At 60.6% G+C, this 114,872-nt stretch carries 94 protein-coding genes (2 of these 94 running past the window's edge); 48 read left to right on the forward strand and 46 right to left on the reverse strand.

Features of this window, described 5'->3' with window-relative positions:
• The 10 genes from ACYVGC_RS15560 to ACYVGC_RS15605 all read right to left on the reverse strand — a co-directional run.
• Nucleotides 1-1,573: the 5' end (the start) of a hypothetical protein gene (locus ACYVGC_RS15560; RefSeq protein WP_460584760.1), read on the reverse strand. The gene continues 1,988 nt to the left of window position 1, outside the view; the window shows 1,573 of its 3,561 coding nt (coding positions 1-1,573); it begins with the start codon at nucleotides 1,571-1,573; its stop codon lies off the left edge, out of view.
• A gap of 207 nt (nucleotides 1,574-1,780) precedes the next feature.
• A complete protein-coding gene (locus tag ACYVGC_RS15565; protein WP_460584761.1) occupies nucleotides 1,781-3,331 on the reverse strand; it encodes a hypothetical protein in 1,551 nt (516 codons plus the stop codon).
• 178 nt (nucleotides 3,332-3,509) lie between these two features.
• Entirely contained in the window at nucleotides 3,510-3,962 is a 453-nt protein-coding gene (locus ACYVGC_RS15570; protein WP_460584762.1) for a hypothetical protein, read from the reverse strand.
• 65 nt (nucleotides 3,963-4,027) lie between these two features.
• Entirely contained in the window at nucleotides 4,028-5,368 is a 1,341-nt protein-coding gene (locus ACYVGC_RS15575) for a hypothetical protein (protein ID WP_460584763.1), read from the reverse strand.
• 75 nt (nucleotides 5,369-5,443) lie between these two features.
• Nucleotides 5,444-6,067 (reverse strand): hypothetical protein, encoded by a 624-nt coding sequence (locus ACYVGC_RS15580; RefSeq protein WP_460584764.1) that lies wholly within the window; start codon nucleotides 6,065-6,067, stop codon nucleotides 5,444-5,446.
• Entirely contained in the window at nucleotides 6,064-7,206 is a 1,143-nt protein-coding gene (locus tag ACYVGC_RS15585) for an AAA family ATPase (protein WP_460584765.1), read from the reverse strand. The genes ACYVGC_RS15580 and ACYVGC_RS15585 overlap by 4 nt, the downstream gene beginning before the upstream one ends.
• Before the next feature lie 42 nt (nucleotides 7,207-7,248).
• Nucleotides 7,249-10,248: a DEAD/DEAH box helicase gene (locus ACYVGC_RS15590; protein WP_460584766.1), complete on the reverse strand. Its 3,000-nt coding sequence runs from the start codon at nucleotides 10,246-10,248 to the stop codon at nucleotides 7,249-7,251.
• Nucleotides 10,249-10,369: 121 nt separating this feature from the next.
• A complete protein-coding gene (locus ACYVGC_RS15595) occupies nucleotides 10,370-11,602 on the reverse strand; it encodes an ABC transporter permease (RefSeq protein ID WP_460584767.1) in 1,233 nt (410 codons plus the stop codon).
• A gap of 146 nt (nucleotides 11,603-11,748) precedes the next feature.
• Nucleotides 11,749-12,558 (reverse strand): class I SAM-dependent methyltransferase, encoded by an 810-nt coding sequence (locus tag ACYVGC_RS15600; RefSeq protein WP_460584768.1) that lies wholly within the window; start codon nucleotides 12,556-12,558, stop codon nucleotides 11,749-11,751.
• Nucleotides 12,559-12,659: 101 nt separating this feature from the next.
• Nucleotides 12,660-13,082, reverse strand: coding sequence for a ribosome-binding factor A (locus tag ACYVGC_RS15605; protein ID WP_460584769.1), 423 nt, complete (start codon nucleotides 13,080-13,082; stop codon nucleotides 12,660-12,662).
• Nucleotides 13,083-13,186: 104 nt separating this feature from the next.
• Here ACYVGC_RS15605 and ACYVGC_RS15610 point away from each other — a divergent pair, with 104 nt between their 5' ends.
• A complete protein-coding gene (locus ACYVGC_RS15610; RefSeq protein ID WP_460584770.1) occupies nucleotides 13,187-14,614 on the forward strand; it encodes a hypothetical protein in 1,428 nt (475 codons plus the stop codon).
• A 69-nt stretch (nucleotides 14,615-14,683) separates the two neighbouring features.
• Here ACYVGC_RS15610 and tatC read toward each other — a convergent pair whose 3' ends face one another.
• The 3 genes from tatC to ACYVGC_RS15625 all read right to left on the reverse strand — a co-directional run bounded on the left by tatC (nucleotide 14,684) and on the right by ACYVGC_RS15625 (nucleotide 17,780).
• Nucleotides 14,684-15,559, reverse strand: coding sequence for a twin-arginine translocase subunit TatC (tatC, locus tag ACYVGC_RS15615; RefSeq protein ID WP_460584771.1), 876 nt, complete (start codon nucleotides 15,557-15,559; stop codon nucleotides 14,684-14,686).
• 180 nt (nucleotides 15,560-15,739) lie between these two features.
• Nucleotides 15,740-17,047 carry a serine hydroxymethyltransferase gene (locus ACYVGC_RS15620; RefSeq protein ID WP_460584772.1) on the reverse strand — a complete coding sequence of 436 codons (1,308 nt, stop codon included), beginning with the start codon at nucleotides 17,045-17,047 and terminating at the stop codon, nucleotides 15,740-15,742.
• 25 nt (nucleotides 17,048-17,072) lie between these two features.
• On the reverse strand, nucleotides 17,073-17,780 hold the full coding sequence (locus tag ACYVGC_RS15625; protein WP_460584773.1) for a metallophosphoesterase family protein: 708 nt from the start codon (nucleotides 17,778-17,780) through the stop codon (nucleotides 17,073-17,075).
• A gap of 82 nt (nucleotides 17,781-17,862) precedes the next feature.
• Here ACYVGC_RS15625 and ACYVGC_RS15630 point away from each other — a divergent pair, with 82 nt between their 5' ends.
• Complete coding sequence (locus tag ACYVGC_RS15630) at nucleotides 17,863-19,653, forward strand: T9SS type A sorting domain-containing protein (protein WP_460584774.1); 1,791 nt, start codon at nucleotides 17,863-17,865, stop codon at nucleotides 19,651-19,653.
• Nucleotides 19,654-19,710: 57 nt separating this feature from the next.
• Here ACYVGC_RS15630 and ACYVGC_RS15635 read toward each other — a convergent pair whose 3' ends face one another.
• The 3 genes from ACYVGC_RS15635 to ACYVGC_RS15645 are packed head-to-tail and all read right to left on the reverse strand — an operon-like array spanning nucleotide 19,711 to nucleotide 20,729.
• Nucleotides 19,711-19,923: a hypothetical protein gene (locus tag ACYVGC_RS15635; RefSeq protein WP_460584775.1), complete on the reverse strand. Its 213-nt coding sequence runs from the start codon at nucleotides 19,921-19,923 to the stop codon at nucleotides 19,711-19,713.
• A 59-nt stretch (nucleotides 19,924-19,982) separates the two neighbouring features.
• The gene (locus ACYVGC_RS15640) at nucleotides 19,983-20,153 is read right to left on the reverse strand and encodes a hypothetical protein (protein WP_460584776.1); all 171 of its coding nucleotides are present in this window, start codon (nucleotides 20,151-20,153) and stop codon (nucleotides 19,983-19,985) included.
• 60 nt (nucleotides 20,154-20,213) lie between these two features.
• Entirely contained in the window at nucleotides 20,214-20,729 is a 516-nt protein-coding gene (locus ACYVGC_RS15645) for a hypothetical protein (protein WP_460584777.1), read from the reverse strand.
• Between the two features lie 179 nt (nucleotides 20,730-20,908).
• Between ACYVGC_RS15645 and rsmI the strand changes: the two genes are divergently transcribed.
• From rsmI to ACYVGC_RS15670, 5 genes are all read left to right on the forward strand, one after another.
• Nucleotides 20,909-21,694 (forward strand): 16S rRNA (cytidine(1402)-2'-O)-methyltransferase, encoded by a 786-nt coding sequence (rsmI, locus tag ACYVGC_RS15650; protein WP_460584778.1) that lies wholly within the window; start codon nucleotides 20,909-20,911, stop codon nucleotides 21,692-21,694.
• Nucleotides 21,642-23,372, forward strand: a complete 1,731-nt coding sequence (gene lnt, locus ACYVGC_RS15655; RefSeq protein ID WP_460584779.1) for an apolipoprotein N-acyltransferase — start codon at nucleotides 21,642-21,644, stop codon at nucleotides 23,370-23,372. The genes rsmI and lnt overlap by 53 nt, the downstream gene beginning before the upstream one ends.
• 121 nt (nucleotides 23,373-23,493) lie before the next feature.
• Nucleotides 23,494-24,315: an inositol monophosphatase family protein gene (locus ACYVGC_RS15660; protein ID WP_460584780.1), complete on the forward strand. Its 822-nt coding sequence runs from the start codon at nucleotides 23,494-23,496 to the stop codon at nucleotides 24,313-24,315.
• A gap of 62 nt (nucleotides 24,316-24,377) precedes the next feature.
• Nucleotides 24,378-24,569, forward strand: a complete 192-nt coding sequence (locus ACYVGC_RS15665) for a FeoB-associated Cys-rich membrane protein (protein WP_460584781.1) — start codon at nucleotides 24,378-24,380, stop codon at nucleotides 24,567-24,569.
• A gap of 115 nt (nucleotides 24,570-24,684) precedes the next feature.
• Entirely contained in the window at nucleotides 24,685-25,026 is a 342-nt protein-coding gene (locus tag ACYVGC_RS15670; RefSeq protein WP_460584782.1) for a hypothetical protein, read from the forward strand.
• 166 nt (nucleotides 25,027-25,192) lie between these two features.
• Here ACYVGC_RS15670 and ACYVGC_RS15675 read toward each other — a convergent pair whose 3' ends face one another.
• From ACYVGC_RS15675 to aceB, 6 genes are all read right to left on the reverse strand, one after another.
• A complete protein-coding gene (locus ACYVGC_RS15675; protein ID WP_460584783.1) occupies nucleotides 25,193-26,215 on the reverse strand; it encodes an SPASM domain-containing protein in 1,023 nt (340 codons plus the stop codon).
• 133 nt (nucleotides 26,216-26,348) lie between these two features.
• Nucleotides 26,349-27,878 (reverse strand): TlpA family protein disulfide reductase, encoded by a 1,530-nt coding sequence (locus ACYVGC_RS15680; RefSeq protein WP_460584784.1) that lies wholly within the window; start codon nucleotides 27,876-27,878, stop codon nucleotides 26,349-26,351.
• 292 nt (nucleotides 27,879-28,170) lie between these two features.
• On the reverse strand, nucleotides 28,171-29,571 hold the full coding sequence (gene radA / locus ACYVGC_RS15685; protein WP_460584785.1) for a DNA repair protein RadA: 1,401 nt from the start codon (nucleotides 29,569-29,571) through the stop codon (nucleotides 28,171-28,173).
• Nucleotides 29,572-29,796: 225 nt separating this feature from the next.
• Nucleotides 29,797-30,999, reverse strand: a complete 1,203-nt coding sequence (locus ACYVGC_RS15690; protein ID WP_460584786.1) for a PQQ-dependent sugar dehydrogenase — start codon at nucleotides 30,997-30,999, stop codon at nucleotides 29,797-29,799.
• A gap of 178 nt (nucleotides 31,000-31,177) precedes the next feature.
• Nucleotides 31,178-32,461: an isocitrate lyase family protein gene (gene aceA, locus ACYVGC_RS15695; RefSeq protein ID WP_460584787.1), complete on the reverse strand. Its 1,284-nt coding sequence runs from the start codon at nucleotides 32,459-32,461 to the stop codon at nucleotides 31,178-31,180.
• Between the two features lie 285 nt (nucleotides 32,462-32,746).
• A complete protein-coding gene (gene aceB / locus ACYVGC_RS15700) occupies nucleotides 32,747-34,369 on the reverse strand; it encodes a malate synthase A (RefSeq protein WP_460584788.1) in 1,623 nt (540 codons plus the stop codon).
• Nucleotides 34,370-34,739: 370 nt separating this feature from the next.
• On the opposite strand from aceB, the gene ACYVGC_RS15705 reads away from it, so the two are divergent.
• Entirely contained in the window at nucleotides 34,740-36,248 is a 1,509-nt protein-coding gene (locus ACYVGC_RS15705; RefSeq protein ID WP_460584789.1) for a helix-turn-helix domain-containing protein, read from the forward strand.
• A gap of 207 nt (nucleotides 36,249-36,455) precedes the next feature.
• On the opposite strand, the gene ACYVGC_RS15710 is transcribed toward ACYVGC_RS15705, so the two are convergent.
• A complete protein-coding gene (locus ACYVGC_RS15710) occupies nucleotides 36,456-38,627 on the reverse strand; it encodes a sigma-54-dependent Fis family transcriptional regulator (protein WP_460584791.1) in 2,172 nt (723 codons plus the stop codon).
• A gap of 214 nt (nucleotides 38,628-38,841) precedes the next feature.
• Between ACYVGC_RS15710 and ACYVGC_RS15715 the strand changes: the two genes are divergently transcribed.
• The 4 genes from ACYVGC_RS15715 (at nucleotide 38,842) to ACYVGC_RS15730 (ending at nucleotide 43,562) form a co-directional block, all read left to right on the forward strand.
• Nucleotides 38,842-40,203, forward strand: coding sequence for a TolC family protein (locus ACYVGC_RS15715; protein ID WP_460584792.1), 1,362 nt, complete (start codon nucleotides 38,842-38,844; stop codon nucleotides 40,201-40,203).
• An 89-nt stretch (nucleotides 40,204-40,292) separates the two neighbouring features.
• Nucleotides 40,293-40,682, forward strand: coding sequence for a universal stress protein (locus ACYVGC_RS15720; RefSeq protein ID WP_460584793.1), 390 nt, complete (start codon nucleotides 40,293-40,295; stop codon nucleotides 40,680-40,682).
• Nucleotides 40,683-40,793: 111 nt separating this feature from the next.
• A complete protein-coding gene (locus tag ACYVGC_RS15725) occupies nucleotides 40,794-41,879 on the forward strand; it encodes an HlyD family secretion protein (protein ID WP_460584794.1) in 1,086 nt (361 codons plus the stop codon).
• 111 nt (nucleotides 41,880-41,990) lie between these two features.
• Nucleotides 41,991-43,562 (forward strand): efflux MFS transporter permease, encoded by a 1,572-nt coding sequence (locus tag ACYVGC_RS15730; protein ID WP_460584795.1) that lies wholly within the window; start codon nucleotides 41,991-41,993, stop codon nucleotides 43,560-43,562.
• Between the two features lie 136 nt (nucleotides 43,563-43,698).
• Here ACYVGC_RS15730 and ACYVGC_RS15735 read toward each other — a convergent pair whose 3' ends face one another.
• Entirely contained in the window at nucleotides 43,699-44,715 is a 1,017-nt protein-coding gene (locus ACYVGC_RS15735; RefSeq protein WP_460584796.1) for a hypothetical protein, read from the reverse strand.
• 145 nt (nucleotides 44,716-44,860) lie between these two features.
• Between ACYVGC_RS15735 and ACYVGC_RS15740 the strand changes: the two genes are divergently transcribed.
• A complete protein-coding gene (locus ACYVGC_RS15740; protein WP_460584797.1) occupies nucleotides 44,861-45,697 on the forward strand; it encodes a class I SAM-dependent methyltransferase in 837 nt (278 codons plus the stop codon).
• On the opposite strand, the gene ACYVGC_RS15745 is transcribed toward ACYVGC_RS15740, so the two are convergent.
• A complete protein-coding gene (locus ACYVGC_RS15745; RefSeq protein WP_460584798.1) occupies nucleotides 45,691-46,416 on the reverse strand; it encodes a pyridoxine 5'-phosphate synthase in 726 nt (241 codons plus the stop codon). The two genes, ACYVGC_RS15740 and ACYVGC_RS15745, sit on opposite strands and share 7 nt — an antisense overlap.
• 137 nt (nucleotides 46,417-46,553) lie before the next feature.
• Here ACYVGC_RS15745 and ACYVGC_RS15750 point away from each other — a divergent pair, with 137 nt between their 5' ends.
• The 15 genes from ACYVGC_RS15750 to ACYVGC_RS15820 all read left to right on the forward strand — a co-directional run bounded on the left by ACYVGC_RS15750 (nucleotide 46,554) and on the right by ACYVGC_RS15820 (nucleotide 61,772).
• A complete protein-coding gene (locus ACYVGC_RS15750; protein WP_460584799.1) occupies nucleotides 46,554-47,585 on the forward strand; it encodes a hypothetical protein in 1,032 nt (343 codons plus the stop codon).
• 68 nt (nucleotides 47,586-47,653) lie between these two features.
• A complete protein-coding gene (locus ACYVGC_RS15755; RefSeq protein ID WP_460584800.1) occupies nucleotides 47,654-48,118 on the forward strand; it encodes a GatB/YqeY domain-containing protein in 465 nt (154 codons plus the stop codon).
• Nucleotides 48,119-48,239: 121 nt separating this feature from the next.
• On the forward strand, nucleotides 48,240-48,761 hold the full coding sequence (locus tag ACYVGC_RS15760; RefSeq protein ID WP_460584801.1) for a CvpA family protein: 522 nt from the start codon (nucleotides 48,240-48,242) through the stop codon (nucleotides 48,759-48,761).
• Nucleotides 48,762-48,824: 63 nt separating this feature from the next.
• Nucleotides 48,825-49,409: an anthranilate synthase component II gene (locus ACYVGC_RS15765; protein WP_460584802.1), complete on the forward strand. Its 585-nt coding sequence runs from the start codon at nucleotides 48,825-48,827 to the stop codon at nucleotides 49,407-49,409.
• A 109-nt stretch (nucleotides 49,410-49,518) separates the two neighbouring features.
• Nucleotides 49,519-50,322 (forward strand): alpha/beta fold hydrolase, encoded by an 804-nt coding sequence (locus ACYVGC_RS15770; protein ID WP_460584803.1) that lies wholly within the window; start codon nucleotides 49,519-49,521, stop codon nucleotides 50,320-50,322.
• 226 nt (nucleotides 50,323-50,548) lie between these two features.
• Entirely contained in the window at nucleotides 50,549-51,226 is a 678-nt protein-coding gene (locus ACYVGC_RS15775) for a CBS domain-containing protein (protein ID WP_460584804.1), read from the forward strand.
• 78 nt (nucleotides 51,227-51,304) lie between these two features.
• Nucleotides 51,305-52,801 carry a BamA/TamA family outer membrane protein gene (locus ACYVGC_RS15780; RefSeq protein WP_460584805.1) on the forward strand — a complete coding sequence of 499 codons (1,497 nt, stop codon included), beginning with the start codon at nucleotides 51,305-51,307 and terminating at the stop codon, nucleotides 52,799-52,801.
• A gap of 25 nt (nucleotides 52,802-52,826) precedes the next feature.
• Nucleotides 52,827-53,726: a diacylglycerol kinase catalytic domain-containing protein gene (locus tag ACYVGC_RS15785; protein ID WP_460584806.1), complete on the forward strand. Its 900-nt coding sequence runs from the start codon at nucleotides 52,827-52,829 to the stop codon at nucleotides 53,724-53,726.
• A gap of 134 nt (nucleotides 53,727-53,860) precedes the next feature.
• Nucleotides 53,861-54,772 carry a DUF6089 family protein gene (locus ACYVGC_RS15790; protein WP_460584808.1) on the forward strand — a complete coding sequence of 304 codons (912 nt, stop codon included), beginning with the start codon at nucleotides 53,861-53,863 and terminating at the stop codon, nucleotides 54,770-54,772.
• 41 nt (nucleotides 54,773-54,813) lie between these two features.
• Complete coding sequence (gene porG / locus ACYVGC_RS15795) at nucleotides 54,814-55,578, forward strand: type IX secretion system protein PorG (RefSeq protein WP_460584809.1); 765 nt, start codon at nucleotides 54,814-54,816, stop codon at nucleotides 55,576-55,578.
• Between the two features lie 154 nt (nucleotides 55,579-55,732).
• The gene (locus tag ACYVGC_RS15800; protein WP_460584810.1) at nucleotides 55,733-56,479 is read left to right on the forward strand and encodes an undecaprenyl diphosphate synthase family protein; all 747 of its coding nucleotides are present in this window, start codon (nucleotides 55,733-55,735) and stop codon (nucleotides 56,477-56,479) included.
• Nucleotides 56,480-56,494: 15 nt separating this feature from the next.
• Nucleotides 56,495-59,008, forward strand: a complete 2,514-nt coding sequence (gene bamA / locus ACYVGC_RS15805) for an outer membrane protein assembly factor BamA (RefSeq protein WP_460584811.1) — start codon at nucleotides 56,495-56,497, stop codon at nucleotides 59,006-59,008.
• A 167-nt stretch (nucleotides 59,009-59,175) separates the two neighbouring features.
• Nucleotides 59,176-59,898 carry an OmpH/Skp family outer membrane protein gene (locus tag ACYVGC_RS15810; RefSeq protein WP_460584812.1) on the forward strand — a complete coding sequence of 241 codons (723 nt, stop codon included), beginning with the start codon at nucleotides 59,176-59,178 and terminating at the stop codon, nucleotides 59,896-59,898.
• Between the two features lie 58 nt (nucleotides 59,899-59,956).
• Nucleotides 59,957-60,589: an OmpH/Skp family outer membrane protein gene (locus tag ACYVGC_RS15815; RefSeq protein ID WP_460584813.1), complete on the forward strand. Its 633-nt coding sequence runs from the start codon at nucleotides 59,957-59,959 to the stop codon at nucleotides 60,587-60,589.
• An 82-nt stretch (nucleotides 60,590-60,671) separates the two neighbouring features.
• A complete protein-coding gene (locus ACYVGC_RS15820; RefSeq protein WP_460584814.1) occupies nucleotides 60,672-61,772 on the forward strand; it encodes an RluA family pseudouridine synthase in 1,101 nt (366 codons plus the stop codon).
• 107 nt (nucleotides 61,773-61,879) lie between these two features.
• Here the strand turns inward: ACYVGC_RS15820 and ACYVGC_RS15825 are convergent, their stop codons facing one another.
• The 9 genes from ACYVGC_RS15825 to mazG all read right to left on the reverse strand — a co-directional run bounded on the left by ACYVGC_RS15825 (nucleotide 61,880) and on the right by mazG (nucleotide 70,303).
• The gene (locus tag ACYVGC_RS15825) at nucleotides 61,880-63,514 is read right to left on the reverse strand and encodes a tetratricopeptide repeat protein (RefSeq protein ID WP_460584815.1); all 1,635 of its coding nucleotides are present in this window, start codon (nucleotides 63,512-63,514) and stop codon (nucleotides 61,880-61,882) included.
• 76 nt (nucleotides 63,515-63,590) lie between these two features.
• Nucleotides 63,591-64,610, reverse strand: a complete 1,020-nt coding sequence (locus ACYVGC_RS15830; protein ID WP_460584816.1) for a PstS family phosphate ABC transporter substrate-binding protein — start codon at nucleotides 64,608-64,610, stop codon at nucleotides 63,591-63,593.
• Nucleotides 64,594-64,854, reverse strand: a complete 261-nt coding sequence (locus tag ACYVGC_RS15835; RefSeq protein WP_460584817.1) for a hypothetical protein — start codon at nucleotides 64,852-64,854, stop codon at nucleotides 64,594-64,596. The genes ACYVGC_RS15830 and ACYVGC_RS15835 overlap by 17 nt, the downstream gene beginning before the upstream one ends.
• A gap of 128 nt (nucleotides 64,855-64,982) precedes the next feature.
• Entirely contained in the window at nucleotides 64,983-65,813 is an 831-nt protein-coding gene (locus ACYVGC_RS15840; RefSeq protein ID WP_460584818.1) for an energy transducer TonB, read from the reverse strand.
• 179 nt (nucleotides 65,814-65,992) lie between these two features.
• Nucleotides 65,993-66,784 (reverse strand): energy transducer TonB, encoded by a 792-nt coding sequence (locus tag ACYVGC_RS15845; protein ID WP_460584819.1) that lies wholly within the window; start codon nucleotides 66,782-66,784, stop codon nucleotides 65,993-65,995.
• Nucleotides 66,785-66,813: 29 nt separating this feature from the next.
• Nucleotides 66,814-67,368, reverse strand: a complete 555-nt coding sequence (locus ACYVGC_RS15850) for an ExbD/TolR family protein (protein ID WP_460584820.1) — start codon at nucleotides 67,366-67,368, stop codon at nucleotides 66,814-66,816.
• Nucleotides 67,369-67,380: 12 nt separating this feature from the next.
• On the reverse strand, nucleotides 67,381-68,010 hold the full coding sequence (locus ACYVGC_RS15855) for an ExbD/TolR family protein (RefSeq protein WP_460584821.1): 630 nt from the start codon (nucleotides 68,008-68,010) through the stop codon (nucleotides 67,381-67,383).
• Between the two features lie 207 nt (nucleotides 68,011-68,217).
• Nucleotides 68,218-69,099: a MotA/TolQ/ExbB proton channel family protein gene (locus tag ACYVGC_RS15860; RefSeq protein ID WP_460584822.1), complete on the reverse strand. Its 882-nt coding sequence runs from the start codon at nucleotides 69,097-69,099 to the stop codon at nucleotides 68,218-68,220.
• Nucleotides 69,100-69,475: 376 nt separating this feature from the next.
• Nucleotides 69,476-70,303 (reverse strand): nucleoside triphosphate pyrophosphohydrolase, encoded by an 828-nt coding sequence (gene mazG, locus ACYVGC_RS15865; RefSeq protein WP_460584823.1) that lies wholly within the window; start codon nucleotides 70,301-70,303, stop codon nucleotides 69,476-69,478.
• 180 nt (nucleotides 70,304-70,483) lie between these two features.
• On the opposite strand from mazG, the gene glmM reads away from it, so the two are divergent.
• The 4 genes from glmM to ACYVGC_RS15885 all read left to right on the forward strand — a co-directional run bounded on the left by glmM (nucleotide 70,484) and on the right by ACYVGC_RS15885 (nucleotide 75,672).
• Entirely contained in the window at nucleotides 70,484-71,878 is a 1,395-nt protein-coding gene (gene glmM / locus ACYVGC_RS15870) for a phosphohexomutase domain-containing protein (RefSeq protein WP_460584824.1), read from the forward strand.
• 93 nt (nucleotides 71,879-71,971) lie between these two features.
• Entirely contained in the window at nucleotides 71,972-73,105 is a 1,134-nt protein-coding gene (locus ACYVGC_RS15875) for a cysteine desulfurase family protein (protein ID WP_460584825.1), read from the forward strand.
• Between the two features lie 85 nt (nucleotides 73,106-73,190).
• Nucleotides 73,191-74,228 (forward strand): ComEA family DNA-binding protein, encoded by a 1,038-nt coding sequence (locus ACYVGC_RS15880; RefSeq protein ID WP_460584826.1) that lies wholly within the window; start codon nucleotides 73,191-73,193, stop codon nucleotides 74,226-74,228.
• A gap of 76 nt (nucleotides 74,229-74,304) precedes the next feature.
• A complete protein-coding gene (locus ACYVGC_RS15885) occupies nucleotides 74,305-75,672 on the forward strand; it encodes a PepSY-associated TM helix domain-containing protein (protein WP_460584827.1) in 1,368 nt (455 codons plus the stop codon).
• Between the two features lie 83 nt (nucleotides 75,673-75,755).
• Here ACYVGC_RS15885 and ACYVGC_RS15890 read toward each other — a convergent pair whose 3' ends face one another.
• Entirely contained in the window at nucleotides 75,756-77,045 is a 1,290-nt protein-coding gene (locus tag ACYVGC_RS15890) for an MFS transporter (RefSeq protein WP_460584828.1), read from the reverse strand.
• A gap of 123 nt (nucleotides 77,046-77,168) precedes the next feature.
• On the opposite strand from ACYVGC_RS15890, the gene ACYVGC_RS15895 reads away from it, so the two are divergent.
• The gene (locus tag ACYVGC_RS15895; protein WP_460584829.1) at nucleotides 77,169-77,555 is read left to right on the forward strand and encodes a hypothetical protein; all 387 of its coding nucleotides are present in this window, start codon (nucleotides 77,169-77,171) and stop codon (nucleotides 77,553-77,555) included.
• Between the two features lie 23 nt (nucleotides 77,556-77,578).
• Here ACYVGC_RS15895 and ACYVGC_RS15900 read toward each other — a convergent pair whose 3' ends face one another.
• Entirely contained in the window at nucleotides 77,579-78,493 is a 915-nt protein-coding gene (locus ACYVGC_RS15900) for an NAD(P)/FAD-dependent oxidoreductase (protein ID WP_460584830.1), read from the reverse strand.
• A gap of 166 nt (nucleotides 78,494-78,659) precedes the next feature.
• Between ACYVGC_RS15900 and ACYVGC_RS15905 the strand changes: the two genes are divergently transcribed.
• The 7 genes from ACYVGC_RS15905 to ACYVGC_RS15935 all read left to right on the forward strand — a co-directional run bounded on the left by ACYVGC_RS15905 (nucleotide 78,660) and on the right by ACYVGC_RS15935 (nucleotide 85,622).
• Nucleotides 78,660-79,019 carry a winged helix-turn-helix domain-containing protein gene (locus ACYVGC_RS15905; RefSeq protein ID WP_460584831.1) on the forward strand — a complete coding sequence of 120 codons (360 nt, stop codon included), beginning with the start codon at nucleotides 78,660-78,662 and terminating at the stop codon, nucleotides 79,017-79,019.
• Between the two features lie 149 nt (nucleotides 79,020-79,168).
• Nucleotides 79,169-79,663: a molybdopterin-dependent oxidoreductase gene (locus ACYVGC_RS15910; RefSeq protein ID WP_460584832.1), complete on the forward strand. Its 495-nt coding sequence runs from the start codon at nucleotides 79,169-79,171 to the stop codon at nucleotides 79,661-79,663.
• A gap of 24 nt (nucleotides 79,664-79,687) precedes the next feature.
• Nucleotides 79,688-82,396 carry a TonB-dependent receptor gene (locus tag ACYVGC_RS15915; RefSeq protein WP_460584833.1) on the forward strand — a complete coding sequence of 903 codons (2,709 nt, stop codon included), beginning with the start codon at nucleotides 79,688-79,690 and terminating at the stop codon, nucleotides 82,394-82,396.
• Nucleotides 82,397-82,545: 149 nt separating this feature from the next.
• The gene (gene moeB / locus ACYVGC_RS15920) at nucleotides 82,546-83,634 is read left to right on the forward strand and encodes a molybdopterin-synthase adenylyltransferase MoeB (protein WP_460584834.1); all 1,089 of its coding nucleotides are present in this window, start codon (nucleotides 82,546-82,548) and stop codon (nucleotides 83,632-83,634) included.
• Between the two features lie 190 nt (nucleotides 83,635-83,824).
• Nucleotides 83,825-84,844: a GTP 3',8-cyclase MoaA gene (gene moaA / locus ACYVGC_RS15925; RefSeq protein WP_460584835.1), complete on the forward strand. Its 1,020-nt coding sequence runs from the start codon at nucleotides 83,825-83,827 to the stop codon at nucleotides 84,842-84,844.
• Between the two features lie 90 nt (nucleotides 84,845-84,934).
• On the forward strand, nucleotides 84,935-85,177 hold the full coding sequence (locus tag ACYVGC_RS15930) for a MoaD/ThiS family protein (RefSeq protein WP_460584836.1): 243 nt from the start codon (nucleotides 84,935-84,937) through the stop codon (nucleotides 85,175-85,177).
• Between the two features lie 28 nt (nucleotides 85,178-85,205).
• Nucleotides 85,206-85,622, forward strand: a complete 417-nt coding sequence (locus ACYVGC_RS15935; protein ID WP_460584902.1) for a molybdenum cofactor biosynthesis protein MoaE — start codon at nucleotides 85,206-85,208, stop codon at nucleotides 85,620-85,622.
• A gap of 115 nt (nucleotides 85,623-85,737) precedes the next feature.
• On the opposite strand, the gene moaC is transcribed toward ACYVGC_RS15935, so the two are convergent.
• On the reverse strand, nucleotides 85,738-86,235 hold the full coding sequence (gene moaC, locus ACYVGC_RS15940; protein WP_460584837.1) for a cyclic pyranopterin monophosphate synthase: 498 nt from the start codon (nucleotides 86,233-86,235) through the stop codon (nucleotides 85,738-85,740).
• 123 nt (nucleotides 86,236-86,358) lie between these two features.
• Nucleotides 86,359-94,593: a T9SS type A sorting domain-containing protein gene (locus ACYVGC_RS15945; RefSeq protein WP_460584838.1), complete on the reverse strand. Its 8,235-nt coding sequence runs from the start codon at nucleotides 94,591-94,593 to the stop codon at nucleotides 86,359-86,361.
• A gap of 799 nt (nucleotides 94,594-95,392) precedes the next feature.
• On the opposite strand from ACYVGC_RS15945, the gene ACYVGC_RS15950 reads away from it, so the two are divergent.
• A complete protein-coding gene (locus tag ACYVGC_RS15950; RefSeq protein WP_460584839.1) occupies nucleotides 95,393-95,788 on the forward strand; it encodes a hypothetical protein in 396 nt (131 codons plus the stop codon).
• A gap of 101 nt (nucleotides 95,789-95,889) precedes the next feature.
• Here ACYVGC_RS15950 and ACYVGC_RS15955 read toward each other — a convergent pair whose 3' ends face one another.
• Nucleotides 95,890-98,652, reverse strand: a complete 2,763-nt coding sequence (locus tag ACYVGC_RS15955; protein WP_460584840.1) for a 4-alpha-glucanotransferase — start codon at nucleotides 98,650-98,652, stop codon at nucleotides 95,890-95,892.
• A 154-nt stretch (nucleotides 98,653-98,806) separates the two neighbouring features.
• Here ACYVGC_RS15955 and ACYVGC_RS15960 point away from each other — a divergent pair, with 154 nt between their 5' ends.
• Nucleotides 98,807-99,544 carry a hypothetical protein gene (locus ACYVGC_RS15960; protein WP_460584841.1) on the forward strand — a complete coding sequence of 246 codons (738 nt, stop codon included), beginning with the start codon at nucleotides 98,807-98,809 and terminating at the stop codon, nucleotides 99,542-99,544.
• A gap of 83 nt (nucleotides 99,545-99,627) precedes the next feature.
• Here ACYVGC_RS15960 and ACYVGC_RS15965 read toward each other — a convergent pair whose 3' ends face one another.
• A complete protein-coding gene (locus ACYVGC_RS15965) occupies nucleotides 99,628-100,938 on the reverse strand; it encodes an amidohydrolase (protein WP_460584842.1) in 1,311 nt (436 codons plus the stop codon).
• A 150-nt stretch (nucleotides 100,939-101,088) separates the two neighbouring features.
• Here ACYVGC_RS15965 and ACYVGC_RS15970 point away from each other — a divergent pair, with 150 nt between their 5' ends.
• A complete protein-coding gene (locus ACYVGC_RS15970) occupies nucleotides 101,089-101,805 on the forward strand; it encodes a phosphatase PAP2-related protein (protein ID WP_460584843.1) in 717 nt (238 codons plus the stop codon).
• 98 nt (nucleotides 101,806-101,903) lie between these two features.
• On the opposite strand, the gene ACYVGC_RS15975 is transcribed toward ACYVGC_RS15970, so the two are convergent.
• Nucleotides 101,904-103,328 carry an MATE family efflux transporter gene (locus ACYVGC_RS15975; protein ID WP_460584844.1) on the reverse strand — a complete coding sequence of 475 codons (1,425 nt, stop codon included), beginning with the start codon at nucleotides 103,326-103,328 and terminating at the stop codon, nucleotides 101,904-101,906.
• A gap of 238 nt (nucleotides 103,329-103,566) precedes the next feature.
• Here ACYVGC_RS15975 and ACYVGC_RS15980 point away from each other — a divergent pair, with 238 nt between their 5' ends.
• The 3 genes from ACYVGC_RS15980 (at nucleotide 103,567) to ACYVGC_RS15990 (ending at nucleotide 106,599) form a co-directional block, all read left to right on the forward strand.
• Nucleotides 103,567-104,073: a pyridoxamine 5'-phosphate oxidase family protein gene (locus ACYVGC_RS15980; RefSeq protein ID WP_460584845.1), complete on the forward strand. Its 507-nt coding sequence runs from the start codon at nucleotides 103,567-103,569 to the stop codon at nucleotides 104,071-104,073.
• Between the two features lie 213 nt (nucleotides 104,074-104,286).
• Entirely contained in the window at nucleotides 104,287-105,819 is a 1,533-nt protein-coding gene (locus tag ACYVGC_RS15985) for a GNAT family N-acetyltransferase (RefSeq protein ID WP_460584846.1), read from the forward strand.
• Nucleotides 105,820-105,864: 45 nt separating this feature from the next.
• Nucleotides 105,865-106,599: an SDR family oxidoreductase gene (locus ACYVGC_RS15990; RefSeq protein WP_460584847.1), complete on the forward strand. Its 735-nt coding sequence runs from the start codon at nucleotides 105,865-105,867 to the stop codon at nucleotides 106,597-106,599.
• A 93-nt stretch (nucleotides 106,600-106,692) separates the two neighbouring features.
• Here ACYVGC_RS15990 and ACYVGC_RS15995 read toward each other — a convergent pair whose 3' ends face one another.
• Nucleotides 106,693-107,451 carry an SDR family oxidoreductase gene (locus tag ACYVGC_RS15995; protein ID WP_460584848.1) on the reverse strand — a complete coding sequence of 253 codons (759 nt, stop codon included), beginning with the start codon at nucleotides 107,449-107,451 and terminating at the stop codon, nucleotides 106,693-106,695.
• A gap of 136 nt (nucleotides 107,452-107,587) precedes the next feature.
• On the opposite strand from ACYVGC_RS15995, the gene ACYVGC_RS16000 reads away from it, so the two are divergent.
• Both ACYVGC_RS16000 and ACYVGC_RS16005 read left to right on the forward strand, forming a co-directional pair.
• On the forward strand, nucleotides 107,588-107,935 hold the full coding sequence (locus tag ACYVGC_RS16000; protein ID WP_460584849.1) for a winged helix-turn-helix transcriptional regulator: 348 nt from the start codon (nucleotides 107,588-107,590) through the stop codon (nucleotides 107,933-107,935).
• Between the two features lie 64 nt (nucleotides 107,936-107,999).
• Nucleotides 108,000-109,784, forward strand: a complete 1,785-nt coding sequence (locus ACYVGC_RS16005; RefSeq protein ID WP_460584850.1) for a glycoside hydrolase family 15 protein — start codon at nucleotides 108,000-108,002, stop codon at nucleotides 109,782-109,784.
• A 107-nt stretch (nucleotides 109,785-109,891) separates the two neighbouring features.
• Here the strand turns inward: ACYVGC_RS16005 and ACYVGC_RS16010 are convergent, their stop codons facing one another.
• The 4 genes from ACYVGC_RS16010 to ACYVGC_RS16025 form a co-directional block, all read right to left on the reverse strand.
• Nucleotides 109,892-111,289 carry a chloride channel protein gene (locus tag ACYVGC_RS16010; protein ID WP_460584851.1) on the reverse strand — a complete coding sequence of 466 codons (1,398 nt, stop codon included), beginning with the start codon at nucleotides 111,287-111,289 and terminating at the stop codon, nucleotides 109,892-109,894.
• A gap of 65 nt (nucleotides 111,290-111,354) precedes the next feature.
• Nucleotides 111,355-113,532: a bifunctional alpha,alpha-trehalose-phosphate synthase (UDP-forming)/trehalose-phosphatase gene (locus ACYVGC_RS16015; protein WP_460584852.1), complete on the reverse strand. Its 2,178-nt coding sequence runs from the start codon at nucleotides 113,530-113,532 to the stop codon at nucleotides 111,355-111,357.
• A gap of 92 nt (nucleotides 113,533-113,624) precedes the next feature.
• On the reverse strand, nucleotides 113,625-114,464 hold the full coding sequence (purU, locus tag ACYVGC_RS16020) for a formyltetrahydrofolate deformylase (protein ID WP_460584853.1): 840 nt from the start codon (nucleotides 114,462-114,464) through the stop codon (nucleotides 113,625-113,627).
• A 72-nt stretch (nucleotides 114,465-114,536) separates the two neighbouring features.
• A protein-coding gene (locus ACYVGC_RS16025) for a TetR/AcrR family transcriptional regulator (RefSeq protein ID WP_460584854.1) crosses the window boundary here: on the reverse strand, nucleotides 114,537-114,872 show its 3' portion. The gene runs 270 nt beyond the window's last position; the window shows 336 of its 606 coding nt (coding positions 271-606); its start codon lies off the right edge, out of view; it ends in the stop codon at nucleotides 114,537-114,539.

Here is a 114,872-nt window from a genome sequence, read left to right on the forward strand (position 1 = left end):
CCTGGTAAAAGTTGAGCTTAGCCAGGTCGGCACCCTCGTTCTGGTCGGCTAGCTGCACGTAGTACGGGCCGTTGTCGCGGGCATTCTGGCCCTCAAACTTGTAGAACGGGAACACGCCCACGTCGAGGCGGGCACTCACGCGGCCGCCGCGGTAGGGCGTTTTGGGCGAGTCGCTGCGCACGGCCTCCACCGGCGCTTCAGCGCTCTGGCTGGGGCCGGGGCGGAAGTAATAGCTGCGCTCGTACACCACCTCGCGCCCGCTGGTAACTGGCACGGCCAGTCGCAGCTGCACGTGGTTGTCGAACAGCGTGAGGCGCAGCTGTTTATCAAGGTCAACGGCTTCGAAATAATCGAACCACGCCCGCTTGAGCGGTAGTAAAAAGCGCAGCGGCCGGTCCTCGGGCCGCGCGCCGGGCTCGGGCTGCACCTGGCCAAAGTAGAAGCGTTCAGTGTTCACCGCAAAGGGTACTTCGAGCAGCCGGTCTTCCAGGAAGTCGTTGACGGTGAGGAAGGGATACTGTACGCCCAGCGTTTCGAGGCGGCGCTCTTCGAGGCGCTGGTTTTCGTAGCCGTACTGGATAACCGTCTGGTCGGTGCCAGCGGTGCCGCCGAAGTAGTCGCTGCGGCGCAGGTCGAGGCCAGGCATGAGCACCAGCGGAATCTTGCCCGTTTGCGCCACCCGCTCATTAAAGCGGATAAACCAATCGGAAGTTGTTTTCTGCTGGGCCTCAGCTTGCTTGGAAAGCGTGATGCCGCGCACCTGCACGGTGTTGCCCAAGGCGTCGCGCAGCGGCTCATAGTGCTGCTCAAACGTGGCTACGTTCGGTTTTTCCTCGGCCAGCGCCTGCACGCGGCCCTTGTCGGTGGCGGCCAGAAACTGCGCGATGCACTGCGCAAAGTTCTCCTGCCGCAACGTGGGGTGCACCTCAAACAGCCCAAAAATGTACTGCTGAAACTCGTTGCTGCGCTGGTGCAGCGGCACTACCTGCTGGTCGAAATAGAAGCCGTTGCCGTCGCCCTTGCGCTGTATGTTGAGGCGCGGCACGGCCGGGTGCGCAAATACCAGCGTGAAGGGCGAGGTGCCGCCCAGCAGCTGCCGGGTTTCGCGCCCGCTGGCATCGCGGCTATCGGCAAAAATCAGGTATAGCGTGTCCAGCTCGCGGAAGTGCGCGTCGGCCAGGTACAGGCGCAACGTGTTGCCTAGCAGCCGGATGCGCGGGTCGGGGCTCTGCACCAGCAGGTCTACCTGCTCCTTCTTGGCCCAGGGCACGAAGCGCAGCTTATAGGCATCAGTAGCCTTGTTGTAGAAAAGCAGCTCCAGCATATCCCAGCACTGCGCTACTAGCCTATGGTACAGCGAGTTGCCTTGCGGCTGCTGGCGCACAAACTTAAAGGCCGTTTCGAGCAGATGCATCCGCCCGAAGGGCGTGGGAATGGCCGTGGCCGTGCGGCGCGGGTTATCGCCGGCGGGGTCCTGCATTTTTTCGGCTTCGCCGGCCGTGATGCGGTCCGACTCCTGCCAACCGCGTAGCGTGGGCTTGCCGCGGTCAAGGAGCTGAAGGATGTTACTCATGGAGAAGGAGTTCGTTCTGGCGGAGCGCCTCACCCCCGGCCCCCTCTCCGAAAAGGAGAGGGGAGCCATGGTAGCGCGGTAGCTTGCAGAAAATAGGAGTTAATATTTTGTTAAATACAGGCGTCAGGCTCCCCCTCTCCTTTTCGGAGAGGGGGCCGGCCCCATAGGGGTTTCGTGAGACGCCCCGCTAGGGTGGCAGCTCCCGCTTTACGGCAGCTGCTGCCCGCTCACCACCTCGTCCATCACCTCCGTGAAGGTGCGCAGCATAGCCGTGGCTGGCGAACTAGCCGTGTCGTTGGCCACGGCTTGGCTGAGACGCTTATCCAGCATCACCCGGATTTGCTTGGGGTCGATAACGTCGGACTTGCCGAACAAGCCTTTCTTTTTCAGCTCTTTACCCGCCACTGCTTTGTCAAAGTCGGGCTCCAGCAAGTCGGCCATGTCGGCCCAGTGGTTTTGCGGGTCGTAGCCGTCGCGCAGGTTGAAGGGCCGGAAGCGCCGCGAGTTGTCGCGCAGCTCACGCAGCCAGGCGGTGTAGGAGATAAACTGCCGGTCGGGCGAGTTGTAATCGAACAGAAACCGGCGCAAATCCTGGTAGAAAGGCTCGCGGTCCCAGGCGTTTTTCAGGCCCAGGTTGGTGGCGTAGGTCGCCGACATCGTCTCGCCCAGGTGGTGTTGCAGCCACGTGGCGAAGAAGTGGAAGCGCGTGAGCGCCTCGCCCACCAGCGGCAGTGTCTGGCGGCGGTCAAACGACTCGAAGCGCAGTTCGCTATCGTCGCGCTCCAACCCAAATTCGTAGAAATGCTCCTCGCGGGCAATGCTGTCCGGCTTCTCCAAGAAGTCGAGCACGGCCAGCGCGCCCACCACTTCAATGAAGTGCGCGTTGTTTTGCTGGCTGATGCCGCCCTCGTGGTTGTCGTTCTGCTTTTGGGCCTGGTCGCCCAAGTAGTACATGGCATTCAGGCCGGTTAGGTTGTGCTGGTAGTAAGCCAGCGCCGCCTTCGTCTTGGTAATGAACGTGTTGGAGTCGATGGCGCTGCTGTCCTCACTTTTCAGGCTGAAGTAGGGCAGCAGGCTGAGCGCGCCGATGGGAGCGGTGTTCAGCAGCTCAATATGGGGCAGCTTGGCGTCGCGGTCGCGCAGGTTTTTGAGCAGCAGCGGGAAGCCCGCCGCGCCCGTGCCCCCAAAGATGGAACTGATGAAAAACACGCGGTCGCCGGCCCGAAACTCGTTGCCAAAGAACTGAAATTCGGGCGAATCCACGAGCTGGTTTAGCACCACACTGCCCACGTTGGGGCTGCCCTTGAAACCCACTTTCAGGTTCTCATCAAGGCTTTTGGGGTCAAAAAGTAAATCGACCAGATACTGGCTTTCCACCGGCAAGTTGGTGTAGCGCAGGTAATCGCGTAGCGGCTCTTCCATGCCGCTAAAGCTGTACTCGAAGGTGTCTTTCACCCGCGCATCGCGCTGCTCACCGGGACGGGCCAGCGAGGCGAGTGTCTGAATATCAGCTCCGAAGAACTGGCCAGCGGTGCTGTCACCCGAGGCGGGCGGCTTTACCTGCGAGCGCAGGCGCTGGTAAGTTTTGAGCAGCTCGATGGTGCGCTGCTTGTCGCCGTTGGTCGCGTCGGGGTCGATGATGATGGGCACCACCCGGTCGCAATTCTTGAGTTCGACCCCAGCCGCCAGCAGCATCACGAGTGAGCGGATAACCCGCGACCCCGTGCCCCCAATGCCGAAGAGATATAGCGTGGACATAGTTGATTATTAGATGTTTATGCTCAATTGTTAGAATCTGTCTTCCTCCGTCTGTCATTGCGAGCCTGCGCAGCAATCGCATCAGCACGATACCCAAACGATGCCTTCTGGTGCGATTGCTTCGCTGTGCTCGCAATAACAGACGGGAAATGATGAGTTAATGACGGGAGCCGCTAGCCTAGTTGGGCCAGCGCACTGGCGTGGTGCGGGCGCTCACCGACAGTGGCTTCACCACGAACGACCACAGCACGAAAAACAAGGCCCCGTACAGGGCATTTACCACCAAAAAGCCCAGTACGTAGCGGTCATAGGCCGACTTTTCGATGGTGCCAAGCGTCTCGCCATCTAGGTTGGCATACACCACCGAGCGGGCCTGCGAATAAGCCAGAATGGCCGAGCTAATGGCCGTGAGCAGCAGCATGATAAGCCAGTGCGAGGTCTTGTAGAAAGATGTAGTCAGCACCCGGTTGAAAATCACGTAGAACAGCAAAGCCGCCCCCAGCGCTACGCCAAACAGCGTGCTCAGGCCCACGCCCGGAAAAATGCTTTTTTGGTAAACCGGAATCAGTGACGACGGCTCGGCAGTGCCCAGCAGCGCCTGATAGAGGGTGGTGAACAGCTTTTGAAACATGAAAGGTTGGGTTTCGGGGGAAAAGAAGAGTAGAAAGTAAGGTTTAGCGGCAAGAAGCGGGCCGCTTAGTCGGCTGCCTGCACCCGCACGGGCAAGGACCACACCTCGTGGCTGGCTGGCTGCTGGTCGTAGTAGTCCTGCACGCCTTGCAATACCTCACTGAGCAAGAAGGTCTTAGGTCCCTGCGCGGCAATGTTGCTGTCGTTGAGCGTCGTGTACTTGGCTACCCAGGCGGGCTGGATGCGGGGTAGCACCAAGCGCAGGGTGGCAGCCTTTTGGCCGGGCAGCCGCTCTAGGTGCACCTTAGCTAGGTGCGTGTAAGTAGGCAGCGCGGGGCTGCGGGGCGACTTCAGCTCGTCGCGGGCGGCCCACACTTTGGGTAGGGTCGCGCCGGTGCCTACTTCATCGAGCTGCAGCTGCTTGGGCAGGCTGGCAGCTTCGGCGGCCGGCGCGTTGCTGAGGTCGAGGGCCAGCACAAACTCGGCGGGCTCCTGGCGCGACAGGCTTTTAGTGACGTGCAGCGTCAGGGGCTGGGTTTGGCGGCTGCCGGTTTTGTCCACATACCACTCACCCACGTTGCCGAAGTGCTCGAACACTGCCGCCGGTGGCGCGGGCAGGTTGTAGCTCACGCGCTCAAAACCCGCGCCCATCAGCGGCTTGAGCAGCGGCGTGATAGAGGCTACGGCGGCGGGCTCACCCAGCACCCACACGTAGTAGGGCAGGCGGCTGCCCTTCAGCACCTGAAAGCGCGTGCGGTTGCCCGGAAAAAACTTGTCCCGAAATTCCGACGTGCCGGCAAAGACACTGATGGCTAAGTTGGCCGCTGAGGCTTCGCTCAGCGCGTCCTTCACATCGGTTTTCACCTTCCAGGTTTGCTTGGGGTCGGGCGGCGCGTAGATGAAGTCAGAAATAACGATGCTCACCGCGCCGGGCTTGCCTTTTTGCAGCTTCAACACTTCGCGCAGCATGGTGGGCATTTCGGTGCCTAGGGCCGGCTTCTCAATGCCTGTGCTCACCGTGTTGCTCAGCTCGGCGTAGGTGGTGGGCCGCAATGCGCGCGGGTTGCTGGGCGTGCTTTCCTGCACGAAGTAGTAGGCCGGGGCTTGGGCGGCGCGCTGGCCGTTGATGTTGCTAAGCAGCTCCGTGATGGTGCGCTGAAACTGACTGCCCGTTTCACCCGGCGTGTTGGGGTGCATGAAGCCGCGCATTCCAGTGGAGGCATCCACAAACACGCTTACCTGGCTGCTGGCCGCGGCTGGCGTTTTGGCTGCCTTGCCAGCGGTGGCTTTTTCGGTGGTTTTATCAGACTCGCCGCAGCCGCTGATGGTGGCTCCGCTCAGTAGCAGCGCGGCTAGGGGTAAGAAGGCGGAAGAAGAAAAACGGACTGCCAGTAGTCGGTTGTACATAAGCAAGGAGCAGCGGACACCTACGCGGTGCTCATCTGCCCTGCAAGTAACGACAATTGGCGGGTTGCGGATATACTACTCGGCTGGCAAGGATGTCAGATAAGCTTCCACATCGTGGTGAAACAGCCGAAAGCTAACCGATACCTCGGCCAGCCAGGTAATATCTAGCCCAGCAGATAAGGCGGTTACCAAGTCGTCTTTCGTCTGCTCTGATGGTAGGCGCGGGTGCTCGTCGTATAATTCCCGCTTCACCGCATCGTTCACAATTGCTTCTAAGTCCCGGCAAGCATTAGATGGCCGGCCATCGGCGTGTCGCTGTAGGGCTAGCAACCAGTGTTCTATGCACTGCATAGGCAGAATAAAGATGGTGCGAGCTTTCCAGTCTTCACGCGAAATATCTGCAATCTCGCCAGTGAAGTGAGCCAAACGCTCGGCGCGGATAGTCGGAGTATCCGCGTCCAAATCACGCCCGACAAACAGACAATCCAAACGGTATTCAGCCTGCGCAAAGCCGGCCAGCCACGCCGCGCGAAAGCCCCGGTCAACCCCCCTGTTATTGACCCCTTTGAATCTCTTGCTGTACCACGAATGCGCCTCGCACAGAACTGAATGCGTTTGCTCCAGCTTGCCCAGGTATTGCTCCAAAAATCGTCCTTGTCCTTCATCCTCCCCAAAAAAGCCGTAGGTCACGACGTTCATAATGGCACGCCCCCCAGAAAGCCCGAAACCCAGTATTCGCCCAAAGAGTCCGTGTACTTAGTAGGCGGTAATCCCTGCGCAGCGTACTCTTCGTTGGTTTTCTGAATGATATCCGCCGCGTTATGAATCACCGTCTCGCCATCCACGCGGTCAAATACCGAAATACACTCTGGTATATCGGCAAAATGGTCCACTACATACGGGCTATGCGATGTGATGATAATTTGAATGTCGCGTAGCCGCGCTAATTCAAAGATGAAATCCATTATCTCCTTAATGCGGCGCGGGTGAATGCCTTTCTCTGGTTCCTCTAGCAGCAGCAGTTTCGGCGGGTCAGGCTGGTGGACGATGCAGAGTAGCGCTAGGAAGTAGAGAACGCCTTCGGAGACTTCTTCAGCCCAGTATGAATCGCCGCTTGCATCAAAAAATTTGAGGCGTAGATTACCCTTTTTGTTGGGGTCTGGTGGAGCGGATACGGAAGTGAGCGAGCCAACACAGCTAGCAAGTTCATGCTTCAGCTTCAAAAACTGAGCCTCATGGTTCTGACTCAATGTGTATAGAAAAGAGCCTATGTTCTGGCCACTTGCTTCTAAATGAGGTTGGTCTGACAATTCGGTACTCAATTCAAAAGCATTTGGGTTGAGCTTATATAACTGTAAGCCTGATAATCTGCTTCTGACGTCGAGTTCTACTTCGGATAATTTAGGAAAATCAAAAGAATCTTCCTCGAAGTATTGACTGACAAATTTAGGGAAATTATGTGTTGGTTCCTTAGTAGTTAAAACTACGGAATCTACATGAAATTCATTAATATATTCGTCCGCTTCTCTAATATACTCACCTTTTCTATAGCCCATAATTAAGCTGAAAAGTTGTTCAGGTTTATTCGTGATTTGGGCTTGAAAACGTATAGTTTCCTCCGAAGATTTTTTTAGTTTGCTACGCGGAATTAGTGCGCTAAAATGCTTTTGAATTAGCTCGCGCTGTTGATATACTAAACTGTGAGAAAGTAGCTCTATTCCCTTCAAAAAATTTGACTTGCCCGAATTATTCGGCCCGATAAACAGATTCACCTGCCCCAGCTTCACCGACGCGTCGCGGATGCTGCGGAAATTCTGGATGCGAAGGGACGTAAGCATAGCAAAAGGGGGAATAGTGTAGCTACGAAGGTAAGCCCGGCGCTATCCCAGCAGTTCCTCAATATCGGCCCGCGTCAGCGACTTTATTACGGCCTCGTCGGTTGTTATCAAGTCGCTCACCAGCTGGAGCTTGCGGCGCTGCAAAGCCAGGATTTTCTCCTCTACCGTGCCCTGGCTAATGAACTTGTACACGAACACCGGCCGCTGCTGGCCGATGCGGTGGGCGCGGTCGATGGCCTGGGCCTCCACTGCCGGGTTCCACCAGGGGTCGAGGATAAAGACGTAGTCGGCGGCGGTGAGGTTGAGGCCCACGCCGCCCGCTTTGAGGCTGATGAGGAAAATTTGCAGGTCGGGGTCGCTCTGGAAGCGCTCGACCTCGCCCTGGCGGTCGCGGGTGTGGCCGTCGAGGTAGGCGTAGGTGAGTTGGCGCTCGTCGAGGCCGGTGCGCACCAGCGCCAGGTGCTGCACGAATTGGCTGAATACCAACACCTTGTGCCCTTCAGAAACCACGCTCCTAATCATGCGCAGAATCTCCCGCATCTTGCCCGACTCGCCTTCGTAGCTCTGGTCGGCTAGGTGGGGGTGGTTGGCAATCTGGCGCAGGCGGGTGAGGCCTTGCAGCAGCAGCAGCTGGGTGCCGCCGGCCGGGGTGGGCGCGTGGCCCTCCAGCGTTTCGAGGATTTTGTTGCGGTAAAAGCTCTTGGTTTCTTCGTAAAACTGCTGCTGCTCCTCGGTGAGGGGGCAGTAGCTGAGGTGCTCGGTCTTGGCTGGTAGCTCGCTGGCTACCTGTGCTTTGTGGCGCCGCAGCACGAAGGGTTTGATGAGCGCGTGCAGCTTCTTGGTGCGGCTTTCATCCTGGTGCTTCTCGATGGGCTTCACGAATTCCTTGCGGAAAAATGCCTGCGTGCCCAGCAAGCCGGGGTTGATAAACGTCATCTGCGACCACAAATCCATGGTGCTGTTCTCGACCGGCGTGCCGGTGAGAATAAGCCGGTGCCGGGCGCGCAGCTTGCGCACGGCCTGCGCCGTGGTCGAGCTAGGGTTTTTAATAGCCTGCGACTCATCAAGTATCACGTAGTCAAACTGATAGCTGGCCAGCAAGTCGGTGTCGAGGCGCACGATGCCGTAGCTGGTAAGCACGATGTCATAGTCGGCAAACTGGGCCACGTTTTTGTCGCGGTAGGTGCCGGTGTAGGCCAGCAGGCGCAGGCTGGGGGTAAACTTGCGCGCCTCGTTCATCCAGTTGTAAACCAGCGAGGTAGGCAGCACCAGCAGCGTGGCCGCGCCCTTGCTGGCTTGGCTCTCCTGGCGCTCCAGCAGCATCACCAGCGTTTGCACCGATTTGCCCAGGCCCATGTCGTCGGCCAGGCAGCCGCCGAGGTGGTAGTCCTGCACAAAGCGCAGCCAGTTGTAGCCCGCTTGCTGGTAGGGCCGCAGCGTGCCCCGGAAGCCTACCGGCAGTGGCCGGTCCTCCACAGCCGCAAAATCGCGCAGCTTTTCGAGGCGGCGCGTGAGGGTGACGGTAGCTAAGTTATCTTGCTCTAAATCAGTAACTAGCGATAGGTGGTGGCGGCGCAAGGATAGCGGCTGGTCCTCGGTTTCTTCGGCGAAAGCGAACAGCTCCAGATAGTCGGTAAACCACTCGTCGGGAATGAAGGCGACCTGGCCGTTGGGCAGGCGGTACTCGCGGCGGCGCTGCAAAATGTAGGGCCGCAGCCGGATAAACGGCACCGCGTACTCGCCAAACCACACCGTGCCGCGCACGTCGAACCAGTCGCCGCGCTCCTCAATGCCCACCTCCACCCGCACCGGGCCGATGAAGTAGTCCTGGCTGGCCGTGGAGCCGCCCTGCACCTGGAAGCCCAGTTCTCCCAGCGCCGGCGCGTGCTCGTGCAGCCAGCGAAAGGCCTCGGCCTTGGGCAGCGAGGTGTGGCCGTCGGCGTCGAGGGGCAGGCCGCGCTGGCGCAGCTCGTCGGCGCGGTCGTTTTCTTCCTTGGCCGAGCGCAGCAGGCGGCGAAAGATGTAAGAGTCAGCATCTTCCTCTAGCTGCACGCTCATGGGGCGCGGCGGCGTGATAGGCAGGTCGTAGGCTCCGTAGCGGAAGGTGAGGTTGAAAAACAGCGGGGCCTCGTCGGTGCCCGCGCCGGGTATCAGCACGGGCTTGGGCAGCGGCACGCGGCCGCGCCGGGGCGGGCCGGGCGGGCGCACGGGCACCACCGGCCCGCCAGCGAGGGGTCCGGGTGGCACGTCCGAAAACGTGAGGTGGGGCCGGGCCAGGTAGCGCTCGGTGCGGATGTCGAAGCCGCGCGCGTGCACGTCAAACGACTCCATGAGCGGGGCCACGAACTTCTGGAAATAGCTTTTTTCCACCGCGCGCGGCACCACGATGAATTTCTTGTTTAGAAACGGCAGCAGCTTGCGGCCGTCCACGTCGTGGCGAAAGTGGTAGAGCACGTCGTCGAGCAGCAGCCAGGCGGGCTGCTGGCACACGAGAACGGCATTTTTGAACTGAAAGTCAAGCCGTTGATTCTGAAACTGAATCGTGGGGAAGTAGTGCGTGCCTTCGTCGTTGCGCCGAAAGTGAAACAGTACCGAGGCCGGCACCGGGGCCAGCTTGAGCTCGCGCCAGGTGGGCTCGCCATCGCGGCCCATAATGAAGACGTGCTTGCCTTGCAGGCCCGCCAGCAGCCGGCCCAGGCGCGACTGCACGTAGCGGGCCACGGCCTCCTGCATGGGCTTGTCGCCCTTCTCCGGATTGTATATTTTCAGGAAAAAGTCGGCCGCCGTAATCTTGCGGGGCCAAAATTCCTTGATGACGGCATCCTGCTGCAACTGGTCGCAGAGGGCAATCAGTTCGTAGTCATCTTTCTCCAAATTGGCCGCAAATTCGGGCGCGTTTTTGGCCGAAATCGTCTGATGCTGAAGCGTTAACTGGCCCCTGGGACCGAGCTGCACCACGTGCGCTGTAAACAAATGCCCCAGGTACTCGTGGGCAAACAGCGAGTAGACCAGTTGGAAAGGTAGTGCAGTAGAAACATTCATAGCTGAGCACGAGAACGCGCAAGTTAGCCACGACTGCCGGTATTCCGGATATGATTAATATCACTTCGTAGGTGAGTGGGCGCAGGCGCAGGCTAATGCTCCAGCTTACTACGAAAGGCAGCTAGAGGTTCTCGCGAATCTGCATGCGGCCGGCGTTCAGGGCCGGGCGAATGGACACGGCCAAGGTTATCGAAATGATAGCCAGCGAGATGAAAAAGATGTCCGAGGCCTGCATTTTTACCGGGTACGAGTCCACGATGCTGGTGGCCATGCCCATACTCACCACGTGGAAAGTTTCCTGCACCCAGCAAATGCCCACGCCCAGCACCAGCCCCACCACGGCCCCCACCAGCGCCACAATGGCCCCCACCAGCAAAAAGGCCTGCCGTATCGTTTGCTCGGTGGCCCCGATGGCTTGCAGCACGGCAATGTCCTTGCGCTTGTCGATAACCAGCATCGAGAGCGAGAAAAAGATGTTGAGCGAGGCGATGAGCAGGATAAAGGCAAACGTGATAAACACGAACAGCTTCTCAATCTTGATGGCCTTGAGCAGGCTCACGTGCTGCTCGTCGGAGTCGAGCACGGTGAAGCTGTCGCCGAGGCGCTCGCGCAGCTCGTCTTTCACCTTATCGGCCTTAAAGCTAGCCCCCACCTTTACGTAGAAGGCCGTGCGCCGGTCGCCGTAGTTGAGCAGCCGCTGCGCAAAGCTCAGGGGCACAAACAGGTAGCTGTCGTCGAGCTTCTGCTCTATCTGGAAGATGCCGCCTGCCAGGATAGGCTCCTCGTTAAAAGCCTTGTCGGGGTTGATGTTGAGCGTTTTGCGGCCGGGCTCCTGGCGTGGGTAGAGCAGGCGCAGGGGAGATAGGCGATTGTCGAGGGTAACGCTGAGCTCGTGCTGCACACCCTCGCCCACAATGGCGTATTCGAGGTCGCCGCGGCGCAGGCGGTGGTCGCCGGCCCGCAGGTTGGAGTCGATGGGAATCTGGCCGAAGTAATTTTCGGATAAGCCCCTCATTTTCACCACCATCTGGCGGTCGTGGTATTGCAGCAGGGCGTTGTCTTCGATAACCTCGGTGAGCAGGGCCACGCCGGGTGTTTTTTGTATCTTCTCGATTAACAAGGTGTTAACCGGGAAAGACTTGCCCTGGCGGGCCGCTATTACCAGGCTAGGGTCCGACTTGCCGTAGAGCGAGCGCACCAGGTCTTCGAGGCCGTTGAAGACCGAGAGCACGATGATGAGCGCCGCGGTGCCCACCGCCACGCCCACCATCGAAATGTTGGAGATGATGGTGATGATGTTACGCTTTTTCTTGGACAAGAAATAGCGCCGGGCAATGAGGAGCGGGACGTTCACCGAGGAACTGATTAGGGCAGACTTAAGAGACTTCGGAAGCTTAGCGAGCATGGGCGCAGCGGCAACATGTGTTCAAAATCAGCACAATAGCAGCACTACAACGGCTACTAGCTAAAATTGTCCACAAAATGGGCTGGCAGCCGCTGTTATTTCCAGGCTTTTACGATGAGGCCCGTGCCTGAGTCGTGGGTGTTGCGGGCATCGAACCAGTTGAGCAGCAGGCAGAACGGGAAAACGATGGCGTAATAAAACGGCAGCAGCGCAAAAAACCAGCGCGACTTGCCCAGCATCAAAATCGGGTACTTCATGCTGAGCCGCCACGACACTTGGCCGGGCTCGCCGTAGCTATACCGCGCCTCAATGCGCTCGAAGCCCGCAGTACGAAGCTTCTGCTGAATCTCGTGGATGTTGTAGCCGTCGCGCACGTGCTCTTCAATGAAGCTCGTTTCGGAGTCGGCGTGCACGTCGGAGCCGCCCTGGTCACTGGGCGTAGAAATGAGCAGCATGCCGCCATCCTTGAGTGAGGCGTGGATGTTGCGAAACACCTCCACGTCTTCCAGAATGTGCTCCATCACGTCCACGGCTAGGGCCAGGTCGAAGGCATTGGGCTGCTGGTAGAGCACGAGGTCCTGCACTTCAAATTGCACCTGTGGCCGGCCAATGGCCTGAAAAAACCGGTTGGAGTCGGCCACCTGCTCTTCTTTTACATCCACGGCTAAGATGCGCCAGGCGCGGCTCAGGCCGCTGAGCCAGTAGCTGTACTGGCCGTAGCCGGCCCCGGCATCGAGGATGGCGAGGGGCTCACGGGTGCGGCCCCGAGCCCACTGGCGCAGCTCGCGGTGCACGTGCCAGGTGCGCAACAGCAAGAGGTCAAGCAGGTTATAAAACAAGCGCCGCAGCCACGGCGAGCGGTTGAACACATTGCCCAGGCTGCGCTTAATCGGGTCGTAATACAAAGCGGTGAAGGAGTGGTGTAGTAAAGGTGTGAATGGCGGGCGTGAGCAGATGAGCTACTAAACCGGCTGGTTGTTCACTCAATCACTCCTTCACGCCTTCACTAATTGAACAGGCGCGGGCGCGGCGTTTCGGTCGCATCGTCGTCGTCCTCGTCGGTTTCAGGCTGGGCGGCCGGAATGTCGAGCTTGCTGAGCACCTGCTCCATGTGGGCGGCGTAGGCGGCGCTGTCGTCGTGGAAGAACGTGAGCTCGGGTACCACCCGCACCTGGGCGCGAATGCGCTTGCCCAGCGCAAAGCGAATTTCCTTGGTGTGCTCCTTGATGGCGGCCAGGCGCTCGGGGGCATCGCCGCCGATGAGCAGGCTGAGGTGAATGCGGGCTACGGCCAGGTCGGGCGTCACTTTCACACTGCTGATGCTGGGCACCAGCCCGCCGCCAAACAGGTGAGGCAGGTCGCGCTGCATCACCTGGGCCAGCTCTTGCTGAAGCAGGCTGGCCATTTTTTGCTGTCGTTTGCTTTCCATAACTTCTTGGTAAACCACAAAGGTACGCCGCCCGGCAACGCGCCCGGCGCGCGGGCCAGTCGGCTTTCGCCCGCACCTTTGCGGGGCAAACTCACTTTTTTACTGTGCTTCGCTTTTTCAAAAGCTCCCTGCCGGCGCAATTGCTGGTGCTGCTGGCCTTGGTGCTGGCCCTGCGGCTGCCGCTGCTATGGCTGGGCCTGCCCCTCACGGCGGCCGAACTGCGCCTGCTGCTGCTAGGCGAGGGCGTGGCCGCCGGGGCCTGGCCCTACCGTGACCTGTACGATGGCACCGCGCCGCTGGCCGCCGCCGCGGCCGGCGTGCTGGAGCTGGCTTGGAACCGGCCGGTGCTTCTGTACCGCACCGCCGCATTGGGGCTGCTGCTAGTGCAGGCCCTGCGCTTCAACGCCGTGCTCAACCGGGCCGATGTGCACCCCGAGCGCGGCTACCTGGCGGCGCTCACTTACTTGGTGGTGGGCAGCCTCAGCACCGACCTCGATGCGCTGTCGCCGCTGCTGCTGGGGCACACGTTTATCATCTTCGCCCTCAGTGCGTTGCTGCCCACCTCACGCGAGGGGTACGACAACCGGCGGCTGTTTCGGGCGGGCTTTTTAATTGGCTTGGCGGGGTTATGCTACCTGCCGCTGGCCTTTTTTGTGGGGTTGGGCTTTTTCGCGGTACTCATTTTTGCGGCCAGCTCGTTTCGGAGCGCGTTGCTGCTGGTGTGCGGGTTTTTGTCGCCCTACGCGGTAGTCGCCACGGTGTTTCTCTACGTGGGGGCGCTGCCCAATTTTCAGGATATGCACCTGGCGCGCGGCCTGCGCTTCACCGTGGCCGCCACCGATGGCCTGCCGCCCGCCGTGGCCTGGCCGCTGCTGGCGGGCGTAGCGGTGCTGCTGGCTTTGGCGCTGCTACGCACAGCCGGCACCGCGCTGGGCCTGGTATTCCAGGCTAAGTTTCGGCAACTGATGCTGGTATGGCTGGTGGTGGCCGTGGCGGTGCTAGCGGTGGGGCGCGGGCTGGCGCCGGGCTCGCTGCTGCTGCTGCTGCCGCCGCTCACGTACTTCAGCTTGTTTTTGTGGCAGCGGCTGCCGGGCCGCGAGTGGGTGCCCGAGCTGCTGTTTGTGGTGGTGCTGGGCCTAGTGGTGGTGGTGCGCTACCGCGACTTGGTGCCGGGCCTGCCCACGCTGCTGCACCTGCCGGCCGAAAGCACGCTGGCCCCGCAGCCCAACCCGGCCTACCGCCGCCTGGCGGCCGGCCGGCCGGTGCTGGTGCTGGGTCCCGACCGCCGGGCCTACCTCACGCACCCCGCCGCCCGCCCCTACCTCGACTGGCCCCTGGCGGCCGCCGACTTTGGCCACCTCACCGAGTACGCGGCCGTGGTGCGCGTGGGCCGCAGCTTAGCCCCTAATCCACCCACTTACATCATCGACCAAAACCGCCTGCTGCCCCGCCTGCGCTACCTGCTGCCCGCGGTGTTTGGCGGCTATGAGCCGGTGCCGGGCGTGCCGGGGGCTTATCAGCTGAAAAAATAATGTGACTTGCAAACGAGAACGCCCCGTTGAGCCAGGCTCAGCGGGGCGTTCTCGTTGAATGACAAATACTTATTCGCCTTCGCCCACCAGCAGGCCGGCGTTGAGCTTGGCAGCGCTGTTGCGGCGCACCACGCGGGCAATGTGAATGCTTACCTCGTAGAGCAGCAAAATGGGAATGGTGACGATAATCTGGGCCGAGATATCGGGCGGGGTGATAACGGCCGCGATGATGAGGATGACCACAATGGCGTGCTTGCGGTAGAGCGTCATCAACTCGGGCGTGACGAGGCCGGCTTTAGCCAGGAAAAACACTATCATGGGCAGCTCAAACACGAAGGCGCAGGAGAGCGTCATGGTGGTGAGCGTGCTCAGGTAGCTCTGCAAGTCAATCTGGTTTTGGATGGTGGCGTCTACCGTGTACGAAGCCAGGAAGTTGATACTCAGCGGCGCGGCGATATAGTAGCCAAACAGTAAACCCAGGACGAACAGGATGGACACGAAGAGCACCGCGCCCTGCGAGTTGGCCCGCTCGTGCGGATACAGACCGGGCTTGATAAAGCGCCACAATTCCCAGAACAAGTAGGGGAACGACAGGCAGATACCCACAATAAAGGAGGTGCTGATGTGCATGGTCAGCTGCCCGCTCATCTCCCGGTTCTGGATAATGAAGTTGACCTGGTTTTCGCACGAGTCGGTAGACCCGAACCATTGGCCGATTTTGCAGAACGTCTGATAAGTCCAGAATTCGGAGCGCGACGGGCCCAAAATCAGGTCGTGAAACAGGAACGTCTTGTTGAAAAACGCGACGAGCGAGAAAACCACCACCGCGATGGCCGCCCGGATGATGTGCCAGCGCAACGCCTCCAGGTGGTCGATAAAAGACATCTCCGCTTCGCCTTCGGCGGCGGCGCGGTTCTGCTGAAATTTTTGAGTGGGGGAAGCCAACGGGTTGCTAGTTTGATTTTATACTAAATGTAGTATCCTTGCGAGCGCAACGAAGTGGAGCGCGGTAACCGCACCAGAACGATGCCGGAACGAGCCGGTCGGGTGTCGTTTCGGTGCGATTGCCGCGCTCCACTTCGTTGCGCTCGCAATGACAAGAGCCTTTTACGCAGCCAGCAAGCTTTACGCCTGAAACAACGGGTAGCCTTGCAGCCACTCGTTTACTTGGTGGCGCACGCCGGTGAGGCGGCTGGTGTCGGCGTGGTGGGTGAGGGCCTCGTCGATGAGCTCCACAATGCGCACCATGTCGGTTTCGACCAGACCGCGGGTAGTTACGGCGGCCGAGCCAATCCGGATGCCACTGGTTACGAACGGCGACTTATCGTCGAAGGGCACCATGTTTTTGTTGATGGTGATGTCGGCTTGTACCAGGGTGTTCTCGGCGAGCTTGCCGGTGAGACCCTTCGAGCGCAAGTCAATCAGCATCAAGTGGTTGTCGGTGCCGCCCGAGATAATATTGTAGCCACGGTTCAGGAATTCCTTGGCCAGCGCCTGGGCATTTTTCTGCACCTGGTGCACGTAGTGGGTGTAGCCTTCGCCCAGCGCCTCGCCAAAGGCGATGGCCTTGGCGGCAATCACGTGCTCGAGCGGCCCGCCCTGCGTGCCGGGAAACACGCCCGAGTCGAGCAGTGCCGACATGGGCCGGATGTCGCCTTTGGGCGTTTTCAGGCCGAATGGATTGTCAAAGTCCTGGCCCAGCATGATTAGGCCGCCGCGGGGGCCGCGCAGGGTTTTGTGCGTGGTGGTGGTCACGATGTGGCAGTGCTCAAACGGGTTGTTGAGCAAGCCCTTGGCAATGAGGCCACTGGGGTGCGAAATGTCGGCCAGCAGCAGCGCGCCCACCTCGTCGGCGGCGCGGCGCAGGGCGGCGTAGTTCCAGTCGCGCGAGTAGGCCGAGGCCCCGCAGATAATCATTTTGGGGCGCTCGCGGCGGGCGGTTTCGATAACCTTGTCCCAGTCAATGAGGCCAGTTTCCTTCTCCACCCCGTAGAAGCTGGGCTGGTAAAGCTTACCCGAAAAGTTGACCGGCGAGCCGTGCGTGAGGTGGCCGCCGTGGCTGAGGTCGAAGCCCAGGATTTTGTCGCCGGGGTTGAGGCAGGCCAGCATCACGGCCGCGTTGGCCTGCGCGCCCGAGTGGGGCTGTACGTTGGCCCAGGCCACGCCGAATAGCTCCTTCACGCGGTCGATGGCCAGCTGCTCTACTTGGTCAACTATCTCACAGCCACCGTAGTAGCGCTTGCCGGGCAGGCCCTCGGCGTACTTGTTGGTGAGCACCGAGCCTTGCGCCGCCATCACTTGGTCGGAGACGTAATTTTCGGAGGCAATCAGCTCCAGGCCGTGGGTTTGGCGCTGGCGCTCCTGCGCAATGAGGTCGAAAACGGCGGTGTCGAGCACGGCAGTTGAGGCAGTAGTAGGGGCAGTGGCTTGCATAGACTCAAAAGTACGACCAAGCGGTTCAGCGCTTGGCAATGGGGTAGGGCTCCTCACGGTTTTCGACCAGGTACAGTTCCCAGCTATCGAGGTTGAGAGCGGCCAAGTGGCGCAACTCGGGGTTGTGGCGGTACACGCCGCCCGTGTCGAGGCAGATGGCTCCAATGCGGGCAGCTACCTGCGCCTGCACAGTGGCCACGGGCGTGGGTACGTGGCCATGCAGCAGGCGCTTGCCACCCAGCCGCGCCGGGTCAAATACGAATTGCTTAGTGTACAACATGGTATGCGTGTCGCGGCGCATTTCGACGGGCGGCAGGGCGAAGTTGTAGCCCGCGTGCACCAGCACAAAATCGGGTAGCTCCAGTTCCAACGGCAGGGCCTCCATCCACTCCACGTAGCGGGCTGGAATATCGGCGGGCCGCGCCACTCCGAAGCTGGCCAGCGTGAGCAAGCGCTCCTGCTCCAGTTTCCACATATGATTGGCGTTGGGTGCCCCGTGGATGGTGTCAAGTAATTCCTGCTCGTGGTTGCCGCGCAGGCAATGTATTTGGTAACCAGTATTTTGCAGCTGCCTAATGTAATCGAGTACGCCGCCACTATCGGGGCCTTTGTTCACGTAGTCGCCTAGCAGGTATAGGTGGTCGGCGGGGCGCAGGCGCAACTCTTCCTCCACCAAGTAGCGAAAGGTGCGCAGGCAGCCGTGCAGGTCGGTGGCGGCAAAACGGCGGGACATGGTGGTGAGAGTGATGAGAAACTATACTCGATTACGTAACTAATGGCTGGTTTGGAATTGGGCGTAGTTATTTTGTCCTGCTATGCAACACCTCTCCCATCTGGTATACCTCATTTTCGTGGGCCTACTGCTCGGCTTGGCTGGGCCGCCGGCTTTGGCCCAAACTTTCCGGTGGGTGCGCACCGGTGCCGGCCCCCTCGCCGAAGCCCAGGTGAGCGCGCTGGCCGTGGCCAACGGCCAACTCACGGCTACGGGCGTGTTTACGGATGTAATAACCTTCAACAATCAGGTTTTTAGTGCCAAAGGTCCGTACAACAGCGCCGCCTTCACCGGGCAGTGGGTAGCCGGCACCGGCTCGGGGCGCTGGCTGGAGGCTAGCGACGGCACCGCTTCGGCGGGCAGCACTAGAACCTCTGCCGAAGGCACTGCCGCTGGCCTCGACGCGGCCGGTAATAGCTACGTGGCCTACACCATTTATAATGATACCCGTTTTGGCTCAGTAGTGGTGGCTGGCCCCGGCAACCCCAACGCAAATATGGCCGTGCTGGTGAAGTATTCGTCCATTGGGGAAGTGCTGTGGACCAAGGGGTTGCAGGGCAGCCTGGGCGTTACTGTTGCCGCCCTGGCCGTGCAGCCCGATGGTAGCTGCTACCTCACGGGCCGCTTTGCGGGCACCCTGGCCCTAGGGGGCCAAACCCTGACGAGCGGCGGCCCCGCCGGCAACCCTGACTACTACAATGGCTTTGTGGCGAAGCTTACGTCAACGGGCGATGTGCAATGGGCCCGCGCCCAAACCGGCCCCGGCGGCATCGGCCCCACCGGCCTGGCGCTCGGCCCCGCCGGTGAAGTATTCGTCTGCGGGCAATTTTTCCTCAGTATTACGCTGGTTCCTGCGGTAGTCCTGCCCGTGCGCGATTCGGGGAGCGGCGGCTATGGCGATGGCTACCTGGCCAAATACGACGCGGCCGGCAGCGTGCAGTGGGCCCAAGACCTGGGTGGCACCGACGGCGACCAAGCCAACGCCGTAGCCGCCGATGCCGCGGGCAACGTGTTTGTAACCGGCACTTTTGGGGACAACCAAGCCACGGCCGACCAGTCGGCCATCACTATTGGCGGCACGACGCTGCGTACTACCTCGGTCTTCGGCGGCACCTATCGTCCCTTTAACCCTGATGGCTACCTGGCAAAGTTTACGGCGCAGGGCCAAGCCAGTTGGGCGCAGGGCATTCAGGCAGGCGGCTTGGAAGGGCCCCAGGCGCTGGCCACCACCCCGCAGGGCGACTGCTACGTGAGTGGCTACGCCTACGATGGGGTATCGTTTGGCCCGCAGCCTACCGATGTGCTGCGCAGCACCGTTAATGGCTACGTGGGCTTCGTAGCAAAATATGGGCCGGCCGGTAATGTGCGCTGGCTCACCAGCTACGCGGGTAATTTCTCCGACTACAAAGTGGGCGTTGCCCTGGCTACCGATGGGCAGGGCCATGTGTTCGTGGGCGGGGCGTTTCACGGTGCCAGCACCACCTTCAGCAGCCTTACGGTGGCTGGTGGGGCTGCTACTACCACCACCGCCTTTGTGGCCGCCCTCGACGATGCCCAGGTGTTGCCCACCCGGCCCGCGTTGGCTGGGGTCAGTTTGCTCCAAATTTATCCCAACCCCAGCACTGATTTGGTGCGCTTAGAGTGGCCAAGCAGCTACCAGCCCCAACTTCTTACGCTGCGCGATGCACTGGGCCGCCCCGTGCGTACCGACATGCTAGCGCCCGGTATCACCAGTCAGCTGCTGTCCTTAAGTGGTTTACCAGCAGGAATTTACTCGCTACAATTGCAAGCAGCAGCTGGTAAGGTGCTCACGCAACGGCTGACTATCCGCTAACACAAAGAGGCAGACTACCCAAAGTAGTCTGCCTCTTTTTTGTTATTGTTTGCAAATTTAGGCGTAGCTGCCTTTGCCGTTGTCGGGCTTGTTGTGGCCGCGGTTGGGGTGCTGCATACCTGTATCCTCGGCTTCGTTGGCGAGGCGCTCTTCGGTAGCCTCGTCGAGGTCGCCGGCGGGCAGGGCATCGGCTTTAGGCTGCTCTGGCAGGCCAGCTTCGTTTTTATCGGTCTGCGACTGCTTATTTTGCTCCGTGTGGTGGGTTGACATGGGAAAAGGAATTAGCGAGAGTGGTAAAAGGAAGAAACCCTGGGTTGCCTGAGCTGCGGCTAGCGGTTGGGGTGCGTTACGGGCGCATCCTGCGCATCTTCTTGCAGGCGCTTTTCGGTCTTTTCGTCGCGCTCTACATCGTTGTCTTCGCCGGTGCCGGCGGCTTGCTTAGCTACGTTGGGGCCGCCCTGGTGCGATTCGCCCTGCTTGCTTGATTTGTGGTCTGCCATGATAGTGGAAAGTGAAAAGTTGGGAGTTAAAAGATAATCCTCACAAAACCAAGGTTTTGCTTAAAAACCTTGGTCGATGGCCGAATCCTGAGCGCCGGGGTCGGTTAGCTCGGCGTTGGTATCGGTGCCCGTAATGATTTTCGGAGTTTTAGGAGCCATTTGGCCCATGCCTACGCCCGAGTCGGCGTCTTCCATTTCGTCGGGGCCTTTGCGCATGTCGTCGGCGTCGAGCTCATCCACGGGGCCGCGGTGGGGGCGGCGGCCGTTTTCGTCGCGCTCATCATCGGGGCTGGGCAAGTCTTGGTCGGGGCGCTGGTCGGCACCTTGCTCGGCGGTGCGCATGTTGTCGCCGGGTTGCTGCGGGCTGGCCGCATCGGAGTTCATCGACAGAGAGGTTTCGCCATCGCCGCTGGTGGTGCCAAAGCCCTGCTTGCCATCGCGGTTGCCAAAGCCGCCGCGGGCCGCCTCGTTCTTGGGCGGGTCGGCGTTGGGAATACGCAGGCCAGCGGCAAATTCTTCTTCGGTCGTGTCATCATTGATAACGCGAATGGGCCGGTTTTTGGGGTCTACTGACATAGGTGGGGAGGGCTAAGCAAATGGTAGAGGGGTTTACTGGCGTTTGCCCGTTTGGGTTGTAGCGCACGCTTTAGCTTGTCGAGGGAGCGTAGCGAGCATCGTCATGCGCGCCGCCCGGTGCCGCCTGCTCGCGGCGCTCGCTCGCAAGCTAAAGCTTACGGTACATCTACCTTTGCCTTATGCCCGAAGCCGCTGCCCTTACCCTTGTGCCCACGCCCATCGGCAACCTCGAAGACATTACCCTGCGCGCCATCCGCACGCTGCGCGAAGTGGACCTGGTGTTGTGCGAAGACACCCGCACCAGCGGCCGCCTGCTGCAGCACTTGGAGCTCAAAAAGCCCCTGCAAGCCTATCATCTGCACAACGAGCACCAAGTGGTGCCCCGCCTGCTGGAGCGCCTGGCCAAGGGCGAGCGCATGGCCCTGGTGAGCGACGCCGGCACGCCCGGCATCTCCGACCCCGGCTTTCTCTTGGTGCGCGAGTGCCTGGCCCAGGGCCTGCGCGTAGAGTGCCTGCCCGGCCCCACGGCCCTGGTGCCGGCCCTGCTCAAGTCGGGCTTCGGGGCCGAGCGGTTTGCGTTTGAGGGTTTTTTGCCGGTGAAGAAAGGCCGCCAAACCCGCCTGCAAGAGCTGGCGCGCGAAACCCGCACGCTCATTTTCTACGAGTCGCCGCACCGCATTGTCAAAACGCTTACGCAGCTGGCCGAGGTGTTTGGGCCGGCCCGCATGGGCAGCGTCAGCCGCGAGCTGACCAAGCTATTTGAAGAAACCCTCACCGCCCCGCTCGGCGAGCTGGCCGCCACGCTGGCTGCCCGCCCCGCCATCAAGGGCGAAATCGTACTGGTAGTAGAAGGAGCTAAACATGAGCGAATTGAGCGCAGCAAATACGCCGCCCGCGACGACGACGATGCCGATGAGCCCGACACTGAAGACGACGGCGATGCCGACGATGACCCCGCCGCTTAGCTTCTGGCAGCGCCCCCTGGTGCTGGGTAGCCTCAGCGCTCTACTGCTGAGTGGCGGCTGGCCACCCTACCCGTCGGCCCCGCTATCGCTTCTGCTCTTTATCGGCTGGGTGCCCTACCTGCTGATGGAGCGGCAGCTCACGCTGGCCAGCGCGCGCAAGGGCCGCGTGTTTGCCTGCACCTACTGGCTGCTGCTGGCCTGGAACGCACTCACTACCTGGTGGGTAAGCTACTCGTCGCTGCCCGCCGGCATCGCGGCCGTGGTGCTCAACGCCCTGCTCATGTGCCTGCCGCTCATGGCTTTCCGGCAAACCAAGAAGCGCTTTGGCGACCGTCTGGGCTACCTCTCGCTGCCCATCTATTGGATTGCCTTCGAGCAGCTGCACCTGCACTGGGACATCACCTGGCCCTGGCTCACGCTGGGCAACGGCTTCGCAGCCGCGCCCGAGTGGGTGCAGTGGTACGAGTACACGGGCTTTCTGGGCGGCTCGGTGTGGGTGTGGGCGGTTAATTTACTGGTATTCAGGATTTTAATCAAAAATTATAAAATAAAAATTAAAAATGCAACTGCCTCACAGGTAAGTGCTTATGCTGAAGATAGTGGCGCAAAGCCTTCCCTTTTAACTTTTAATTCTCAATTTTTAATTCCCTTCCTAGCCATCGTCCTGCCCATCGGGCTTTCGTACCTCATCGGGGCTTCTTACCAGGAGAAAGGCCCGACCACCGAAGTAGTGGTGGTGCAGCCCAACCTCGACCCCTACGATGAGAAGTTTCCCGGAGGCACCCGCTTCGTGTCCTACGACGAGCAGCTGACGCGCATGCTGGCCCTCTCGGCGCAGCACCTAACGCCCCAAACCCGCCTCATCATCTGGCCTGAAACGGCGCTGGAAGAGCCGTACTGGGAGAATACGATTGAGCGCCACCCCAAAATCCTGCGCATTCGGGCATGGCTGGCCGAGCACCCCGGCGTGGCGCTGCTTACGGGCATTACCACCTTGGGCTCGTACCCAAATAAGGAGGCGGCCAGCGAAACGGCCCGCTACCGCGACGACCTCGGCTACTACGATTTCTTCAACAGCGGCGCTTACTTCGCCAGTGCCAGCGCGCCGGTGGCCTTCTACCACAAGTCGCGGCTGGTACCGGGCGTGGAGAAGATTCCGCCCGCGCTCACGGCGCTCATTTCGCACATCGACCTGGGCGGCACGGTGGGCAGCGTGGGCAGCCAGCCCGACCGCACGGTGTACCCCGCGCCGGCCAACGCGCCGGCCCTGCGCACGGCCCCCATCGTCTGCTACGAAAGTATTTACGGTGATTTTGTGAGCGAATACGTGCCCAACGGGGCCACGCTGCTGGCCGTGTTTACCAACGATGCCTGGTGGCACGACTCGCCCGGCTACCGGCAGCTGCTGCGCTACGGCAGCCTGCGCTGCATCGAAACCCGCCGCGACCTAGCCCGCTCCGCCAACACCGGCTTCACGGGCTTTATCAACCAGAAGGGCGAAATCTACCAGCAGGAGCCCGCCTGGATTGCTACCGCCAGCCGCGGCACCGTGCACCTCAATAATGAGGTGACGTTTTACGCCCGCTTCGGCGAGCTTATCGGCCGCGCCGCGCAGCTGCTGGCCGTGCTGGGCATAGTGGCGGTGGTGGTGATGATGCTGCGCACTCGATTTACCTGACTTTTTCTGAGCGCGAAGTGAGGCGCGAAGTTTTGTAAAGCCGCGCTAATGCCGTTTGAAGCGGCTTTACAAAACTTCGCGCCTCACTTCGCGAAACTTCGCGTTATTAATCTCTGAACCCATGACCCCCGACCTCCTCCAACTATCGCACGCCGTAGCTGCCCTCTGCCGCCAGGCCGGCGCGTTCATCCGCGAGCAAGTAAGCAATTTCGACCAATCCAAAATCGTGACCAAGGGCCTGCACGACCTGGTTTCCTACGTCGATAAGGAGTCGGAAAAAATGCTGGTGGCCGGCTTGCAGCAGCTGTATCCCGAAGCCGGCTTCGTGACCGAAGAAGGCACCGTAGCCAATACCGACGCCAGCGAAACCGAGTACCGCTGGATAATTGACCCCCTCGACGGCACCACCAACTTCATCCACGGCCTGCCGTGCTTCGCGGTGAGCGTGGCCCTGGCGCGGGGCAATGAGCCGGTGCTGGGCGTGGTGTATGAGGTGAGCCGCGACGAGTGCTTCCGCGGGGCCCAGGGCCACGGCGCGTTCCTGAACGATAAGCCTATCCGCGTAAGCACCGCCGCCAGCACTGAGGATACGCTCATTGCCACTGGCTTACCCTTCTACAAGTTCGACCACATGGAGGCCTACATGGCCATCCTGACCGAGTTTGCGCAGCACTCGCGCGGCATCCGCCGCTGGGGCTCGGCCGCTACCGACCTGGCCTACGTGGCCTGCGGCCGCTTCGACAGCTACTTCGAGTTCAACATCAACTCCTACGACGTGGCCGCCGGCATCTTGCTGGTGCGTGAGGCCGGTGGCCGCGTCACGCAGTGGCTGGCCGACGGCGACCCCGTATTCAACCGCGAAACGCTGGCTACCAATGGCTTGGTACACGACCAGATGCAGGCCGTGCTGAAGCAGCACTGGGGCGAAGGCTTTCAATGGTAAGGAAATGAGCGCCAGCCGCGCCGCCCAAACTTTTCTATTAGCCGCTTGGTTTTCTTGTCATCATGGACGCGCAACTGCTCATTATCATCGCTCTTTTTGCCGCCGCCCTGGTCTACCTGGGCCGGCGCGTGTGGCAAACCTTCGCCGCCAAGGGCCAGGCGGGCTGCGCCAAAGGCTGCGGCGGTGCGTGCGGCGCGGCCATTGATGTGGAGGCCTTGCAGCGCACTATTGAGGCGCGCACCGCCGGGCGCTAACCCTCGCCGCTAAAAACTGAACAAACGATTAACCCCTGACCGCCTCGGCTCCGTATAGCCGGGGCGGTCTGCGTTAGGCCCCGTTCTCACCCGCCACCAGAAAACACCCATTGCCATGCAGGACAAAGAAGAAATGACCTCCCTCGTTACCGTCGAGAAGAAGCTGAACAGCCAGGGCTACACCCACGACTTTACCGTGCGCGACGGCCGCTTGGCTACTATGGACGACGATAGCGCCGCCACCTTCAGCCCCGAGGAAACGACCATTGTGGACTATTTCCGCTTCGAGGGCGAAAGCAACCCCGACGATACATCAATTCTCTACGCCATCGAAACTGCTGATGGTGCAAAAGGCACTATATCAGCCGCTTACGGCGTGTATGCTGACCAGGATGTTGACCAGTTTATTCTCCAGGTAGAGAAGCTGGGCAAAAACCTGATGAAAGGCAAAAAATAACCGCAGATTCAAACGGATTAAACGGATTTCGCAGATACGTCGCTGCGCTCCTCTACTACGCAGTTGGGTTCGTTAGCAAGCATTGTATTGCTCTTGAAACCAACTTCGTAGTAAAGGAGCGCAGCGACGTATCTGCGAAATCCGTTTAATTCGTTTGAATCTACGGTCAGCCCCATACTTTGGTGCCTTCAGTGCAGTTGCGGCACATCTCAATCTGGTCGCGGCCTTTGAGGAGGGCTTGGCGAAAGCCCTGGTATTTGGGGCCGTGCCAGAGGGCGCTGAAATTTTCGTGCTGGCGGTCGCCGAGGCGATACTCGGCGTCTTTGTCGAAGCAGCAGGGTACTACTTTGCCATCCCAGGTGATAACGCAGGAGTGCCACATTTTCCAGCAGCCGTTCACGAGCTTGTTCTTCAGGCTGAACGTGCCGTTGCCGTTATTGGCGTAGCGCGAATAGTAGTCGATAGTAGGGATGAGCGGCGACCCCTGCTGGTAATCGTAAATCTGGGCGGTTTTAAACCACACATCGTCCACGCCCATGGCCTGGGCCAGGGCTTTGGCATCGGCAATCTGGTGCTCGTTGGGCCGCACTACCAGAAACTGAAAGATGATGCGGGGAGTGCTTTTGTTCAGCTTCTTGCGCCATTTCACCACGTTGCGGGTGCCGGCCAGTACTTTCTCCAGCTTGCCGCCCACGCGGTACTGCTCATATACCTCCTGGGTGGTGCCATCGAGCGAAATGATGAGGCGGTCGAGGCCACTTTCCACCGTGCGGCGCGCATTCTCGTCGTTGAGGAAGTGGGCGTTAGTACTAGTGGCGGTGTAGATGCCTTTCTTGCTCGCATATTCCACCAAATCAAGGAATTGCGGGTGCAGATATGGCTCGCCCTGAAAGTAGAAAATGAGGTACCACAACCGGCTGGCCACCTCGTCCATCGTTTTCTTAAAGAGGTCGGCGGGCAACATGCCCGTGGGGCGCGTGAACGAGCGCAGGCCGCTGGGGCACTCGGGGCAGCGCAGGTTGCAGCTGGTGGTGGGCTCGAAGGCCAGCGCAATGGGCAGGCCCCAGGCGCGCGCGCGCCCCGTAAGCCGGCTCAGGATGTAGGAGGAAACAACCTGCCCGGCGTTGAGGACGCGGCCCGGCGTAGCCTTGCGCAGGAAAGAAAAGGCGTCGCGGAGAGTAGAGCGCATAGTACAAAGTACGGCTCAGGCCGCCGTGCCACAGACACGCGACTACCGCTATAAGTTTTGGCCGCCACCACTGCGCAGATTAAGCTAATTGCTAAACACAAATCAATTGCTTGACAGCAAATTGATTGCCTGCTTACTTGCCGTTGCCGGGTAGCTGCGATACGGCAGCGCTGTACACGCCAGCCTTGCCAAACGACTGGTTGATTTCGTCCACGGCGGCGCGGCTGCTGAGGCGCTTGGGCTTGGGGTTGAGGATGGTGCCGTCTTCACCCAGCAGGATGTAGGAGGGCACTTCCTGCACATTATAAGCCTTGGCCACGGCCGAACGCAGGCCACCCACGGCCCGCAGCTGCACGCCGGGCAGCTTCTTGATGAGCACCAGCTGCCGCCAGGGTGAGTCCAGTTCATCGAGCGCTACATTCACAAATACAATGTTCTTGCCTTCAAAGCGCCGGGCCAGGTCTTGGGCGTAGGATAGGTCGCGCAGGCAAAGGCCGTTGGTTGATTTCCAGAAGTTTAGGTACACCAGCTTGCCTTGCAGGCTACTGAGTTGAATAGAATCGCCGGCGGCCGACATGAGGCGAAAGTCGGGCGCCTGCGAGCCGATGGCCAGCGCCTTGTGCTTGCCAAAGTCGGCGTCTAGGGTGGCTACGTAGCGCTTGCGGGTATCGAGGGCCTTAAAATCGGCGAGCATGGCGGCCGACTGGCGCACGTGGCCAAACCGAAACGACTCTTGCAGAATGCGGCCCAGTGTGAGCAGCTTCATGGTGCCGTTGAGGCGCTTGCTGGCCAGCGCGTAGCATACCGGGTAAAAGTCGGGGTCGGTGCGCAGATGCTTTTGCTGCGCAGCCATAAAGTGCACGTAGTTTAGCAAAAACTCCTGAAACTGCTCATTGCCCACGGCCGTTTGGTCGTTCAGCAGGTTGGGGTCGCGCAGGTAATCGTAGTAGCCGGGCGTCATGGTGAGGCGGCCCTCGGTGCTCACTACCTGCTCGCGCAAATCGGGGAAAGTAAGGCGGTCGTTGGCGTTGGAATACGTTATCTCCGCCTTGGCATAGTTATAAAAATCAATGGTAAAAGACTGTCTGGCGGCGCGGTCTTCCAGGAAGTTGCGCTCGTGCTTGATTCGGTAATCTAAGAAGGAAACGAAAGGCGCTTCGTAGAGTTGAATATTGTCGGGCAGCACCTGAAAACCATCGTTGGACACGAACTGCTCGTCGAACTCGGCCAGGTAGTTATTGGCGTTGGCCATTTGCTGGCGGTGCCGCTGCGCATCGGTCAGGTTGGTGTTATTGCGCAGGCGGGTGGCGAAGCCGGTGGGCACGTCGTTGGCCTTAAACTTAACCGTGCCCGGCAAATCTTCGCCCTTAAAACGCACGTCGAGGTCGGTGCCGGGGTCCAGAAAAAGGTCTGCTACGGCGTCTCCGTACACTAAATCGGCTTTGGTAGAGCCTGTGAGTAGGATGCTGAGCCGAAACTCACCCTTCTCATTGACGCGCGCGTAGCTGATGCGCTCCTTCGCGTCGAAGGGGCTATCGTGAATGGCAATGGCAATGGTATCGGTCTTGGGATTGGTGACGCGCCCCGTGAGCATGGCCGCCCCAGCTACGTCGGCGGGCCGGCCGCCACCTGGTTGGGCCCGCGCCGGCAATAGCGCAGCCAAGCCCAAACCCAAGGTTGTTAGACAAGTAAAAAGTAATTTCATATAGTACTAAGACAGGAAGCCAGATAGCCCGTAATATGCCGAACAACTAGAGAAGGCCGATACGTGTACCTATCTCTTTTCGCGGTAAAAGTCAATTACGGGACCGAAGATAAGGCGCTTTTGGTGCTCATCTGGCACCCAACCTACGTAAAAAAGGTGCCCCCTGGAAATTATGCTACCTGCTATTTGTTTCGGACTACCGGAATAGGCTTTTTGCCGGGTGTGCGGCCAGCCACGCACCCGGCAACTCCTAGCCAAACAGGCCATTTAGTACCTCATCGAGCCGGCTCACGGCTTGGATGCGTAGCCCGGCACGGCCCTGCTCGGCCAGGTTCTTGCCGTTGAACTGCGACACGTACATCTCGCGGAAGCCCAGCTTTTCGGCTTCGGCCAGGCGCTGGTCGAGGCGGGGCACGGCGCGCATCTCGCCGCTCAAGCCCACCTCGGCGGCCAGGCACACATCGCCGGGAATAGGCAGGTCGTTGAGGCTGCTCACCACGGCGGCGCACACGGCCGCGTCGAGCGCTGGGTCGTCGAGGCGCAGGCCGCCCGCAATGTTCAGAAACACGTCGTGCTGACCCAGGCGCAGGCCGGCGCGCTTTTCGAGCACGGCCAGCAGCATTTGCAGGCGCTTGGCGTCGAAGCCGGTGCTGCTGCGCTGCGGGGTGCCGTAGGTGGCGGGCGTTACCAGGGCCTGCACCTCCACCAGCAGCGGGCGGTTGCCCTCTAGCGTAGCCCCGATGGCCATGCCGCTCAGGCTCTCGGCCCGCTGCGAAAGCAGAATTTCGGACGGGTTGCTAACCTGGCGCAAGCCGCTGCCCTGCATTTCATAAATACCTAATTCTGAGGTGCTTCCGAAACGGTTTTTGGTGGTGCGCAGGATGCGGTAGCTCAGGTGGCGGTCGCCCTCAAACTGCAACACGGTGTCCACCATGTGCTCCAATATCTTGGGGCCCGCAATGCTACCGTCTTTGGTAATGTGACCGATAAGCAGCACCGGCACGCCGGTTTCCTTGGCAAACTTGAGGAATTCGGCGGTGCACTCGCGCACCTGGCTCACCGAGCCCGCGCCGCTCTCCACCAGCGTGGAGTGCATGGTCTGGATGGAATCGATGACCAGCAGGTTGGGCTCTACCTGGTCAATCTGGCGGAAGATATTCTGGGTGTTCGTTTCCGTCAGGATGTAGCAGTTCTGGTGCTGACCGTCGGCCAGGCGCTCGGCGCGCATTTTTATCTGCGCCTCGCTCTCCTCGCCACTTACGTAGAGGATGCGTAACTTCTTCATCATCAAGGCAATCTGGAGCATGAGTGTACTCTTGCCAATGCCGGGCTCGCCGCCGATGAGCACGATGGAGCCCGGTACCAGGCCGCCACCCAGCACGCGGTTCAACTCGCCGTCGGGCGTCACAATGCGCGGCTCTTCCTCGTGCCGGATGTCGGCCAGCGGGCGCGACTTGGCGGCTTTAGCTGTGTTGCCGCCGGGCACGGTACTGGCGGGCTTCCACTGGCCGGTGGTGGTGGCGGCGGTTTCCTTCTGGACTACCTCCTCCACGTAGGTGTTCCACTCGCCGCACGAGGGGCAGCGCCCAATCCACTTTGCCGACTGCGCGCCGCAGCTCTGGCAGAAAAATACGGTTCTAACCTTGGCCATTCTTTGCTAAAATTTTGTGCAAGGATAAGGCGGAAACGGGCAGAAAAGTTGCGGGCCGGTGGTGGCAGCCAGAATAACTTGTTATGCAAAAAAGAACGTCATGCTGAGCTTGCCGAAGCATCTCGCTCGAATCGTTAGGTTAGTAAACCTAGCGGCGCGAACGAGATACTTCGGCAAGCTCAGCATGACGTTCTTTTTTTCTCGACTTACCAAATGGGCGACTAATTACGCCTTCTTCTTGCCCGTGTAGGCAATGCGGTAAATCACGCCATTGTCATCGTCGCCCATCAGCAGCGAGCCGTCGGGGGCCTGGATGAGGCCACAGGGCCGGCCAAACTCCGACTTGTTGTTATCGACCAGGAAGCCAGTGAGGAAGTCCTCAAATTTTTCGGGCTGGCCCTGGGCGTTGAAGTGCACGCGCACCAGCTTGTAGCCGCTAGGCTGGGCGCGATTCCAGGAGCCGTGCATGGTTACGAAGGCATCGTTCTGGTACTCTTTCGGAAACTGGCTGCCTTTGTTAAACACCAGGCCGAGCGGGGCCGAATGGGCTTTGTAGAGCAGTAGCGGGCGCTGGTTTTTAGCGTCGAAGGCCTCGTAGCTTTCGCCGCTCTTGGGCTTGTTGGCGGGGTAGTGCTGGCCGTCGGCGATGATGGATGGCCAGCCGTAGCTGGCGCCGGGCTTTATCTGGTTGAGCTCCTCCTGCTGGGTTTCGTCGCCGAGCCAGTCGATGCCGTGGTCCATGCCAAACAGCTCCTTGGTGAGCGGGTGCCAGTCGAAGCCGATGGTATTGCGCAGGCCGTGGGCTACCACCTGGCGACCCGAGCCGTCGAGGTTAAGTTGCAGAATAGTAGCATTTTCGGGGTTGTCCTCGTCGCAGGCATTGCAGGTACTGCCTACCGAGAGGTACAGCTTGCCATCGGGCCCGAAGCGCAGCACGCGGTTGGCGTGCTGGCCGGCGTCAGGCAGGTCGTGGTACAGCTCTTTCAGCTCGCCGAGGCCGCCATCGGGCAGTACGTCGGCCACGTATACTTCGCGGATAGCGCTGATGTAGAGCTTATTGCCTTGCAGAGCTACGCCGTGCAGGTGCGGCTTCTGGGCCACTTGGCGCATCACTTCGGCCTTGCCGTCTTTGTTGGCGTCGCGCACCAGCGTGATAGTGCCCTTCACGCGGTTGCTCACGTACACATCGCCGTTGGGCATCATGGCCAGCATGCGGGGCATGTCGAGGCCTTCGGCAAACTTGCTGACGGTGAAGCCACTAGGAATTTTGAGGGCCGCCACGCGGGCATCGGTGGCGGGCAGCTTGTTGGGCAGGTAAATGTTGCCCTGCATCTGGAAGGGCGTGGCGGGCGGCGGCACGTTTTGGGCGGCGGCGGGGCCTACCGTGAGCACAGCGGCCAGCGGTAGGAAGTAGGCTAAATGATTCATAACGAAATCAAGAATAAGTGATAAGCTACCCAGCTCAACTACCAAAAACGAGTATGGGTTGCGCCAACCGCCTCTTTTAACCAGATTACCTCCCAAAAAAGCCCCTTCCGAAACGAAAGAGGCTTTTTGCCAAGGCAACTGGGGTGGGAACAACACCAGCCTGGCGGGGGTGGCTACGCTAAAACTGCGCTTCTTCGGTGCTGCCGACCAGGGCCGACGTGCTGGCCTTGCCGGCCGACACCACGTTCTGCACAGCGTCGAAGTACCCAGTGCCCACAAACGACTGGTGCTTTACGGCCTGGTAGCCATCCTTTTGCAGCGCAAACTCGCGCTCCTGCAACTCGGAGTAGCCGGCCATGCCGCGCTGCCGGTAGGCCTGAGCCAGCTCGAACATGCTGGTGTTGAGGGCGTGGAAGCCGGCCAGCGTGATAAACTGGAACTTGTAGCCCAGCGCGGCCAGCTCCTCCCGGAAGGTTTCCATCTGCTCGACGCTGAGCTTGGCGGCCCAGTTGAACGACGGTGAACAATTGTAAGCCAGCAGCTTACCCGGAAACTGCGCATGAATGGCCTCGGCAAAGCGGCGGGCGTGGCCCAGGTCGGGGTCCGAGGTTTCCATCCAGATGAGGTCGGCGTAGGGGGCGTAGGCCAGGCCCCGGGCAATGGCGGCCTCCACGCCGCAGCGCACCCGAAAAAAGCCTTCGGGGGTGCGGGTGGCCTCCTGGCGCACAAAGGGCAGGTCGCGCTCGTCCACATCGGCCGTGAGCAGGTCGGCCGCGTCGGCGTCGGTGCGGGCCACAATGAGGGTAGGCACGCCCAGCACATCGGCCGCCAGGCGGGCCGCAACCAGCTTATTGATAGCCTCTTGCGTAGGTACCAGCACCTTGCCGCCCAGGTGCCCGCACTTCTTGGCCGAGGAAAGCTGGTCCTCGAAATGCACCCCGGCCGCGCCGGCCTCAATCATCATCTTCATTAGCTCAAACGCGTTGAGGTTGCCGCCGAAGCCGGCCTCGGCATCGGCCACGATGGGGGCCAGCCAATGCACGTCGCTGCGCCCGGCAAGGTGCTGAATCTGGTCGGCCCGCAGCAGGGCGTTGTTGATGCGCTTCACCACGGCCGGCACGCTGTCGGCGGGGTAGAGGCTTTGGTCGGGGTACATCTGGCCGGCGTTGTTGGCGTCGGCCGCTACCTGCCAGCCACTCAGGTAAATAGCTTTCAGGCCGGCCTGCACTTCCTGCACTGCCTGGTTGCCGGTGAGGGCTCCCAGTCCCGCCACGTACTCTTCGCTGCGCAGCAAGCTCCAGAGGCGCTCGGCCCCTTGCCGGGCCAGCGAAAACTCGATGTGCACCGAGCCTTGCAGCTTCACCACGTCCTCGGCGGCGTAGGGCCGCTCGATGCCCACCCAGCGGGGGCTGGTGGCCCAGTCAAGCGTAATTTCGGCAATGCGCTTTGCGTTAGTAGTCATGCTGTTAGTGGTTGAAAAATGAGTAAAGAAAAGGCAAGGGGGTAGCCGGCAGGGTCCGGTCCGCCGGCGTGAGCCGGGCGGCCGGTTGACCCTATTAAGTCCACCAGGAAATGCAGCGAGGTAGTACTGGTCCGGTCTGCCGGCGCAAGCCGGCCGACCGGTTTACTCTGTTAAGTCCACCGGGAGATTCAGTGGCAACCGAGGGATTCAACGACAACCGGTCGGCCGGCTAGCGCCGGCGGACCGGCACGGCGGCGCTAGCCAGCGGGCGTAGCGGCCTATAGTCTACGCTAGCTCGTCGTAGGCCGGCACGGTCAGGAACTCGATAAACTGCTCGCTGCGCACCAGCTGGTCGAAGAGGCGGGCGGCTTCGGTAAAGTGCCCCTTATCAAAGGCTTCGGTACCCACCAGGGCCTCGATTTTGGCCAGCTGGCCGGGCACCAAGTCTTGATAGAGCGCCGTGGTCACGGGCCGGCCGTCGGCCAGCAGCGTGCCGGGCGTGTGCAGCCACTGCCACACTTGGGCGCGGGATATTTCGGCGGTGGCCGCGTCCTCCATCAGGTTATAAATCGGCACGCAGCCGTTGCCGCCCAGCCACGAAGCCAGGTACTGGATGGCCACGTCGATGTTGAGCTTCAGGCCCTCCTCCGTGATGCTGCCCTGCGGGGCGCGCACCAGGTCGGCGGCAGTTACCTGCACGTCGAAGCGCTTGTTCTCAATTTGGTTGGCGTTGGGCATCAGCTCGTTAAACACGGCCATGGCCACGGGTACCAGGCCGGGGTGGGCTACCCAGGTGCCATCGTGGCCGTTGGTAGCCTCCCGGATTTTATCCTGCCGCACCTTTTCCAGAGCCTTGTCATTGGCGGCGGGGTCGTTTTTGATGGGAATCTGGGCGGCCATGCCCCCCATGGCGTGCACGCCCCGGCGGTGGCAGGTTTGGACGACCAGCTGCGAGTAGGCGGCCATAAACGGCACCGTCATGGTCACCTCGGCACGGTCGGGCAGCCGGAACTCTGGCTTCAGCCCCAGCCGCTTGATGTAGCTGAAAATATAGTCCCAGCGCCCGCAGTTGAGGCCCGCGCTGTGGCTGCGCAGCTCCCACAGTATCTCGTGCAGCTCGAAGGCGGCGGGCAGCGTCTCAATCAGCACGGTGGCCTTAATGGTGCCCTGGGGCTGCGCCAGCGCCTGCTGGGCAAAGATGAACACGTCGTTCCAGAGGCGCGCTTCGAGGTGGCTTTCCAGCTTGGGCAGGTAAAAGTAGGGCCCGGTGCCGCGCTGCACCAGCTCGTGGGCATTGTGAAAATAGTACAGGCCAAAATCGAGCAGCGAGGCGCTAATCTCCTCACCATCAACGAGAATATGCTTTTCTAGCAAATGCCAGCCACGGGGGCGCACCATGAGCACGGCCGTTTCGGGGTTGAGCCGGTACGTTTTGGCGGGCGTGGTGAGGTTGATGGTGCGGCGCACGGCGTCGCGCAGGTTGCGCTGGCCCTCGATAACGTTGGCCCAGGTGGGCGAATTGGAGTCCTCCAAATCGGCCATAAATACCTTAGCCCCCGAGTTTAGGGCGTTGATAATCATCTTGCGCTCCACGGGGCCCGTTATTTCCACGCGGCGGTCGAGCAGGTCGGCCGGCAGCGGGGCCACCGTCCAGTTTTGCTCGCGCAAGCGCCGGGTTTCAGGCAAAAAATCGGGCAGGCGGCCGGCGTCAAAGTCCAGCTGCCGGGCGGCGCGGCGGGCCAGCAGCGCCCGCCGGGTGGGGTCGAAGCGGCGGTGCAGCTCGGCCACAAAGTCGAGTGCCGCGTAGCTCAGCAGCTCGGCATACTGGGGGTGAAACGCGCCCGTGACCCGCACCTGGCTAGGCGTGCGGTAGGCCGGTAGGGTTGGCATAGCAGCAGAAGTGGGCATAAGCGCAGTGTTTAAATATGAATAAATTATTGGTTTACAGAGTATAGTTTGGCCTAGTGACCAGCTAAATCTGCTACCTATTGCAAACATACACTGGCGAATTTAAAATTAAAGCGAATTTTCGCTAAAAGGAAGTAATTTGCTGAGCGGCAGTAGCTTTGCTGACCCAGAAACCCGTTGTAGAGCGTACCAGCGGCTTTTCTACCCAGAAATTTTTTTGCGAAAAATCTTTCTGGTCAGGCGCTTAGCTGTTGCGAGGCAGTTGCCCCGCCCCACTTAGGTAGCGGAGCGGGTCCATTAGCGGCCAATAACCCGCTGGGTTGGGGGCCTGCCCGGCAACGGCTTATTACGCGTTTTTACTTTTTGCCCTATGCTTACCCACAGTCAGATTGTCCGACTCATTTTTGGCCTGAAGCTGCGTGAGCTGCGGCAGGAGCGGGGCCTGACCCCGGCCGAGCTGGCGCGCAGCTGCGACATGAGCGTGAGCTACCTCAACGAGATTGAGAAGGGCAAGAAATACCCCAAGGCCGACAAAATCCTGAGCCTGAGCAAGTGCCTGGACGTGCGCTACGACCAGCTCACGGCCACCACGCTGCCGCGCCGCCTCGAGCCCATTGCCGACCTGCTGAGCTCGAAGGTGTTGCAAGAGTTTCCGCTGGCCATGTACGGCATCGAGCCTACTCAACTATTTGAGCTGCTGGCCAATGCGCCGGCCAAGATGAACGCCTTCATCAGCACGCTTTTCGAAATAGCGCGCAACTACGAACTGCGGCAGGAGCACTTTTTTGTGGCCGCCCTGCGCTCATACCAGGAGATGCACGACAACTACTTCGAGGACCTGGAGCAGGTAGCGGGCGCGTTTATGGCCAGCCACCAGCTGGCGCCCGCGCCCCCCGCCAGCCTGGAGGCCCTGGAGGCCGTGCTGGTGCAGGAGTATGGCTACACCATCGACCGTACCACGCTGGCCGCCAACCCTGTGGCGGTGGCCGGGCGGCTACGCTCGGTGTTTCGGCCCCAAACCAAGACGCTGCTGCTGCTGACTACCCTCACGAGGGGCCAGCAGGCGTTTGTGCTGGGCCGCGAAATCGGCTTCAACTACCTCAAGCTTAAGGAGCGGCACTACGCCAGCCCCAACACGCTGGAGCTGCGCTCGTTTGAGGAAGTGCTGAATAATTTCCGGGCCTCCTACTTCGCCAGTGCCCTACTGATGGAGGAAGACAGCCTTGTGCGCGACCTGGCCAAGGTAGTGGGGGCCAAAAAGTGGCAGCCTGCTGCGTTTATGGCCCTGCTCACGCGCTACGATGTGAGTGCCGAAATGCTGCTTCAGCGCCTGGCGGCGCTGCTGCCCAAGCACTTCAGCCTCACGAGCTTGTTCTTTTTGCGTTTCGACCAGGCGCGGGCCGGAGCCGATTTCAACCTGACAAAGGAGCTGCACCTCTCGCGCCTGCACAACCCACACCGCAACGAGTTGCACGAGCACTATTGCCGCCGCTGGGCCAGCCTAAGCCTGCTCACTAAGGCCCGCGCGGCCGCGGCGCTGGCTGGCCCAGCGGCGCCGCCCACCACGTTGCTCACCGTGCAGCGCTCGCGCTACCTGGGCACCGACGACGAGTATTTCTCCTTCACGCTGGCCCGCGCCAGCGCCGCCGATGCCCCCGCCATGAGCGTGACCATCGGCCTGCGTTGCGACGAGGCGCTGCCACAGCAGTTCAAGTTTCTGGCCGACCTCACTGCGTTTCCGCTCACCACCGTGAACGAAACCTGCGAGCGCTGCCCCCTCACCGATTGCCAGGAGCGCGCCGCGCCCCCGGTGCAGGTGCAGCGCGCCGCCCGCCGCACCGCTTACGAGGCCGCCGTGGCCGCGCTGGTAGCGGGCTAGCAATTATCTGATAAAGTAGGGCTTATGCACAAAAGTTTGTCATTGCGAGCGCAACGCAGTGGAGCGCGGCAATCGCACTAGAACGATAGCCGAACGACTGGCGTGGGTGTCGTGCTGGTGCGATTGCCGCGCTCCACTGCGTTGCGCTCGCAATGACAGACGCTTGTTTGTAATGATTTTTACAATCAAACGATTAGCATAAATACATCACCCCGCTACCACGGTGCGCCGGATACCCAGCTTCTTCATCCGGGCTTCCAGGGTTTTGGGGTTAATATCCAGCAGCAGGGCCGCGCCGCTGGGGCCGCTCACGCGGCCTTCGGTGCGGTGCAGCGCCAACAGGATATGGTCGCGCTCCTGCTCACGCAGCGTTTTGAGGGGGGCTTCTGGCGTGGTTAACTCCTTATTAGTCATTTGAAAAGACTCGCTGGGTAGCACAGCCGCCACGGGCGGCGGCGCGAGTAGCGTGGGGGCCGCCGCGAAGCCCCCAAACTCCAGCCACGGGCCCTGGCTCACGATGATGGCTTGTTCCAGCACGTGCTCTAGCTGGCGCACGTTGCCGGGCCAGGCGTAGGCTTGCAGCGCGGCCAGGTCGGCGGGCCGAATGGCGCGCAGTGGCCGTGCCAAGCGCTTGCTGAGGGTGGCCAGGTTGTGCTGCACCAGGGGCACAATGTCCTGCGGGCGCTCGCGCAACGGGGCCAGGTGAATGGGAAACACGTTGAGCCGGTAATACAGGTCGGCTCGGAAGCGGCCGGCGCGCACCTCGTCTTCGAGCACGCGGTTGGTGGCGGCCAGCACGCGGGCATCGGTTTGCAGCACGCGGTTGCTGCCCAGGCGCTCAAACTCCTTTTCTTGCAGCACGCGCAGCAGCTTGGCTTGCAGGTCGAGGGGCAACTCGCCCACTTCATCCAGAAAAATGGTGCCGCCGTTGGCCAGCTCAAACTTGCCGATGCGGCGCTCCACGGCCCCAGTGTAGGCCCCTTTTTCGTGGCCAAATAGTTCGCTTTCAATAAGCTGTGCTGGCAGGGCGGCGCAGTTGATTTTGACCAGGGCTCGGCCGATGCGGGGGGAGGCCTGGTGCAGGGCGCGGGCTACTACTTCTTTGCCGGTACCAGTTTCGCCGGTGATGAGCACGGTGGCGTCGGTGCCCGCTACCTGGGCAATGCGCTGGCGCACCTGCTGCAAGGCCGGGCTGCTGCCGATGAGGCCATCGGCGGGCCGGTCGGTGTTGATTTCGTCAATGAGGTAGGTGCGCTCCTGCTCCACCTGGGCCTTGAGCTCCTCAATCTGCTCGAAGGCAAACAGGTTCTCGAGGGCCAGCGCAATCTGGGGCACCAGGGCTTGCACGGTGGCCTGGTCGCCGGGCGTGAAGCCGTAGGGCAGGGGCGAGGCCAGCGAGAGCACCGCCGCGCCCTCGGGCCGCTGCCAGATGGGCACGATGAGCATGGCCCGCACGTGATACGTTTCGTAGATGTGGCGCATGGCGGGGTAGCGCACGGCCAGCGCCTTAAACTGCTCATCGGTGTACAAACCAGGTAGTTGCAGCAGTTCGCTGATGCGGTTATAGAGGCTGGCAACGGGTTCCTGACTGGCGCCCTGGTGGCGGTCGGGGGCCAGGGCTACCAGCGGGCTGCCGGGCGTGGTGTCAGCCCGGGCAAACTCGGCGAAGCCCTCAAACGCCTCGCGCTGCCCGGTGCGCTGCACCCGAATGCCGAAGTACTCGAACGGCACCACGCGGCCCAGCTCCTCGGCCACGGCCCGAAACAGGGGCTCGCGCTGCTTGATGCTGAGCAGGGCGTTGGTGATGGCCAGCTGCATGGTGCGCTCGCCTTCGCGCCGGGCTATGTCCTCGAAAGCCAGCGTGTTACCTACGGCCACGGCCACCAGCGAGCCGATGCTTAGCAGCAGGTGCTCATCGGCCCCGGTGATGGCCGGGCGGCGGGCGGCGGCCAAAATGAGGAAGCCCGTGAGCCGTCCGCCTAGCCGCAGCGGCACGGTGGTCATGTAGTTGATGCCCTCCCGCCGCAGCTTATTAAACGGCTCAAAGTCAGGGTATTCGGCGGCGTATTCTTGCAGCGTGATGTGGCGCAGGCGCGGGTCGGCCACCAGCTGCTCGACGGGCGAGCCGGCGATGGGCGAGAAAATAGTGGCTTGCGGGTCGATGGGCAGCGCTTCGGCCGGGCCGCCCACGTAGCTGCGCAAAAACAGACGCTTATTAACTACCTCTGCATCAAAGACATTGATGCCAATGAGGTCAAACGGGAAGATGAGCCGCAGCTTATTAGTAATGACCCGAAACAGGGTTTCCTTGTCGCGAATGGTGGCAATGGCCTCGTTGAGGTGCAGCAGCAGCGTTTCGTCGGAGTTAGGCGTGAGCATGGCGGTGCACGGCAAAGATGTTGGAGGACTTAATGAAGGTAATTCCTCATATGTAAGGAAACCCTCAGTTTGCGAGAAAGTTTATCACAGCCTATCTAAAATTTATTATCATATAAAGTACAGATTATAAATAAGTTAACTAAATTTAGTGCCTTTTTAATCGCTTGGCACGTCATTAGGTAAGCGATTGGCACACTACTACGCCACTTGGCTTATGTTTTCTAGATATCAACTTGCCGGTTTTGCGGGCTTATCCTTGGCTGGGGCGCTGCTGACGCAGCCCGCGCTGGCGCAGGTGCTGCCCAGCACGCCGGCTGCCGCCCAGGGCATTGGCCTGGCCAGCGACTCGCTCAACCTGGAGGGAACGCTACAAGCCGTACTGGATGCCAACCCCAGCATCACCAACCTCACCGAGCTGTCGAACGCGGCTACCAGCCGCTTCACGCAGTCGCAGGCCGGTCTGCTGCCGCAGGTAACGGGCTCGGTGGCCTACACCCGCATCGACCCGGTGGTGAAGCTGCCGTTCAATGGCGAGACGCTGCAATTTGCGCCCAACAACAACCTCGACGCGCACATCACGGCGCAGTACCTGCTGCTTGATTTTGGCAAAAACCGCGCGACGGTGAACCTGGCGCAGTCGCAGATTGCCACGGCGCAGGACAACATCACGGTGGGCCGGCGCGACCTGGCGTTCAACGCGGCGCAGGTGTACTACAACATCCTGTTTATGCGCGAAAGCATTCGGGTGCAGGACCAGCAGATTGCCTCGCTGGTGGCGCACCGCAACGAAATGCAGAAACGCGTGGATGCCGGCGTGAGCACCAAGTTTGACGTGACCACCACCGACGTGCGCATCACGCAGGCCCAAAACACCAAGCTCGACCTGCAAAACCAGCTCCTCAACCAGCAGGTGCAGCTGGCCCGCCTGCTGCACAAGCCCCAGCAAACCGATATTCCGGTGCGGGGCCGCCTGGGCTACGAGCCGCAGAAGGTAGACCTGGCCGCCGAGCTAGCCAAGGCCGCCGAAAACCGCCCCGAAGTGAAGCTGGCCCGCGACGCCGAGAACACGGCCAACCTACAAGCCAAGCTCATTGAGCACAGCAACTCGCCCAGCCTGGGCGCGGGCGTGCAGGTGGGTGGCAAAAACGGCTATATCCTGCCCGACATCAACCGCGTGCGGTTCAACACGGTGGGCGCTTTGCAGCTGTCGGTGCCCATCTACGACGGGGGTAAGAACAAGAAGCAGCGCGTGGAGGCCCTGGCCAACGCCCGCGGCGCGGTAGCCCGCACCGCCGACACCCAGGAGCAGATTAAATCGGACGTGCGCCAGGCGGCCAACAACATGACCTTCAGCCAGGCGCGCTACGACAACGCCATCCAGCAGGTAGCCCAGGCCACCGACGCCCTCACCCGCGCCCAGGGCCGCTACCGCTACGGCGTGGGCCAAAACCTCGACGTGCTCGACGCTGAAACTCAGCTCGCCCAGTCGCGCCTGGCCCGGGCCCAGGCCATGTACAACTACACCCTCGGCCAGTTTCAGCTGCGCCGTGCCACCGGCGAGCAGATTTGGAAATAAATTAATTGACAAGGAGTAGTGAGCAATGAGCAATTCGCTCAAAGTCAGCCTACTGATTGCTTATTATTCATTGCTAATTGCTCACTACCATGACCCTCACCACCATCCTCTGTCCGCTTGACTTTTCGGCTGCTTCGGCGGCGCTGGTGGCCTATGCCGCCGCGCTGGCCGTGGGCACCGGGGCCGAGCTGCGCCTGCTGTATGTGCAGGAGCCGGTTGGGCCCGTGCCCACTGGCATAGAGGCCGAGCTATATGCCCATCGGGCCGCCGCTGAGGCGGCGGGTGCCAGCCGGGTGAGCACGACCACGGTGCAGGGCGAAGCCGCCACGCAGATACTAGCCGAAGCGCACCGCCAGCACGCCGACCTCATCGTAATCGGGGCGCATGGCCAAACTGGCCTCAGCCGCTTTTTGATGGGCAACACCGCCGAAACGGTGGTGCGCACCGCGCCCTGCCCCACGCTCCTCGTGCGCGAATAAACCTTTGATTGATTGTTACTTGTTGATTGCTGACTGGCTAGCTCCACTTAATGCGACAACTGACAATCAAGTAGTTTCCTCCCTAACTTATCAGCAATCAACACGAACCCGATGGCTACCCAAACTCAACTCCACGACGAAACGCCGACCGCCGTTGCCGAGCCGCTCGAAGCACCAAAAAAGCGTAACCCGCTGGTATTTATTATTTTAGCTATTGTACTACTGGTGGGCGGCTACTTTGGCTACCAGCGCCTCCAGTTTGCCAAAGCCCACGAAAGCACCGATGATGCCCAGGTAGAAGGCGACGTATACCCCATCTTGCCCCGCGTGTCGGGCCCGGTACTCAAGGTGTTTGTAGATGATAACCAGTTGGTTAAGAAAGGCGATACCCTTGTCACCATCGACAAGTCGGACTACCAGCAGCGCGTGAATGCCGCTGAGGCTGCCTTGCTGGCCGCCCAGGCCCAAGTAACGGCTTCCCGCGCCGGCGTGGGCACCGCCCAGGCCAACGTGCGCACCGCCCAAACCACTATCGGCGTGAGCGAAGCCAATCGCACCAAGCTCCAGCAAGACCTGGCCCGCAGCGTGAAACTGCGTAAGGATGACATCATTCCGCAGAGCGACTACGACGCCGTGCAGGCCAACCTGCGCGCCACCAGCGCTCAGCGCAGCACCGCCCAGGACCAGGTAACGGTGGCCCGCCAGCAGGTGATTGCTGCCCAGCAGCAAATTGCCGTGGCCCAGGCCGTAGTGAAGCAGCGTCAGAGTGACCTCGACAACGCCAAGCTCCAGCTGAGCTACACCACGCTCGTAGCCCCCGGCAACGGCATTGTGAGCCGCAAAAACGTGCAGCCCGGCCAGGTAGTATCGCCCGGCCAGCAGCTTATCGGCCTGGTATCGAGCAACAAAACCTGGGTGATTGCCAACTTCAAGGAAACCCAGATGGAGGATATGAAGGTGGGCCAGAAAGTGAAGCTCGAAATCGACGCCTACCCCAGCGAAGACTTCCAGGGCCACATCGAGTCGCTGTCTGCCGCTACGGGCGCCCGCTTTGCCCTGTTGCCCCCCGACAACGCCAGCGGCAACTTCGTGAAAGTGACCCAGCGCATCCCCGTCAAAATCGCCCTCGATAACGTGGACCCGCAGCACCCCCTGCGTGCTGGCATGAGCGTGAATGCAGTGGTAGCGGTGAAGTAATTGCCTGTCAATCGTTTGTCCTTGCGAGCGCTTTCTATCTGCTTGATGCGCAGAATGTTGCGCTCGCAAGGACCGACGATTTAAACACTATAGTGTACATAAAGCAACTTTATGGAAACCGGATTTAAGAAGTGGATTATCGTAGTTACGGTAGTTCTCTGCGTGTTGCTGGAGCTGATTGACACCAGCATTGTGAACGTGGCCCTGACCCAGATGATGGGCAACCTCTCGGCCACGCAGCAGGAAGTGAGCTGGGTGGTAGCGAGCTACGGCATCGCCAATGTGATTGTAATTCCCATGACCGGCTTCCTGGCCGAGCAGTTTGGACGCAAAAACTACTTTTTCTTCTCGGTTATTCTCTTTACGCTGGCCTCCATGGCCTGCGGCCAGAGTACCAACCTGTGGGAACTGGTAGCCTTCCGCTTTATTCAGGGGGTAGGCGGCGGCGCCCTCATGGCCACCTCGCAGGCTATTCTGATTGATACGTTCCCGCCTAAGCAGCTTCCGCTGGGGCAGGCGCTGTTTGGCATGGGTGTGATTATCGGCCCCACCATCGGCCCCACGCTAGGTGGCTACATCGTGGATAACTACGACTGGCCCTGGATTTTTTATGTGAACGTGCCAGTGGGTATCCTGGCCGCCATTTTCACGGCCTTGTTCATCCGCGACCCCGAGCGCATCAAAAACGCCATTCCCCGGCCCTTGCGCGAAATCGACTGGGCTGGTATTGGCCTGCTGATTTTGGGCGTAGGCTCGCTGCAGCTGGTGCTGGAGCAGGGCGAAACCGAAGATTGGTTTGATAGCGCCTACATCATCACGTTCACGGTGCTGGCGGCGGTGGGCGTGCTGGGCTTCATCTGGCGCGAGCTGGCGGCCGAAAAGCCCATCGTGGATTTGCGGGTGCTGGGCAAGAGCCGCAACTTGGCAGTGGGCGCGTTCCTGTCGTTCGTGCTGGGCTTCGGGCTGTTCTCGTCGGTGTTTGTGTTCCCTATCTTCACCCAGCGTATTCTGGGGTTCACGGCTGCCCAAACGGGCTACATCCTGCTGCCGGGTGCGCTAGCCTCGGGCTTCATGATGCCCGTTATCGGCAAGGCTCTGCAAGCCGGTGTGCCGCAGAAATACATGATTCCGCTGGGCTTCCTCATCTTCTTCGCCTTCACGTTCTGGATGGCCGCCAAAATTTCGCCCACCGCTGGCGAGAGCGACTTCTTCTGGCCGCTCATGGTGCGCGGCGTGGGCCTGGGCCTCATCTTCTTGCCCATCACTACCATGAGCCTGGCGGGCCTGGCGGGTAAAGATGCCGGCCAGGCCGCCGGCCTCACCGGCATGATTCGCCAGCTTGGCGGCTCCTTCGGCGTGGCCATCGTGGGCACGTACCTCGAGCGCAGCCTGCAGGCCAACCGCGTGGCGCAATTGCCCAACATCTCGCTCTACAACACCGAAACGGTGCAGCGCCTGCAAGCCTTCACCCAAAACTTTATGGCGCGCGGCTTCCCCATGGAGCAGGCCAAGCAGCAGGCCTACGCCGCCATGGAGGGCACGCTCATGAAACAGGTATCGCTTATTACGTACTCGCAGGTATTCACCTCATTAGGCTTGTTTTTCCTGGCCTGCCTGCCGCTCATTTTGCTGGTAAAGCGCGCCAAGCCCGGCGAGAAAATGGACCTCAACGCGGCGCACTAAAACGTGGCCCGCATTTTGCAAATGCTTTCTTATAGGTGATTTATTTAGGTGACCATTCTTAGGCACTAGGTTATAAAAAAGGGCTTCCCGCATTATGCGAGAAGCCCTTTTTGCTGGTAATTACTAGCAGTGCAACTTATTGATACTGAATATAAAGCGGCGTAGGATGCAGCTCCGTCAGCACTTCCTTGGGCGTCATCAGGTGCGAGCCCTTGGGCTTGATGTCGTACTCGTAGAAAAGCTTAAAGCCAGTATACTGCACGGGCTGCTTCTCCACGTAAGCTTTATACGAGTCTTTCTTGAGGGTGGGGTTGCCCCAGCCGTCCATGTCCATCACCACCTGCACGCGCGGGTCAAGTTTGATATTCTGGTAGTTAGTGAGCATACCCTGCGTAAAGCGGTGCACCATCAGCATTTTGGGCGGCAGGTGGTTTTCGCTCACAATGCGGGCCAGAAAATTGATGGCGTAGTTCACGTCCTTGGCATCGTAGGTGCCGATTTTTTTGCCGGGCCGCGCGTTTTTGGTGGCCATCGCAAACTCGGGGTCGATGCCCAGGTGAATGGTCGGATCCTTGAGGTACTCTTCCAGCTTGGGCAGCTCGTGGGGCAAGTCGCTGAGGCCCACTTGCACGTCCATAAACAGCAGGCCGTTTTTCTCCTTGGCCCAGGCCCGGGTTTCCTCAATGGTGCTCTTCGAGTTCATGAGGCGGTATTTGCCATCAGAGCCGGCCGCACCCTGCGCCGTGATGGTCACGCTGTGGATGGCGGGCATCACCGGAATGCTGGGGTCGGCGGCCTGCCACTCGGCCAGCACCTTGTCAAACTTGCGCATCATCTGGGCCTTGGGCTCGCGGCCCAAAATGCCCATGCCCTTCGAGCGGATGTTGCCATAAAACGCCACAATGCGGTGCCCCGGCAGGATGGCGCCCGGCAGTTGGCCCGTTTTGCGGGCAATGCTGTCGGCCTTCAGCGAGTCGCGCTGCAAAGCCATACGCTTGATTTTCACGGTATCGACGGGCGTCTGCTTATTCGCAGTGGTGAGCGAATCACCCTGGCCAGTAGAAGTTTCGCCCTGCTCGGAGCGGTTGCAAGACGCCAAGCCGAGGCCAGCCAGCAGCCCCAGGCCCAAGGCCAGATTAATACGTGAGTGCACTATGGTGGTAACTAAGTAAATGAAGGCGCAATGTACGGCCCGGCCGGGGGCGGGCAAGCCACATGCCAAGGTGGCCCGGCCAGCGCAAGCGCGCCGGCGGTGGGCCGGCGGCTATCTTGCGGCGTCTCTGGCTAACGCTTTTTTAGTGCCTTCTCGCTTTCTCATTGCCCTGCGCGCCCTGGCGGCCCTGGCCCGCACGCCCGCCCTGCTCACCGAAGTGCTGGCCGCTGATGTGCCCGCCTGGCGCGCCCGCGCCCTAGCGCACGCCGCCCGCTGGCCCGGCCTGGTAGCGGGCGGCCTGCCGCTGGTGCCGTTCGCGCACTTCGTGCCGGCCACGGCACCGCCCGATGCCCGCACCGTAGCCCCGTTTGCGTTTGGCGATGGTGGCTCGCTGCCCACCGACTTGCTGCTGCTGCGCGCCCTGGCCCGGCAGTGCCCAGCCAGCCGCTACTTCGAAATCGGCACCTGGCGCGGCGAAAGCGCCGCCAACGTGGCCGCCGTGGCCGCCAGCGTGCACACGCTCAACCTCAGCGCCGCCGAAATGCGCGCCCTTCACCTGCCCGAGCGCTACATCGGCTTGCACGGCCACTTTTCGAAGCCGCTGCCCAATGTGGTGCACCTGCACGGCAACTCCGCTACATTCGACCTGGCCAGCTTACAGCGCGAGGCCGGGCCATTCGACCTCATTTTTATCGACGGCGACCACCGCTATGCAGCCGTGCGGCGCGATACGGCCCGCGTATTTGAGCACTTGGTAAGTCCTTCCACCATAGTAGTGTGGCACGACGCCAGCCGCCAGCCCGGCCAGCCCCGCTGGGAAGTGCTGGCCGGGCTGCTCGATGGCTTGCCGCCCGGCCTGCCCGGCCAGTTGGTGCAGGTCGGCAACACGCTGTGCGCGCTCTACTCGCCCCAGCTGCTACCCGCCCAGGCCCCCGACTCTTTGGCGGAGCCTAATCAGTTTACGGTGGAAGTAACTTATTGATTAACAATTAATTGTCTTTTATACAGCTGCACCACGTTTTCCAGGCCCAGGTACAGCGCGTCGGCCACCAACGCGTGGCCGATGCTCACTTCCTGCAAGCCGGGCAGCTCCTGCGCCAGGTAGGCCAGGTTTTCGAGGTCGAGGTCGTGGCCGGCGTTCAGGCCCAGGCCGGCGGCTACGGCGGCGTGGGCCGTGGCGCGGTAGGGCAGCACCGCCGCCGCGCGGTCGGTGGGGTAGTAGCGGGCGTAGGCCTCCGTGTAGAGCTCGATGCGGTCGGTGCCGGTGCTGGCGGCAGCGGCAATCAGGGCCGGGTCGGGGTCCAGGAAAATGCTGACGCGGGCCCCGTGGCTCTTCAACTCGGCCACCACGTCGCGCAGGAAGTCCTGGTGGCGCACCACGTCCCAGCCGGCGTTGGAGGTAATGGCGTCGGGCGCGTCGGGCACCAGCGTCACCTGCTCGGGGCGCACCTCGCGGCACAAAGCCAGGAAGTCGGGCGTGGGGTTGCCCTCCACGTTGAGCTCGGTGGTGACTACGCTCTTGAGATTGCGCACATCGTCGTAGCGAATGTGGCGCTCGTCGGGGCGCGGGTGCACCGTAATGCCTTCAGCACCAAAGCGTTCGATATCGCGGGCGGCTTGCAGCAGGTCGGGCCGGGCGTGCAGGCCGCGGGCGTTGCGCAGGGTGGCAATCTTGTTGATGTTGACGCTTAACTTAACCACGGATTAGGTTGGATTAAGGTGAAAGATGTGGGGGCGGGAGGCAGCGCAGGCAGCTTTTCGCCTTGCCACGATGCGCAAGGTACCTTTACCAGGCAGCCACTGGCTGCCTTTGCCCGCCACTCTTAACCAGCCAGCCCATGACTAGTTCGCTTCGCTTGCCCGTTCGGCTTGGTCCGTTGCTGCTGTTTAGTGCGCTGGTGGCGCTGGTGATTGGTACTGAGTATGCAGTGGTGCATCACCCCAGCTTCGGCCGGCACCCGGCCCTGCCGCCCGCCGTGGCCTTCGACCTGCTGGTAGTGCTGCCAGGGCTGTTCTACCTGTGTTTAGTACGTCAATACAAGCTGCCGCTTACTACGCTGGTGGCCGCCTTTGGCGGTGGCTTAGCGCTGAGCCACTGGCTATTGCCCGCGGCCGGGCTGCCGCTGCTGGCCTGGGCCGGCCGGCTGGCGGCGGTGGGGGAGGTGGCCACTTTTGGCTACTTGCTCGTGCGACTGCGGCGCGTGTGGCGCGGCTACCAAGTGGCCCGGTACCAGTCGGCCGACTTCATCGAAAACCTGCTAGCCGCCGGCCGGCCGGTGCTGGGTCGCCTCACCGAGGCTGTGATGACTGAGGTAGCCGTTTTCCGCTACGCCGTGCTGGGCGGCTGGGCCCCGCTCGAAGCCGACCCGGCCGAGACGCCTTTTAGCACCCACCGCGAGTCGGGATTTGGGGCGTTGCTGGCCACGGCCGCCGGACTGAGCGTAATCGAGCTGGCCGCGGCCCACTTGGTGATCGGGCATTGGTACCCCAAAGCGGCCTGGCTACTCACCGGCCTGAGCTCCTACTCGTTGCTATGGCTGCTGGCCCACGGCCAGGCAGTGCGCCGCCGGCCGGTGCTGCTCACGGCCACCAGTTTGGTGGTGCGCGCCGGGCTTGTGTGGCGGGCATCTATTTCGCTGGATAATATATTGAAAATAAGTAAGTTAACGGAGGTGCCGGCCGGCCGGCCAGGCCTGCTCAACGCGGCCCGACTGCTGCTCACGCCGCCTAACCTGTTGCTCACACTGGCCGCGCCGCAACGCGTGGCTGGCCTCTACGGGCTGCACCGCACCGTGCGTCGCCTCGCCATTTACGTAGACGAGCCGGCGGCCTTGGCGCAGCAGCTCGCTGCGGGCGCACCACCTGCCTGATTTTCGCTTTTTGTGGGCTGCCGCGGGCGGCCCTTTTCTTCTATTCTATTCCCCAATTCATTCCCAAAATGCCTCTCAAAGAAACCATCGACGCCGGCATCAAGCAAGCCATGCTGGCCAAAGACAAAGTGCGCCTCACGGCCCTGCGCTCCATTAAATCGCAAATTCTGGTGGCCGAAACGGCCGAAGGTGCCAGCACCGCCGGCCTCACCGCCGACCAGGAGCAGAAGCTGCTCATTAAGGCCGCCAAGCAGCGCCGCGACTCGGCCGCTACCTACAAGGAGCAGTTTCGCTCCGACCTCGAAGAAACCGAGTTGGCCGAGTTGGCCATTATCGAAGAATTTTTGCCCCAGCAGCTCTCCGAATCTGACCTGGTAGAGAAGCTCGTCGGTATTATCCAGCGCGTGGGTGCCACCGGCCCCTCCGACCTGGGTAAGGTAATGGGCGCCGCCGCCCGCGAGCTAGCTGGTCAGGCCGATGGCAAGCGCATCTCCGAAGTAGTGGGCCACCTGCTGAACAACACCAATTTCTAATGATTAATTAGTTAATGGTCAATGACTAATGATTCGCCTTGCTGTGGCTGCCCAGCAAGTGATTACCAAGTAGCCACTAGGCATTAATCATTGACCATTAACCAATTAATCGCTAAAAAATATGACCCCGCTCGACCTACTGCTGTTGCTGCCGCTAGCCGTGGGTATTTTTAAAGGCTACCGCCACGGGCTGGTGCTGGAAGTGGTATCGCTGCTGGCCTTTGTGCTGGGCGTGGTGGGCGGCCTTAGTTTACTGAGCGCCGCCATTCCGGTGGTGCGCGGCTACGTGGGCGAGCTGTTTGGCCTGCTGCCGCTGGTGGCGTTTCTGTTGGTGCTGGTGCTCATTATGTGGGGCGTGCACCTGCTCGGCAGCTTGGTGAAAAAAGCCGTGCACCTCACCCCGCTCGGCGTGCTCGACAACCTGCTGGGCGCCGTCGCCGGGGGCCTCAAGTGGCTGCTGGGCCTGAGCCTGCTGCTCCACGGCACTGCGCTGGCGGGCCTGCCTTTGCTAGCCCCCAGCCTCACAGCGGGTTCCGTGGTGCTGCCGTGGGTGGTGCGGGCCACGCCGCTGGCCTTACAGCTTACGGCCTATGTACTGCCCTTTGCCCACGACCTGCTGGCCCGGCTGAAAGCGGCGATGTAGAGACACATCTTTGCGTTTCGCCGTTGACCCACTAGGCCCGTATTAAAAACCAATTAGTTACGCTTGAAAATCCTGCTGCTCGATAGCTTCGATTCTTTCACCCACACGCTGGCCGACTACCTGCACCAGCTGGGGGCCGAGGTGCTGTTACGTCGTAATAATGTGCCAGTCAATGAGTTAGAAGAATTGAGTGTGGCTGGCGTCGTGCTATCGCCGGGGCCCGGCACGCCCGCCTCGGCGGGCAACCTGCTGGCCGTAATCGAGCACTACCACCAGCGCCTGCCCATGCTGGGCGTGTGCCTGGGGCAGCAGGCGCTGGGCGAGTTTTTTGGGGCTACCCTGCGCCGGGCCGCCCGGCCCATGCACGGCAAGGTATCCGAGATTGAGTTGCTCGGCGACGACCCCTGGCTGACCGGCTTGCCCCGGCGGCAACCCGTGACGCGCTACCATTCGCTGGCCTTGGAAACCAGCACGTTGCCGGCCAGCCTGCGCCCGCTGGCCGTAACGGCCGACGCCGACCGCGAGCTCATGGCCCTGCGCCACGCCACGCTGCCGCTCTACGGCGTGCAGTTTCACCCCGAGGCGCTGCTCACGCCCCACGGCCGGCGCTGGCTGGCAAATTGGATGGCCTGTTGTAACATTGCATAAGTCGGTTTCCTGATTTTTGCGGCCCTGGCTGCTGGTCTAGGCCGGCCCCGCAAGCCCCGGTTCGCCGAGCCGGAAACCAAGCGCTTCATAACCAGCCACCAGCACGCATATGGAACTTCGCCGCCAGCACCAGCATGGGTTTGACTACGTCGACGAAGGCCAGGGGCCGGTGCTGCTACTGCTCCACGGCTTGTTTGGCGCGCTCAGCAACTGGGAAGACGTAGTAGCCGAATTTTCGCCCGACCACCGCGTCATCATCCCGGTGCTGCCCGTGTACGAGATGCCGCTGCTGCAAGCCACCGTACCCGGCCTAGTCGAGTACGTGGCCAATTTCGTGGAAAAGCTGCAACTGCCGCCCGTATTCACGGTGCTCGGCAACTCGCTGGGCGGCCACGTGGCTCTGGTGTACACCCTGCGCAACCCCGGCCGCGTGGGCCGGCTGGTGCTCACCGGTAGCAGCGGCTTGTTTGAGGACGGCATGGGCGGCTCCTTCCCCAAGCGCGGCAACTACGACTTTGTGCGCGAGCGGGTGGGCTACACCTTCTACAACCCCGCGGTGGCCACCAAAGAGTTGGTCGATGAGGTATTCGCCGTCACCAATTCCAACGCCAAGTGCCTGCGCATGATTAGCATTGCGCGTTCGGCCCAGCACCACAACCTGGCCGGCGACCTGCACCGCATTGCCGTGCCCGTGCTGCTCGTGTGGGGCCTGAACGATACCATCACCCCGCCGCCGGTAGCCCACGATTTTGAGCGTTTGCTGCCCCAGGCCGAGCTAGGCTTTTTGGACCACTGCGGCCACGCCCCCATGATGGAGCGCTCCCAGGGCTTCAACCGCTACCTGCGTCGCTTTCTGAACCGCACTGCTGCTCCCCAGCCCCCGCTCACAGTTGCCACGCACTCAGCGCGCTAGCTGCTGCATTGGTCGAGAGCCGACGCGGTTTTTGCCTAGTACGGGCAACCTTTCGCTCCCTTTAGTAGTCCTAATCTTTGACAACCCCGCCCTGCCCTCTTTTGTCTGGCCACATTTGGTGTTCAGGCAAAAGGCCGGGCTGCTGCCCATCGCTTGCGGTGGGCGTAGGGGGTAGTTTCCCTGGGCTGGTATACTGTTCATTACCTGCTGTTTAGCCCGTATATCTATGCCTGCTCTACTCGCCGAAGACTTGCTCAATCAGATGATTCCGCCGCTGAAGGCTACCGACACCACGGCCAAAGCCGCCCGGTGGCTGGAAGAATTTCACGTGGGCCAGCTGCCCGTGGTGGCGGGCCGCCAGTACCGGGGCCTCATCACGGAGCAAGACCTGGCCGACTACGAAAACCCCGATACCCAGCTGGCCGACCTGGCGCTGGGCTATGCCAACGTGCACGTGCAGCACGACCAGCACTTCTACCGCGTGATGGAGCTGGCCATTGAACAGAAAATCCAGCTGGTGCCGGTGCTCGACGAGCAGCAGGAATATGCGGGCGTAGTAACGGTGAGCGACGCGCTGGCCGCGTTCGGCCCCGTGCCTGGCCCGGCCGGCCAGGGTAGCATCTTGGTGCTTACCATGGAGGAGCGCGACTACTCGCTCTCGCAAATCAGCCGCTACGTGGAGGAGAACAACGCCAAGATTCTCTCGGCCCACGTCATCGCCGACGAGCACGACCCCTACCGCATCCGGCTCACGCTACGCCTCAATACCGATAATCTGGCCCGCATTACGGCCACGCTGGAACGGTTTGGCTACGTGGTATCGGCGCAGTTCAGCGGCGTGCCCGCCGTGGACGAAGGCGAGCAGGAGCGCTTCGACGCGCTGTTGCGCTACCTCAGCGTCTAACTTTACGGGGTGAATTACCGCCGCCAGCTTTCTTTTTTTAATGCATTAAGCTGGTTGCTACTCTGGGGGTTTAGGCTGTTGCTACCAGTTAGCCCGGCCTGGGCCCAAACGCGCCTGCCCCCCGCCTCGCCCGACAGCCTGCGCGAGCTCAGCCAAGAGCGCCGCCCGCCCGCCCTGGCCCCGGTAGTAGCCCCCACCGATACGCTGGTGCGCGTGGGTGCCTGCCCGGCCGCCAAAATCCGGGTATCCGCCATCCTGTTTGCCGGCAACGGCCGCACCCGCGAGCGCACGTTGCGCGCCGAGCTCGACTTCTACGAGGGCGACTCGCTGGTAGTGGCCGACTTGCCCGCCCGCCTCGAAGCCAACCGGCGGCGACTCTACAACCTCCAGTTGTTTCACGTGGTGCTGGCGCAGGCCAGCTGCGGTGGTACGGGCCAACTCACCATTCTGTTTAGCGTGCAGGAGCGGTGGTACATTTTACCCACGCCTATTTTCTCGCTAGCTGCGGCCAACTTCAACGCCTGGCTCGACCGCACCGACCGCTGGCAGCGAATCGACTACGGCCTGCACCTCACCGACACCAACTTTCGGGGCCGCGCCGAGCAGCTCACAGCCAATATCCAGCTGGGCTTCAACCGCAAGTACGAGCTCTTCTACGAAGCGCCGGGCCTGGGCCGCCGCCGCCGGGTAGGCGTGGGCTTCGGCATTTCGTATTACCAAAGCCGCAACCTCGACTACAACACCTTCAACGACCGGCTCCAAGGCCTGCCTGAAGCCGAAACCGACGCCTTTCCCATTCAGCGCTTCTACGTGTCGGGCGGCCTGCGACTGCGCCACACCGTGCAGTTGAATTCGGCCTTCGACGTGTCGTTTCACCGCGAGCAGGTCAGCGACCTCATCTACGGCCTCAATGCCAATTACTTGCTGGGCTTGCAACAGCGTCAATACCTGGAAGCCAGCCTGATAACCACTAATAATCAGCGCAATACCTTCGCCTACCCGCTTACCGGGCAGTTTTTGCAGGCCGCACTTACGTTGCGGCAATTTGTGGGCAGCGAGCGCTCGCCCACCTATGCCGTAGTGCGGGCGCGTTATGCCCACTACCTCAGCCTGGGCCACGGCTTTTACTACGCCGTGGGCCTGGCGGCCCAAACGCGCCTCTTTGCCCCCAGCCTCGCCTACGCCGATGCACGCAGCTTTGGCTACGACGCGCTGGTGCGGGGCTACGACCGCTACGTGGTGGCCGGCCGTACCTACGGCCTGATGCAGCAGGGCCTGAGCCTGCGCGCCTGGGCGCCGCCGCCCCTGCGCATCCCCTTTATCAATAACCCCAAAGGCAATACGTTGCCGCTGGCCGTGTACCTCAACGCCTTTGCCGATGCCGGCTTAGCCAGTGGCCAGTTGGGCTGGCCCATGCCTGCTAGCAACCAGCTGCCTGGCCGGCTGATGGCGTCGCTAGGCCTGGGCCTACATTTGGTGACGTACTACGACCGGGTTTTTTGTTTCGAACTGACACGGACGCTCACGGTTTATCCCACCACGGGAATTTTTCTGCGAACCTCGTTCCCCATCTAAGCGCGCTGTATATTAAGTTTTTGTTATGAAAATTGCCATCTTAGGTAAGCCATTTGACGAGGCAGTAGGGCCTTTCCTGCAAGCCATGCTCGATGAGCTAGCCGCCCGCGGGGCCGAGGTAATTGTGGTAGAGGCGTTCCGGGAGTACATGGATGCCCGCCTGCGCCTACCTCCTGGCACGGGCAGCTTCCGGCGTGGCGACTCGCTCCGCGGGGTGCAGTTCGTGCTCAGCATCGGCGGAGATGGCACGTTACTTGACACCGTCACCTACGTTGGCTCGCTCCAGATTCCCATCCTCGGTATCAACACCGGTCGGCTGGGCTTCTTGGCGCCCATAAACCCCGACCATATTCTACAAGCTATCGATGCGCTGTTTAAAGGCCACTTCACCCTTGAAGACCGTAGCCTACTGCGCGTCGACACCGACCCCGACGTATTTGGCGAATTGAATTTTGGGCTCAATGAGTTCAGTATTCTCAAGCGTGACTCTTCTTCCATGATTGCCGTGCACACGTACATCAACGGCGAATATCTCAATTCCTACTGGGCTGATGGCCTTGTAGTTTCGACACCAACGGGCTCCACCGGCTATTCGCTTAGCTGCGGTGGCCCCGTAATGCTGCCGCAAACCAACAATTTTATCATCGCTCCCGTATGCCCCCACAATTTAAATGTTCGGCCACTTATCGTGTCTGACCAAAGTATTATTTCCTTCGAGATAGAAGGCCGTGCTACTAGCTATCTATTAGCCCTCGATTCACGTTCCGTTCCCATCGAAGCAAGCGTACAAATGGCTGTTCGGCGTGAAAATTTCAACGCTCGGCTAGTTAAACTTAATCACGTCAATTTCTTAAGTACTTTGCGCAATAAGCTGAATTGGGGCCTCGACCGCCGTAATTCAGCGACTGCTAGCCGGCTGAAATAGTGCAAAGAGTGCCGCGAAAAAATGATGTAAATTTTTTTAGTTCCCTTTAGCCCTTACTTTTGTATTCGCTGCGAACCACGTCTTATCCGTTTCGCGCCTCACTTTTGCTAGACAAACTCTCTACCCTGCGCCTTATGACTAAGTTTTTCACATATTCTACGGCTCTGCTTGCCGGAATTGCCTTGTTAGGTTCGACGCAGCACGCCGAGGCCCAGCAGTTCAGCAAGCGTAAGCAATATACCTCTATCGGTGTTAGCCTCAATGCTATGAACTACTTCGGTGACCTTAACCCGGCCACCAACTTTGCTTCATTCCACGCAGGTGATACCCGGCCCAACATTGGCCTGAACATTACGCATCGCTTCTTTCCCCGTGTGTCGGGCCGCTTTGCTGTTGCCTACGGCCAGATTAGAGCTGATGATAATACCAACGCTAATCGGGACGATACCAATGCGCGTTTCCGTTACGCTCGGAACATGAACTTCCGCAACAATATCTATGAGGCCTCAGCCGTTGTTATTGTTGACTTAATTGAAAACCGTAACAATTACCTCAAGCGCCCGGACTTTGTGCCGTATGTTTTTGGTGGAGTTGCTGGTTTCCATCATAGCCCAGAAGGCAAGTATACGGATGGCAATTATGTAGACCTGCAGGCGTTGAAGACGGAAAATGTGGACTACAGCAAGTTTCAGTTCTCGTTACCTTTCGGTGCAGGTGTGCGGTACCGCATCAATCGTAACTTGGATGCATCCTTCGAAATTGGCTTCCGCAAAACCTTCACCGGGTACTTGGATGATGTAAATAACAAATACGTTACCCCTACTATTACTTCTGCTGAAGCGCTGTATTTCAGTGGGTTTAGTGGAGGCCAATATGGGCAAGGCATTACCAACAATGCTGCAGGTATCGCAGGCGGCTTTAAGCCTGCTACCGACCCTACAAATAGCGCTAAGCGCGGCCAGGGCAAGACGGACTGGTATACGGTTACCGGCTTCTCGCTCAACTACATCCTGAACCCCAAAATCAAGAACCCCAAGTTCCGCTAAGCCTTATCGGCTGGCTGGACCTTCACTTTACAGTCTGCTGCATGACCGTTTTCCGGTTTTCCTTCGCACTCCCTGCTGGCTTGCTGCTAGCGGGGAGTGCGTTTTTTTTGGCTATTCCTGCTTTCGCGCAGCATACCAGCGAGTTAGGTATTGGGGTAGGAACTGCTAATTATAAGGGCGAAGTATCGCCCCAGTTTCAGTGGCAAAATAGCCGGCCCGCCCTCACGGTATTTTACCGCCGTGATATATCGACGCCCGTGACGCTGCGCGCCAGCGTAACTACCGGTTTTTTGCGGGCCACCGATGCCAATGTGGAAGGCGTGAATGGCAACCCGCCGCCGCTCCAGCAATACCGCCAACTGCGGCTTACGGGAGGCTTGGTAGAAGCATCAGGCGTAGTAGAATATAACTTTCTGGATTACCACAGGCGCAAGGACCAGCACCGCGCGCATTTCTCTCCCTACCTTTTTGCCGGGCTGGGCGTGTATTTCGCCAACACTACTGTACGTAGTGATAATCCCGATTTGCAGGCCGATTTCAACCGGCAAGGCAGTAAAGTGGGCATCGCCATTCCGGCGGGAGCGGGGGTGAAGATTGCGCTTACTGAGCACTTTAATCTAGGTGGGGAGATAGGCGCCCGCAAAACATTCACTGACCAGTTTGACCATACCGGCGACCAGTCGCCACTACTCGTGAATAGCCACGACCAGGATTGGTATTATTATTCGGGCATCAGTTTGTCTTATACCTTCTACAAAATCCTGTGTCCTCCCGCCTATAGTAAGGACAAGAAGTTGCTGCGGTGAAGGATTGTCACGAGGCAATTTCAAGTATAAACCATTTACTGTAAATAGTTTATCCAAGTAAGCCGAAGGGCTTTTCTCATCGGTTGCTTAGCGGGGCAGGGGTATACTGCAACCCTTTGCGTAACTTGCGGCCTCTTATACGCAAACCGCAACAATGGCCGAACGGTCCGAAATCGACCTCTCTAATATTCCAGCCCACGTGGCCGTTATCATGGATGGTAACGGGCGGTGGGCCAAGCAGCGGGGCGGCCTGCGCGTGTTTGGGCACCAAAGTGGTATCACGGCAGTGCGCGACACAGTAGAAGAAGCGGCCGAGCTGGGGGTTAAGTACCTAACAATGTATGCTTTCTCTACTGAAAATTGGAGTCGTCCGGCTTTTGAGGTGACGGCGCTCATGCAGCTGTTGGTGCATACCATCCGCAAGGAGACACCCACGCTGCTCAAAAACAGTGTGCGCCTGCAAGCCATTGGGCAGGTAAGTAACCTGCCCGACAGCTGCCAGCGTGAGCTAGCCGAATCGATAGAGTTGACCAAGGCCGGAACCCGCATGACGCTGGTGCTGGCCCTGAGCTACAGCGGCCGCTGGGACCTGACCCAGGCCGCGCAGCGCCTAGCGACCGATGTGGCGGCCGGCGTAGTAAAGCCTGCCGATGTAACCGAGCAAACTGTAACAAGCTACCTGGCCACGGCCGGGATGCCTGACCCCGAACTACTTATCCGCACCAGCGGCGAGCAACGCATCAGCAACTTCTTGCTTTGGCAACTCGCTTACACGGAGCTTTATATCACCCCCGTACTGTGGCCCGATTTTCGGCGCAGTCACTTTCGCGATGCCTTGCAGGCCTACCAGGGCCGGGAGCGCCGCTTTGGTAAAACCAGCGAGCAGCTGTCGATATCCTGATTTTTATTTAGCAGAATGATGCGTACTAACTTACGTAGTGGCTTATTTGGGGTGTTATTGGCCGGCGGCGCACTACTTGCCAAGCCAGCGCTTGCGCAAGAGATGGCCCCAACGGCCGAAGAGTCGCGTAAATATGAGCTGGGCGGCATCACCGTGAGCGGCGCCCGCTACCTAGACCCTAATACGCTGATTGGCTTGTCGGGTTTGCGCATCGGCGATATGGTGAACGTGCCGGGCGACGATTTGGGCAAGGCGATTCGCAAAATATGGGCGCAGGGCATCTTGGCCGATATTTCGGTGAGTATTGCGCGCACCGAGGGCAATAAGATTTTCCTGGATTTCAACGTGCGGGAGCGGCCGCGCCTCTCTAAGTTCTCTTTTGAAGGCATCAGCAAAGGGCAGGGCGAGGAGATTGAGAAGAAAATCAAGCTCATCCGGGGCAAAGTAGTAACCGACGCCCTGTTGTCGAACACCCGCACGCAGGTGCGTAAGTTCTACACCAACAAGGGTTTCCTCGATACCAAGGTGGTTATCCGCCAAGTGGCCGACTCGGCGCTGTCCAATAGCGTGGCCCTGAAGATAGACGTGGACAAGGGCCAGAAGGTCCGCATTCACGACATCGAGTTTGAGGGCAACGAAGCGTTTAAAGACGGTAAGCTGGCCAAGCAGTTCAAGAAGACCAAGGCCCGTAAGTCGTACAAAATCCTGACTCCTGGTAAATTCCAACGGTCTGATTTTGAAGATGATAAGAAAAAGCTGGTTGATTTCTACAACGACCAGGGCTACCGCGATGCGGTGGTGGTATCCGATACCATCGAGCGGGATGAGAAAGGGCTGATTGTCAAGCTGAAAGTAAGTGAGGGGCGCAAGTATTACTTCCGCAACATTACCTGGGCCGGCAACTACCTCTACGACAGCAAAACGCTGTCGTCGGTGCTGGGCGTAAAGCGCGGCGCTGCCTACAGCAAGGAAAGCCTCGATAAGCGCCTGCACTACAACCCCACGGGTCAGGATGTGGAGTCGTTGTATATGAACGACGGCTACTTGTTCTTCCAGCTCGACCCGGTGGAAACCAAGGTGGAGGGCGACTCGATTGATATTGAGATGCGCATCACCGAGGGTGTGCAGGCCCGGGTGAAGGACATCAACATTTCCGGCAATACCAAGACTTCCGACCACGTGTTGCGCCGCACGTTGCGCACGCTGCCGGGCGACAAGTTCAACCGCGAACTGCTCATTCGCTCGCAGCGCGAAATTGCTACGCTGGGCTACTTCGACCCCGAGAAAATCGGTATTAACCCCGTGCCCAACCAGGCCGACGGCACTGTGGACATCAACTATACAGTGGTGGAGAAGCCGTCGGACCAGATTACGCTTTCGGGCGGCTGGGGTGGCTACGCGGGCTTCATCGGTACGGTGGGCTTGGTGTTCAACAACTTCTCGCTGCGCAAGGCCGGCGACTTCCACAACTGGACGCCGGTACCGGCCGGCGATGGTCAGCGCGTGGCCCTGAACGTGCAGGCCAACGGTTTCCAGTATCAGGCCTACTCGTTCAGCTTTACCGAGCCGTGGCTGGGCGGGCGCAAGCCGCAGTCGCTATCATTCAGCCTGAACCGGAGTATTTCGCGCCTGGGTACCAACTTCGATGCTACTACGGGGCAGTTCATCAAGGTGAACAGTGCTACCATCGGCCTGGGCCGCCAGCTGCGCGTGCCCGATGACTACTTCTCCCTAAGTAACTCGCTTTCGTACAGTCAGTACCAGTTGCAGAACTACGCTATTTTTGCCGATTTCACCACTGGCCGAGCCAACAATATCACGTTTAATACTACGCTCTCGCGCAATAGTATTGATAACCCGACCTACACGCGGCGCGGCTCGTCGCTCAGCCTGAGTGTGAACCTCACCCCGCCTTACTCAGCGTTTCCGGGCTCGCACCCGAATACGTATGAGTGGGTAGAGTTCCACAAGTGGATGTTCGACGCCTCTTGGTTTACGCCCATCGTGGGCAAACTGGTGCTGAACACGCGGGCGCACTTTGGCTACATCGGCACCTACACCAAGGACCGGGAGCCGGGGCCGTTCGAGCGCTTCAAAATGGGTGGCGCGGGCCTAGGCTATGGCGGCGGCGGCTCCTTCCTGGTGGGTACCGATTACATCGGCTTGCGGGGCTACGATGACCCCAACGGCGCCTACGCCATTCCGACGGCCCAAACGGGCAAAAGCGGTGGCGTAGCCTACAACAAGTACGTGGCCGAGCTGCGCTACCCCGTGAGCCTCAACCCCGCCGCTACGGTGTACATCTTGGGTTTTGCTGAGGCGGGCAACGCGGCCGATATCTACAGCCAGTACAACCCATATAAGCTGTATCGCTCGGCGGGCTTTGGAGCTCGGATTTTCATGTCGGCCTTCGGTTTGCTGGGCTTCGACTATGGCCGGGCTTTCGATACGGTAACGCCGCCGGCCGGCACTACTACGCCGCAGGATTTCAACCACTTTCACTTCATCATCGGCCAGCAGATTCGCTAGCCAGCCGCCGGGCTGAACGTTTTGGCCCTCGATGGGGGTTTGCCTGATTGGTTGCGGAGCCCGCGGGGCTAACCCCCAGCCAGCGAGTAGACTAAAATACCGAGCCCATTCGTTGCTAATCGCCGCACCGAAGCTGATTTCGGGCCGCCCTCTCCTTTTTCTGCCCCATGACTCACATTGCTCGTTCCCTGCTGGCGCTGGTGCTACTCCTGGCCTGCGCTCCGGCCTGGGGCCAGAGATTCGGCTACATCGACACCGAGTTTATAATGGGTAAGATGCCGGAATACGCGCAGGCTCAAACGGAGCTGGCCAAGCTGACCGAAACCTGGCAGAAGGAAATTGATGCCCAGAAAAAGGACCTCGACAAGCTGTACCGCACCTACCAGGCAGAGGAAGTGGTGCTGACGGAGGCAATGAAGAAGAAGCGTCAGGACGAAATTTTGAAAAAAGAGCAGGACGTTAAAGCCTACGAATCCAAACAGTTTGGCTACGAGGGTCAGTTGTTTAAGAAACGCGTCGAGCTAAACAAGCCCGCTCAAGACAAAATATTTGACGCCGTAGAAAAGGTGGTGAAAGCGCGGAAGTTGGACTTTATGTTCGACCGCAACGGCGACCTGACCATGCTCTACGCCAACCCCACGCACGATTATACCGAGTTTGTGTTGGAGGAGTTGGGCCTGGGCTCGCCCACCCGCAACCAGCCTGGTCCCAAAGGCCCCGTAAAAACGGTAAAGCCGCCCAAAACGCCCACCGCCAGCACCGACCCCGCTTTCGAGTCGGATTCGGGTGCCCCAGACCCGGCTGGTACTACCGAGGCGGCTGGTGCTACCAAGGCCCGCCCTGCTAAGGCCGCCAAGCCTACCAAGGCGGTTGCGGGCGAAAAGCCCTAGCTGCCTTAACTTTGCAATCAGAATTTTTTTAAGACCCTTGACTTTCTTCGTAAACCGCGTGAAAAAACTTCACCTGACCTTCGCCACCGCACTTCTCGTTGCCGGTTCTTTCTTCGCTCCGAGCGCTCAGGCGCAGGCCCCGCTCAAAATTGGTTTTACCAGCGTAGAGTACGTACTGAGCCAAATGCCTGAGAGCAAGCAGATTGAGTCGGATTTGAAAGCTTACGGCACGCAGCTGGAAGCGCAGTTGAAAAGCAAGCAGACGGCTTTCCAAACTAAGCTCGATGCCTACCAGAAAGGTGGCGCGGCGATGACGCCCGTGGTGAAAGCCGATACGGAAAAGGAATTGCAAACCATGCAGCAAGGCCTGCAGGAGTTTCAGCAGACGGCTCAGCAGTCGATGCAGCAGAAGCAGCAGACGCTATTGCGCCCGGTGCTCGATAAGATTCAGAAGAACATTGATGCCGTAGCTACCGAAAACGGTTACACGTACGTGCTGAACTCGGACTCGGGCAGCAACCCCATTTTGCTGCACGGCCCCAAGGACGGCGATATCTCGGATATCATCCTGAAGAAAATGGGTATTACGCCTACTGCTGCTGCTCCGGCACCTACCACGCAGGCTCCTAAAAATCAGGCTCCTATCGTGCCACCCGCGCCCGCTGGCAAAACGAAGACTAAGACCAAGTAAGCTACTGCCAGTTAGTGGCCAAAAAGCCGGAGCCTGTGGCTCCGGCTTTTTTCGTGCCCATCTTCTTATAAACTAGTTATTTATGCAATTGCCACCCGCCGCCGACTCCGACCCTGCTGAGCTTGACCCACTGGAAGCTGACCTTGACCTTACGCCCATTGAGGGTGAAGAGGAAGAAGGGGAGGGCGATGAGCTGTATGAGCACCACCGCTTCGTGGGCGACCGCAAGCAGGAGCCGATGCGCCTCGACAAGTACCTGCTTAATCGATTGGCCAATGCTTCGCGCACCAAAATTCAGGACGCGATTCGGGCCGAGGCGGTGCAGGTAAACGGCCACGTGACGAAGCCCAGCTACCAGGTGCGGCCCGCCGACGTTATTACCATCGTGCTGTCGGAGCCGCCGCGCATTGGCAAGGTTATCCCGCAAGAGATGCCGCTGGATATTCGCTACGAGGATGACGACCTGCTGCTGGTGAACAAGCCCCCGGGCCTGGTGGTGCACCCCGCCTATGGCCATTGGGAGGGCACGCTGGTAAACGGGCTGGCCTTTCACCTCGCCAACCTGCCCACGGGCCGCAACGGCGAGGTGCGCCCCGGCCTGGTGCACCGCATCGATAAGGACACGTCGGGCCTGCTGATTGTGGGCAAAACGGAGTGGGCTATGACGCACCTCTCGCAGCAGTTTTTCCATCACACCATCGAGCGCACGTACCTGGCCTTGGTGTGGGGCAAGTTTGAGGAAGAGCAGGGTACCATACGGGGCCACATTGGCCGCAGCCTGCGCGACCGTAAGGTTCAGGCCGTGTACCCCGATGGCTCGCAGGGTAAGCACGCCGTAACGCACTACCGCGTGCGCCAGCGCTTCGGCCCCGTTACGCTGCTGGAGTGTCGCCTCGAAACCGGCCGCACGCACCAGATTCGGGCGCACATGCAACACATTGGCCATCCGCTGTTTAGCGATACTGTGTATGGCGGCAACCGCATTCGGGTGGGGCAGTCTATTGGTAGCTACAAGGCGTTTGTGGAGAATTGCTTTGCCCTGCTGCCCCGGCAGGCGCTGCACGCGCGCTCGCTGGGCTTTGTGCACCCCACCACCGGTGAGCACCTGAACTTTGAAATGGACTTACCACAGGACTTCGCCGCCGTGCTGGCCAAGTGGGAAACCTGGGCCGCCGCTCAATAACTTAAGTTATTAGCTTTTAGCTACTGGTTTGAATTTGGATAGATGCCGGACGCAAAAAGCCCCGACACTGCAAAGTATCGGGGCTTTTTGCGTCTGGCTGTTAAGCGTTATTTCTTCTTAACAGTCGTGGTAGTGGTTTTCTTAACCGTGGAAGTGCGCGGCACCCCTTTGATGATTTTCATCGCGTTGGTAGCATCGGCATTCGTGGGGTCGATGTCCAGTACCTTTTGGTAGTAAGGTGTGGCAGCAGCTTTATCACCCTTTTTCAGGTTGTAGTAGCCGAGGTAGTTATTGCCCTCGATGATGCCACCACGGTACTTGGTGGGGTCAGCGCTGGCTAGCTCCAAGTACTTCTCGTAGTAGGGCTTGGCCGTTCCTTTTGTCGACTCGGGGTCGAGGCCAAAGTTGGCTTCTGCGCGGGCCAGGTAGGCAGGTACGTAGGTAGGCTTGGCCGTGATGATGATGTTATACACGCTGTCAGCCTGCGTAAACTGCTTATTGCTGCTGTAAGCGCTACCCAGACGGAACTGGTCAGCCAGGTCACCGTTAGGCGTGGCCATGATGGCCCGGTAGGTTTTGATAGCGTTAGGGTAGTCCTTCTGCGATGCATAGGCCGAAGCCAAGTCATGCATTGCCTCGTTCTTCTTGGCCGGGTCAGTAGTAGAAGCTACCGACTTTTGCAGTACACCAATGGCGTCGCCGCCTTTGCCCATCTTCAGCAAAATCTTGCTGCGGTAGGCGTTGTCCTCGGGTAGCACTTTGTCGGCGGGCGCAATTTTCAGGAACTGGTCCATAGCGGCCAACGAGCCGGGATAATCGCCGGTTTCGTACAAGTTGAACGCCTTCAAGCGGTTCATGGTGAAGTTGTTAGGCTCCACGGCCAATACTTTGTTTACTTCAGTCAGCGACTCGGGGTACTTCTTGCTTAGGTACAGGAACGAAGCGTATTCTGCATCCGTCTTGCTCGACTTTTCAGCCATACCCGTGTACTGCTGGAAAGTGCTTACCGCCTTGTCATATTGACCGCTTGAGAAGTACATCTCTGCCAACTCCTTATAAGCCGGAGCGTACTGCGGGTTGATGGCGATGGCTTTATCCAGGTTAGATTTTGCGTCGGCACCGTTACGGCTACGTACGTTTAGCACGCCCTTCTTGTAGAACGCCTCAGCATTTTGGGGGTTAGCGGCCGTCGCGCGGTCGAAGCTGCTCATGGCTTCGCCACCGCCCTGGTCGGTGAGCAAGTAGATGTCGCCGCGGGCTACCATCAGCGTCGGGTCATCCTTGCCTTTGCTCAGAGCTTCGGCCGTCTTCACGTAAGTGAGGGGCTTGTTGATGTCTTTTACATCTGACTCGCCGTAGGCCTGCGCAATCATGGTTAGCACCTTGGCATCCTTGTTCTTGGTTGCTTTGGCAGCCGCGTCGAATTTGGCATCGGCTTCGGCATTCTTGCCTTTGGCGAGCAACGCCCGGCCTTCGGCTACCATGCCGGCGGGCGTAGCGCCCCCGGCCCGGTTGAAGTAATAAGCGGCTGAATCGGGCATTTCGCGCATCTGGTAGAGGCGGCCCAACTCAAAGTTGGCTTCGGGCGAGCTAGCACCCCGTAATAGCCCGCGGGCTTCGTTATAACGCTCCAGCTCAATGGCTTTCTGGGCAGAAGCAACATTCTGGGCGGTGGCGGCCGTAGCGCCGGCCCCTACAGTGAGGGCGGTCAGCAGCAGCGGTTTCCAAGGCTTAAAAGGCATAAGAAGAGAGGGGGAAAGTTAAGGTTAGGTGAAAGAAAGTGTGGTGTTATTACGCGATTAGGGCCAAGGTAGTTCCTTAGCGCTTGTTGGTGGTCACGATGCGCGCCTGCATATTGGCAGGCATGAGCCCTGACTTTTGGAAGATGAGCTGGCCCTTTTGCCCGGCAATAAAGGATACAAAACCCGAGCCTAAACCCGCGCGCGCTTCCCGCTTCACGGCGTAGATGTTGCGCCGCAGTGGATATTTCTGCAATTCGGGGTGAGCATTCAGCAACTCGGCCGACATGGGGGACAGGTATACCTGGTAGGGCTGAATGAAGTCGTCCTTGGTGGGGTTGGGCCGCGCCGTAATGCCCGCTACCCGCACGCGCTTGAGAAAGCCGCGCACGGCGGGGTCGTCGAAGTCCGAAATCCAGTTTACGCCCACCACGCCCACCGCATTGGGATGCGTGGCCACGTAGTCGAGCAGCTTGGGGTTGGACTGCGCCGCAAAGGCTTTGGAACTTAGCGCCGCGCCCAGCAGCAGCGAGTCTTTGATAAAGCGGCTGGTGCTGCTGCGGTTGGTATCAAACACCACGTTGATGGGCCCCAGCTTCTTCTGGCCGCTCACCTGGCTCCACTGGGTGGTTTGGCCCCCGAAGATACCGCGCAGCTGCGTCATGGTCAGCAACGAGTCGGGGTTGGAGGGATGCAGAATGATGGCCAAGCCATCGATGCCGATGGTGGTGGTGGTGGGCAGCATTTCCTGCTTATCCATCTCCTTGGTTTCGGCCGCGGTCAGCTTGCGCGAAGCAATGGCCACCTTCACCTTATCGTTGAGCAAGTCCAGAAATACGCTGTCCTCGGGCTGGTACGATACCTTGAGGTGGGCATCGACATAAAGCTTCTGAAAAGTATCGACCTGCGACTGCATCACGGGGGCAAATGTTTCGTCGACGCTGATGCCCACGTGGCCGCTAGTGGGCGTGTCCGTCGATTCTTCGCTGGTGCCAGCCGAGCGGTCGGGGTTGCAGCCCGGCAGCAGGCAGGCCGCCAGCAGCAGGGCACCCAGCGCGGTGCGGCCGGGTTGGGGCAGGGGGTTAGTTGAAGTCGTCATCGGGCGGGGGCTGGCGAAACTGGGTGTGGAAGGTGCGCACCAAGCGGAAGATTCCATAGAGTACAAAGATGGCGGCCAGCGTGAGCCGAACCCCGTGGCTGAGCTGCAAAAGGGCCCCGGGCTGCGCGGGCGTAATCCAGAGAAAAACCCCGAGGCCAATGGGCAGCGCCGACCGAACGAGCGCAAACAAACGCGACACCGATAGCGGAGAGCCAAGCCGGTCTTTGGTGGGAGAAGCAGGCATGTGGTAGAAAATGAGGTGAATACCGATAACCCACGCCGGGCCCCGATTTGTTCGGGCCCGGCGTGGGCTGGCTATCAGACTGCAAAAAAGGCTATAAAACCCGGCTTTCCTACAACGCTAATTTGTGGCTATTGGTATTGGAAGGTGATGGGCAGCGTGAAGCGTACCGGTACGGCGTGCTTGCTCTGGTAGCCGGGCGTCCAGGCGGGCATCTGGCGCACCACGCGCAGAGCTTCCTCGTCCAAGCCATAGCCTAGTCCTTTGAGAATAGTCACCTCCGAAATCACCCCATCGGCTCCTACTACAAAGCTCAGAAACACGCGGCCGCCCACGCCCTCGGCCAGCGCCCGGCTGGGGTAGCGCAAGTGGCTACGCAGGTACTGAAGCAAAGCCGCTTGCCCGCCCGCAAATTCCGGCATCTTCTCCACGTACACGAAGGGCTCGGTAGTGGCTGGGGCCACGTTCGCGGTGCCAGCGACATCGCCCCCAGGTACGCCGGGCAACGCGTTAGGGTCGGCCGCAATATCTACGCCCGGCGTGACGGGGCCGGTGAGACCATCCACTATGTCGGTAGTTTTAGGAGGAGTAAGGTGCGGCTGAGGCAGTTCCTCTTTGGTTACCTGCGTGGGGATGACCGGGGCAGGGTGCGTGGCCACCGCCCGCGCCCGGGGCGGGGCCTGCACGGCCAATTTTGGCTTCTCGATAACAGTTGGTGGGGTAACATCGATTGGCGTAAGGTGCGCCGGGTGAGAAACTGCCACCATGGCTACTGGCGCAAAATGCTGTTTCACCACCCAGCCCAACCCCAGCAAAGCGCAGAAGGCCAGCGTGAGGCCCCCAGCCGACGTTAGAGTACGCTGGTAGTCGTGGCGTAGCTGGTAGGCCCCGTAGGCCTGGTTGCGGCCTTCAAATACAACCTCATCGAGGCTATCGGTTAAAAAAGCGGGAAGTAGTGACATAGAGGGAGAATGAAAAATGAAGGAAAGGCCACCAGTATCACCCGGCTACTGAACTGATGCCTGCTCCGGTCTTTTTCCACATCACTCTCCCACTTATTCCTACAAAATAAGCCAGACGCTAAAATACAAAAAAGCCCTGACTACCAAGTAGTCAGGGCTTTTTGCGCGAACTGGTTAGCTTATTGAATCTTGTAGGTTACCGGTACGGTAAACGATACCTTCACTGCCCGGCCGTTCTGCTTGCCAGGAATGAATTTTGGTAGCGTTTTGATGGCCCGCATCGTTTCGGAGTCAATCGTGCCGCTCAGGCCTTTCACGATTTTTACATCTGATACGTCACCGTTTTCATCAACCGTAAAGCTGGCGAAAACCTTGCCTTCTACCTGGTTGCGTAGGTCAGCCGCGGGGTAGCGTACGTTCTTCTGGATGGCATTTACAATGGCACCCATGCCGCCGCCACCGGGGAGGGCTGGCATTTGCTCCACGTAGGTGTAGACTTTAGTTTCTACTACCTCTTCTACCACTTTGTTGCCTTCGCCACTCAGGCCGCTCAAGTCGGGGGCATCCGTGTTACCTTTTACGGTCACGGTAGCTACCGTCTTGTCTTCCAGCTCCTTCTGGTCAGGCACCTCTTCCTTCTTAACTTCCTCATCCTTTTTTACCACCGGGGGGGTAAACTTGATGGTAGTCAGCTTGGGGGGTGGGGGTGGTGGCGCTTCGGGGGGCGGGGGCGGGGGTGGCGGCTTGGTGTTGTCTAGGGGAGGCGCATCCATGAGCACGTTCTCCTTCAGGTTCAACACCTCCTTGGGCTTGCGGTCTTCCAGCATCTTGGCGATGGCCGGAATGAACACCAACAGCGCCAGAATGGCCGTGCCGATGATGATTGCCCGCATTGCGTTGCGTCCGTAGATGCGACGCAACTCAAACGCGCCATATGCCTTATTACGCCCCTCGAATACGATGTCGTTCAAGCTAGCCTTAGCTAGCTGCGCATTATCCATCATAGCAGGTTCTGTTTTTTAATGAGGTCAATGTCCTTCTTCGCGATGTCAATCAGGGCGTATTTCTTCTGATTGGTGATGTTCATCTCGTCCAGGATATCTACCATGTTCTTATATTTTGCCTGCTTGCCATCGTTGACATACGGCTCGATAAGAATGATAGGCTCTGGCTCTTGCTTCTGACGGGCGAGGAGCACCTGGCGGATACCGTTGGCCGAAAAGTCGGTCACCTTAATCTCGGGTACAGCTACGCTTTTGTCATTAGGCTCGTTCAGACCGAAGTAGTAGAAAACCTTATCATCGGGGGCCAGGATGATGGTCACGGCCTGCGACGCTTTGATTTTAGTCTGCTCTTCGGGGTTCGGGTTTTTCTCCTTCACCGGCATCGTGAGCTGCATCACGTTGGGCTTGGCAAAGGTGGTGGTGAGCATGAAAAAGGTCAACAACAGGAAGGCAAGGTCTACCATGGGCGTCATGTCGATTTTGGTCGACATTTTCTTTGCCCGTTTCTTGCCTCCCTTACCGGAGTCGCCTTTTTGTTGGATTTCTGCCATGATTCAAAAAGGTTAGTTTACGGTCGTGGGCTTCATCTCAAGGCTGGTTTGCAGGTTGAAGCGGTTGATGTCTTTTTCCTGCAATACCTTGATAATCGTCTGGATGGTCTTTACATCCGCGTCGCCGTCGCCCTTGATAACCAAGTAGGTAGGCTTCTGGAACAGCGAAGCGTTGGCCTTACGGGCGGCTACTACCCAGTCAATCACCTGATTGTTGAGCGAGTCGTACGGAATGCCGGGAAGCGTGGGGTTGAGCGCCTTGCGTTGCTCCGTATCCTTGTCGAGGTAGCTACCCAATTGAGCAATCGGCACCCCAAAGTTGGGGAGAAGCGCAAACTGCTTAATTTGGGTGGGCGTGAAATTAACGCCGTACTTGGTACCTACTTCCTTGATGATGGCTTCCTTGATAGGAGCCTTATCGTAGCCGAAGAAGACCCGCTTTTTGGAGTCAACTATCAGCGTCAGGATGTCGCTATCGGGGGCGCGCAGGTCCGACGTCGAAGACGGCGGGTCCACTACCACAGCTTCATCGGGGCGAAACTGCGTGGTCAACATAAAGAATGTTACCAGCAGGAAGGCCAGGTCGACCATCGGCGTCATATCGAGTGACGGCGAGGTGCGGTGCGGTTTTACTTTAGGCATTGCCGGGAGAAGTTAAAATGACTGGACGGGCCAAATGCAAGGGATTAAATCGGTGCTACCACTAGCGGGCCGGTGGCTAAGAAGCCAAGCGGAAGCCGCTCACTGGTACTGATGCCGACTGCGTACCGATTGCACACGGTACCCGAAAAAAAAATTGGGGCGGGGACGGCAAAACGCCTCCGCCCCTTTTTTTGTGCCAGCAGCTCCTTACGACTCCTGACCTTTGGCGCCGTGCTGCGCAGCGAAGGTCTGGATGATGCTGAAGCCAGCCTCGTCGATGCTGTAGGTCAGCTCGTCAATTTTGCTGGTGAAGAAGTTGTAGGCTACGATAGCTACGGCCGACGTACCGATACCGAGGGCGGTATTGATAAGTGCTTCCGAGATACCCGTTGCCAAGGCAGTAGCGTCGGGGTTGCCGGCCTGAGCAAGTGCCGAGAAGGCCTTAATCATACCGAATACCGTACCGAGCAGACCTACCAGCGTAGCGATAGAAGCCAGCGTGGAGATGATAACGAGGTTCTTTTCCAGCATCGGCAGCTCCAGGGCGGTGCTTTCTTCGATTTCTTTCTGGATGGCCAATACGCGCTGGTCGGTGTTCATCGTGGTTTCGCGGCCCATTTCCTGATATTTCTTCAAGCCGGCGCGTACTACGTTGGCAACCGAACCCTTCTGCTGGTCGCAGATGGCGATGGCACCAGCAATATCATTGCTGTTCAGCTTCTGGCGAACGCCACGCACGAACGACTCAATGCTTTTGCTGCCTTTGGCCTTCGAGATGGTGAGGGCACGCTCAATCGAGAACGTGATTACGCAGAGCAACATCGTCAACAGAATTGGTACGATAACGCCCCCTTTGTAAACAATGCCGAGGTAGTCACCAGGCTTCGGGTTGTTTTCGGGATTGCCGCCCAGGAAGTGGCTCGGGTCGCCAAGCACAAACTTGAAGATGACCAGACTGGCGATAAAGGCAACGATGATAACGATGACCGAAAACAGCGAGGCACCACCGCTGCTCTTAGCGGGTGCGGCCTGAGAGGCGGCCGGCGCAGCGGGCCGAGCGCCCGGGTTTACAGCATTTTTCTGTTCCATGTGTCCAGTTAGTGTAGGAGGTGGGGGGTTGGTTGAAGGTAAAAAAGAAAATGGTAGGCTTGTGGTGGGCCGGTTATAAAGCCGGGAGCCACCAGCGGAAAAAGGAGTTTCGGGGCCGAATCTACGCCGAAGCCAGTAAAATCCAGGCTTAATGGAATATTTTTTGTGTAGTCTTTCCTTCGCCCAAGCTTGATAAGTACGCGGTGAACTTGGCGACTTACCCGCTGAATTTCTGGTGAGGGGCCAACGTAAGAAACCGGTTTGGGGTTGACAAGGAGGATTTTGCGAGCAACTAGCGTTGACTGCGCAAAACCGATTTAGCGAGCAGCTTCGTGCCCATTATCAATTCTTTACCAGCCGTGCGCTTCGGGTTTGTTTAGTGGCCCGCGGTTTTGGCTTCGTTCCAGTACACGTCCATCTGGGCCAGGGTGAGGTCGGGCAGGGCCTGGCCGGCCTGGGCTGCCGCCGTTTCGAGGTACTGAAAGCGGCTGATAAATTTCCGGTTGGTGCGCTCCAGCGCCTCTTCGGGGTTGATACCGGCAAACCGGGCGAAGTTGACGAGCGAAAACAGCAGGTCGCCAAACTCCTGGGTGGCGCGCTCGGCCTGAGCCGCATCGGCAGGAGGCTGGCCGTGGCCGTACTCGTCGCCAAACTCGGCCAGCTCTTCCTGCACCTTGTGCCATACCTGGGCGGGGTCGTCCCAGTCGAAACCCGCGCCGCGCGCTTTTTCTTGAATACGCATGGCTTTTACCAGGGCGGGCAGGGAGGTGGGCACGCCACCGAGCACGCCGCCGGTATTGCCTTTTTCCTTGAGCTTGAGTTGCTCCCAGTTGCGCTTCACGGTGGCTTCGTCATCGGCCTGCACATCGCCGTAAATGTGCGGGTGGCGGTATATTAGCTTCTCGCACTGCGCGTTAAGCGAATCAGCAATGTCGAACGCCCCCTGCTCAGCAGCAATGCGGGCGTAGAACAGAAGGTGCAGCATCACGTCGCCCAGTTCCTTTTTGAGGTCGGGCAGGTCGTTGCGCAGGATGGCATCGCTGATTTCGTAGGTTTCCTCGATGGTGAGGTGGCGCAGGCTTGCGAGGGTTTGCTTTTTGTCCCAGGGGCACTCCTGGCGCAGGCGGTCGAGCACGTCGAGCAGGCGGCCGAAGGCCGCTAGCTGGGCCGGGCGGCGGGAGGGAGCAAGCAGGGGGTTATCCATAAAAAATGACGATAAGTAGCGGAGAAACTGGTCGTTTTGAGCGCAGTAGACGTTGAGTAGGCAGGTGGAATAGCCGCCCAGCCAGCCCAGTTATTGGGATGCTCCCGGGGGTGACAAGTACAGATAACGGGCAAACAACCGGCCCTTCAACCTACTTTTGCAAAGCTAAAGCAACGAATTGTGACCCTCATAAAATCTATTTCCGGCATCCGCGGCACCATTGGTGGGCCGGCCGGCCAGGGGCTAACGCCCCTCGACGTGGTGAAATATACGGCCGCCTACGGCACCTGGGCGGCTTCCCAAGCCACTACTAGCAAGCTGATAGTGATTGGCCGCGACGCCCGGATTTCGGGTGAAATGGTGAGTCGCCTCGTGGCGGCCACGCTGCAAGGCCTTGGCTTTGACGTACTTGACTTGGGCCTGAGCACCACGCCCACCGTAGAGATGGCCGTGCCCGCCAAGAAAGCGGCCGGCGGCATTATTCTCACGGCCTCGCACAACCCCAAGCAGTGGAACGCCCTGAAACTGCTCGATATGCACGGCGAGTTTTTGTCGGCCGCGGCGGGTGAGCAGGTGCTTGCGCTGGCTGAAGGCGACAGCATCGAGTTTGCGCCGGTGACCAAGCTGGGCAAGTATGCCACCGACGAAACTTTTCTGGCCGAACACATTGCCGCCATTCTGGCCTCCCCGCTCGTAGATATCGAAGCCATTAAGGCCAAGAAGTTTCGGGTGGTGGTGGATGCCGTGAACAGCAGCGGTGGCTTTGCCGTGCCGCAACTGCTAACGGCGCTGGGTGTGGAAACCATCGAGAAAATCCACTGTGAGCCCACCGGCGACTTTGCCCACAACCCCGAGCCCCTACCCGAGCACCTGCGCGACATTGCCAAAGTGCTGGAAAAAGGTGGCTTCGACCTCGGCATTGTGGTGGACCCCGACGTGGACCGCCTAGCCTTGGTGAGCGAAAACGGCGAGATGTTTGGCGAAGAATACACCCTGGTGGCCGTGGCCGACTACGTGCTGGGCTACCACGGCGGCGGCAACACCGTGAGCAACCTCAGCAGCACCCGCGCCCTGCGCGATGTGACTGAGAAGCACGGCGGCACCTACAACGCCGCCGCGGTGGGCGAAGTAAACGTGGTGACTAAGATGAAAGAAACCAACGCCATCATCGGCGGGGAGGGCAACGGGGGCATTATCTTTCCCGAGCTGCACTACGGCCGCGACGCATTGGTGGGTATTGCGCTGTTTTTGACCCATTTGGCTAAGTCGGGCCTGGCGATGAGCCGCCTGCGCAACTCCTACCCAAGCTACTTCATCTCGAAGAACAAGATTGAGCTGACGCCCGATATCGATACCGACTTGGTGCTGGTGAAAATGGAGGAGCGCTACGCCAAGCAGCCGGTAAACACTATCGACGGGGTGAAAATCGAGTTTGGTAAGGAGTGGGTGCACTTGCGCAAGTCGAACACGGAGCCCATTATCCGCATCTACGCCGAGTCGGATTCTAATGCCACGGCCGACCACTTGGCTCAAAAGATTATCGCTGATATCAAGGAAATTATCTCAGCTAAGTAGTGCGTGTGCGGTAAGCTTTAGCTTGCCGTGTTAAGGAAAAAGCGCTAAATCTTTATCTAGAACGGCAAGCTGAAGCTTACCGCACATCACGTTATGCACGCCTACTTCGACAACGCCGCCACTACCCCTCTCGACCCTGAAGTGCTGGATGCCATGCTACCCTACCTGGCGCAGCACTACGGCAACCCCAGCTCTCTGCACGGCCCGGGGCGGCAAGTGCGCTCGGCTATTGAGCAGGCGCGCAAGTCGGTGGCTGCGTTAATAAACGCTGCGCCGAGCGAAATCACGTTCACTTCAGGTGGCACGGAGGCTGATAACTACGCCATTTTTGGCAGTGTGCGCAGCTTAGGGCTGAAGCACGCAATCACTTCGCCGCTGGAGCACCACGCCGTGCTGCACCCGCTGCAAGCCCTGGCCAAAAGCGGCGAAACCGCCTTGAGTTACCTGCGCCACGACGCCCAGGGCCGCCTTGACCTGGCGCACCTGGAGGAGCTGCTGGCTGCGCACCCGCGCACTTTCGTGAGCATTATGCACGGCAATAATGAGCTGGGTAACCTAAATGATATCAAGCAGATAGGTGAAATATGCGCTCGCCACGACGCGGTGTTTCATACCGACACTGTGCAGACGATGGGCCACTACCGCCACGATGTGCAGCAGCTGAGTAACCACTTTCTGGTGGGCTCGGCGCACAAGTTTCACGGGCCCAAGGGGGTAGGCTTCCTGTACCGGCGCGGGGGCGTGGAGGTGGCGCCGCTCATCCACGGCGGCTCGCAAGAGCGCAACATTCGCTCGGGCACCGAGAATGTGTACGGCATTGTGGGCCTGGCTAAGGCGCTGGAAATTGCCTGCCACGGCATAGCTGAGCACCAGCAGCATATTCAGGGCCTCAAAGACCGCCTCATTGGTCAGCTCACGGCGGGCATTGCCGATGTGCAGTTCAACGGCCTGTCGGCCGAAGCTGACCAGAGCCTTTATACGGTGCTCAGCGTGAGCCTGCCGCCGTCGAGTATCAGCGAAATGCTACTCTTTAGCCTGGATATCAACAAGGTAGCGGCGTCGGGTGGCTCGGCCTGCACCAGCGGCGCGCAGTTGGGCTCGCACGTGCTAGAGGCGTTGGGCACCGCCACCGACCGCCCCACCGTGCGCCTTTCCATGAGCAAGCTCAACACCGAGGTGGAGGTAGACTACGCCGCGGCGCAGCTCATTAAGCTTTACCAAAAGTGAGGTGAAGAAGAAATAGTCGTAAGGATTTGAACAGAGGAATTACTTTAGCTGGTAATTCCTCTTTCTGTTTTCTTTCGTTACTGCTATGTCTCTGCCTGGCAACCGCTGGCCGGCCTGGCGCTGGGTGCGGCGCTACTTCGGCTTTTCGCGGGCCGAAACGCGGGGCTTCGTGCTGCTATTGCTGGGGGCGCTGGCTGCGGCGGTGCTGCCCGTGCTGCTACGCCCCACCGACCCCATCTATCTACCCGCCGCCGACCAGCGCCAGCTCGACGCCTGGAGCCACGACCTCAGCGTCCGCCTCGACTCGGGCCGTGCGGCCAATGACCGGGCCTATGCCGCCCGCTACCCCGCCCGCAACCGGCGCGGCGGCGCGGCCGGCGGCAGCCGCTACCCCGCCGTGCCGCAGGTGCGCCTCGCACCCTTCGACCCCAATGCCCTCTCGGCCGAGGGCTGGGAGGCGCGGGGTGTGCCGCACTTCGTGGCCAGCCGCATTGTGAACTACGGCCAGAAGGCCGGGGGCTTCCAAGCCAAAAGCCAGGTGCAGCGCATCTACGGCCTGCCCGACTCGGTGTACCAGCGCCTCGCTCCCTTCCTGCAGCTGCCCGAGGCCATGCCGGCCCGCGGCGGCGCGGCCAGCTACGCGGCGGGCCGGCCGCCTTTTGAAACCAATGCGGCGGGCGCGCCCAGTCGCTTTCCGCGCAAGCCGGCGCACTTGCAGCCCTTCGACCTCAACCTGGCCGATACCACGCAGCTGATGCAGATAAAGGGCATCGGGCGCGGGCGAGCCAAGTACATTGTGAAGCAGCGCGCCGAGCTGGGTGGGTATATCACTGAAAATCAGTTGGAAGAAGTATTTGTGCTGCGCGATGCGCCCGACTTGGTCGATAGCCTGCGCAAGTACACGTTTGTGGCGGCAGGCTTTGCGCCCCGGCCGGTACACATCAACTCCAGCACCTTCGACGAGCTGTGGCCGCACCCCTACGTGGGCAAGCCGCTGGCCCGCCTCATTGTGGCCTATCGCAAGCAGCACGGCCCCTTTGCCACGCCCGATGACCTGCGGCAAATCAAGATTCTGAAGGAGGAGAACTTCGTCAAACTTCGCCCCTACGTGCGCTGCGAATAGGCGTCTGTCGATAAATTATTCGGACGTTATTTGAAATCGTTCTAAATTGCAGGCTCATTCGCTTGCCCTTTACTCGATGAAAGTATTTTTTCGCCGCATTCACCTCTACTTGGCCCTGGCGGCGGGCCTAATTTTCTTCGTGCAGTGCCTCAGTGGTACGGTGCTGGTTTTCGAGGAAGAAATAACGCATGCCCTTCACAGTGAACGCTATAGCGTGCCGGTGCCTGCTGGCCAGCCCCGGCTCTCGCTGGCGCAGCTGGCCACCCAGTTTCAGCAGGCCACGCCGAAAGCCAAGCTGCTGGGCTTCAAGGTATACGCCGACCCGGCCCGCACCGTGGAGCTAACCTACCGCGACGGCAACGCCAAAGGCGCACGCCCCGGCGAAGGCGGGCGCGGTGAGGGTAGTGGCCGGGGCGAAGGTGAACGTGGCGAAGGCCGCGGGACTAATGCAAGCGGACGTGGCGAAGGCCGCGTGTCCATCGGAGACGGCCAAGGCGAAGGCCGTGGACGTAGCGAAGGAGCGCGTGGCCCTGGTGAAGGTGGCCGCAGCGAAGGTCGCGGTCCTAGTGAAGGCCGCGGCCCCGGCAAAGGCCGCCCCGAGCGCGGCAGCACGGCTTTCCTCAATCCCTACACCGGCCAGGTGCTGGGGCTGCAGAAGGAAAAGCAATTACCAGTATTCAAGGTGGCCGAAGACCTGCATCGGCGGATGCTGGCCGGCGAAGTGGGTAAGGCGCTCAGCGGGTTGTCGGCGCTATTTATCCTCGTTATTACGGCGACGGGCATTGTGCTGTGGTGGCCCAAAACGCGGGCTATGCTCACGGGCCGCCTGCGCATTAAGTGGGGTGCCAGCTGGAAGCGCCTCAATCACGACCTGCACATCGTGCTGGGGTTCTATTGCTCGCTGTTCCTGTTTGGCATTGCCCTCACGGGGGTGATTATGTCGTACCGCTGGGCCACCGAAGGGCTGTTTAAGCTTACGGGTACCAAGCCCACGGTGGGCATTGCCGCGCCCCTGTCGGCGGCGGCCGGCAGCCCGCGCACGGTGGCCTACGACGCGGCTTTGCGCACCGGCCAAGCCACGTACCGCACCGCCGAGTTTTGGCGGGTGGGCGCACCCAAAGACTCGCTGGCCGCGGTGCCGGTGAGTGCGCCCAGCACTCTGCCGTTGCGCCAGCTGGGCCTCGATACCCTGTTTGTGGACCGTAGCACGGGGGCCGCGCTGGGCCAGCACCTCTACAGCCGGCAGTCGGCGGGGGCCCAGCTGCGCCGCCTCACCAAGCCGCTGCACACCGGCGAAATCGGCGGCATCTGGACCAAGCTATTGGCGCTGGTGGTGACCCTGGCCAGCCTCACGTTCCCGGTAACGGGCGTTATCATGTGGCTGAACCGTACTCGCAAGAAGCCCAGCCGGCCCGGTGCCGTGAAGGCGCTGGAGGTAGCTTGATTAGTTGATTTACAACAAATTAGCACCCAGTAATGCATCTGCATTACTGGGTGCTAATTTGTTGTAAATCAGTATATTGTGAATTACTTCTTTTCCGCCCCCATTTCCAGGGTGCGGAGCTTATCGGCGCGCCAGGCGGTGAAACCAACGACGGCCATCGTCATGAGGCCACCGAATACTACGCTTGGTACGGTACCCATAAACTTGGCCGCCGTGCCACTCTCAAAGCTGCCGATTTCGTTGCTAGAGCCGATAAAAATACTGTTTACGGCCGACACGCGGCCCTTCATGTACTCGGGGGTGTAGGTGTGCACTAGCGTCGAGCGCACGATGACGGATACGGCATCAAAAACGCCGGTGAGAAAGAGCAGGAAGAGGGATAAGTACACGTTTTTGGACAGCGCAAAGGCTACCGTGGCCGCGCCAAAGCCGCCCACGGCCCAAAGCATCTTGCGGCCCGCATTTTTCTTGAGAGGCGAAAACGTGAGAAAAATGGCCATCAGCACCGAGCCCACGGCGGGGGCGGCGCGCAGGTTGCCAAACGAGCCGGGGCTGTGCAGCACATTGGCCGCAAAAAAGGGCAGCAGCGCCACTGCCCCCCCAAAGAGCACGGCAAACATATCAAGCGATAAGGCAGCCAGTACCAGTTGGTTGCTGAAAATGAACTTGATACCACTGGTAATGCTTTCGGCCAGGCCCAGGCGCTCGCCCTCAATAGGAGGCAGCTCGCGGCTGGCAATACTGATGAAGAATACCAGGGCCAGCACTTCCAGCACCGAATCGACGCCGTAGGCAAACTCAATACTCAGGTACGTTAGCAGCAGCCCCCCAATGGCGGGCCCCAGCACGGCCGACGCCTGCCAGGTAGTGGAGCTCCAGGTGATGGCATTGGGCAGGTTGGTGCGGTCGGGCAGCAACTGCGGCATAAAGGCAAACAGGGCCGGGCTGAGAAACCCGCGGGCAATGCCACTGATAAAAATAACCAGGTAGAGGGGCCATACCACCGTGGCGTGCAGCGAGGTAAGGTTGAGGCGGCCCCGCTCGAGCAGGGCCGCCTGCAACGGGTGGGCCAGCCACCACAGCGTGAAAGCACACAGCACCAGCACCAGCACGGCGGGCACCACAATGCGCTTGCGACGCACCGAATCGGCTACGTGCCCGGCATACAGCGACACCGTGATGCTGGGAATGGCCTCGGCGAGCCCAATAAGCCCCAGGGCGAGCGGGTCATTGGTGAGCTTAAAAATCTGCCAGCTCACTACGACCCCCTGAATTTGGGTGGCCACCGAAAACAGGGCTCGGGCGGTGACGTAGCGTCGAAAATCGGGGATGCGCAGGGCGGCGTAGGGGTCGTGAGGGGCACTCGGGGTCATGGGCAACTACGGAGGTGAGCGAAAGCCCAACTAACTACCGGGCGGTGTAAAAGTATGGTACAAGGTGAGCGAAAACCGCTTAACTTGCAAGCTGGCCGGCCGTTGTGCGCCGCCTGCCGCCCCATGAACCACGGCCTCGACCTGCTCCATCGTGCTGACTTGCCGGCCCTTATTGCGCGCTGGCACCGCGAAGTATCACCCGGCGAGCTAAAAGCTGGCTACGAGCTGGTGCTGGCCGCCGCCGATGCCGCCGGCTGCGCCCGCTGGCTGCTCGACCTGCGCCGCCGTGAAGACCTCACCGAGCCCAGCGTGAACGCCTGGTTTGGCCAAATATTCGCTCCCGCCCTGCGCGGGCGCTTCCCCGAGGCCGTGCGCCTCGCCTTTCTGGTGTCGCCGCTGCGGGCCGGGCAGCCCGTCACGGCCAGGATATCAGCCGATAGCACCGATTGCCAGATTGCCACTTTTATTGATGAAGCCGCTGCGCATAACTGGCTGGCGCGGCGGCAGTGAGCAACGGCTGGTAAAAGCACCACTCACGCCAGCTGGGCTTTGGTCAGTGCCTCATTGAGGCAGATGGCGGCCTGGCTGCCCGCCGCGGCTGCCAAGAGCGCCTGCTGTTGGCCGGGAACTGTGTCGCCAGCCGCGTAAAGGCCCGGAATACTGGTTTGGGAATTTTTATCGACCCATACGGCACCCTTACCCGTGATTTTGGCTCCTATTTCGGCGGCCAAAGCGCTGCGCTGCTCCTGGGGCGCGTGCAGGAAAAGCGCCTTTCGCTCCAGGTAGGTGCCATCGGTGAATTCGACGCAGCGCAATAGGCCGTCGGGGCCACCTACCAGGCGGGCTACCGGCTCTTGGCGCAGGCCAATGCCAAGCTGACGCAGGCGTTGCCGGCCGTAGGTGCTGAGATGGCCGGGGCCATCGGTAACTACAGTAATATCTGAGCTCCAGTTAGTTAATAGCAAAGCCAGGCCTACGGCCGCTTTGCCGCGGCCGTAGATGGCCAGCGGCTGGTCACGCACTTCGTAGCCGTGGCAGTAGGGGCAGTGCAGCACGCCCGAGCCCCAATACTCGCGGAAGCCCGGCAGGGCCGGCAGCACGTCTTCGACGCCGGTGGCCAGCACTACCCGGCGCGCCGTGCCGCGCCAGGCGCTGCCCTGACCGGTGGTACCCGTGGCCTGAAAGCCGCCGGCAACTTGCTTGAGGCTAGTTATTTTGAGCTCGCGCAGCTCCACGGTGGGGTAGGGGTCGAGCTGCTCGCGGCCCAGCGCCAGCAGCTTGGCGGGCCGCACCCCGTCGCGGGTCAAAAAGCCGTGCACGGCCCCCGAGGGCGCATTGCGTGGCGCACCGCCATCGGCCACCAGCACGCGGCGGCGGCAGCGCCCCAGCGTGAGGGCCGCACTCAGCCCAGCGCTGCCTGCGCCAATAACCAATACATCGTAGTCCATAAAATAAAGCAGTCGAAGGCGGCCCTAAAGCACAGGCGCGCTGCGTACTAAGGGCCAGAGGGGGCGAAAGGTTATGAGGTAGCCCCTGCGGCCCCGGTGGGCTGCGGAGGTTACTTTTAGCCTTCGGCTTGCCGGCTGCGTATTCTCAGCTTCCACCTAATTTCTTATGCACGAGCTTTTTGCCGAAAACCAGGCCTTCCGCGCCCACGGCCGCCTCTGGATAGAAGGCCCGGCCGACCGCTTCCTCGGCATTGGTCGGCTCGAATTGCTGGAGCGTATTGCGGCTACCGGCTCCATTTCGCGGGCCGCCAAGGAGATGGGCATGTCCTATAAAAAGGCCTGGGACTTAGTAAGTTCCATGAATACCCAGGCCCGGCAGCCGCTGGTAGGCACCCAAGCGGGCGGCGCCCACGGCGGCGGCGCGGCCCTCACCGAAGCCGGCGCGCAGGCCGTGGCCGAGTTTCGGGCCATGCAGGCGCGCTTCGAGCAGTTTCTGGCCGCCGAAACGGCCCGGCTGTACCAGTAAATAAGACTGTATTACTAAAAAGCAGGATGAAAAGCAGGTAAACTTTCTGGTGAACCTGGCGTTATATTTGTCCAAACATAACGCTTTTGGTTATTTCGGATATGCTCCTTCCTTTTACTACTAGCCAAGGGCGGTTGGCTCTTTGTGTAATGCTTGTTCTTGCAAGTGGCAGTATAACAAGTGTTTACAGCCAAGCGGTACCCCCAGTCGCCAGCGCCGCCCCGGCTACCATTCGCCTCGAAGGCCTGGTGGCCATGCCCCGCACCCTCACTGCTACCGACCTGGCCGCCCTGCCCCAGCGCGAGCAAACCACTACCGACAAGGAGGGCAAAAAACACGTGTACCGCGGCGTGGCCCTGGCCGATGTGCTGCACCTGGCCGGCGCGCCCGCGGGCAAGGCCATTCACGGGCCGGTGCTGGCCGAGGCCGTGCTCGCCACCGCCGCCGATGGCTACCAAGCCGTATTTGCCCTGCCCGAAATCGACCCCGATTTCTCACCCCAAACCATCCTACTGGCCGACCACCGCGACGGCCAGCCCCTGCCCGCCCACGACGGCCCCTACCAGCTCATTGTGCCGCTGGAGAAAAAGCCCGCCCGCTGGGTGCGCCAAGTCACGGGCCTGAAGGTGGTGAATGTTCAATAATTACTTGATAATGAATATTTTGTAATGAAGAAAAAACTACGCTTTTTGCGCGGTTCGGTAGCTTGCGCGTCGGCCCTGGCGCTGGCCCACCCCATCGCGGCCCAAACTACTAAGCAACCCCGCCGCCCTGCGCCCACCGACACGCTGCACACCGACCTCAACGAGGTGGTGGTGTCGGCTTCGCGGGTAGAGGAGAGCTTTTTGCAGTCGCCCGTGACGGTAGAAAAGCTTAATGCCCGCGCCATTCGGCTGTCGCCGGCCGCCTCGTTTTTCGATGCCATTGAGAACTTGAAGGGCGTGCAGGTTATCACGCCCAGCATTGGTTTTAAGGTGATAAACGCCCGCGGCTTCACCAACACCACCAACGTGCGCTTTGCGCAGCTCGTGGATGGCGTGGACAACCAGGCCCCCCACATTGGCGGGCCCATCGGCAACGTGCTGGGCCCGAGCGACCTGGATATCAACAGCGTGGAGATTGTGCCCGGTACGGCCGCCGCGCTCTACGGCCTCAACGCCATCAACGGCCTGGCCAACTTTCAAACCAAGAACCCCTTTACCTCGCAAGGCCTGAGCGTGCGCCAGCAAACGGGCGTGAACCACGTTAACGACCCCAATGTGAAAACGTTTGGCGAGAACGGCTCGCCAGCTAAGAGCTATTCCGAAACCAGTGTGCGCTACGCTAAAGTGCTGGTGGCAGATAGGTTAGCGTTCAAGGTCAACGGCACCTACCTGCGCGCCTACGACTGGGTGGCCAACGACCAGACCGACATCAACCCCACTGGCAACGCTACCACCGGCCTGTTTGGGGCCGATAACCCGGCCCAGGACCAGGTGAACCGCTACGGCAACGAGTCATCGGACCGCACCACGCTCACGCTGGGCGGCAAGCAGTATGCGGTGGCCCGCACCGGCTACAACGAGCGCGATTTGGTCGATTATAACGTGCGCACCCTCAAGGCCGATGCGGCGGTGCACTACCGCTTCCGGCCGGGCACGGAGCTGGCTTATACCTACCGGGTGGCGAGTTTCGACAACGTGTACCAGCGCTCGAACCGCTTCCGGCTGCAAGACTATCTGCTTCAGCAGCATGCCTTTACGCTGACCACGCCCGTGGTGCAGGCCCGCGCCTACCTCACCCAGGAAAACACCGGCAAAAGCTACAACCTGCGCTCGATGGGCGAAAACATCGACCGCAGCTACAAGCCCGATGCCCAGTGGAATACCGACTTCACCAACGCCTGGAACACCGCCACAGCCGGTGGCCAGGGCGTGGCCGCCGCCCTGGCCACGGCCCGCACCGCCGCCGACGCCGGCCGCCTCCAGCCCGGCACCGACGCCTTCAACCAGCGCCTGAGCACCCTGCAAGACGTGAACAACTGGGACGTGGGCGCGGCCCTGCGCGTGCAGGCCCGCCTGCTGCACGCCGAGGCCCAGGTGAACCTGGCCGAAGCCCTGCGCCGCGGCGGCACCGCCCTGCCCGCCCGCCTCGACCTGCTGGCCGGGGCCGACCACCGCACCTACGTGGTGGTGCCCGATGGCAACTACTTCGTGAACCCCAACCCCGGCAAAGACGCGCTGGCCGACAACCTCACCTACTCCAAAACCGGTGGCTTCGTGCAGGCCGGCGGGCGGCTGCTCGATGAGAAGCTGCGCCTCACGGCCACGCTGCGGGTCGATAAAAACGACTATTTTAACGTGAAGTTCAACCCGCGCTTCACGGCCGTATTCTCGCCCACCCAGCGCCAGAATTTCCGCCTCAGCTACCAGAGCGGTTATCGCTTCCCGAGCTTGTTTGAGGGCTTTTCGAACGTGAATAGCGGCCAGGTAAAGCGTATCGGCGGCTTGCGGGTAATGAGCGATGGTGTGTTTGAAAACAGCTACACCCGCGCCAGCATCGACGCGTTTAACACGGCCGTGACGGCCAATATCAACGCCAATACCTCGTCGCAAACTACGGCCCAGAAGCGCGCGGCCGCGATTTTGGCCAACCAGGGCACGCTTGCCAAAAACCCGTACACCTATCTCAAGCCCGAGTATATCAAGTCGTTGGAAGTCGGTTACAAGGCGGCGTTTGGGGAGCAGGGCCGGCTGCTGGTCGATGTCGATTTCTACTACAACTCGTACCGCGACTTCATTGCCCAGGTGGAGGCCTACGTGCCCATTGCGGCCGCTACGGGCGGCACCACCATTCATGACCCGCTGCCCGCCCCCTACGTGCCCGTGAGCGGCGACAACCTCAACGCGGTGGCCACCGCCCTCAACGCCCGTGGCACCCAGGCCCGCTACCGCCTCTGGACCAACTCGCAGAGCCAGGTGTACAACTACGGCGGCTCGGCCGGCGTGCGCTACAACCTGGCCGGCGGCTACCTGGCCGGGGCCAACGCCACCTACACCCGCCTCGACCGCACCGAAAACGGCGACGGCCTCGAAGACGGCTTCAATACCCCGCGCTGGATGTACAACCTGAGCCTGGCCAACGAAAACGCCTACCAGAACTTCGGGTTCGGAGTCAATTTCCGGCATCAGGTCAGCTACTACTCACAAACCTTCTTGGTCAATGGCACCGTGCCCGCCTTCAACAGCCTCGATGCGCAGCTGAGCTACCACCTGCCGGCAGCGCAGGTGCGCCTCAAACTGGGTGCCAGTAACGTGCTCAACCAGTACTACACCACCTATTTGGGTGGCCCCAGCGTGGGCGGGTTGTATTACCTCACGGTAGCTTATGGGCTATAGCGTTGAGATTGGAAGTTAACTGATACGCCTGTCATTGCGAGCCTGCGAAGCAATCGCACCAGAACAAAATCGGTTGTGTTTGAATTATCCACAGCCTATCGTTCGGGTGCGATTGCTTCGCAGGCTCGCAATGACAGGCTTTTTTTGTCATGACTCCTTTTTCTCCCGCCGAGCGCCAGCGCTACCGCCGCCACCTTCAGCTCGCCGAAATCGGCGAGGCCGGCCAGCAGCGCCTGCGCGCGGCGCGGGTGCTGGTGGTGGGCGTGGGTGGCCTGGGCTGCCCCATCCTGCAATATCTGGCCGCCGCCGGCGTGGGCACCCTGGGCCTCGCCGACGCCGACCAGGTGGAGCTCACCAACCTGCCCCGCCAGATTCTCTATGGCCCTGATGATGTGGGCCAGCCCAAAATAGAAGCCGCAGCCCGTGCTCTGCGCCGAATTAATGAATTGGTAATCTACGAGTTGCATAAAATAAGGGTGAATCCCGACAACGTGCGGGCGCTGGTAGCCGGCTACGACGTAGTAGTTGATGGCTCCGACAACTTCCCGACCCGCTACCTGCTCAACGATGCCTGCGTGAGTTTGGGTCGGCCGCTGGTGTCGGGGGCCATCTACAAGTTTGAGGGCCAGGTATCGGTATTTAATTACGAAGGCGGGCCCACCTACCGCTGCCTTTTTCCGGAGCCGCCCAGCGCCGCCGAAGCGCCCGACTGCAACACCACCGGCGTGCTCAACGTGCTGCCCGGCCTCATTGGCACGGTGCAGGCCACCGAGGCCCTGAAAGTGGTGCTGGGCCTGGGCGACGCCCTCAGTGGCCGGCTGTGGTTGCTCGACACACTGAGCTTTCAAAGCCGCACCCTGCGCTTTAAGCGCGACCCGGTGCAGAGCTTGATTAACCTCGACACCGCTAACCCGGCCGACTACTTCGACGCCAGCTGCGCGCCCGAGCTGGTAAATAATGCACTCACCGCAAGCATATTGCAGCAGCAGCTGGCTTCGGCTACCCCGCCGCTGCTGCTTGATGTGCGCGGGCCGCTGGAGTTTCAGCGCCGCCACCTACCCGGCGCGCAGCTGCTGCCGCTACCCGAACTGGCCGCCCGCGCCGCCGAGGTATCGCGCACCCGCCCGGTGGTGGTGTATTGCCAAAGCGGCGTGCGCAGCGCCCAAGCGGTGGCGCTGCTGCAAAGCCTCGGTTACGCTAATGTGCAGTCGTTGAGCGGTGGGCTGGAGGAGTTTTAGCGAAATGTGTGGTAAGCATTAGCTTGCCGTGGGTAGATGCAACGGGCTACCCACGGCAAGCTAAAGCTTACCCTACATCGCGTTATCCCCAACCTTATACAACGCTGCGAAGTTGGAAGGAATGAAAACACGCGCGCCGTGTTTAAGGTAAAGCATTGACCGGCCCGCCCGGCCTCCCCTAGTTTTAAGCATGAGCAGTTTTCCCGCGTCCACTACCCTTCACGATGCCCACGGCCGGCCCCTGGAATACCTGCGCCTAGCTATTACGGACCGCTGCAACCTGCGTTGCTTCTACTGCATGCCCGAGGAGGGTATTAAGTACATGCCTAAGCACGAGCTACTTAGCTACGAAGAAATGCTGCGCCTGGTAGAAATAATGACTCACTTGGGCGTGCGTAAGGTGCGGCTCACCGGCGGCGAGCCCTTCGTGCGGCGCGACCTAGTACCGTTTATCGAGCGGCTAGCTGCCCTGCCGGGCCTCGATGATATCAGCCTGACTACCAACGGGGTACTCACTGCACCCCACGTGCCTACCCTGGCCCGCCTGGGCGTAAAGGCTGTCAACCTCAGCCTCGATACGCTCGACCGCCAGCGTTTTTTTGAGATAACCCGGCGCGACGAGCTGCCGCAGGTGATGCAAACCTTTCACGCGCTGCTGGAGGCGGGTATTCAGGTGAAAATCAACGCGGTAGTAATGGACGGCCGCAATATCCAGGACCTGGTGCCGCTGGCCGAGCTCACCCGCGAGTTGCCCGTAGAAGTGCGTTTCATCGAAGAAATGCCTTTCAACGGCGGCAGCCACGTGGCCACGCCCGAGTCGCTGCCTTGGAACCACCGCCGCATCCGGCAGCACCTGGAGGCGCACCTCGGCCCTATGCTACCCGCCTACACCCCCACCGGGGCCACGGCCGATGAGTACACCTTGGCCGGCCACCAGGGCCGCGTGGGCATTATTGCCGCCTACTCGCGCACCTTCTGCGGCACCTGCAACCGCCTGCGCCTCACGGCCGAGGGCGGCATCAAAACCTGCCTCTACGACCAGGGCGTGCTCGACCTGCGCGCCATGTTGCGCGGCGGCTCCACCGATGCTGCCATTGCCGAAGCCTTATCGCAGGCCTTCTACCACCGTGCCGCCAACGGCTTTGTAGCCGAGCGCCAGCGCCCCACCCACCAACTCAACTTCGAGAGCATGGCCACTATCGGCGGCTAGGCTTTTTTTCAGTTATCAGTGAGCAGTCATCAGTTATCAATTGGTGGTCCTTAGCTCATAACTGATGACTGATGACTGATGACTGAAAGTATGAACCTCACCGTTGCCCTTTTTGGAATTGCCCGCGAGATTGTGGGCCAGTCGTCGCTAGTGCTGACCGTACCGGCCGGTCAGTCGGCCGCCGGCCTGCTGGCCGATTTGCGTACCCAGTACCCAGGGCTGGCCAAGCTGCGTAGCCTGGCCGTGGCCGTGAATAACGAGTACGCCACCGGCGACGTGCCGCTGCACGAGCGCGACGAAATCGCCCTGATTCCGCCAGTGAGCGGCGGCTAAGCCGCCCGCTCAATTAAAGAAGTTTGTGATGCTTATCGACTTAGTTGACCACGCTATCGATGTGGCTGCCGTGCTGCAAGCCGCCGAATCGGAAGAAGCCGGGGCCGTAAATGCTTTCATCGGCACGGTGCGCAACCGCAGCGACGGCCGCCGCGTGGTGCGCCTGCACTACGAAGCTTACCCGCCCATGGCGGTGCATCAGCTGCGCCGCGTGGCCGAAATGGCCCAGGAAAAATGGCCCATGCTGCGCCAGATAGCCATCGTGCACCGCCACGGTACCCTCGAAATCGGCGACGTGGCCGTGGTCGTGGCCGTGTCCACCCCGCACCGCGCCGACTCTTTCGCTGCCTGCGAGTACATTATCGACACGCTGAAGGAGGTGGTACCCATCTGGAAAAAAGAGGAGTACGAAGACGGCACCGTGTGGGTAGCCGCCCACCCGTAGGCTAATAAGCAGTAGCGCGAAGTTGCACTTCGTGCACGAGCGCAGCGAGTAGCTCGCGTGGCCATCGTTCGGTCTCGTCTGCTCGTTGCGCTCGCGCACGAAGTGCAACTTCGCGCTACTGCTCTTTATATTGAAAGTCGGACTTGCCGCCGGTTTTTTCGATTAGGCGAATTTCCTCAATCACGATGTGGTGCGATATGGCTTTGCACATATCATACACCGTGAGAGCAGCCACGGAGGCACCGGTCAGCGCCTCCATCTCGATGCCGGTTTTGCCCATGACGCGGGCGGTGCACTCGATGAGGAGCGAGTCGGGCGGCACGGCTTCGATGGTTACCTGGCAGTCGTCGAGGCCCAGCGGGTGGCAAAGGGGGATGAGGTCGGCCGTTTTTTTGGCGGCCATTACGCCCGCAATTATTGCGGTTTGAAACACGGGCCCCTTGCGGGTGGGCAAGTCGCCGGCCGTTACCAATGCCAGGATATCGGGGCCGACGCGCACTCTAGCGCGGGCGCGGGCGACGCGGGCCGTACTGGCTTTGCCGCCCACATTGACCATGGCCGGCTGGCCGGTGGGGCCAATGTGGGTAAGCTGCGGGGAAAGGGAATCGGACATAAAACGACGCGTTATAAAACACAAAGAACGGCTAGGTAGCCAGAAACAGCGGCGTGGCACCCGGACATAAAAAAACCTTCCTGCCAGCGGCAGGAAGGTTTTTTGCTGAATAGCCGGAGTGGCTTATTCCTTGGTGAGGCGGATTACCTGGCGCAGCGCATCGCCGTTGGCCAGCGTGCCAGTCACCAGCACCTGGTAGGTGCCGGAAGCCAGGTCCGTCAGGCTCAAGGTTTGCAGCTGGCCGCCACCCACGCTTACCGTGCGCACTGCGCGGCCGGTAGCGTCAAGCACTAGCACCTGGTAGGTGCCTGTAGCCGGCAGGGCGCTCACGTCGAGCGTGGTTGCGTTCTGAGCTGGGTTGGGGTAGAGGCTCAGGGCTACTGTGGCCACCTTGGTGAACGACACCGTGCGGATTGGCGAGTAGCTGGCCGTGGCATCGAGGTCAACCTGGCGCAAGCGGTAGTACACTGCGCCGCTGGCACGAGCGGCAACGCTCGCGTCGGTGAACGAATAGTTGTTGCTGATGGTCGAGTTCCCCTTGGCAGCCACCTGGCCGATTTTGGTGAAGTTCGTGCCATCCAAGCTGCGCTCTACATCAAAGTAGGCGCTGTTCACTTCCGAGGCCGTAGTCCAGCTCAGCAGCGCGTCGCGGTTCTGCACGGCCTGGGCCGTGAGGGCCGTGAGTACCACTGGCAGCGGGGAGGCTCCGATGACGAAGGAAACGGTCTGCGAGGTAAGCCCACCGTTCAAGTCCAGCGTATTGATAACCACTGAGTAGCTGCCCGATTTCAAGTTCGCTGCCGTTTGCACGAACAAGCGGCCGGTTGCATCTACTGCCAAGCCAAGGCCTGCCAGCGTCGTGATTTCGGGGCGCGCCGGGTCACCGGTAAATGTGCCAGCGCTAGCACTCTTTATGCCGTTTGAGACAGTCCCCGACTGAAGTGAACCATCCGTTTGATACACGGCCGCCGAGGTTGCGTCATACACTGCGCCGTTAGCATCCGTGGTGTAGGCAATGATATTGCCGTTTGCATAGATACCGTTGCCGCTACCACCACCTTTAAGCGGAGTTTTTGTGTAAGATGCCGCAGGGGCGTCGACCTCCACCGGAAGCGTGTAGCTCACTGCTGGCGAAACGTTGCTGGCAGCGTCGGTAACCGTGTAAGTGAAGGACGCATTGCCCACAAACCCATTCGCAGCCGTGGTGTTGCTCACATTGATAGCTGCGTTGTTGACCGGCTTGAACTTGAGCGTATTGGCTTGTGCTACAGTCAATTGCTTACCAACTGTCACCGGGCTATAGGTGCCAGTAGTAGTGCCATCGTTGCTGAAATACAGTATGCCTTGCGCATCACTCGGAATCGCGGTAACAGTGTAGGGAGTTGTTGCGAACGCGTTTTCGGGGTCAGAACCATTCAGCGGCGAGATGAGCACACCGGTTGCACTGCCAGCCACTTCGTTTGACATCGGGCTCTGGAGGCTGTTCACTACGGCGTAGGCCAGCGGTGCCTGGTTAGTCACTGTGGTAGCAGTAGAGGTAGCGGCACCGTTCAGGTTTGCCGAGTTGTTGCCCGTGTTGCTCTCACCGGTTACGGTTACGTTGGCCGTCACCGTGGCACCGCCCGCAGGCTGCACGATGGTGAAGCTATTAGCTACCGCGCCGTTGGCGCCAGCGGCCTGGCCAGCCGGAATCGTCCAGGTGATGGTATTGGCACCGCTCGAATACACGCCACCGTTCGTAATGCTGCCGGACGTGGGCACTACGCCGGTGGGCAGCGTTACCGTTTGCGTGGTCGTGTTGGTCGTTACCGAAGGGCCGTTGTTGGTCGTGGTCACCACGTAGGTGAGGTTGCTGCCAACTGGGGCCGAAGCCGGACCGCTGAGGCTCGTCACCTCATCAAACGATGGGGTAATGGTTACGGGGGCGCTCTGCACGTCGTTGGCGCGGGCGGCCGTAGTATTCGGCTCGCTCGTGTTCGAGGTGGTAGCCGCTACTGCTACCACGGGACCGTTGGCCGGGGCCGTCACGTTCACGAGGTAGCTCACGTTGTTGCCCACACCAGCAGCCTGGCTGGCGATAGTCGGGAAAGTAACCAAGCCCGTCTGGGGGTTATACACCGCGCCAGTAGTGGAGAAGGTGATAAGCCCGTTGTTCAGCGTACCGGTCTGGTTGGCCACCGTGATGGTAGCCACCGTGAGGCCAGGATTCAGCTGTAAGGTGGGAACCACGTTCACAGCCGGGTCGGTGCCCAGGTTGCCATACGTCGCGGTGAAGGCAATCGTGGAGCCCGGCGTTGCCGTGCCAGACCCTGCCGTTACGCTCGCCGTAATGTCGGCCGAAGTCGTAGTGGTGGGGGCCACGCTGGTAGCCACGCTCGCCGTGTTGTTGCCCGGCGTGGGGTCCGTCACACCCGAGGTAGCCGAGGCTACACCGGTGGTTTGGCCGCCCGTAGCGCTAGGCATCACAAACGTCACGTAGTTGGTCGTGGTCGTGCCGGGGGCCTGGCTGGCCAGGGTGTTGAACGTTACCAAGCCGCTGGTCGGGTTATACGAGCCGTTCGGTACGCTTACCGTAGTCAGGTTTTGGGCCAGCTGCAAGGTCGTCACCGTGTTGGTGGCGGTCGAAGGGCCGTTGTTGGTCGTAGTAACCGAGTAGGTAACCGGGCTGCCTACCACTGCCGTAGCCGGGCCGGCTACCGTGGTAGCCAGGTCGGCGCTAGCCGTCATGGTAGTGGTAGTGCTGGCGTTGTTGTTCGTCAATACCGCATCGGCGCTGCTCGAACTCACGCTGCTCCGCACCACCAAGGTCTGCGCCGGGGCCACAAACGTGATGTTGTACACCTGGCTGGCACCGTTCAGGACGGTGGCCTGCGTGGGGAAGGTCACGAGGCCGGTAGTGGTGCTGTAGCTCGCGCCAGTCACCACGGTGCCCGTAGCGTCGGTGATAACAACCGTGCTCGCGGTGAGGCCAGCGGGTAGCTGCGCTATCCCGGTTACGTTGGTAGCCGTCATCGGACCGTTGTTGACGAAGGTAGCCGTGTAAGTAACCGGCTGACCCACCAGGGCCGAAGCAGGCCCAGTGATGGTCGTAGCCAGGTCCGTCGATTGCAGCAGCGTAACGCCTACCGAAGCCACGTTGTCGGCGGCAATCGGGTCAGTGTTGGTCGTGCTTACGGTGGCCGTTGCCAGTAGCTGGCCGTTGTTGCCAGTGCTGGCTGGGGCGTTGAACGTGATGGTATTGCTCACACTCGTGCCGCTGGCGCTGCCGTTGGCTCCGTCGGTCAGGGCCGGGAAGGTTACGATACCCGTCGTGCTGTTATAGATACCGCCGTTGGAGCTGGTTACCCCCGTGAGGCCGGGCAGCAGCAGCACCGTCTGAATCACGCCGGTGGCCTGGTTGGGGCCGTTGTTGCCCGTTACTACGGTCAGCGTAATGGGGCTGCCTATCGTGGTCGAGGGTACCGACGAGGTGATGGTTGTGTAAGCATTGGCCGTGCCGGCCACTGGTGTTGCTACCGTCACGTTCGTGGCGCTGGCAGCACCATTGAGGTAGGCCGTATTGTTGGCCGTATTCGTTTCGCCGGTGCCCGCAGTGGTTAATTTGGCTATGGGCGAGTACGCCGAAGCCGGCTGCGAGAAGCTCACCGAGTTGGCCACGGTCTGGCCGTTGGGCAGGCTGCCGAGGGTGGGGAATACCACCTGACCGGGCTGCACGTTCGTGTAGGTCACGCCGTTAACCGTGATGTCCTTGGCCGCTGCGGTGCCGTTGTAGGCCCCACCGTTGCTCACGTACACGTTGGCCAGGCCCTGCGGCAGCGATACGGTCTGCACCGCGTTAGGTGCGGCGCTCGGGCCGTTGTTGGTCGTCATCACGGCCAGGGTTATCAGGTCGCCGGCCACAGCTGAAGCAGGGCCGCTGATAGTCGTTGCCAGGTCGAAGGCCGGGTTGATGTTGATAGTCGCGCTGGCCGTGTTGTTGGCCTGCTTACCTGCTTCGTTGGACGTCGTCGAAATGAACGAAGTAGCCACTACCGGGCCGTTAACCGGCGCGTCGAAGGCAATGCCGGAAGTGATGGTACCGCCGCTCGGGATGGAAGTAGCGCCCGAATAGGTTACTACCCCCGTCGTGGTGTTGTACGAGCCACTCACGCCATTCGCTCCGTTGGGGAACGAGACCACTACTCCCGTGAGCCCGCTGGGCAGCTGCACCCTGCCGGTCACGCCATCGGCCGTTACCGGACCGTTGTTGGTAAAGGTCACGGTAAACTTGGCCGGGTTAGTGGCCGTGGCCAACGTGCCGGCTGCTACTGGTGTCGTGTTAGCCACTAGGGTTGTGGCTACGTCGGCCACCGGGGCCACCGTTGCCGTGATGGTTGAGAAGTCGGGGGAGGTGTTGATGCCCTGCGAAGTCATGGTCGTTACGTTGCTGGTAACAGCCAGGCTGCCCGTAGCCGTAGTGGCGGGGGTAAAGCTGAACGTAAACGCGTTGCTGGCACCGCTGGCTAAGGTGGTAGCCGTGCCAAAGTCAATCACATTGGGCGCGGTGGCGGCAGGCGTGTAAGCCACCCCGTTCACCAGGATGTTGGTAGCGCCGGCGGGCAGCGTTACGGTGCGCATTACGGCCGAGGCCACGTTTGGGCCTTCGTTGGTGAATGAAGCCGTATAGGTACCCGTGCTCTGGCCCGGCACTACCGTGGCGGGGCCAGTCAGGGCCGTCGTCACGTCGGCCACCTGGCTCACCGGAATGGTGTAGGTAGCCGGGCCGTTGGTCACGGTGCCGCCGTTGTTGTTGGTCGTGCTCGTGATGCCGTTGGCATCAGTGGTGGTGTAGGTGAAGCTCACCGAACCACCCGTGTAGCCCGCTACCGGCGTGTACGTCAGCAGAGCCGGGTTGGCAATTTGGGTCGTGGCGATGTTGGCCGTAGTCAGGGCTATGCCATTGTAAGTGAGGGTGCCCGAAGCGGGCAGGCTCGCCACCGTGTAGTAGGCAATGCTATTGGCCGTGCCGTTCGAGAGGGTGCCATTGGCCGTGCCGCTCAGGTTGGGGTTCAGCACCGTGGCACCGTTGGTGTTCGGGATGCTCACGTTGGTGAGTGTATTCGGCACGGGGGCCGTATTCACTGGTGCTTTGGCCGAAAATTCGGATGTGCCGGCTGTGCTCAGCGTGGCCGTAGCCGTGACGCCATTCGCGGTCAGGGCCGAGAGCTGGGCAGCCGTCAGGGTGCTGATGTCCAGGTTAAACGTATAGGCCCGGGCCGTATTGGAGTTGTCGGTTCCTTGGTTCAGACCGTTGATGGTGCCCGAATAGTTCAGGGTAGTGGTCGCCGTGTTCAGGTCGCCGGTGCCGTTTTCCACGCCGCCGCCCAGGTAAGTCTGGCCTTCGCCAAAGTTGCCGGTGTCGGCATCGCGCAGGAAGAACTCGGCCGTAACACCCGGCTTTGCGTAGCCTTTCACTACGAGCGTATTGCCCACGATGGTAGCCGATACGATAATCGGGTAGTCGATACCCTTGTTAGGTATTGCCGTAGTGGCCGCGGCTGTATTGCTGCCATCGTTCAGGGTTACCCCGTCGCCATCGCCATAGTCGGCCGCGCCGGTCGCATTACCCGAGGCCACGTAGTAGTTGGCGTTGTTGATGAGGTCGATGCCTAAACCGCCATTGCCGTTAGTGTTGTTCTGGCTGATGGTTATGTTCTGCTGGCCGTAGCCCACCACGATGCCTGCCGACTGCGAGTTCGTGATTACGTTCTTGCTGATAACGTCGGCCTGGCTGCCGCGCTTGGTGCCATCACGCTGCAGGTACACGATACCGCCCCCTTCCACGCTGGAAACCACGGCCCCGGCGTCGCCAACCGTCCCGGAATTAGTGATAGTGTTGTTGGTGATGGTCGTGGCTGAAGTAGTGCCAATCTCAAACTGAAGCGCGCTGGAGTTCTGGTTAGTGAAGAAGTTGTTAGCCACGTTGGCCGGGCCCGACAGCGCCCCGTCGCCGAAGGTGATGCCGTCGCCACCACCTTGGGTAAAGCCGTTCTTCACAAAGAAGTTGCTCACAAACTGGCTGGTGCCAGCCGTGCCCGTGCCGTTGCGCACATTCATGCCCGAGAAGCCATTATAAGCCACTAGCGAGTTCTGAACCGTGCCCACGCCGGCATTGCTATTCACGTAGATGCCATAGCCAGCACTGGTATTGGTAGCGGGCCGTGCGCCATCGGACGTAGCACCTATCAGGGCGTTTTCGAGCACGTAGCCGGAAGAGGCCGTCGTATTGCCCACCAGCACCGTCTGGTTCGAGCCGCCGTGAGCAGCCAGGCCGCGCAGGGTGAGGTTGGCCGCTTCCAGGTCAATAACGGTTGCCGCCGACCCGCTGATTTCTACCTCCGGCTGTTGTATCCCGCCAAGGGCAACATTGTCAACCCCCACCGTGGTAGCGGTGGCGTTGGTGGCCGTTCCGGCGTTGGTATTGCCAATGTTGAACGTCTGGGTAGTGCCGTCGATAACGGTGTTGGCAGCGTTCGCGCCCGTTAGCGTCAGGGCAGTAGTCGTGTTAATCACGGCCACGCCGTTGGTCAGGCCGCTGGCCAGGCCCGAACGCTGACCGGCTACCGCCGAGCCCGAGGGAATCATGAAGATGCTCGTTTCCTGCCCGGTAGGCAGGGTCACCGTGGTGCCAGCTGCGTTTACGCGCGAGCCGCGCTGGGCTAGCGCAGCTTCGCCACCCAGTGCGTTGGCATTCAGCACAAACTGGCGCAGCGAGCCCTGGCCCGTGTCGTTCGTGTTGACAACGGCATCAAAGTTGAAGCCAAAGTCAATGTTCGCCGCGTTGGCCGTCCCGAGGTTCACCGTAGCGAGGCTTTGGGCGGCCGTGGTGCCGTTGGTAGGCGTCAGGGTGCTCAGGTTGGCGCTGGTGGTGTTGGCGGCTGCGTCAGTCAGATTAGGGGCTTCGCCGCCCACGCGGTCGGTGGTGCCGTTGAAGGTCTGCACGCCCAGCAGGGCGGCGGTCGAGCCCGTCCGGGTCGAGCGCACCGTCGTGTTCACTACGCGGGTAATGTAGGAAGTGCTACCCGGCAGGTTAGCGAACGTGTACTGACCAAGTGAGCCAGCCGTAGTGCTGGTAGTGGTGCTGGCAACGAAAGCGCCCGTCGTGGCATTATACAATTCTACGGTAGCAGCGGTGGCAGGTGTGCCGGCCGTGCCCACGCCCACCGCCGAGTTGGCCGTTACGGCGTTGGCCGTGGTAATACTGCGGCCCAGGCCGCCGCCGTAGTTGACATCCTCGAACACCGTGCCGCTGATGCTGTAGGGCAGCGAGGCAATGGTGGTCACGCTGGCGTTAGCCAATGAGCCGTTGTTGTTAGCCAGCGTTGGGTCGGGTGCCGAACTGCCGGCTGTGGTCGAACCATTGCCCGCAGTGGGCACGCTTACCACCCCGGTCACGTTCGTGCTAGGCATGGTGAAGGTGATGTTGCGGGTAACCGAGGCATCAGCAGCCAGGTTGGGGATGGTCGCGAGCGTCAGCAGGCCCGACGAGGCTACGTAGGTGCCGCCGGTTACATTGGTCAGGTTCTGAGCCAACTGCACGGTGGGCCGCACGCTGGTTACCTGGTCGTCGCCGTTGTTGGTAACGGTGGCAACATAGGTCACTGTTGAGCCGATTATGGCCGCGGTAGGGCCTGCCAGCGTGGTAGCCACGTCGGCCTGGGCGCACCACGAAATTTCCTCAATGCCGAGGGTCTGCAGGCGGGTAGTGGTACCTTGGTAGGTATTCAGGTTGCGGAACGTCAGGCGCACCGATTTCACGGGCTGCGAGAAGGTAATGGTCACGTCGCCAGCTAGGTTAGGAGCTGTGGTCGTGCCATTCAGCGCTGTGCCCCGGACAACGTCGTGCGTCAGTCCATCAATGGTTTGGCCGGCTACGAAGGCGTTGGTATTATTCGTGCCGAGCGCAACATCAGCGGCTGTCAGCGGCACCCGTGTGGTGCCGTCGGCCCGTAGGGCGTACAGCCCGAACTCATCGGTGTAATCACTGCCACCGCCAAGGCCACCGGGGCTGGCCAGCGTACCCTTGTCAATATCCTGTACTCTAAACTTAAGGTTCGACACTTCCCGGGTGAACGTAAGCGTCACCGTAGCCCGCATCGGGGTATTAAGGTTGTTGCTGCCGTTGTTAGCAGTTGTATTCGCAAAATTCAGGGTGCTGTTATTCTGGCGCCAAATCAGGGCCCGGCCATCAATCTGGGCAGCATAAGTGCTGCTCAGTGTGTAGATATCGTTGGTTGTTGCTCCGGTAGCACCACTGAGATAGCTGCCAGCGGTGAAAGAAGTGCCCGATATCGTTTCGGTAGCCGTTCGCTTTTCCACATCTGTGGTTCCGGCATCGTTCCGATAGGAAAGGGTACTGGTCTGATTGCAAGTCTGGGCCAATGCTACGCGTGGCGGCCCAAAGGCCGCACAGGCAAGCAAGAAGAGTAATGATTGTAAGGATGGTTTCATAAAGCCAAGTGGCAAGCTTAAAATGAAGGGAAGGTTAAAAAGCAAAAAAAATGAAGAAGCAATGAGAAGACTGCTTTAGTAAGTAAGCAGGTTTCAATGTGAAAAAAGCACGATTAGGAGTATCACAAAATTACTGTTGCTTCAGCCACTTACAAAAGCCTTTCGCCAAACGGTAACATTTGCTCGCTGAACGGTGAACGCCTATTAACTCGACAGTTACTGCTGAGTACGAAGTTGATAACGTCCCCGGATTTGCTATGCGAATAAAATATGCTTGCTAAAGGCACTTTTTTTCTCAGTTATGAATCATGATTAATTCAGGCACTGAACTCACGAAAAGGCACTAGTGATGCCGGGAATGCAGGGCTGAACGTTCTGCATTTTAATAGAAAAGTAATATATTTTATAAAATAAAGCATGTATTTAGCTTATGGGTTAAGTAAGCTTTTAGGGGGCACCGCGGCTGGCTTAGGGTAGCATCTGGTTATTGCAAATGTTCAAGTTGGGTTTTAGGTGGGGGCAGCAGGACACGTTATTTGAAAATAAGATTATGGCGGGATGAAGGCTTTGTGAATGGTAAGCGCATAAAAATGAGGCGCTTGGCACTTTTAATTTATTGCCTATGTTTGGGTCTTGGATTAAAATAGTTCTTTTAAATCTCAATCACATGCAATTCTTCTCCTGGCTATTGAGTGGACTGCTCCTTGCCGCTGGCCCGGCCACAGCACTGGCCGGCGACACCCCCCCCAAGCTGGCGCGCCCGGCTGCTGCGTCGCCCGCGCTGGCCGCCGAGTTTGTGCAGGCCTGCAACCAGCACCTCGACCTTACAGATGCGCAGCGCACGGGCCTGCGCACGTACCTGGAGCAGGAGATTAATTACATGAACGTGCAGGCCGCCAACCACTCGGCAGTCGAAGTAGCCGAGCTGATTCCCGCCGAGCGGGCCCAATTACAGGCCGTGGCGGGGCACCTGCTGTCGCCGGGGCAGCTGCGGCAGTTCCGCGAGCTGGAGGCCACGCCTCCTATGAAGGCCTACCTCAAGCAGATGTCGCTGGGCGAGTGATTATTTACTATAAGTGCTTGTTAAGCAATAAATTAAAAAAGGCGGCCACCCAACTTGGGTGGCCGCCTTTTTTAGTGGTATAAGATGCTAGCGTAACCGGGCTAGTAAGCCGGGCCGCGCCCGCTAGCCTCCACCAGCGCCCGCACAGGCTCGTTGAAGCCCACGGCCTCCACCAGCTCTTCGAGGGGCAGGTGCAGGCGGTATTTCCAGAAGTGCTGGGGGTTACTGGGCACGTTGATTTGCTCGTCGTGCGGGTTGGGGCGGCGCAGGTGGGTATCCATCCCCAGGAAATCCTGGAGCGGAAACACAGCCCACATGGCCGGCGATTGCAGGTGCTGATTCAGCACCTCGCGCACCACCCAGGGCTCGCAATAGTAGGGGGCCAGCTGGCGCCAGTGACCCAGCGTGGTTTCAAAATAGCGCTGGGTGCGCACGTGGTCCTCCTCCCACCAGCCGCGCAGGGTGCTCATGTCGTGGCTGCCGGTGGTCACGACCGACAGGTAGGGCGCGTCGGCGGGGTGGCCAAACTCGGTGGCGGGGTTACTGGGCATCCGCTGGATGTTAAGGCCCAGAATACCCAGCTGATGCATCACGCCGGGCACCGAGGCGGGCACCATGCCCAGGTCTTCGCCACAAATGAGCATGTTAGTAGCGTAGCGCACGGCGGGTAGCTTAATGAGCCCCTGCTCGCGCCAAAACTCCTCGTGGCGGCGAAAGAAATAGTCCACGTAAATGTCGTCGTAGAGGCGGCGGCGGCTCTCGTCGTCAGCCAGCTCGGCAAAGCTCGCGGTCTTGTTCAGGGTGATGCGCGGGTGGTAGAAGTCGTTGCCGGCGGGCAAGAAAAGTACCTCATTCACAAAGTGATACAAACCCGGCCGCACGCGCAGCAAGAACTCCTCGCGGTCAGGCTGGGCGGCGATTTGCTCGTTCACATAAGCCTCAAGCTGGCGCTGGCTGGCTACCTGCGGCTTGAGCTGAATGGCCCCGTACTGGTCGGCGGTCATAAACTCATCGAACACGGCCTGGGCATCGGCCCCGAAGGTGCGCTCCAGCAGGTGCCAACGGATGTAGGGCTCGCAGAGCCGGCCGTAATCAAACCAGCCCAGGCGGCGCTGAATCTCGGTGCGGTGCAGGGGCAGGGCGGGGGCAAAGTGGCCCAGCAGGCCCTCGACCGAGTTTTCGGGCATTTCCCAGATGCGGAAAAAGCCCAGGATGTGGTCGATGCGCAGGGCGTCGAAATAGCGGGCCAGGTGGCCCAGGCGCTCGCGCCACCACTGGTAGTTGTCCTGGGCCATGCGGGCCCAGTTGTAGGTAGGGAAGCGCCAGTTTTGGCCACTGGTAGAAAAATCGTCCGGTGGGGCGCCGGCCTGCTGGTCCATGTGGTAAAGCTCGGGCTGCGTCCAGGCATCCACCGAGTGGCGGTAGATACCGATGGGCAGGTCGCCCTTCAGCACCACGCCCTTAGTGCGGCCATAGTCCACGGCGGCGCGCAGCTGCTGGTCGAGGTGAAACTGCGTGAAGAAGTGCAAGCCAAACTCGTCGAAGTCGGCGGCTTTTTCACTGGTGAGGGCCTCCAGGTGGGCAGGAGTCTGAAACTCCGCGGGCCACTCACTGAAATCGGCGGTGCCGAAGCGCTCGCGCAGCGCCGAAAACGCCGCGTAGGGCACCAGCCAGCCGGCCTGCTCGGCCTTAAACCGCTGAAAGGCGGGGTCGGCCAAAAACTGCTTTTTCTCCTGCTTATACAACAGCTTGAGAAACTTCCACTTGGCGTTCATCACGGCTTCGTAGTCCACGAAGTCCTTGGCGTTCAGCTCGGTGCGCAGCTGGGTGAGCTCGGCGCGGGCGGCCTTGTCTTTGAGCTCGGCAATGCCGCCGAGGTGCAGGTACTGCGGGTGCAGCGCAAACACCGAAATGGCGGCGTAGGGATACGAATCGACCCAGGTGTGGGTAGCCGTGGTGTCGTTGATGGGCAGAATCTGCACCATGTTCAGGCTCGTTTGCTCGGCCCAATCGATGAGTAGCTTCAGGTCCGAGAACTCGCCCACGCCAAGGCCCTGCTCACTGCGCAGCGAGAACACGGGCATGGCCACGCCAGCCCCGCGCCAGGGCTGGGCCGCGTAGCCAAAGCCCTCGTCAGCGAGCACGGTGAGGGTGCCGGGCTGGGCGGCGTGGGCGGGCAACGTGCGGTCGTCGCCGGTTTCGAGCTGCACCACGGTGCGGGTTTGGGCATCCCAAAAGCCGTATTTGTAGCGCAGCTTCTGGTCAGGGTTTTGTAGGGTTAGCTCGGCCTGCCAGGCGGGGTAGGCGGCATCCGAGAGCAGCAGCGGGTTGGTATTATCCCAGTTGCCAAGGGCGGCATCCGAGCCCAGCACGCATACCTGGTGGTGCGGGTCTACGCGCGGGGCTTCGAGGTGAAAGCGCACGGCGGCGGCTGGCGCGGCCGCGGTCTTTTTGGCTTTGGCAGGCGCTTTTTTGGTAGTGGCGGCGGAGCTGGCCGCCGGGGCCGGCCGCCGAAACAGCGCCTTGGTGAAGGCAGCCGTAAATAACTCATTATCAGCCTGCGCGGGAGCGCGCCAGAAGTCGCGCACCGCCAGGTGGGCCGGGGCTGCGCCGGTGGGCAGGGCCAGGGTGCGGTTGTCGCCCCACTCCCACACCACGCCGCCGCCTTCCATCAGCAGCACGTACTTATAGGTGATGGGGGCGGCCGCTACTTCCACTGCGGCGCTCCAGCGGGTGGTGGCTTCGTCGTAGGTAAGGGGCAGGGCGTGGGCCAGCTGCCAGAGGCCCAGGCTGGGCAAAGAGCCGCAAACCACCAGGCGCTGGCCGTAGGTGGTGCGGTAGGGCAGAGAGAAATGCAGAGTCATGCAGGCAGGCAAATTACAGCCCGCAAGATACTGCCCCGTTGCCCCGCAAAGCCCGCCGGGCCAACGGTGGGCCGGCCTTCGCCGTAAGGGGCTTCCTGCCTGCCTGCTCGTCGTCGGGCTGCCAGCCGCTTACTGTCTTTTCTTTCTTCCCGCCATGCGCACCTTTTTACTCAGCCTGCTCTTGGGCAGCAGCCTCAGCGCCGTAGCCGCGCCGCCCGGCTACCACTCGCCCCGGCGTTTTCTCACGCCCAAGGGGCAGCCGTATCACCGCCCGCGCATGCGCGTCAATTTTGGCCTGAACGTGGCTTATTACAACGGTGACCTGACCAACAGGCTGACTGACAATAAACTACGCGTAGGCCTCAATGCCGGCCTGGCCCAAACGCTCAGCCCGCACCTCACCTTTGCCCTCGACCTTAGCTACTTTCACCTGCGGGCCAAGGACATATTTCCGAGTCGGGACCTTGCTTTTTCCAGCGATAACGGCCTGCTGGCCGCGCGCCTGCAATACAACCTGTTTGCCGACAAAAGCCTGTACCTGGGCCTTCGGCACCAGGAAATGCCGGTGCTGGTGTACGTAGAGGCCGGGGCTGGGGCCCTGCTTTATAACCCCGCGGCCAGCCAATATGGCCTGCCGCTGCTGCCCGAATCCGGCAATAGCTACCCCGGCCTGGCGGCCGTGCTGCCAGTGGGCGGCGGCGTTACGCTGCGCGCCGCCCCGCGCCTGGCACTCACGCTGGAAGGCCTCTACTACTTCACAAGCACTGACTTGCTCGACGACGTGCACCGCCGGGCCAGTGGCGACGCACTTGATTCGTTCGCCACGCTCACGTTTAAGGTAGAGTATACGTTGGGTAAAAAGCACCCTAAGCCGTTAGTGCAGAATGACTAGTGTAGGAATGTGGGGTAAGCTTTAGCTTGCCGTACTGTAACAACGGTAACACGGCAAGCTAAAGCTTACCCCACATTCCTACACTACTTTTTGCTCAAATAATCGGCGGCCAGGGTGGCCAACGTCTTCACGCCCAGCGGGAAGGCGCTTTCCTCGACCCGGAAGCCAGCGGTGTGGTGGTCGGCTACGTTGGCGGGGTCGGCGCCGGGGGCCATGCCACCCAGGAAGAAGAACAGGCCGGGGATTTTTTCCTGGTAGCAGGCAAAATCCTCGGCCCCGGTTACGGCCTTTATCTCACGCACGTTATCGGTGCCCGCCGCGCGTTGCAGGGTGGGTAGCATCTGGGTGGTAAGGGCGGGGTCGTTGAATGTAACGGGCACGTAGGGCTCGATGCCAACCTCGGCGGTGGCCCCGTTGGCGGCCGCAATGCCGGCGGCCGTGCGCCGGATGGCCGCCCAAATGCGCTGCTGCGTTTCGGGGCTGAATGCCCGAATGGTGCCGCTGAGCGTGGCATCGGGCGGAATAACGTTGTAGCGCACGCCGGCCTGCACGGTGCCCACGGTTACCACGGCGGCATCCTGGGTCAGGTCTACCTGCCGGCTCACAATGGTTTGGAGCGCCGTGATGATTTCGGCGGCCGTCACTACCGGGTCCACGCTGGCCCAGGGCTTGGCCCCGTGCGCGCCCTTGCCAATCACTTTTATGCTAAAGCGGTCGGAGCTAGCCATTTCGCCGCGCGGCCGGTACGTAAGCTGCCCCACCGGCGTGGAGGCCCAGATGTGCAGCCCGAAAATGGCATCGACCTTGGGCTTGTCCAGCACGCCCTCCTGCACCATGAGCTTGGCCCCGCCTACTACGCCCGGTAGCGAACCCTCCTCGGCGGGCTGAAAAATGAACTTGACGGTGCCGGGCAGGTCCTTCTTCACTTGGCTGAGTACTTCGGCCGCGCCCAGTAGCATGGCCACGTGGGTGTCGTGGCCGCAGGCGTGCATCACGCCCACGGGCTGGCCCAGGTAGGTGCCCTTCACTACGCTGGCGAAGGGCAGGCCGCTGGTTTCGGTGAGGGGCAGGCCGTCCATGTCGGCGCGCAGGGCTACCACGCGGCCGGGCTTGCCGCCGCGCAAAATGCCCACTACGCCGGTGCGGCCCACGCCGGTTTGCACTTCCAGGCCCCAGCTTTTGAGCTGCGTGGCAATGAGCTGGGCGGTGCGGGTTTCCTCGTTGCCCAGCTCGGGGTGCTCGTGAATGTCGCGCCGCCAAGCCACTACTTTGCTTTGCTCGGCGGCGGCCAGGGTGGCAATGCGGGCGTCGAGGGCCGCGTTTTGGGCCTGCGCCGCGGAGGTGGCCAGGCTGAGGCCCAGGCCAATGGCGAAGGCGTTGGTAGCGATTTTCATGGCGGCCAAGATACTGCGTAGCCTCCATGCCCCAACCCACCGGGAACACGCGCCGGACCGCCGGGTGTTACGGCCAGGTTACGAACTATCATTCGGGCGGGCTTAATTTTGCCGGCTAAGCAAAGCCTCTTCTATATTCTGTTGTGCGCCATGCGTGTTCTGCCATCTTCCACTTCCCCTACCTGCTCCGAACCCGCCGCTGCTACGGTAGTAGCTGCGTCGTCGGCCGGCTGGGAGGCCTGGGTGCAGGCATGGGCGCGGCCGGCGTTTCGCTGGAGCTGGCTGATATTGTTGGTATTTCTATTTGGGATACTAGTGCCCATTACGCCGGGCTTTTTTCAGGCCATTGAGCAGCGCAGTGGCGCAGTACTCGCCGACCCACTGCTGCACCTGCTGCCGCACCACAACGTAGCCATGCCCGTGTTTGTGCTTATGTATGGGGGCGTGCTGGTGGCCGTGGGCTGGCTCACGCGCCACCCGCAGCTGTTCTTGCGGGGGTTGTGGGGCTACGCGCTGCTGCTGCTGCTGCGCATGGCCAGCATCTGGCTGGTGCCGCTGCTGCCGCCGCTTGACATGGTGCCCATGCCAGACCCCTTTACGGCCACGCTTTTCCACACGGGGGCCGGCATAACTAAAGACTTGTTTTTTTCGGGGCACACGGGCACGGTAGCCATTCTGGCGCTGGCCGTGCGCGGCCGGTGGCTGCGGCCCGCGCTGGCGCTGGTGGCGCTGCTCATTGGGGTGCTGGTGCTGGTGCAACGCGTGCATTACAGCTGCGATGTACTAGCTGCACCGCTCTTCGCCTGGTTTGCCTACTGGCTGGCGGGGTTGCTCACGGGGCCGGCCATCCGGCCGCTGGCAGACTAGCACTTGCTTGGCAGCTTGCGCAAAAGCCGTGCGCAGACCAGGCGGCCCGGCCAACGACCACTTGCTGGCGTCATCTATAGCAGGTGCTTGTGCTTATACTACCCCGCCTTGTCACCCATGGGGCTGGCGGCCGCCACTTCGCCGCGCAGCGGGTCGGCCAGGTCGGTGCCCTTCCAGCTGCCGCGCAGGTACCAGAGCAGCGCCAGCGTGGCGGCCAGCACGTTGGCCACCACAAACGACCACCACAGCCCCCGGAAGCCCAGCGCCGTGTGCTGCGACAGGTACCACGCCACCGGAAACTGGAAGACCCACACGCCGATAATGGTTAACATCATGGCCGACAGCGTGTTGCCCGAGCCACGCAGCGCACCCGATACCGACTGCTGCGCCCCCGTGAAGCACAAGCTGAACACGGCAATGCGCACAAACTCCACGGCGTCGGTGGTGACGGCCGGGTCGCCCTTCAGGAAAAAGCTTACCAGCGGGCGCGCCGCCAGGTAGCCCGCTATGCCCACCAGCAGCAGCCCCCCAAAGCTGATGGCGATGGCGTAGTTGGCGGTGCGGGTGGCCCGGCCGATGTTGCGGGCCCCGATATTCTGGGCTACCAGCGTGGAGCAGGCCAGCGAAATGCCCAGCGCCGGAATGATGCCCAGCGCCAGAATGCGCGACCCAATGCCGTAGGTGGCCAGGATGGTAGTGCCAAACGCGGCCGCCAGCACCGTCATCATCGACAAGCCCAGGGCGCGGGCCGACAGGTCGATGCTGGAAGGCACGCCCAGCTTAAATGCCCGCAGCATGAGGGCAAAATCGGGCTTGAAATCCTTGAAGCTGAGCTGAATACCCGACTTTCCGCGCAGTAGCACTACTATGCCGATAACCATCGACAGCGCCTGCGTGCTGATGGTAGCCACGGCCGCCCCCGCCACCCCAAACGCCGGCACCGGACCCCAGCCGTAGATGAACAGCGGGTCCAGCACGAAATTGAGCGTCAGCGTGGCAATGTTGATGTAGAGCGGAATGCGCACCTCGCCCACGCCCCGCATCAGGGCCTGAAACATGAGGAAGCCAAAATTGAACGCCAGCCCCAGAAACAGGGTGCGCTGGAACTGGTCGGCCTGCGTAAAAATGTCGGGCCCCACCCCAATGAGCCGCAAGATGAGTGGCGAGGCCACGTGCGCCACCACCGTGAGTACCAGCGCCAGCACCGTTTCGAGCACCAGCGTTTGGGCCGCAATGTGGTTGACCATTTGAAGGTTGCGGGCTCCGAAGTTTTGGGCCACCAGCACCGAGCCGGCCACCGAAAACCCCGAGCCCAGAGCCAGCAGCAAAAAATTGACCGGAAAGCTCACTGCCACCGCCGCCACCGCGCTGGCTCCCAGCCGGCCCACCCAATACGCATCGACCAGCTGATAGCCAGTTTGCAGCAGGTTGCCAAATACGATGGGCAGCGCCAGCGTAAGCAGCGCTTTCAGAATGGGGCCTTGGGTGAGGTTGGGACGGGCCTGGGCGGCGGTAGGAGACATAGGCCGGTATTACGGGCGCCAGGGTGCTTAGGCTGCCCCTGGCACCGGGCCGGGCCAAAGCCTGGGTAACTGGCCCGGTAGCCTAACTGCCAGAAAACTATTGCTGCCAAAAAAAGTACGGCTTAGCTTATATAAAAATAATGCGTAAAATAGTGTCATTCAGGTAGTAAATGGGCAACGCCAGGGCCTTGCTACGCCGTATAGACGGGTGTTTTCACTCCTCAATTTTCCTTTTCCCATGGCTGAGCAAGTTGCAGTAACCCACGAAGTAGACAAACTGCTGAAAAAAATTAAAGAGGTGAAGTACGCCACCCTCACCACCCTCGATGCGCAGGGCCGCTTCCATGGCCGGCCCATGTACACCTGTGAGCCAGGCAACGACGGGGGCCTGTGGTTTTTTGCGGAGAAGGACTCGCAGAAAATCAGCGAAATCAACGCCAACAACCAGGTTGGGCTGGGGTATTCGGACCCAGACGCCGCTACCTACGTCACCATTGCCGGCACGGCCACGGTGGTAGCCGACAAGCAGAAAATCAAGGAGTTGTGGCGCGAAGATTTCCGCGGCTTCTTCCCCAAGGGCAGCGACGACCCCAACATTACCCTGCTCAAGGTAGAAATTGAGAACGGCGAGTACTGGGATTCGCCCAGCAACTTGTTTGTGCGCGCCTTTGCCTACGCCAAGGCCGTAACTACCGGCGAAAAGCACCAGCCCACCCCCGACGAGCAAGCCAAGGTGCAGCCCTAGCTTAGCCTGGGCCACTACCCAAAAAAGCGCCGCCAGCCCCATTGGGCTGGCGGCTTCTTTGTGCACGCCACCGCGGTCCGGAGCGCCCGAAAACTCGGCGTTAACCCGGTTCTTCGCGTACGTACTAGCTGTACCCAGCGCACATGGGCGGGGTCGGAAACCCAACCGGCCGCCCACGCTGGCCCGTTGAAAATTAGTAATAACCTGAACTATATGAACGAGCTTATTGAATTACGTCATCTACAAAGTGCTGATTATGAAGCTGTAAAAATAGCCATGCTGCAAGCCTATCCCCAAATGGGGAGCTACTGGCAGCGCGAGCAACTGGCCCGGCTAGTGGCCATTTTCCCGGAGGGCCAGTTTGTGATAACCGTGAACGACGAGGTGGTGGCGGCTGCCCTCTCGCTCATCATTGACCACGCCAAGCTAGCCAACGAGCACACTTTTCAGCAGGTAACGGGCGACTACACCTTCTCGACCCACGACCCGGCCGGCGACACGCTCTACGGCATTGAGGTGTTTGTGGTGCCAGCTATGCGCGGGCGACGCCTGGCACGCCGCCTCTACGATGCCCGCAAGGAACTGTGCGAGCGCCTCAACCTGCGGGCTATCAACTTTGGGGCGCGCATTGCGGGCTACCACGCCTACCAGGATACGCTGTCGCCCAAGGAGTACGTGCGCCAAGTGAAGGACCGGGTTATCGTGGACCTGGCCCTCAACTTCCAGCTGGCCAATGACTTCCACCCGGTGCGGGTGCTGCGCAACTACCTGCCCGGCGACGAGGCCAGCGGCGACTACGCCCTACTCATGGAGTGGGACAATATGCTGTATGACACCCGCCCCACGCCCGCCGTGGCCCAGAAAACGCAGGTGCGCCTGGGCCTCGTGCAGTGGCAAATGCGCCTCTACGACGGCCTGGAGGACATGTTTCAGCAAGTAGAGTACTTCGTGGATGCGCTGGCCGCCTACCGCGCCGACTTTGCGCTCTTTCCGGAGCTGTTCCACGGCCCGCTGATGGCGGAGACGAACGAGCTTGCCGAAATCGACGCCATTCGCAAGCTGAGTCAGTTTTCGGACGAAATTCTGGCCCGCTTCACCAAGCTGGCCGTGCAGTACCACATCAACATCATCACCGGCTCGATGCCCGTGGTAGGCGACGATGGCCAACTGCTGAACGTGGGCTACCTCTGCCGCCGCAACGGCTCGGTGGAGCGCTACGAGAAAATCCACGTCACGCCCAATGAGGCCAAGTACTGGGCCCTGCGCGGCGGCACCCGCCTCCAAACGTTCGATACCGACTGCGGGCCCATTGGCGTGCTCATCTGCTACGATGCGGAGTTTCCGGAGCTGGCCCGCCTGCTCGCCGACCAGGGCATGAACATCCTGTTTATCCCGTTCCTCACCGATACCCAAACGGCTTACTCGCGGGTGCGGCACTGCGCCCAGGCCCGCGCCATCGAGAACGAGTGCTACGTGGCCATGGCCGGCTCAGTGGGTAACCTGCCCAGGGTCAAGAACATGGATATCCAGTATGCGCAGTCGGCAGTGCTCACGCCCTGCGACTTCGCCTTTCCCAACACCGGCGTAAAAAGCGAGGCCACGCCCAACACGGAGATGATACTGGTGACCGACGTGGACCTGACCATCCTGGACCGCCTGCGCCACAGCGGCAGCGTGCAAAACCTGCGCAACCGCCGCCACGACGTGTACCAGCTGAGCGCCGCCGAGCTGATGCCCAAGCATTAAGCCCCGGTTTTCAATTTCCCTTTATACTCCTAACTCTCCCTCCCTATGGCAGGTAAACTCACGGGCAAAGTTGCCCTCATCACCGGCGCGAGCGCTGGTATTGGCGCGGCCTGCGCCCGCGCCCTGGCCGCCGAAGGCGCCCAGCTCATTCTCACTGCCCGTCGCGAAGAGCGCCTCAACGAGCTGGCCGATGAGCTGGCGGCCCACGCGCCCCGGCCCATTATCGTGCTCGGCGATGCCCGCGACGAAGACACCGCCCGCCGCGCCGTGCAGGCCGCCCTCGATGGTCCCGGCCGCCTCGATATTCTGCTCAACAACACCGGCACCGGCAACTACAAAAACCTGGTGGACACCAGCGCCGAGGAGTACGACGACATGATGGACACCAACATGCGCTCGACGTTCCTGTTCACGCGCCACGCCACGCCGGTGCTCATCCAGCAAAAGTCGGGTACCATTCTCATGCTCTCGTCGATGGCTGGCATCTACGGCTTTGCCGGCGAGGCAGTGTATTGCGCCACCAAATTTGCCCAAATTGGCTTTGCCCAGGCCCTGGATAAGGAGCTGCGCCCGCACGGCATCAAGGTGGGGGCTATTTGCCCCGGCGGCGTCAAAACCGAATTTGCCCTGGGCCGGGGCCGCACCGAGCAAAGCGTAGCCGACTCCGACATGCTGGAGCCCGAAGACGTGGCGGGTGCCGTGCTACTGGCCTGCACGCAGTCGCCCGGCTCGCGCATCATCGAAATTCAAATGCGCACCATGGCCGAAGGCCTCACCTAGCGCCAACCGCTTTTGGGTGTTAATGCCCAAAAAGGAGGGGCAGAACCTAACCAGTTGTTGGTCAGGCTCTGCCCCTCCTTTTTGTGGATGACGCTATACCTGCGCCATGCCTCCATCCACAAATAGCTCGATACCAGTTACATAGCTGCTATCATCCGAAGCCAGGAAGACCACGGCTTTGGCAATCTCATCAGCTTCGCCCAGGCGGTTCATGGGTACTACGCTCACCATCTGCGCTTTAAACTGCACGGCCTGCTCGGGCGTACCAGCCACCGTGTTGAGGCCGGGGGTTTCGATGGGGCCGGGGCTCACGGCATTCACCCGAATGCGGCGCGCCTTGAGGTCGGTGGTGAGGGTGCGGGCCAGCGAGCGGATGGCCGCTTTGGTGGCGCTGTAAATACTGCCGCTTTCGCTGCCCTTCGAGGCCACGATGGAGGCCATCAGCACGATGGCCGCGCCGTCGGGTAGCAGCGGCAGCGCCTTCTGCACCGTGAATACAGTGCCCTTCACGTTGATGTCGAATTGCCGGTCGTAGTGGTCCTCCGTTACGGCCTCAATGGGCCGAAACTCGGCGATACCCGCGTTGGCAAACAGCACATCCAAGTGCCCTTTTTGCTCCTTGATAGCGGCAAATACTCGGTCGAGGTCGGCCAGGTTACTTACGTCGCCTTGCACGCCCACGGCGCTGGTGCCGAGCAGCTGCACCGCCGCATCCAGCTCGGCCTGCCGCCGCCCGGTGATGAATACAAACGCGCCTTCGGCTACAAAGCGCTGGGCCGTGGCCAGGCCAATGCCGGTGGTGCCGCCAGTGATGAGGGCGATTTTGCCGGCGAGTTTTTGAGAAGTTGTCATGGTTGAAATGGGTTATTTTTGGTTGGTTTCGGTAAGGAACTGTTAATAGTTACTCCTGGTTACTAAAGCCAATCATTTCTCCCCACAAACTGGTTACCTTGTCGTAACCAACGGCCCTATTGCCCCCGCTACCACCATGAGAGACGCTGCTTTTGGAACCTCCACCTGCTCGATAACCCGCACCATGGGCGTGCTCGGCGGCAAGTGGAAGCCCATTATTATTGCCCACTTGGCCCGCCGCCTGCGTTTTGGGCAGCTGGCCCAGCGTATTCCGCTCATCTCGCGCAAGGTGCTTACCGAGCAGCTCAAGGAGCTGGAAGAAGACGGCATTGTGCAGCGCGAGGCCTTCGCCGAGGTGCCGCCCCGCGTCGAGTATTCGCTCACCGAGCGTGGGGCGCTGCTGCTGCCCATCCTCGACCAGCTGTGCAGCTGGCACAGCGCCGGCGCGCCGCCCGAGGCCGGGGGTTGCCCGCTGGGGATATAACCCGCGCCGGCCAAACGGGGTACACTTAGGCGTACCTACCTGGCCCGCGCCGGGGTTCCTCCCTATGATAAAGCACACCTATGACATGGGCGTGGTCGGCAACTGCGCCTTCCTCGGTCTCATTGGCACCGACACCGCCGTACGCTGGCTCTGCTGGCCGCGCTTCGATAGCAGCTTCGTATTCGGTAGCCTGCTCGACGAGCAGAAGGGCGGCGAGTGCAGCCTGCGCCCCGTGGCCGCCGGGTTTACGAGCCACCAATACTACGTGCCGAACACCAACGTGCTGTGCACCGAGATAACCACGGCCGACGGCAGCTACCGTGTCACCGACTTTGCCCCGCGCTTCCTGCAATATGAGCGCTACTACAAGCCGCTTATGTTCATTCGCAAGGTGGAGCCGCTCAGTGGCACGCCGCGCATTCGGGCGGCCGTGCGGCCCGTGGCCCAGTACGGCGAGCAGGAGCTCACGCGCCGCCGCAGCTCCAATCACATTGCGTTTTTGGGTATGGAGGAGGAAATTCGCCTCACTACCAACATCCCGCTCACCTACGTGCTTGATGAGGAGGACTTTGTGCTCAACGAAACCAAGTACCTCGTCCTTACCTACGGCGCACCGCTAGAGGCCGCCCTGGAGGCCACGGCCGAGCGCTTCCTCACCAGCACCATCGCCTACTGGCGCAGCTGGGTGAAGAGCACCAGCATAGGCAACTTCCACCAGGAGCAGGTGATACGGTCGGCGCTGGCCCTCAAAATTCACCAATACGAAGACACCGGCGCCATCATCGCGGCCAGCACCACCAGCCTGCCCGAAGCCCCCGGCAGCACCCGCAACTGGGATTACCGCTTCTGCTGGATGCGCGATACCTACTACATCCTCACGGCCTTCAACAACATTGGCCACTCCGAGGAAATGGAACGCTACTTCCACTTCATCGCCAATATCTCTACCAAAACCAAGGACAAGTTTCAGCCGCTCTACGGAATTGGGGGCAAAACCGACCTCATCGAGGAGGAGTTACCGCTGGCCGGCTACCTCGGCAACCAGCCTGTGCGCATCGGCAACGATGCCTACACGCACATCCAGAACGACGTGTACGGCCAGGTGCTGGTGGCGCTACTGCCGCTCTATGTCGATGCCCGCTTCCGCGACCCTGCCCGCGCCACGCCCCTGGCGCTGGTGGAGGAGTCGCTGCGCCTCATCGAGGCCACCATGGACCAGCCCGACGCCGGCCTCTGGGAGTTTCGGCACATTGCCCAGCGCCACTGCTACACCTACCTGTTTCACTGGGCCGGCAGCCACGCCGCCATTCAGGTAGCCAAGTCATTGGGCAATAGGGAGTTGGAAGAAAAGGCGCAGCGCCTGCTTCAGGTGTCGGAAGCCCATATCGAGCAGTGCTTCGATGCCGAGCGCGGGTCGTACTCCAACGCCATCGGCTCTAAAGACCTGGATGCCAGCACGATTCAGCTCATTACCATGGGCTACCTCGACCCCAACTCCGAGCGCACCAAGCACCACTTGGTAGAGCTGGAAAAGGAGCTGAAAACCCCCGAAGGCCTCTTCTACCGCTACCGCCACGAAGACGACTTCGGCACGCCCGAAACTACCTTCCTCATCTGCTCTTTCTGGTACGTGGAGGCCCTGGCCTGCGTGGGCCGCCTCGACGAAGCCATCGCCGAGTTCGAGCAACTCATCACCTACGCCAACCACCTCGGCTTGCTGAGCGAAGACGTGGACGCTAAAACCGGTTCGCAGTGGGGCAATTTCCCGCAGGCCTACAGCCACGTGGGCCTCGTCAACGCCGCCTACCGCATCAGCAAAAAGCTCGACAAGCCCAATTTCGTGAGCTAGCACGTTCAGCGGCTTCTGCGAAAACTTCAGCGCCCTCTGCGGGAACCCACCATTGGGTACTCGCAGAGGGCGTTTTTTATGTAAAATGCTGAACGATAATTGATTGACTACTTAGCGCTGTCAAATTTAGCGGGGGCCGGGTTATCATCGCGGTGCAGGGTTTCGCGGATGAAGCCCTGGCGCAGGTGCTCATAAAGCGAATGCGGGTCTACCAGCGAGGCCACGGCCTGGGCCAGCAGCGCCCCAATCAGCAGCTGAAAAATGGCCGAGTGCCGGTCCGTCATTTCCAGCACCAGAATGGCAGCCGTGAACGGCGAGCGCACCACGCCCGTGAGAAAACCCACCATGCTCACCAAGATGATGAGGTTGCGGTCGGCCACGGCCACGCCGGCTAGTCGGGCCACGCCGTCGCCGAGCAGCGCGCCCGCGCTCAGTGAGGTGGCAAACACGCCGCCCGCCCCGCCGCTGCTGTAGCTCAGGGCCATGCCCGCAAAGCGCACCGGAAACAGGTAGCCCGGCGTGAGGCCGTTGTTCTGAAACAGCAGCCGGTTGATGATGGGCTTGCCGGTGCCCACGCCATCGGGCCCCACCACGTAGGCCAGTGCCGCCAGCGCCAGCCCGCAGCCCACTACCCAGCCGGCCTGGGTTAGCGGCGTGGCAAAGCGCTTGCGGTAAGCATTCACCCAGAGTAAGGTTTTAGCAAAAAAGGCGCCCGCCAGGCCGCAGGCCACGGCCGCCACCATCACCAGCACCTGGTACCAGCCGGCGGGGGAGGTCACCTTCGGAAAACCTAGGTACAGGTACGAGCCCAGAAACTGCTGGGCCGTGAGCCCGGCAATAATCACGGCGCTAAACACGGCCATGCGGAAGCGCGACAGATGTATCTGCGTTAGCTCTTCCACCACAAATACGATGCCGCCCAGCGGGGTATTAAAGGCCGCCGCCAGGCCGGCCGCCCCACCCGTCACCAAGGCAATCTGGCGCGAAAGCTGCGGCCAGCCCGCCGGCTGCAAGCGGTTGATGGCCCGAAAAATGGCCGCCGAAACCTGAATCGTTGGCCCCTCGCGCCCAATAACGCCGCCGCCCAGCAGCAGCACTACGCTGCTCACCACCTTCACACTGGCCACCCGCAAGCTTAGCAAGTACGCCGTGTAGCGGTGCTGGGCGGGGTTGGAAAGCTCAATGCCGGCCATCACCTGCGGAATGCCGCTGCCCCGCGCCGCCGGCGCCAGCCACTGCACCAGCGCCCACGACCCCAAAAAGGCCAGCGGCGTGAGGCCAAAGGCCAGCAGCGGCTCGCGGCGCAGCCAGGCAAAGCTCACTTCCTCGGCCCAGCCAAAAAGCTTTTCGTAGCCCACGGCCACCAGCCCGGTCAGCAGCGAGGCAATCCAGAAGGGAAAGCTTTGCAGGATAAGCCGGCGTACCCGCGCCGTGTACAAGGGCTGGATGAAAACGTGGTCGAGCCAAGCCAGTGCGCGGGCGTAGCGGGAAGGAGAATCGGGCATAGGCTCGTAAAGGTGCGGCAAACGAAAGGTGCGAGCCACCGCGGAAGTCGCCGCGGGGCAATAAGCTACGCCAGCAGCTTGCGCAGTAATTGCCGCACCTCGGTAGGCGAGGAGATGTTGAACCGCGCCAGCGAGCGCACCCCCGCGCCCACCCGCACCGTGTAGGCCTCGGGGGGCATGGCTCGAAACGTGTCCTCATCGGTGCGGTCGTCGCCTAATGCCAGCACAAAATCAGCCGGGTAAGCTGCCAGCCAGCGCGCCGCGGCCGTCCCCTTGTTGATGCCGGCATTCTTGATTTCCAGCACCTTATTGCCCTCCATCACGTGCAGGTCGGTGTTGGCGGTCATAAAGGAGAGGTGGGCCAGCAGCTCGCGGGCGCGCACCTCGCCCAGGTCGGCATCGACGCGGCGGTAGTGCCACACTAGCGAGTAGTCTTTTTCCTCGATGAACGAGCCGGCGGTGCGCGCCACGTACAGCTCCAGCACCGGGCGCAGGTCGCGCATCCAGTCGTTGCGCAGCGCCTGAAACAACTCCCATTCCTGGCCAGCCGGCCGCAGCCACACGCCGTGCTCGGCAATAAAGTCTATCGGCAAGTGGCCCAGCCACTTAGCCAGCGTGGCTCGGTCGCGCCCGCTGATGACAACCACCCGCGTGTTGGGAACTTCCGACAGCGCCCGCAGCAGCAGGCGCAGCTCCTGGTCGGGCTCGGCGCGCTGGGGGTTGGGGTGAAAGCCCACCAGCGTGCCATCGTAATCGAGCAGAATGAGGCGCTGCTTGGCGGCGTGGTAGTCGGCCAGCAGCTGGGTAGCCACGGTGGGCGTGAGCATTTCGGTGGCCAGGGTGTGCTGCTTCATTTTAGTGTAGGCCAACTGGTTCATAAACAGCTTAGTCCAGGAGAATACATTGTAGCGCTTCACCAAGGCCTGCATGGCCGTCATGCGGGTTATTTGCTCGTCTTCGGGCATCACCAGGGCTTCGTGCATAGCCTCGGCCAGCTGGCCCATGTCGGTGGGGTTGATAATAATGGCGTCCGACAATTCGCGGGCCGCGCCGGCGCGCTCACTCAGGATGAGCACGCCGCGTTGGTCGAGCTTGCTGGCCACGTACTCCTTGGCTACCAGGTTCATCCCGTCGCGCATGGGCGTTACCAGCGCTACCTCGGCCAGGCGGTATAGCGCCGCCAGCTCCTCTAGGGGCAGCGAGCGGTAGAAGTACAGAATGGGGTTCCAGCCAATGGTGCGGTACTGCGCGTTGAGGCGGCCCACCAACTCGTCAATCTCCTCCTTCAGCGACGCGTACTGTGCCACCTGGTCGCGCGAGGGCACCACCAGCATAATGAGGCTCACTTGCCCACGCCACTCGGGGTAGCGCTGGAGCAGTAGGTCAAACGCCCGCAGCCGCTGCGCAATGCCCTTGGTATAGTCGAGCCGGTCGATGGACAAAATGACCCGCGTATCGCGCAGCGCCTCCAGGTACACCGCCTCGTGGGCCTGGGCTTCGGGCGAGGCCGCCGCCTCGGCATAGCGCGCATAGTCGATGCCCATCGGGAAGGCATCGACCCGCACCGTGCGGCTAGCCGTTTCGATTTGCCCGTTCTGGGCCGGCAAGCCCAGCAGGTGCGACACCGCGCTCAAGAAATGCCGCAGGTAGCCAAACGTGTGAAAACCAATGAGGTCGGCTCCCAGCATGCCGCGCAGCAGCTGTTCGCGCCAGGGCAGCACCCGTATCAGTTCCTGCGATGGAAACGGTATGTGCAGGAAGAACCCGATGCTGGCCTCGGGCCGCGCCTTGCGCAGCATTTCGGGCAGCAGCAGCAGCTGGTAGTCGTGAATCCAAATGGTGTCTTCGGGCCCGGCTTGGGCCAGCACGGCGGCGCAAAACTTCTCATTTACCCGCACATACGCCTCCCAATGAGATTGCTCATACGTAGCAAACTCGCTGAAATAGTGGAAGGTAGGCCACAGCGTAGAGTTGCTGAAGCCTTCGTAGAAATCCCGGATTTCGGCTTCCGTCAAAAACACCGGGGCCATGTTGTCGGCCCGCAGCTCGGTGCAGATGTAGTCTTCCTCCGCGGCATCCTGCACAAACAGTCCCGGCCAGCCAATCCACAAGTTATCGCCCTGCTTATAGATGGAGCCGAGGCCCGTAGCCAGTCCGCCTTCGCTGGGCTGAAACGTGAGGCCGTCGTCGTTGCGCAGAACTTTAGTGGGGAGGCGATTGGAGACGATTAAGGTGCGGGACATAGGCTTTTGGCGGATGGTGAACCCTATGGGATACGCGAAAACTCACCAAAAAGCCATTTTTAGCCCAAATTACCTTCCCTGCCAACCGCCCCTTAATCAAAAATGACGGTCTTGTTGCGGTGCACGAATACCTGCTCATCCAGCACTAATTGCAGGGCGCGGGCCAGCACCAGCTTCTCCACGTCGCGCCCGGCCTGGGCCAGTTCGCGGGCGCTGCGCGTGTGGTCAATCGGTATCACGCTCTGCGCAATAATCGGCCCCTGGTCCAGCTCTTCGTTCACGAAGTGCGCCGTGGCCCCAATGATTTTCACGCCCCGCGCATACGCCTGCGCATAGGGGCTAGCCCCCACAAACGCCGGCAAAAACGAGTGGTGAATATTGATGAGCCGGTTGGCGTACGGGGCCACAAACTCGGGCGACAAAATGCGCATGTACTTGGCCAGCACCACTAAGTCAGGCGCGTAGCCGGCCAGTTGCGCCAGCACCGCGGCCTCGTGCGCCGCCCGGCTGCGCCCCTCGTGCGGCAGGTAGTGAAACGGCAGCCCAAACTGCCGCGTGAGCCCACCCAGTACCTCGTGGTTGCTGATAACAGCTAAAATATTGGCATTCAGTTCATTGAAGGCGTGGCGTACCAGCAGCTCGCTTAGGCAGTGGTGCTCCTTGGTCACGAGCAGCACAATGTTCTTCTTGCGGTTGTCGGTCAGGCGCACATTAGCCGTGGCGGGCAGGGCCGCCCGCAACTCGGCCAGTAGCGGGGCTGCGTCGTCGTCATTCGCCAGCTCAAACTCGGTGCGCATGAAAAATACGCTCCCCTCGCGCTCCACAAACTCGCTGTTACGCAGGATGTTGAGCCCGTGCGCATACAGCATACCCGTAATTTTATAAATCAGCCCGCGCTCGTCGGGGCATTGAATCAGTAGCAGGTGCGGCATGGCGGTAGGCCCCGGCCCACGGGCCGGCACAAGGGTAGATGAGCCGGCAATATGCAGCCGCTTGCCCGCGCCTTAGCGTTGCAACTCGTACTTCTGCTTGATAAAGTCGAGCATTTCGCGCACGTGCTCGTCGGTTTTGTTGGCCTCTATTTTCCAGAGCGCCTCAATGAGCAGCAGCAGCAGGCGCGTTTCCTTGGCTGGCTCTGGGTAGCCCAGCTCCTGAAACGCCACTTGCAGCCGCGCTGGCACCGGGCGCATAAAGCGCTCGTGCTGCTGCTGCGCCGTTTCGTGGTCGGCCAGCCGGTATTGCAATTTCCAGAAAAAGGGCTCCTCCAGCACCAGCTTATACGGCAGGTCGATTACGCTGTGAATGAAGGTAAGCGCATCCGTTTCGGTGAGGCCGCCGCG

Source organism: Hymenobacter arcticus (assembly GCF_054779975.1).

What these genes read in the sequence shown, in the direction of transcription:
- ACYVGC_RS15635 (WP_460584775.1), bottom strand. Translation starts at nt 19,923, where the DNA reads ATGTCAACCCACCACACGGAGCAAAATAAGCAGTCGCAGACCGATAAA.
- ACYVGC_RS15850 (WP_460584820.1), bottom strand. Translation starts at nt 67,368, where the DNA reads ATGGCAGAAATCCAACAAAAAGGCGACTCCGGTAAGGGAGGCAAGAAA.
- ACYVGC_RS15880 (WP_460584826.1), top strand. Translation starts at nt 73,191, where the DNA reads ATGTCTCTGCCTGGCAACCGCTGGCCGGCCTGGCGCTGGGTGCGGCGC.
- ACYVGC_RS15580 (WP_460584764.1), bottom strand. Translation starts at nt 6,067, where the DNA reads ATGAACGTCGTGACCTACGGCTTTTTTGGGGAGGATGAAGGACAAGGA.
- aceB (WP_460584788.1), bottom strand. Translation starts at nt 34,369, where the DNA reads ATGCCCACTTCTGCTGCTATGCCAACCCTACCGGCCTACCGCACGCCT.
- ACYVGC_RS15710 (WP_460584791.1), bottom strand. Translation starts at nt 38,627, where the DNA reads ATGCTCACGCCTAACTCCGACGAAACGCTGCTGCTGCACCTCAACGAG.
- ACYVGC_RS15960 (WP_460584841.1), top strand. Translation starts at nt 98,807, where the DNA reads ATGCGCACCTTTTTACTCAGCCTGCTCTTGGGCAGCAGCCTCAGCGCC.
- ACYVGC_RS15975 (WP_460584844.1), bottom strand. Translation starts at nt 103,328, where the DNA reads ATGTCTCCTACCGCCGCCCAGGCCCGTCCCAACCTCACCCAAGGCCCC.
- ACYVGC_RS15660 (WP_460584780.1), top strand. Translation starts at nt 23,494, where the DNA reads ATGACCCCCGACCTCCTCCAACTATCGCACGCCGTAGCTGCCCTCTGC.
- ACYVGC_RS15895 (WP_460584829.1), top strand. Translation starts at nt 77,169, where the DNA reads ATGAACCACGGCCTCGACCTGCTCCATCGTGCTGACTTGCCGGCCCTT.
- ACYVGC_RS15565 (WP_460584761.1), bottom strand. Translation starts at nt 3,331, where the DNA reads ATGTCCACGCTATATCTCTTCGGCATTGGGGGCACGGGGTCGCGGGTT.
- ACYVGC_RS15750 (WP_460584799.1), top strand. Translation starts at nt 46,554, where the DNA reads ATGACTAGTTCGCTTCGCTTGCCCGTTCGGCTTGGTCCGTTGCTGCTG.
- ACYVGC_RS15770 (WP_460584803.1), top strand. Translation starts at nt 49,519, where the DNA reads ATGGAACTTCGCCGCCAGCACCAGCATGGGTTTGACTACGTCGACGAA.
- ACYVGC_RS15875 (WP_460584825.1), top strand. Translation starts at nt 71,972, where the DNA reads ATGCACGCCTACTTCGACAACGCCGCCACTACCCCTCTCGACCCTGAA.
- radA (WP_460584785.1), bottom strand. Translation starts at nt 29,571, where the DNA reads ATGGCCAAGGTTAGAACCGTATTTTTCTGCCAGAGCTGCGGCGCGCAG.
- ACYVGC_RS15970 (WP_460584843.1), top strand. Translation starts at nt 101,089, where the DNA reads ATGCGTGTTCTGCCATCTTCCACTTCCCCTACCTGCTCCGAACCCGCC.
- ACYVGC_RS15885 (WP_460584827.1), top strand. Translation starts at nt 74,305, where the DNA reads ATGAAAGTATTTTTTCGCCGCATTCACCTCTACTTGGCCCTGGCGGCG.
- ACYVGC_RS15830 (WP_460584816.1), bottom strand. Translation starts at nt 64,610, where the DNA reads ATGACGACTTCAACTAACCCCCTGCCCCAACCCGGCCGCACCGCGCTG.
- lnt (WP_460584779.1), top strand. Translation starts at nt 21,642, where the DNA reads ATGAGCCCGACACTGAAGACGACGGCGATGCCGACGATGACCCCGCCG.
- ACYVGC_RS15955 (WP_460584840.1), bottom strand. Translation starts at nt 98,652, where the DNA reads ATGACTCTGCATTTCTCTCTGCCCTACCGCACCACCTACGGCCAGCGC.
- ACYVGC_RS15915 (WP_460584833.1), top strand. Translation starts at nt 79,688, where the DNA reads ATGAAGAAAAAACTACGCTTTTTGCGCGGTTCGGTAGCTTGCGCGTCG.
- ACYVGC_RS15690 (WP_460584786.1), bottom strand. Translation starts at nt 30,999, where the DNA reads ATGAATCATTTAGCCTACTTCCTACCGCTGGCCGCTGTGCTCACGGTA.
- ACYVGC_RS15790 (WP_460584808.1), top strand. Translation starts at nt 53,861, where the DNA reads ATGACTAAGTTTTTCACATATTCTACGGCTCTGCTTGCCGGAATTGCC.
- ACYVGC_RS15625 (WP_460584773.1), bottom strand. Translation starts at nt 17,780, where the DNA reads ATGTCCCGCCGTTTTGCCGCCACCGACCTGCACGGCTGCCTGCGCACC.
- ACYVGC_RS15705 (WP_460584789.1), top strand. Translation starts at nt 34,740, where the DNA reads ATGCTTACCCACAGTCAGATTGTCCGACTCATTTTTGGCCTGAAGCTG.
- ACYVGC_RS15670 (WP_460584782.1), top strand. Translation starts at nt 24,685, where the DNA reads ATGCAGGACAAAGAAGAAATGACCTCCCTCGTTACCGTCGAGAAGAAG.
- ACYVGC_RS16015 (WP_460584852.1), bottom strand. Translation starts at nt 113,532, where the DNA reads ATGTCCCGCACCTTAATCGTCTCCAATCGCCTCCCCACTAAAGTTCTG.
- ACYVGC_RS15585 (WP_460584765.1), bottom strand. Translation starts at nt 7,206, where the DNA reads ATGCTTACGTCCCTTCGCATCCAGAATTTCCGCAGCATCCGCGACGCG.
- moaA (WP_460584835.1), top strand. Translation starts at nt 83,825, where the DNA reads ATGAGCAGTTTTCCCGCGTCCACTACCCTTCACGATGCCCACGGCCGG.
- ACYVGC_RS15575 (WP_460584763.1), bottom strand. Translation starts at nt 5,368, where the DNA reads ATGTACAACCGACTACTGGCAGTCCGTTTTTCTTCTTCCGCCTTCTTA.
- ACYVGC_RS15965 (WP_460584842.1), bottom strand. Translation starts at nt 100,938, where the DNA reads ATGAAAATCGCTACCAACGCCTTCGCCATTGGCCTGGGCCTCAGCCTG.
- bamA (WP_460584811.1), top strand. Translation starts at nt 56,495, where the DNA reads ATGATGCGTACTAACTTACGTAGTGGCTTATTTGGGGTGTTATTGGCC.
- ACYVGC_RS15630 (WP_460584774.1), top strand. Translation starts at nt 17,863, where the DNA reads ATGCAACACCTCTCCCATCTGGTATACCTCATTTTCGTGGGCCTACTG.
- ACYVGC_RS16000 (WP_460584849.1), top strand. Translation starts at nt 107,588, where the DNA reads ATGAGAGACGCTGCTTTTGGAACCTCCACCTGCTCGATAACCCGCACC.
- mazG (WP_460584823.1), bottom strand. Translation starts at nt 70,303, where the DNA reads ATGGATAACCCCCTGCTTGCTCCCTCCCGCCGCCCGGCCCAGCTAGCG.
- ACYVGC_RS15760 (WP_460584801.1), top strand. Translation starts at nt 48,240, where the DNA reads ATGACCCCGCTCGACCTACTGCTGTTGCTGCCGCTAGCCGTGGGTATT.
- ACYVGC_RS15775 (WP_460584804.1), top strand. Translation starts at nt 50,549, where the DNA reads ATGCCTGCTCTACTCGCCGAAGACTTGCTCAATCAGATGATTCCGCCG.
- ACYVGC_RS15720 (WP_460584793.1), top strand. Translation starts at nt 40,293, where the DNA reads ATGACCCTCACCACCATCCTCTGTCCGCTTGACTTTTCGGCTGCTTCG.
- rsmI (WP_460584778.1), top strand. Translation starts at nt 20,909, where the DNA reads ATGCCCGAAGCCGCTGCCCTTACCCTTGTGCCCACGCCCATCGGCAAC.
- ACYVGC_RS15675 (WP_460584783.1), bottom strand. Translation starts at nt 26,215, where the DNA reads ATGCGCTCTACTCTCCGCGACGCCTTTTCTTTCCTGCGCAAGGCTACG.
- ACYVGC_RS15715 (WP_460584792.1), top strand. Translation starts at nt 38,842, where the DNA reads ATGTTTTCTAGATATCAACTTGCCGGTTTTGCGGGCTTATCCTTGGCT.
- ACYVGC_RS15810 (WP_460584812.1), top strand. Translation starts at nt 59,176, where the DNA reads ATGACTCACATTGCTCGTTCCCTGCTGGCGCTGGTGCTACTCCTGGCC.
- ACYVGC_RS15620 (WP_460584772.1), bottom strand. Translation starts at nt 17,047, where the DNA reads ATGCAAGCCACTGCCCCTACTACTGCCTCAACTGCCGTGCTCGACACC.
- ACYVGC_RS15905 (WP_460584831.1), top strand. Translation starts at nt 78,660, where the DNA reads ATGCACGAGCTTTTTGCCGAAAACCAGGCCTTCCGCGCCCACGGCCGC.
- ACYVGC_RS15570 (WP_460584762.1), bottom strand. Translation starts at nt 3,962, where the DNA reads ATGTTTCAAAAGCTGTTCACCACCCTCTATCAGGCGCTGCTGGGCACT.
- ACYVGC_RS15890 (WP_460584828.1), bottom strand. Translation starts at nt 77,045, where the DNA reads ATGACCCCGAGTGCCCCTCACGACCCCTACGCCGCCCTGCGCATCCCC.
- ACYVGC_RS15840 (WP_460584818.1), bottom strand. Translation starts at nt 65,813, where the DNA reads ATGTCACTACTTCCCGCTTTTTTAACCGATAGCCTCGATGAGGTTGTA.
- ACYVGC_RS15800 (WP_460584810.1), top strand. Translation starts at nt 55,733, where the DNA reads ATGGCCGAACGGTCCGAAATCGACCTCTCTAATATTCCAGCCCACGTG.
- ACYVGC_RS15995 (WP_460584848.1), bottom strand. Translation starts at nt 107,451, where the DNA reads ATGACAACTTCTCAAAAACTCGCCGGCAAAATCGCCCTCATCACTGGC.
- ACYVGC_RS15820 (WP_460584814.1), top strand. Translation starts at nt 60,672, where the DNA reads ATGCAATTGCCACCCGCCGCCGACTCCGACCCTGCTGAGCTTGACCCA.
- ACYVGC_RS15730 (WP_460584795.1), top strand. Translation starts at nt 41,991, where the DNA reads ATGGAAACCGGATTTAAGAAGTGGATTATCGTAGTTACGGTAGTTCTC.
- ACYVGC_RS16010 (WP_460584851.1), bottom strand. Translation starts at nt 111,289, where the DNA reads ATGCCCGATTCTCCTTCCCGCTACGCCCGCGCACTGGCTTGGCTCGAC.
- purU (WP_460584853.1), bottom strand. Translation starts at nt 114,464, where the DNA reads ATGCCGCACCTGCTACTGATTCAATGCCCCGACGAGCGCGGGCTGATT.
- ACYVGC_RS15640 (WP_460584776.1), bottom strand. Translation starts at nt 20,153, where the DNA reads ATGGCAGACCACAAATCAAGCAAGCAGGGCGAATCGCACCAGGGCGGC.
- ACYVGC_RS15950 (WP_460584839.1), top strand. Translation starts at nt 95,393, where the DNA reads ATGCAATTCTTCTCCTGGCTATTGAGTGGACTGCTCCTTGCCGCTGGC.
- ACYVGC_RS15930 (WP_460584836.1), top strand. Translation starts at nt 84,935, where the DNA reads ATGAACCTCACCGTTGCCCTTTTTGGAATTGCCCGCGAGATTGTGGGC.
- aceA (WP_460584787.1), bottom strand. Translation starts at nt 32,461, where the DNA reads ATGACTACTAACGCAAAGCGCATTGCCGAAATTACGCTTGACTGGGCC.
- ACYVGC_RS15935 (WP_460584902.1), top strand. Translation starts at nt 85,206, where the DNA reads ATGCTTATCGACTTAGTTGACCACGCTATCGATGTGGCTGCCGTGCTG.
- ACYVGC_RS15900 (WP_460584830.1), bottom strand. Translation starts at nt 78,493, where the DNA reads ATGGACTACGATGTATTGGTTATTGGCGCAGGCAGCGCTGGGCTGAGT.
- moeB (WP_460584834.1), top strand. Translation starts at nt 82,546, where the DNA reads ATGACTCCTTTTTCTCCCGCCGAGCGCCAGCGCTACCGCCGCCACCTT.
- ACYVGC_RS15755 (WP_460584800.1), top strand. Translation starts at nt 47,654, where the DNA reads ATGCCTCTCAAAGAAACCATCGACGCCGGCATCAAGCAAGCCATGCTG.
- ACYVGC_RS15855 (WP_460584821.1), bottom strand. Translation starts at nt 68,010, where the DNA reads ATGCCTAAAGTAAAACCGCACCGCACCTCGCCGTCACTCGATATGACG.
- ACYVGC_RS15645 (WP_460584777.1), bottom strand. Translation starts at nt 20,729, where the DNA reads ATGTCAGTAGACCCCAAAAACCGGCCCATTCGCGTTATCAATGATGAC.
- ACYVGC_RS15590 (WP_460584766.1), bottom strand. Translation starts at nt 10,248, where the DNA reads ATGAATGTTTCTACTGCACTACCTTTCCAACTGGTCTACTCGCTGTTT.
- ACYVGC_RS15605 (WP_460584769.1), bottom strand. Translation starts at nt 13,082, where the DNA reads ATGGAAAGCAAACGACAGCAAAAAATGGCCAGCCTGCTTCAGCAAGAG.
- ACYVGC_RS15860 (WP_460584822.1), bottom strand. Translation starts at nt 69,099, where the DNA reads ATGGAACAGAAAAATGCTGTAAACCCGGGCGCTCGGCCCGCTGCGCCG.
- ACYVGC_RS15785 (WP_460584806.1), top strand. Translation starts at nt 52,827, where the DNA reads ATGAAAATTGCCATCTTAGGTAAGCCATTTGACGAGGCAGTAGGGCCT.
- ACYVGC_RS15985 (WP_460584846.1), top strand. Translation starts at nt 104,287, where the DNA reads ATGAACGAGCTTATTGAATTACGTCATCTACAAAGTGCTGATTATGAA.
- ACYVGC_RS15665 (WP_460584781.1), top strand. Translation starts at nt 24,378, where the DNA reads ATGGACGCGCAACTGCTCATTATCATCGCTCTTTTTGCCGCCGCCCTG.
- ACYVGC_RS15835 (WP_460584817.1), bottom strand. Translation starts at nt 64,854, where the DNA reads ATGCCTGCTTCTCCCACCAAAGACCGGCTTGGCTCTCCGCTATCGGTG.
- moaC (WP_460584837.1), bottom strand. Translation starts at nt 86,235, where the DNA reads ATGTCCGATTCCCTTTCCCCGCAGCTTACCCACATTGGCCCCACCGGC.
- ACYVGC_RS16005 (WP_460584850.1), top strand. Translation starts at nt 108,000, where the DNA reads ATGATAAAGCACACCTATGACATGGGCGTGGTCGGCAACTGCGCCTTC.
- ACYVGC_RS15990 (WP_460584847.1), top strand. Translation starts at nt 105,865, where the DNA reads ATGGCAGGTAAACTCACGGGCAAAGTTGCCCTCATCACCGGCGCGAGC.
- ACYVGC_RS15825 (WP_460584815.1), bottom strand. Translation starts at nt 63,514, where the DNA reads ATGCCTTTTAAGCCTTGGAAACCGCTGCTGCTGACCGCCCTCACTGTA.
- ACYVGC_RS15980 (WP_460584845.1), top strand. Translation starts at nt 103,567, where the DNA reads ATGGCTGAGCAAGTTGCAGTAACCCACGAAGTAGACAAACTGCTGAAA.
- ACYVGC_RS15725 (WP_460584794.1), top strand. Translation starts at nt 40,794, where the DNA reads ATGGCTACCCAAACTCAACTCCACGACGAAACGCCGACCGCCGTTGCC.
- ACYVGC_RS15910 (WP_460584832.1), top strand. Translation starts at nt 79,169, where the DNA reads ATGCTTGTTCTTGCAAGTGGCAGTATAACAAGTGTTTACAGCCAAGCG.
- porG (WP_460584809.1), top strand. Translation starts at nt 54,814, where the DNA reads ATGACCGTTTTCCGGTTTTCCTTCGCACTCCCTGCTGGCTTGCTGCTA.